Origin of the sequence: Achromobacter denitrificans NBRC 15125 (assembly GCF_001571365.1) — a bacterium.
In the GTDB taxonomy this organism is placed as follows: domain Bacteria; phylum Pseudomonadota; class Gammaproteobacteria; order Burkholderiales; family Burkholderiaceae_B; genus Achromobacter; species Achromobacter denitrificans.
The window spans coordinates 1-95,044 of the sequence record NZ_BCTQ01000026.1; the positions used below are offsets into that span (position 1 = coordinate 1).

Here is a 95,044-nt window from a genome sequence, read left to right on the forward strand (position 1 = left end):
GCCATCCTGCGCAGCCTCGCCTACAACGCCGCCACTGCCGCCGCCAGATCAATCACCTTCAAACCCATGTATCAGGCATTGCTCGCCAAAGGCTGGGCAACCACCCAAGCCTTGAACATCATTGCCAGAAAGCTCTTGCGCATCGCCTTCGGCGTATGGAAATCACGCAAACCCTTCGAGCGAGAACTCTTCCTCGCCAACCAGGCTTGCGTGAAACCATAGAATCTACGCATGGTTTTCACTGTGCCGCGCAGCAGGGCCAGGCAAGGCGATCACCACCGCCCGCCGGGCAACCGTAGGATGGGTGCAGCGCGAGAATTCTTAAGCAAGAACGCAGCTGCTGAACGCGCGAAACCCATGCGGCCGTGGGCAGCGTGTTTTTCGGCCACTGAAGAAAACAATCTACCCATGGCCGCATGGGTTCCGCGCGCTGAAGAGCGGAGTCCTCGTGGAGAGGATCTCGCGCTCCACCCATCCTACGCATGGTTTCCACTGTGCCGCGCAGCAGGGCCAGGCAAGGCGATCACCACCGCCCGCCGGGCAACCGTAGGATGGGTGCAGCGCGAGAATTCTTAAGCAAGAACGCAGCTGCTGAACGCGCGAAACCCATGCGGCCGTGGGCAGCGTGTTTTTCGGCCACTGAAGAAAACAATCTACCCATGGCCGCATGGGTTCCGCGCGCTGAAGAGCGAAGTCCTCGTGGAGAGGATCTCGCGCTCCACCCATCCTACGCCGCTTGGCAGAAGCTCAGGCGGTTGCCGAAAGGATCGATGACCGCCATCACCCGGCCCCAGGGCAGGTCCTCCACGCCGGGGCGCAGGTAGGCGTAGCGCCTCGCGCTCACCTCGGCATGGAAGTCGTCCACGCCGCGCATCGGCACGAACACGGCGGAGCCGGGCGTCGCGTCGCCATGGTGCTCCGTCAGGTGCAGCACCAGATCGCCGCGATGCACTTGCGCGTACAGCGGCATGCCCTCTTCATGCCGATGCTCCCAGTCCCACTCGAAGCCGAGGAAATCCAGATAGAACTCGCGCGCCTTCTCCACCGAGAAGATGCGCAGGACGGGAATGGCGGCGGAGAATTGCATGACGGTCTCGCGGCGGGGGGGATCGCGCCAGCATAGACCATCGAACGCGGGATGGGGAGCCGAAAAAAAGGCGGCCCGCCTCATGGCGGCCGCCCTCTGGAGCCCTGCGGCTTAGTTCAGGCTGGCGCCGGAGATCTTCACGATCTCCTGGTACTTCGCCTTCTCGCTCTTGACGAATTCGGCGAACGCCTCGGGCGTCATCGGCGCCGCTTCCGAACCCATCGTCAGCAGGCGCTGCTTCACGTCAGGCTGCTGCATGGCTTCCGAGTAGGCCTGGTTCAGCTTGGCGACCACCGGCGCGGGCGTGCCGCCCGTGGTGAACACGCCGAACCAGGTGCCCAGGTCGAAACCCTTGATGCCCGATTCCTCGACCGTCGGCACGTCGGCCAGCAGCGAGGAACGCTTGGCGGTGGTGACGGCCAGCGCCTTCACCTTGCCGTCCTTGATCAGGGGAGCCGAGGCCGCGAGGTTATCGAACATGAAGTCCGACTGGCCCGACAGCAGCGCGAGCTGGGCCGGGGCGGCGCCCTGGTAGGGGATGTGCTCGACCTTGATGTCGGCGCGCGCCTTCAGCAGCTCGCCCGACAGGTGGCCGGCGCTGCCGTTGCCGCCCGAGCCGTAGTTCAGCTTGCCCGGGTTCTTCTTGGCGTAGTCGATCAGATCGGCCAGCTTTTCGATCTTGTTCTTCTGGGCGAACTCGACGTTCATCACCAGCACGTTGGGCACCGAGGCCACGATCGTGACCGGCGCGAAATCCTTCACCGGGTCGTAAGGCAGGTTGGCGAACAGCCAGGGGTTGATCGCGTGCGTCGCGACCGCGCCCATCACCAGCGTGTAGCCGTCGGCCGGCGCCTTGGCCACCAGGTCGGCCCCGATGTTGCCGCCCGCGCCCGAGCGGTTTTCCACGATGACGGGCTGGCCCAGGGAGCCGCGCACCTTCTCGGCCAGCATGCGGGCCATGGTGTCCAGCGGGCCGCCGGGCGGGTAAGGCACAACGAAGCGCAGGGGCTTGGTCGGGAAATCGGTGGCTTGCGCCAGGGCAGGCGCGCCGAAAGGCAGGGTGGCGGCCAGCGCCACGGCGCCTTGCAGCAGGGCGCGGCGCACGGCGCTGCGGGGGGTCGGCTTCATGGGGGTTCTCCTCGCTCCGTATCAATAGCGGTCAGTAGCATACCGCAGCGGCGGCAAGGGCGTAACAAAGAGAAACCGGCAAAGTCCTCCGCTGCTCCGGTATCTGGGGCTCCGACGCCCTCCCGCCCCCGAGAGACTGCGGATCCGGGGTACGCCGCCAGCGGCGGACATCCGGCTACCTCGGCGCTACGCGGGAGAATACGCCCGCGGCGTTCAGGAGCCGGAAGCGGCGACGTCCCAATCCGGCCGCCTCCTGGCCTTGGCTGCAGCAACGCCCTCGATCGCCTCGGTGCGCAGTTGGCGGGCGAAGGCGCGCGATGCCGAATCCAGATAGGCCCCAAGTTCTTCCTCGTGCCAGCGCTGCTGGCCGAACAGGCCCCGCAGCATGCTCTTGGTGTGTCCGGCAGCGCGCGGCGCGGCGTCCACGCAGCGCCGCAACATGCCGGCGACTCCCTCCTCCCAGTCCTGCCCGGCATCGAACACATAGTCCAGCAGGCCGATGGCGCGCGCCGCGTCGGCGTCGATGCGCTCACCGGTCAGCATCATGCGCCTGGCCGCCTGCAGGCCGATGCGGGCGGCGACGAAGGGCAGGATCTGCGCCGGCACCAGCCCGATCGATACCTCGGGAAAACCGAAACGCGAGCCGCGCGCGCCGACTGCCAGGTCGGCGGCGCACACCAGGCCTGCGCCGCCCCCCATGGCGGCCCCCTGGGCGAGCACCACGGTGATCTTGGAACTGCCGGCGAAACGCTCAAGGAACCGTCCGTAGCGCCGGTTGCCCATGGCGACCGGATCCTGGCCGTCGGCGTCGGGCTGCGCGGCGATCCGGTCTGCGATGTTGCCCAGGTTGCCGCCCGCGCTGAATGCGGGCCCGGCCGCGCTGACGGCCACCACTCTCACGGCGGCGTCGGACTCGGCGCGAAAGAGCGCGTCTTCCAGATGCTCGACCATCTCCACGCCCAACGGATTACGCGTCTCTGGCCGGTTCAGGATCACGTGGAAGACCGCGCCGTCCCGCCGAGTCAGCAGCGGCGCATCCGCCGCCTCGTTAGATTGCGCCAGGTTCATGGTTTCCGCTCCCTCAGTACGCCGCGGCGGCCGGGGCGGCCGCCAGTTGAATAATCCCTTCCCGCGCCAGCGCGGCGATGTCGGCCGGCGAGTAGTCCAGCTCATGGAGCACCGCCTGCGTATCCTCGCCCACCGCGGGCACGCGCTCGCCGACGGCGCCTGCCGCGGCCTGCACGCCCGGCAAGCCCACGAACGGCACCTCGCCCAGGCCTGGCTGGCTGAGCGTCTGCACCAGACCCAGATGCCGCACCTGCTCATCCTCCTGGAATTGGTCGTAGTCCTTCACTTCGCCGTACAGGATGTCGTTCTCGCGGAAGCAATTCGTCCAGTACGCGGTCGGGCGCGAACGCAGTGCCTGCGCCACGCCCTGGTTGATCTCATCGCCCACCTGTATGCGGTGCTGCGGCGTATCCATACGGGGATCCGTCAGCCAGTCGTTCCGGCCGATGACCCGGCAGATCGCCGCGAACATCGCATTGTTCATGGCGAACACCAGCACATAGCCGTCCGCCGTGCTGAAGATCCCCTGCGGGTACGTGACGCTGGTGGCCGGCTCCCCCCGGCGCAAGACGTGGTCGATCAATGAGCTGTTCTGCAACGCCGCCATGGTGGCCAACAGGCTGACGTCGATATGGGTGCCCGAATGCCCCCGCTCGCGCGCGAACAACGCCCCTCCGATCGCATTGGCGGTGTACACACCGCAAGACAGGTCGCCGACGAACGGCTTCACTCGCTGGGGCAGGCCCGCGCCATCGCAATTGGCGGTCGTCAGCCCCGTCAGCGCCTGCATGACGGAATCGGTGCCGGGACGGTCGACATAAGGGCCCGACAGGCCGAACCCCGAAATCGAGGCATACACCAGCCGGGGATTGATTTCGCGCAACGCGGCATAGCCCACTCCCAGGCGGTCGGCCACGCCGGGGCGGAAGCTCTGCACCACCACGTCGGCTCGCGCCGCCAGCCGGTGCAGGACCTCCCGCCCGCCGCCGGTCTGGGCATCCAGCGCCAGGCTGCGCTTGCCGCGGTTGAAGGCCAGGGCGATAGCGCTGAATCCGCCGCGCGGCACGCCCATGCTGCGCCCCCAATCGCCATGGAAGGGTTCCACCTTCGTCACCTGCGCGCCCATCTGTCCCAGGATTTGCGCGCAATAGGGCCCCGCGATGCCTTGCGACAAGTCGAGCACATGCAGGCCCTCATACACCTTATGCAGAGGATACGGATCGATGAAGGAACTCACGGCTGTCTCCCTGGACTTGGGGAAAGGCTGGGCTTGTGCCCGACGCCTGTGGCCCCGGATAATCGTTTGCGTACGCTGGCACATAAGGAAATCTCATGGCGGTGCGCGATCTGGACATAGGTTTGCTCAGGACCTTCCTGGCGGTGGCCGACCGCGAGAATTTCGCGGGCGCGGCCGACCAGGTCTTCCGTACCCAGGCCGCGGTCTCGCAGCAGATGCAACGGCTCGAACGCATGCTGGACTGCAAACTGCTGGTGCGCGTGGGGCGGCACAAGCGCCTCACCGAACAGGGCGTCCGCCTGCGCGAATATGCGCGGCGCATGCTCGCGCTGAACGACGAAACCTGCCGCGCGATGAACCAGAGCGTCTTCGCCGCTCCGACCCGTATCGGCGTGTGCGCCGACGCCGTGGACACGATCCTGCCCGACTACCTGGCGCTGTGCGCGCGCACCTATCCCGGCATGCGCATCGAGATTCAGGTCAACCGCAGCCGCTGGCTGGCATCGGCGCTGCGCCGAGGCGACATCGACCTGCTGCTCGAACTCGAACAATTCGACGAGTTCCCCCGCATCACGTTTCGGACCTCGCCCGTGGTCTGGATTTCGGGCACGCATTTCCATCATCAGCAAAACCTCCCATTGCCCCTGGTGCTGGTGGACTCGCCCTGCGTCTTTCGCCGCATGGCGCTGAATCGCCTGGAGCAGGACAACCGCCCCTGGCGAAATGCCTTCCAAACGCCCACGCTGGCCGGCGTGCGCGCCGCCTTGCGGGCCGGACTGGGCATCACCCCGCGCACTATCGAGATGCTTACCCCCGGCCTCAAAGTCGTGGGGGAAGAAATCGGCCTGCCCGCCCTGCCGTCTGCCAGCTACCACCTCTACATGCGCGCGGGCGACACTCCCGACGGCGCCCGCAAGCTCAGCGAACTCTTCGTCCCTTCCTGAGCGCGTCTAGCGCTGCTGCATACCGGCGGCCACGATCACCTTGCCCCATTCCGCCGTATCGCGCCGCTGGATCGCCCGCAGGTCTTCGGGCGATCCGGGCTGCGGCAGCAAAGCTCGATCGGTCAGGAAGCGGCGGCCCTCCGGATTGTCGAGCGCGCCGTTGATCCATGCGGCCAGGCGCTGCGAAACCGCGGGTGGCGTCGAGGCCGCTGCCCAGATCGCAATCCACGACGAGACGTCGAAGCCCGGATAGCCGAGTTCCGCCACGGTCGGCACGTCCGGAAAGGCGGGCACCCGGGCCGCGGTGGATACCGCCAGGGCACGGATCTTGCCGGCGCGCATCTGGGGCGTCGCGGTAACGGCGTCGCAAAAATAGAAGTCGTACTGACCGCCCAGCAGATCCGTCATGGCCTGGGTACTGGCGCGGTACGGAATGTTCACCGCGTTGATGCCGGCGATCGCGCGAAAACGCTCGCCGGCGATACGGCCGCCTACGTTGGCGCTGGCAAAGCTGAGGCTGCCCTTGGAGGCCCGCGCGTCGGCGATGAACGCCTGCAGCGTTTCCGCCTTCACGCGCTGCGGGTTGACGACCAGGAAGTACGGCGCGGTCGCCAGCGTCGTCAACGGCGTGAAATCGCGCTCAGGATCGTAGGCCAGCGACTTGTAGATGCTGGCATTGGCCGCGTGCGTGGACGGCCCCGACACCAGCAGGTTGTAGCCGTCGCCGGATTGCCGCAATACGTACTCGGCGGCGATGTTGCCGTCGGCTCCGGGCCGGTTCTCGATGATGATCGGGCTGCCCACCTTGTCCCGAATCTTGTCCGCGACGTAGCGGATGATGGTGTCGGTCGCGCCGCCCGCGCCGTATGCCACGGTCACATGGACCGTCTTGTCCAGCGCCTGCGCGCGGGCGCCGCCGCAAACCGCCAGCAATGCGCCGGCCCCGGCCAGTTGAATGAATGCCCTGCGGGTCTGTTCCATTTTTAGTCTCCTCCCATCCTCTCGCTCCCGCTATCGCAGGATTTCGCCGGGACAAGGAATTTCCAGGTCCAACAGCATCTGGGCGTACGACTTGCCCAAGGGATCCGAGCGCAGGCTGGACGAACCGCCACCACCCAACGCGCGCCGCAGCACGAAATTGACCGCTCCCGTCCCCGGAAGCTCGAAACGCGACACCTCGCCCTGCACCAGGTGGCTGAAGTACTCGCGCACCCGCTCGGCAGTCAGCTCGCGAAGCAATACGGGCCAGTACGCTTCGGAACGCGCGATCACGCCGATGTTCGAATCGTCGCCCTTATCGCCGCTGCGGGCGTAGGCCAGCTTTGCGAGCGGCACCCGCAGCGCGCCATCCACGGCCTCCGCCGGCGCACGGGTTTGCTCGACGCCAGCGGAAACGTACGTGTCGTCCTCGCCGTTTTCCGGAACCGCCACCTCGGCGTGGAGGTCCCCACAGTCGAGCCAGACTGGCACGCACTGCTTGGCGATGTAGAAAGATCCGGTCTTGATGATGGCCTGGATATCGGAACGGCCGCCGAAGTGGCTGCGCGTGCCCGGCCCCATCGACGTCCCGGCCGAAGCGGACTCCTTCTGCAGGAACTCCAGCCCCTTGCGCTCGGAATGAGAGGCGGCGATGCGCAGGATCACCTCGCGGCTGTCGTTCTCGCGCGCGTTGCCGCCATACATGGCTTCCGCCCCCAGCAGCTCCACGACCGTGGACGCGTAGTCGGGCAGGCCGTTCAGCGCGAGCAGCCTGCGCGTGCGCCGCAGCAGCTCCTCCGCCGTGCGCAGGGCTTTCGCGCGCGCCCGCTGGCCGCGGATCGCCATCATGATGCCGATCTGATAGCCGGCGTGACCGGTCGCGGTAATCTTGTACCGCGTGGAAGGCGCGCGTCCGCGCGCGCCTTCCACGCGCACCCTGTCCGGCCCCGTCTCGCGGATGGAAACCTGCCGCAGGTCGCAAACCACATCGGGGAGTTCGTACGCCGCGGGATCACCGATTTCATACAGCAGCTGTTCAGCCACCGTGGCCCGGCTCACCAGGCCGCCGGTGCCGGGCGGCTTGGTCAGGTCAAACCCGCCATCCGGATCCAGCGCCACGATCGGATAGCCAATGTTGGCCCAATCCGGCACGGTCTCCCAATCGGTGAACAAGCCGCCCGTCGCCTGGGGACCGCATTCGATCAAATGCCCGGCCAGGCTGGCCTGAGCCAACTTGTCGTAATCTGAAAACGACCAGTCGAACTCGTGTATTGCCACAGCCAGCGCGCACGCACTATCCACCGCGCGCCCCGTGATCACGATGTCCGCGTCTTGCGCCAGCGCCTGGACGATGGGATACGCGCCCAGGTAGGCGTTGGCCGACAGCAAGGGGCCGAATCCGTCCAGATCGGACAGGAGGCGCCCCTGCGCATCGGTGAACTCGGCCTGCAGTTCGGACACGTCGTCGCCAGTGACGACGGCGATGCGCGGCGCCAGGCCTTGTTCCCGGGCAAAGGTAAGAATGGCGTCCCGGCACCCCCGGGGATTCAATCCACCGGCATTCGATACCAACCTCACGCCGCGTTCCAGCAGCGTCTTCAGGTGCGGACGCAGCACGCTGACGAAATCGGTCGCATAACCGAGATCGGGGTTGCGCATGCGGGCCCGCTGCAAGATGGACATGGTCGTCTCGGCCAGATAGTCGAAGACGATGTAGTCCAGCTTCTCGGCCGTGAGCAGTTGCGGAATCGCGATCTGGGAATCTCCCCAAAACCCCGAGGCGCATCCGATGTGCACGGCCCCTTTTGGCCGGCCAGCCCGGCTCTCGATATGGTTCGCGTTCATTGCTGCACCTCCATCAGTGCCTGCCCCGTGCTGACCTGATCTCCCGCGGCAACGGCCAGCTTCGCCACGATGCCCGTCCCGCCCGCGACGATGGACATTTCCATCTTCATGGACTCCAGCACCAGCACGGTCTGCTGCGCCGTCACGCTGTCGCCGTCCTGGACGTCGACGCTGATCACCCTTCCGCTCATCGGCGCCCGCAACAAGCGGGCCTGCCCGGCCTGCAGGTCCTCGCGTCCGGCAAAGCGCGTGGCCCGCAAGAAGCGCCAGACGCAGGCTCCGTCCTGCACCCACGCGTCGCCCGCCCCTGCCATCGCCACGCGCAGGCTGCGCCGCAGTCCGTCCACGACCAGCACCATGTCGCCGTCGCGGCGATGCATCGCATGGACCCGGATCTGCATGCCGTCCCCTTCCGCAATGTGGCCTTCCCAGGCTCGCACCAGCACGCCGCCGTCCGCCTCCCGCGAAATGCGCAGAAGCCTCGGCTTCCCATCGGAAGCATCGTCCAGCGCCACCTCGCCGGCCGCGGCAAGGCCGCCGCCGCCGGCCACGGGCCAGCCGGCCAGCGCCAGCGCCGCCGCGGCCACGGCATGCTCCGAAGGCTCCGCCCGCCAGTGATCGGACGCCATGTCCTGGCCGGCCAGGAAATTCGTCGTTACCCCGCCCTCGATAAAGTCCGGATGGTTGATCGCCCGGGCGAGGAAATGCAGGTTGGTCCGGACGCCCAGCAGGCTTCCGCCTTCGCAGGCTCTCGTCAGCTTGCGGATGCACTCCTCCCGCGTTTCGCCCCACGCCAGGTATTTGGCCAGCATCGAGTCATAGTGCGGGGTGATCTCCAGGCCGTCTTCGAGCGCGGTATCGACGCGCAGCCCGGCAGGCTCCACCCATCGGAGCACCGAGCCGACCTGCGGCACGAAGCCGGCGACGGGGTCTTCCGCGCAGATGCGAAGTTCCATCGCGTGGCCGTGGCGCTGCACGTCCTCCTGCCGCAGGGCCAGCGGCTCGCCCTGGGCGACCCTCAGCTGCCACTGCACCAGATCGAGGCCGGTGAGCAATTCGGTCACGCCGTGCTCGACCTGCAGCCGCGTGTTCATCTCCATGAAATAGAAATCGCCGGCCTCATCCACCAAGAATTCCAGCGTGCCCACCCCCACATAACCGATGGCCTGGCAGGCCCGCCTCGCGACGGCGCCCATTCGCTCGCGCAGCTCCGGCCCCACGGCGGGCGACGGGCTCTCTTCCACCAACTTCTGGTAGCGCCGTTGCAGCGAGCAGTCCCGTTCTCCCAGGTGCAGCACATTGCCATGTTCGTCGCACAGCACCTGGATCTCGACATGGCGAGCCGCCAGGATCGCCTTCTCCAGGATCAGCTCGTCCGACCCGAATGCTCCCAGCGCTTCGGAACGGGCCAGCGGCAGCGCCTGCGCCAGCGCCTCATCGTCATGCGCCAGCCGCATGCCGCGTCCTCCGCCGCCGGCGGCCGCCTTCAGCAGCACCGGGTAGCCGATGGCGCGCGCCCGCGCCGACAGTTCCCTATCGTCGGTGATGCCTTGCGCGCCGGACACCGTGGGCACATCGGCGCGTTGCAGCGCTTCCTTGGCGCGCGCTTTGTTGCCCATCAGGGCGATGACCTCGGCGGACGGCCCCACGAACGTCAGGCCTGCGTCCGCCACCGCGCGGGCGAACTCGGCGTTTTCGGACAGAAAACCGTAGCCCGGATGCACGGCTTGCGCGCCGCTCCGGGCGCAGGCTCGGAGGATCGCCTCCACGTTGCGATAACTGGCCTGGGCCGGCGCGGCGCCGATGTGCACTGCGAGGTCCGCCTCCCGCACATGGCGGGACTCCGCATCCGCGTCCGAGTACACCGCGACGGTGCGCAGGCCCAGGCCGCGCGCCGCCCGGATCACCCGCAGTGCGATTTCCCCCCGGTTGGCGACGAGCAAGGTATCGAATCTCATCATGTCCGTCCTTGCCGAATCAGGCCGCGCGCGCAGGCAGGATGCCCATGTGCTTGCAAATGATCGTGAGCATGACTTCGTCCGCGCCGCCGCCGATGGAAATCAGGCGCAGGTCGCGCCATGCGCGCGACACCGCGTTTTCCAAGGTAAAGCCCATGCCGCCCCAGTACTGCAGGCACGAGTCGGTGACCTCGCGACACAGGCGTCCGGCCTTGAGCTTGGCCATGGACGCCAACTCGGTCATATCGCCACCTTCCATGTGCACGCCTGCCGCGCGGTAGACCAGAGACCGCAGCATCTCGACCTCCGTCTTCAGTTCCGCCAGCCGGAAATGCACGGCCTGGTTGTCCAGCAGCGGCTTGCCGAAAACCTGGCGCTGACGCGTGTAGTCGATCGTGTCGTTGATTACATCGCTCAGCGCCGTCACGCGCCGGGTGGCGCCACTCAGGCGCTCCTCCTGGAACTGGCGCATCTGGTAGGTAAAGCCCATGCCCTCTTCGCCGATGCGGTAGCGCTGCGGCACGCGGACCTCGTCGAAAAACACTTGCGCGGTGTCGGAGGACCACATGCCCACCTTCTTGATCCTGCTCATCGTCACGCCGGGCACGGGTTGGCCGTTATCCTGCTTGAGGGGCACGCAGATCAGCGATTTGTTCCGATGCGGCTTGCCATCGCTGGTGTTGGCGAGCAGGCACATCCAGTCAGCCTGCGTGGCGTTCGTGATCCACATCTTCGAACCGCTGATCACATAGTCGTCGCCATCCTTGCGGGCGGTCGTCTTCAGCGAGGCGACGTCGGAGCCCGCGCCGGTTTCGGATACGCCCAGGCAGGCCACGTAGTCTCCGGCGATCGAGGGCCGCAGGAACTGTTCGCGCACGGAGTCGTTGCCAAAGCGCGCCAGCGCCGGCGTGGCCATGTCCGTCTGCACTGCTATCGCCATGCCGACACCGCCGGCGCGCACTGAACCGATGGCCTCGCAGAACGCGATTTCGTACGAATAATCCAGGCCCATCCCGCCGAACTCGACCGGCTTGTTCACTCCCAGGTATCCCGCCTTGCCGAGTTTCTTGAAGACGTCGTGGGCGGGAAATATCTCCGCGTCCTCCCATTGGTCCAGATAGGGATTGATCTCTTTCTCGATCAACTGGCGTACGCCGTCCTGCAACGCGATGTGCTCGTGGGTAAACATGGAATCTCCTCGTTAGAATCTTGCGACGCCGAACTGGATGGGATGAACGTCGCGCTTTGCCGACCGCGTGCACGCGGCCAACGCCACTCCCAGCACTTCCCGGGTAGCGCGCGGATCGATCACGCCGTCGTCCAGCAGCAGGCTGCTGGTGTGCACGGCGGAAGACTGAAGGTCGAATGTCCGGATGATTTCCTGGCTTTCCGCTTCCAGCGCGGCGGCGTCCGGCGTCGTGCCGGCGCGCTTGGCGCTGTTCTCGGCTACGCGCCGCATGGTCATGGCGGCCTGCTCGCCGCCCATCACGGCGGTCCTCGCATTCGGCCAGGAAAACAGGAAATCCGGCTTGAAGGCGCGTCCGCACATGCCGTAGTTGCCCGCGCCGAACGAGGCGCCGCAAAGCACGGTCAGGCGCGGCACGCCGGCATTGGACAAGGCCTGGATGAGCTTGGCGCCATGCTTGATCATGCCCGCCTCCTCATGGGCGCGCCCCACCACGAACCCCGTGATGTTCTGCAGGAAAACGATGGGCCTGCCCAGCTGGGAACACAGCTGTATGAACTGCGCGGCCTTGGTGGATCCGGCCGTGTCGAGCGGACCGTTGTTGGTCAGCAGCCCGATCGGGATGCCCAGGATGGCCCCATAGCCGCAAACCGTGGCCGGCCCGTAATCGGGCTTGAATTCATGGAAGTCGGACCCGTCGATCAGTCGCGCAATCACTTCGCGCATGTCCACCGGCACTCGGTAGTCCGCGGGCATGATGCCCAGCAGGTCCTGGAGGTCGTGCCGAGGTGGCGCGCCGGCGACGGCGTCTTCCTTTCCCGCCCATCCGAAGGCGCTCACGATGTCGCGCACCTGGAGGATGGCCTCGCGGTCGTTTTCGGCCACGTAATCGGCCAGGCCCGACACCGACGCGTGCATCTCCGCCCCGCCCAGCTCCTCTTCCGTGGCGATCTCTCCGGTGGCGGCCTGCAATAGCGCCGGGCCCGCAAGGAAGGCATGCGCCTGGTTGCGCACCATGACGACATAGTCGGACAAGCCGGGCAGATAGGCCCCGCCGGCCGTGGACGAGCCGTGCACCAGGGATATCACCGGGATGCCCGCCGCCGACAACCTGGCCAGGTTGTAGAACATGCCGCCGCCGTGGACGAAGCGTTCGGCGCGGTATTTCTTCAGATTCCCTCCGGCGCTTTCGACCAGCTGGATGAAAGGCAGCCGGTTGGCCAGCGCGATCTCCTGGCAGCGCATGACCTTCTGCGCCGTCATGGCCTGCATGGCGCCCGCGCTGATGCCGGCGTCGTTGATGACGATCATGCATTGCACGCCGCATACCTGTCCGACGCCCGCGATGATGGCCGCGCCCGGCACGCTGGTGGCGGGGTCCGGGTTCTCGATGCCGCAATAGCCCGCCAGCTTCATCAGTTCCAGGAATGGGCTGCCCGCATCGATCAGAGCCTCCAGGCGCTCCCGCGGAAGCAGCTTGCCGCGCTTGCGGAACGCGGGCGCGGCCTGGGCCGAGCGGTCCACCGCCCGCTGCTCCAGCTGCGACAGTTCCGACAGCAGCGCCAGCATCTGTTCGCGGTTGCGCTGGTAGGCAGGGGATTGCCTGTCGAGACGGGATTCCAGATCGGCCATGGTTGCAGGCACCTTATGTCGAGTTCCGGGAGGCTGCGGGGGACCGGCAGCGTGAACCTATGATGGGCTACGCGGACGCCCCGCACAATCAAGAACTCGTCCGCCGATAGTTAAGGATTGCTTAAGTGTTGCTGGCTTCGCCCTCGCGCCCCGCCAGGCAAAAAAAACCGCCTTGCGGCGGGTTGCTGGAAGTCCGGATGACTGGCGGGCAGGGCGCGACGAGCGCAGCGGCCCTAGCGCAAGCCCACCATCGTCGCGCGCAATTGCGATGCCGTTTGCCGCAATGGCTGGAGAAACTCCGCCACCGCGGCCTCTTCCTCGTAGGTGCCGGCCGTGAGGCTGACGTTGACGGCCGCCACGATGGTGCCGTCTTGATCGCGCACCGGCACCGCCAGGCCGGCGATGGAATCGTCCAATTCGCTGTCCACCCAGGCATAGCCCTGCTCTCGCGCCAGCAGAATCGCCTCGCGCAACCTGTCCTTGTCCACCACCGTGGCGGCCGTCATTTTTTTTAACCGGGCCGCTTGCAGATAGGCTTCCAGCGCCTCGTCTTCCAGGCCCGACAGCAAGACCCTGCCCATCGATACCGCGTGTGCCGGCAGGCGGCTGCCCAGCGACGGGCTCATGGGCAGGATGCGCTTGGTATGCAGGCGCTGCACGTAGACGATTTCTTCCTCGTCCAGCACCGAGACGGCGCAAGACTGGCCGATGCGCGCGCCCAGTTCCTCAAGCGCCAGCTGCGAGTGCCGCCAAAAGGGCAGCGTGTACAGGTAGGACAGGCCCAGGCGCAGCACCTTGGGCGTGAGCCAGTAGTGCTTGCCGTCGCTTTTCACGAAAGACAGTTCGACCAGCGTCATCAGGAAACGGCGCACCGCCGTGCGCGGCAATTCGACCGCCGACGCCACGTCGGCCAACGTCTGGCGCGCCTCTCCCTGGCCCATGGTTTCGATGATTTTGAGTCCGCGCGCGAAGGTGCGGACGAAAGATTCGCTGTCAGGCGTTGCCATAGGTGCTCCTGCATACGTGCTTGACACGTCCGCAACCAACTCTCAGAATGACCGTATAGCGGATGTTTATGTCCGCTTAGCGGTCATTATAAGCAGACTGATCGCAACGCGCAAGTCCGGGCCCGGCAATGCGCCTTCCCCACAACCCGCCCTGGAAAGGCCATGACTCAAACCACATTCGAGACAGATTTCTGGAAAGACGCCGCCACGCGCAAGATCTGGGACGACATCGTCCCCGGCGAGCCTCGCAAAACCATTCCCTACACCCTCACGCTGGAAGCCATTCAGAAGTACTGCCGCGTCGTCGACGACATGCATCCCCTGTACTTCGACGAAGCCTATGCGCTGAAGTCGCCCTACAAGGGCCTGATCGCGCCGCCGGCCATCCACATCCTCCTGATGTTCGCCTGCACGCCCACGGACGACTGGATGCGCAGCCCCGGCACGGTCAATGCCGGCCAATCCTGGAGCTACAACATCCCCGCCCGTCCGGGCGACGTCATCCGGCTGGAAGCCCGCGCGCTGGACAAGTTCATCCGCAAGGATCGCCTGTTCGTCGTGCACGACAACGTCTTCTTCAACCAGAACAACGAAGTGATCTGCTCCGGCCGCGGCTGGACTATCCGGCCCGTGTAAGGAGCATCAAGATGACCCAAGTATTCGACTCGCTCGCGATCGGCCAGAAAATCGAAGGCGCGCCCTTCTCGCCCACCCGCGAATCCATCCGCGCCTTCTGCGAAGCCTCGCTGGACTACAACCCCCTGCACCTGGACGACAACTACATGCAGGGCGACTTCGGCCGCACCAACTTCGGCGGCATCATCATGCACGGCATGAACAACTTCGGCGTGATCACGCGCATGCTGACCGACTGGCTCTATGAGCGCGGCGGCGTGCAACGCCGCCTGGAAACGCGCTGGAAGTCGCCCGTCAAGCCGGGCGACACGATCACCCCGCTGGCGGTGATCACGGCCACGCGCAAGACCGAGAAAAGCCATTGGGCGACGCTGGACGTGCAAGTGCTCAACCAGCGCGGCGAGACCGTGGCGGCAGGCGAAGCGATGGTGGAATTCCCCCGCTAAGGCCCTCCGGTATCCGCCATGCGGATACCGGTCCAGAACAACCGAGGAGACAACAATGAATCGCTGGTTGCACACCGCAGCCTCCCTGTGCCTGGGAGCGCTTTGCCTGTTACCCCTGGGCGCGCGCGCCCAGGCCTTCCCCGATCGCCCTGTCCGCCTGGTCGTGCCCTTCCCGCCTGGCGGCACCACCGACATCCTGGCCCGCATGCTGGGCAACGCGCTGGGCACGGAATGGAAACAGCCCGTGGTGATCGAAAACAAGCCCGGTGCGAGCGGCACGATCTTCTCCGAACAGCTGGCCCGCACGCCGGCCGACGGCTACACGCTGATGGTGACCGCCACGCACCACGTGATCAACCCGGCGCTGTACAAGAACCTGCGCTACGACAGCAAGAAGGACTTCACCGCGATCGCGCAGGTGGCCGCGGTGCCCAACGTGCTCGTCGTGAACCCCGACTTCGCCACGCGCAACCGCATAAACAGCGTCGCCGACCTGATCGCCTATGCGAAGGCCAATCCCGGCAAGGTGAACTTCGGTTCGGCGGGCACCGGCGGCGCCAACCATCTGTCCGGCGAGTTGTTCAAGTCCATGACCGGCGTATCCATGGTCCACATTCCCTACAAGGGCGCAGCGCCCGCCCTGAACGACTTGCTGGGCGGCCAGATCCCGATCATGTTCGACTCCGTTCCGGGCGTGCTTCAGCACATCAAGGCCCGCAAGTTGCGCGCCTTGGCCGTCACCTCGCTGACCCGCTCCGCCGCCCTGCCCGACGTGCCGACGATGGACGAAGCGGGCGTGAAGGGTTTCGAGGCCACGGCCTGGTTCGGGCTGTACGCGCCCGGCAACATGGATCCCAAGCTGCTCGCCAAGCTGTCCGGCGACGTCCTGGCCGCGTTGCGTTCTCCATCCATCCAGGAGCAGTTCGCGCAGCAAGGCGCCCTGCCGGGAACGATGACGCAGCCCGAGTACGCGAGCTTCGTCAACGCGGAAATGGACAAGTGGGCCAAGGTCATCAACGACGCCCAGATCACCATCCAGTAGGAGCAGGCATGACGGCAACACCCAGCAACACGCCGGCACGCGGCGCGCTCTCCCACATCCGCGTGCTGGATCTCTCGCGAATCCTGGCAGGCCCCTGGTGCACGCAAAACCTGGCCGACCTGGGCGCGGACGTGATCAAGATCGAACGCCCCGGCACGGGCGACGACACACGCGCCTGGGGGCCGCCCTGGATCCGGGACGGCGCGGGCCAGGATACGCGCGACTCTTCCTACTATGCCGCCGCGAACCGCGGCAAGAAGTCGCTGACCCTCGACATCTCCAGGCCCGAGGGCCAGCGCATCGTGCGGGAACTGGCGGCGCAAAGCGATGTGGTCATCGAGAACTACAAGATCGGCGACCTCAAGCGCTATGGCCTGGACTACGCCAGCCTGCGCGCCATCAACCCGCGCCTGGTGTATTGCTCCATCACCGGCTACGGACAGGAGGGCCCCAGCGCCAGCAAGCCCGGCTACGACTTCGTCTTCCAGGCCATCGGCGGCCTCATGAGCATCACCGGCGAACGCGACGACCTGCCCGGCGGCGGGCCGCAGAAAGCCGGCATCGCGATCGCCGACGTCATCACCGGGATGTACGCCACCATTGCCATCCTCGCCGCATTGAATCATCGCGATGTCTCCGGCCTGGGCCAGTACATCGACATGGCGCTGCTCGACTGCATCGTGGCCCTGGGTGGCAACCAGGTGACGGGCTACTTCGCCAATGGCAAGCTGCCCAAGCGCTACGGCAACGCCCATGCCAGCCTGGTGCCCTACCAGGTCTTCGCGGTGGCCGACGGCGAGATCGTCGTGGCCGTGGGCAACGACGACCAATGGCAACGCTATTGCGCGGCCATCGAGCGCCCGGACCTCGGCGCCGATGCGCGCTGGACCAAGGTCACGGGACGCATCCAGGGCCGCGACACCCTGGTGCCCGAGCTGGCGCGCAGCATGCTGGCGCGGCCCGCCGCCGACTGGATCGAACGGCTGGAAGCGAACGGCGTCCCCTGCGGACGCATCAACGACTACGCGCAAGTGTTCCAGGACCCCCAGGTGCTGCACCGCGGCCTGCGCGTGGACATTCCCCGGCCCGGCCACGCCGACATCGACGGCCAGGTGTCCACCATCGCCAGCCCGCTGCGGCTGAGCGACACGCCGCCGCGCTACGACCTGCCGCCGCCGCGGCTGGGCGACAGCACGGACAGCGTGCTCGGCGCGCTCCTGGGCTACAGCGCCGAGCAAATCGCCGGACTGCGCGAACAGCGCATCGTTTGAATGGACGCTCCCATGACGCAACCGGAATCCCCGCTGGCGATCTACCATCGCCACCTGTCGGCCGGGCACCTGGCCTATCAGTACGACGCGCGCGCCGAAAGCGCGGTCTTTCCCCCGCGCGTGCTCGGGCCGGGCTCCGGCAACCCGGCGCTCGAATGGCGGCTGAGCGCGGGCCTGGGCACCGTGCACGCCGTGACGGTCGTGCATCCTCGCGACCAGGACACCTACAACGTCGTCCTGATCGACCTGGACGAAGGCTTTCGCCTCATGAGCCGGGTCGAAGGCCGGCCCGCCATCGGCATGCGCGTGCGCATGCGCGCGCATACGCCGCCCGACGGCGGCCCGCCCTATCCCGTCTTCGATATCGAGGAGCCAGCATGACCCCCGCCCTGCAACGCGGCAGCGTCGCCATCGTCGGCGCCGCCGAATCCGACCTGGGCAAAGTCATGCCCGGCCTCGGCCCCCTCGACCTCATGGCGCAGGCCACGGCGCGCGCGCTGGACGACTGCGGCCTGAGCCTGGACGAGGTCGACGGGCTGTTCGCCACCACCTCGCAAAGCCGCATGCCCACGCTGGCGCTGGCCGAATACCTCGGCATCCAGCCGCGCTACCACGACGCCACGAACATGGGCGGCGCCTCGTTCATGACCATGGTTGCGCGCGCCCAGGCCGCGATCGAGGCCGGCCTGTGCCAAGTCGCCGTGATCGCCTACGGCAGCACCCAGCGCAGCATGGGGCGGGCCAACGTCGCCGCGCCCGACCCCAACCCGCATGAGGCCCCCTATCGGCCCATGTACACCGCCAGTTCCTACGCGCTGGCCGCCTCGCGCCACATGCACCAGTACGGCACGACCCGCCGGCAACTCGCCGACATCGCCGTCGCCGCCCGCCAATGGGCGCTGCTCAACCCGGCCGCCTGGGAGAAAAAGCCGCTCACGGTCGAAGACGTCCTGGCCTCGCCCATGATCAGCGAGCCGCTCACCCTGCGCGACTGCTGCCTGGTCACGGACGGCGGCGGAGCGCTCGTGCTGACCCGCGCCGAGCGCGCCCGCGACCTGCGCCGCCCGCCCGTCTACGCGCTGGGCGTGGGCGAGGCGCTCGGGCACTACTCCATCTCCGCCATGCCCGACCTGACGACCACGGCAACCGTGGCGTCCGGCGCCCAGGCCTATCGCATGGCCGGTCTGGCGGCGCGCGACATCGACGTCCTGCAGCTCTACGACGCCTTCACGATCACGCCCTTGCTCTTTCTCGAAGACCTGGGCTTCTGCCCCAAGGGCGAAGGCGGCCGCTATGTCGAAAACGGCCGCATCGCGCCCGGCGGCGAGCTGCCCGTCAACACCAGCGGCGGCGGCCTGTCGTATTGCCACCCCGGCATGTACGGCATCTTCGCGCTGATCGAAGCCACCCGCCAGCTGCGCGGCGAATGCGGAGAGCGGCAAATCGCCGACTGCCACACCGCGCTCGCCCACGGCAACGGCGGCACGCTGTCCAGCCAGAGCACCGTCATCCTCGGCGGCGCCGCCGCACTGTAGGGCCGAAAAAAATCCCCACGCGGCGTGGCGCCGCGCGGGGATTCCTGCCTGGAACCCTTGCGGAGGGTTCCGGGCAATTCGAGGCCGGAATCAGTGCAGGATCTGGCTCAGGAACAACTTGGTCCGCTCGTTCTGCGGGTTGTCGAAGAACTCGTCCGGGCTGTTCTGCTCGATGATTTCGCCCCGGTCCATGAAGATCACGCGGTTGGCGACCTTGCGCGCGAAGCCCATCTCGTGGGTCACGCAGATCATGGTCATGCCGCTTTCCTGGGCCAGGCTCACCATCACGTCCAGCACTTCCTTGACCATTTCCGGGTCCAGCGCCGAGGTGGGCTCATCGAACAGCATGATCTTGGGATTCATGCACAGGGACCGGGCGATCGCCACGCGCTGCTGCTGGCCGCCCGACAGCTGGCCGGGAAACTTCGTGGCCTGCTCCGGGATGCGCACGCGCTCCAGGTACTTCATGGCGGTGGCTTCGGCCTCGGCGCGCGGCTTCTTCAGCACCCACATGGGGCCCAGCGTCAGGTTCTCCAGCACCGTCAGGTGCGGAAACAGATTGAAGTGCTGGAACACCATGCCGACGTCCTTGCGGATGGTCTCGATGTGCTTCAGGTCGTTGGTGAGCTCCGTGCCGTCCACGATGATGTGGCCCTTCTGGTGCTCTTCCAGGCGGTTGATGCAGCGGATCATGGTGGACTTGCCCGAACCCGACGGTCCGCACACCACGATGCGTTCACCCGGCGCGACGTCCAGGTTGATGTTGCGCAGCACGTGGAACTGGCCGTACCACTTGTTCACGTCCTGCATTCGAATGATGGCATCAGACATGCCTGTACTCCCGTAAGTATCGCGGTGCGCGCCCGCCCCGGGGCGGGCGCGCTGCAAGGTTCTAGCGTGCGTGTCCCGTGGCCAGGCGTTTTTCCAGCGCCTGGCTGTATTTGGACATGGAGAAGCAGAAGACGAAGTAGATGAGCGAAATGAACAGGTACGCCTCCACCCCGAATCCGCGCCATGCCGCGTCGGACAAGGCCGCCTTGGCCGCCAGCGTCAAGTCGAAGATGCCGATGATCACCACCAGCGAGGTGTCCTTGAACAGCGCGATGAAAATGCTGACCAGCGGCGGAATGACGATCTTCAGCGCCTGGGGCAGGATGATCTTGCGCATCTGCTGCCAGTAATTCAGGCCCAGCGAATCCGCGCCCTCGTACTGGCCCTTGGGGATCGCCTGCAAACCGCCGCGCACCGTTTCGGCGATATACGCCGCCGCGAACATGATGATCGCGATCTGCGCGCGCAGCAGCTTATCGATGGAGAAGCCTTCCGGCAGGAACAGCGGCAGCATCACCGACGACATGAACAGCAGGCTGATCAGCGGCACGCCGCGGATCAGCTCGATGTACACGACGCACAGCGCCTTGATGGCGGGCATCTTCGAGCGCCGGCCCAGGGCCAGCAGCACGCCGATGGGGAACGCGAAGGCGATGCCGAACGTGGACAGGATGAGCGTGAGCGGCAGACCGCCCCAGCGCGCGTTCTCCACGTAGGACAGGCCGAGCACGCCGCCCCACATCAGGACGGCCACGGCCGTGAGGCCCACGGTCCAGATGATGGCCAGCTTCCAGTTCCAGAAGCGGCGGATGCCGCTGCACACGATCACCGCGACCAGGATGATGGTCGCGATCAAGGGGCGCCACTGCTCGTCGAACGGATAGGTGCCGAACAGGATCAGGCGGTGCTTCTCGATGATGAAGGCCCAGCAGGCGCCGCCGGAGGCGCGGCATTCCTGGGCGTTGGTCGCGTTGAAGTCGGCCTTGATGAAGGCCCACTCCACCAGCGCCGGCACCGCCATGAGCAGGAACCACGCCAGCAGCACCGTGATCAGGATGTTCAGCGGCGACGAGAACAGGCGCGATTTGAGCCAGGCCCACGGGCCCACGTGGGAGCTGGGCGGCGGCATGGCTTCGGTGGGGGTATGCGTAGTGCTGCTCATATCAACGCTCCACCAGCGCGATGCGCTTGTTGTACCAGTTCATGAAGATCGAGATCGACAGGCTGACCGTGAGATACGCGCCCATGATGATCAGGATGCCCTCGATGGCCTGGCCAGTCTGGTTCAGTGTCGTGTTGACCACCGACACGATGTCCGGATAGCCGATGGCCACGGCCAGCGAGCTGTTCTTGGTCAGGTTCAGGTATTGGCTGGTCATCGGGGGGATGATCACGCGCAAGGCCTGCGGCAGCACCACCAGGCGCAGCACCTGCTTGCGGCGCAGCCCCAGCGAGCCCGCGGCTTCCCATTGGCCGTTGTTCACCGCCTGGATGCCCGAGCGGACCACTTCGGCGATGAACGCCGAGGTATAGATCACCAGGCCGGCCAGCAACGCGGCGAATTCCGGCGACAGCGTCAGGCCGCCCGAGAAGTTGAAGCCCTTGAGCTGCGGCATGTCCAGCGTCAGCGACGCGCCGCTGACCAGCCAGCCGACGATGGGCAGGCCGATGAGCAGGCCGATGGCCGCGCGGCCCAGCGGGAACACCCGGCCCGTGGCCTCCTGGCGCTTCTTGCCCCAGTGGCCCAGGAAGATGATGGCGATGATGGCCACGGCCAGGCCGCCGAGCATCCAGTCCAGCGAGTTCCCTTCCAGCGCCGGCACCTTCAGGCCGCGGTTGGAAATGAAGACGCCGGGCAGCGGATTGTGCGCCTGGCGCGGACCCGGCATGTTCTCGGTGATGAGCGCGTACCAGAAGAAGAGCTGCAGCAGCAGCGGCACGTTGCGCATCACCTCGACGTAGAACGAGGTGACCTTCGCCACCAGCCAGTTCTTGGACAGGCGGCCGATGCCGATCAGCGTGCCGAGTATCGTCGCCAGCACGATGCCGATGACGGCCACGCGCAGCGTGTTGAGCAAGCCGACCAGGATGGCGCGGCCGTAGGTGTCCGCCGGGGAATAGGAAATGGGGGTTTCGCCGATCGCGAACCCGGCCTCTCGGTGAAGAAAGCCGAAGCCCGTGGCGATGTTGCGCACGGACAGGTTGTGCAGGGTATTGGAAACCAGGAACCACACGGCCCAGGCAACCGCGCTCAGCGCAAGCACCTGGTAGACCACGGACCGTACGCCGGGGTCGTTCCAGTTCAGGCGCCGCGGAGGTGCCGAAAGCGGGGCGTTTTTATCGGGAGTCGTCATATGAATCTACAGAAGTCGAACATCCGGCGGCAGGGCGCCAGCCCCGCCACCCACTCCTGCCGCCCGCTCAAGGCGGGCTAGGGCCCGTGCGACGCTCCGTCTGGTGTCAACAGGCCCTAGGCAAAACGGAGCTCTAGGCTCCGTTTTACCAGGCAGCCGCGCTTTAGCGCACCGGCCAGCCGTACATCAAGCCCCCTTGCTTGTAAGAGGCGTTCAAACCACGTTCCAGCTTCATGGCGCTGTTCTTGCCCAGCGTGCTTTCGAAGCTTTCACCGTAGTTGCCCACGTTCTTGATGATGTTGTAGGCCCACTTGTCGTCCACGCCCAGGTTCTTGCCCATGCCCGGGGTCACGCCCAGGATGCGCTGGATGTTGGGATTGGTGCTCTTGGTCATTTCATCGACGTTGGCCTTGGTGATGCCGTATTCCTCGGCTTCCAGCATGGCGTTGAGCGACCAGCGAACGATGTTGAACCATTGCTCGTCGCCCTGGCGGACCATGGGGCCCAGCGGCTCCTTGGAGAAGTCTTCCGGCAGGATGACGAACTTGTCCGGGTTCTCAAGCGTGGTGCGGGTCGAGGCCAGCTGCGACTTGTCGGTCGTGAAGGCATCGCAACGGCCGGCCGAGAAGGCGCGGATGATTTCGTCGTACTTGTCGATCACGACAGGCTTGAATTCGATCTTCTGGCCGCGGAACCAGTCGGCCAGGTTCAGCTCGGTCGTGGTGCCGGGCTGCACGCAGATCGTGGCGCCGTTGAGTTCCTTGGCGCTCTTGACGTTCAGGTCCTTGGAGACCATGACGCCCTGGCTGTCGTAGTAGTTGACCCCCACGCCGATCAGGCCCAGCGTGGTGTCGCGCGTCAGCGTGACGGTGGTGTTGCGGGTCAGGACGTCGACTTCGCCGGACTGCAGCGCGGTGAAGCGCTGCTGCGTGTTCAGGGGGGTGAACTTGACCTTGGTGGCATCGCCGAACATGGTCGAGGCGATGGCGCGGCACAGGTCCACGTCGATGCCCTTGTATTCACCCTTGCTGTCGGCGATGGAGAACCCCGGAATGCCCGTCGAAACCCCGCACTGGACAAACCCTTTTTTCTTGACGTTGTCGAAGGTCGCGCCCGCGTTGGCTGCCGCCGAAGCAGCAAACAAGGCAGCGCCGACCGCAGCGAGTTTCAGTACTTTCATCGTGTTCTCCGTGTGGGATAAGGCGAATGCGCGCGGGGCCGGGTTGGGCCTACGCATGGGGCGGATGGTAGCGTCCGCGCCCCAGGCGGCGCATCCGGGAATTCCCTTGAAATATAGGGACACTGGGTGAAATGAAACGCTGTTTTCCCGCGAAAAGAGGGACGTCTTTTCCGCCGCGGGCCGCCTCGCGCGAGGCGGCGGCGGAAGAAATTTCGCGCCCCCTCCCCCTGTCGGCTTAGGCCACCTTAGTGTCCCCGAGTTACTATTGCGGCTTCATCTGACAGCCGCCATGATCGAATTCCAGCACGTATTCAAATCATATGGTCGCGGCCGCAATATCCTGGCCGACATCAACTTCCGCGTGAGCGCGGGAGAGTTCGTTTTCGTGTCGGGGCCGTCCGGCGCCGGCAAGTCCACCCTGCTCAAGCTGATCGGCGGGCTGGAACCCGCCAGCCGGGGCTCCATCCAGGTCAACGGCCAGCGGCTGGACAAGCTGCCCGCGCGCGCCCGGCCCTACCTGCGGCGCGCCGTGGGCGTCATCCTCCAGGACACGCACCTGCTGTTCGACCGCAGCGCGTTCGAAAACGTGATGCTGCCGCTGGCGGTCACCGGCCACGCCTGGAACTCTGCCGCCGCCCGCGCCCGCGCCGCGCTGGACAAGGTGGGCCTGTCGGGCAAGGAAGACCTGAATCCCATCGAGCTGTCGGGCGGCGAGCAGCAGCGCCTGGCGATCGCGCGGGCCATCGTGAACCGGCCGGCGATCCTGATCGCGGACGAGCCCACCGCCAACCTCGACCACGACAACGCGCAGCGCATCATGAACGTTTTCCGCGATTTCAACCGCGTCGGCGTCACCACGCTGATCGCCTCGCACGACCAGGAGCTCATGGCGGGCTACGCGACCCGCACCCTGCGCATCGACCCGGGCAAGTTCGCCGACTCCCACGGCGGCGCCCAGCCGCCTGAAACCGGCGCCGCCCGCGGGGCGTCCGGCCACGGTCCGGCGGGAGAACCGGCATGAACGCCTGGCTGCGGCAACACCGCTATGCGTTGATGGTCACCCTGCGCCGGCTGGTCAAGCAGCCGTTCTCGTCGCTGGCCAATCTGCTGGTCATGGCGCTGGCCCTGGCCCTGCCGCTGCTGGGCAGCGCCATCCTGGTCTCGGTGCAGCCCGTGGCGCGCGAAATGTCCGTCACCCCGGAAGTCACCGTGTTCATGCGCGTGGACGCGCCCGCGGGCGCCGCCGCCGACGTGGCCAAGCGCATCCAGGGCGAGTACGCGCAGGATATCCGCGCGGTGCGCGTGGTCGGGCGCGAGGATGCGCTGGCCGACCTGCGCGCCAACCCGGCCTGGCAGCAGGCGCTGGCCGTGCTGCCGGGCAACCCGCTGCCGGACGCGGTGGTGGTCACGCTGGCCGACGGCGAAGACCTCGCCGGGCGGGCCGACAAGCTCGCGGCCGCCTGGAAGCAATGGAACCACGTGGATCTCGTGCAGCTCGACAGCGCCTGGGTCCAGCGGCTGGAAGCCATCCTGCGCTTCGCCCGCATCGGCCTGGGCTTCCTGGCCGCCTGCGTCGCGGTGGTGGTGCTGGCAACGGTCTTCAACACGGTGCGCATGCAGGCGCTCTCGCAGCGCGAGGAAATCGGCGTGGCCCGGCTCGTCGGCGCCACCGAATCCTTCGTGCGCCGCCCCTTCCTGTACCTGGGCGCGCTGTCGGGCGCCGTGGCGGCGTTGCTGTCCATCGGCGTCGCCGCGATCGCGCTGTCGCCGCTGAACGACGCCCTGGTCGGTCTGGCCCGCAGTTACGGGGCCGAATTCGCCCTGCACCTGCCCGGCCCGGCGGTGCTGATCGGCGCCGTGGTGGCCGCGGCCGCCTTGGGGGCTCTGTCCGCCCGGTGGTCGGTCACCCGCAGCACGCGCTTCTGACGGCGCCAAAGGTTCCGTATAGCGCCCCTTCCTCCCCGTGATCCGGGGAACGGTTCCCGCCAGCCTGTGTAGGATGCCTGGATGCATCCTCGCCGGCGCGCGCCCCCATGGGTCTGCCGGGCCGTCGCGGGCAAACCGGGGACACACCATCAGCCCCGCCGGCGGGCTCGGTTACACAGGAATTCCCCCGCCGGACGCTTGGATATGCAAGAATAAAGCGACATTTTCTTACATTTATTGAAATAAACGCCGTCCTACCGATCTGCCCTTCGTGACCCACTTGCCGTTCTTGCCTCCTATCCCGTCCCATGGCCGCCCGTCTTGAAGCCCGCGCGACGCGCCACTATTTCGATAGCGCGTTCCAGTGTCAGGCGGTGAAAGTACTGCCCAACGAGTACTACGTCACCAACGAAGACCTGATGATCTCGACCGTCCTCGGGTCGTGCGTCGCCGCCTGTATCCATGACCCGGTGACCGGCGTGGGGGGAATGAACCATTTCATGTTGCCCGAAGGCGACATGCAGTCGCCCGCCTCGGCCACCATGCGCTACGGCGCCTTCGCCATGGAAGTGCTGATCAACGAACTGCTGAAGGCCGGCGCCGCGCGCGACCGCCTCGAAGCCAAGGTGTTCGGCGGCGGCGCGGTGCTCTCCGCCATGCAGCAGATGAACATCGGCGAACGCAACGGCCAGTTCGTGCTCTCGTACCTGAAGACGGAAGGCATTCCCGTCAAGGCGCAGGACCTGGGCGACGTGCACGCGCGCCGCATCAACTATTTCCCGCGCGACGGCCGCGTCATGGTCCGCAAGATGGCGCCGCACCACCAGCGCGCCGAAGAGCTCATCGCCCGGCGCGAACAGGCCGCCGCCCAGAGCGTGCAGGCCAAGACGGAAAGCCCGCCGCGCGTGGAGCGGTTCTCCCGGCCGGGCGTGGAGCGCTTCGACCGCCCCGCCCGCCCCGGCGTGGAACGTTTCGACACCGGCCTCACCCGCCGCCGCAGGACCGAAACCGCGGGCGGTTGAACCGCCCGGCCGTGCCCCTACAATCACGGCATGTCGACCGTCCGCCTCTTCTACGCCCTGTGGCCGTCGCCCGCGCTGGCGGGATCGCTCGCGGCCTGGGCGGAACAGGCCCGGCCCCATTGCGGCGGACGCGCCATGCGCACGGAAACCCTGCACCTCACCCTGGCCTTCCTCGGCCCGGTCGACGCGGCCCTCGCCGATGCGCTGGCCGCGGCCACGCCCGAAAAGCGGCTGGCGCCCGGCGAGATCGCACTGGACCGCTACGGCGTGTTCGGCCGCCAGCGCATCCTCTGGGCCGGCCCGGGCGAGACGCCCGCCGGCCTGCAGGCAGCGCACGACGGGCTGTGGCAATGGCTGGGCGGGTTCGGCCTGGGCGCGCCGCCCCATCCCTTCCGCCCGCACGTCACGCTGCTGCGCAACATCGAACGGCCCGAGCCGCCCGCCGACGCCCCCCCGCCGCTCCTGTGGGCCTATGACCGCATGGTGCTGGTGGCGTCCGAGTCCCTGACGGGCGGCAGCCGCTACCGGATCGTGGCGCAGTCCCGGCCGCAACCCGGCTGAGCGCCCCTCTGGCACAATCGGACGGTCGCAACCACCGCCGGATCGCCATGATCATCCTGCTGGACCAAGACGGCGTGCTCGCCGATTTCGAACACGCCTTCATCGACGCCTGGCGCGCGCGCCATCCAGACATTCCTCCCGTCGCGTTCGAGGACCGCAAGTCCTTCCATATCCGCCAGGACTACGCCCCCGAACTGCGCGGCATGGCCGAGGCCATCTACACCGCGCCCGGCTTCATCCGCGACCTGCCTCCCGTGCCCGGCGCCCTGGAAGCGGTCAAGGAATTGCTGGCGCTGGGCATGGACGTGCGCATCTGCAGCTCGCCGCTGTCCCAGTTCGAAAACTGCGTGGCGGAAAAGTACCTGTGGGTGGAAAAACACCTGGGGCGCGACGCCACCGCCCGGCTGATCCTGACCAAGGACAAGACGCTGGTGCATGGCAACCTGCTGATCGACGACAAGCCCGCGATCGAAGGCGCGGTGAAGCCGCGCTGGAAGCACATCCTGTTCGACGCGCCCTACAACCGCGAGGTCGCGGACCGCCCCCGCATCACCTGGAAGAACTGGCGCAACGTGCTGGCCGGAGAGCTGTATACGGCAGACGAGTGAGTCCTGTTCAGCAGCCGCGGTTTGAGGCTATTCTGTGTTGCCGTACCCCCCGGAGGAGTCCGCGTCATGAACCTGTACCGCCTGCTCAAGCAGCGAGAAGCCGATCACAAGCCTTTGCGTGTCGCACTGCTGGGCGCCGGCAAGTTCGGCGCGATGTTCATGAGCCAGGCCCCGCGCACGCCGGGGATGAGGCTGGTGGCCGTGGCCGATCTGGTGCCCGACCGCGCCCGGGCCGCGCTCACCCGCGTCGGCTGGCCCGCCAGCGCGCTCAACGCCACCGGCACGGGCGACGCCCTGAAGAACGGCAAGGTCTATTTCAGCGACGACACCCACGCCATCATCGCCAGCCCCGACGTGGACATCGTCATCGACGCGACCGGGCAGGCGGCCGCCGGCATCAGCCACGTGCTGGCCTGCTGCGAACACGGCAAGCACATCATCATGGTCAACGTCGAAGCCGACGCGCTGGCCGGCCCGCTGCTGGCGCGCCGCGCGCGCGAGGCGGGCATCGTCTACTCGCTGGCCTACGGCGACCAGCCCGCCCTGATCTGCGAAATGGTGGACTGGGCGCGCGCCAGCGGCTTCGAAGTGATGGCCGCCGGCAAGGGCACCAAGTACCTGCCGGAATTCCACACTTCCACGCCCGACACCGTGTGGCCGTACTACGGCTTCACCGCCGAAATGGTCGCGGCGGGCGACTTCAACGCGCAGATGTTCAACAGCTTCCTGGACGGCACCAAGAGCGCCATCGAGATGGCCGCGGTGTCCAACGCCACGGGGCTGCTGCCCTCGCCCTCCGGCCTGCACTTCCCGCCCTGCGGCGTGGACGACCTGGCCCGCGTGCTGCGCCCGCGCGAAAGCGGCGGCATCCTGCACCACCGCGGGCAGGTGGAAGTGATTTCCTCGCTGGAACGCGACGGCCGGCCGGTGTTCCGCGACCTGCGCTGGGGCGTCTACGTCACCCTGGCGGCGGACAGCGATTACGTGCGCCGCTGTTTCAAGGAATACGGGCTGGTCACGGATCCCAGCGGCAACTTCACCGCCATGTACAAGCCCTACCACCTGATCGGGCTTGAGCTGGGCATCAGCGTGGCCAGCGTGGGCCTGCGGCGCGAGCCCACCGGCGCGCCCGCCGGCTGGCACGGCGACGTCGTCGCCACCGCCAAGCGCGACCTCCCCGCCGGCCAGATCCTGGACGGCGAAGGCGGCTATACGGTGTACGGGCGGCTGATGCCGGCCCGCGATTCGGTGGCGGACGGCTATCTGCCGCTGGGGCTGTCGCACCAAGTCAAGCTGAAGAACCCGGTGCGGCAATCGCAGGCCATCCGCTGGCGCGACGTCGAATTCGACGAAAGCGCCACGGCGGTGCAGTTCCGCCGCGAGATGGAACAGACCTTCGCCTGAGAACATCTGAGATTGGAGTTCTTGAGCCGCCGATGTCCGGACTGCGGAATGGCGCAGGGCAGCCTCGGCGGCTAAAGAACCCTGACATCCGCAAACTCGGAGCCCTGCTCCCCGCAGTAAAAACGCCCTAAACAGGCGCGGGACGCTCCGCCTGGAAGAGACGCAGGCGGTCGGCGGCGTTGCGCAGATGCTGCTCGGCCGCCCGGCCGGCCTCGTCCGGATCGCCGTTGTCGATGGCTGAAAAGATGGCCTGATGCTCGCTCTGCACCGCAGCCATCCGCTCGGCATACATGCGCGCGGTGTTGTTGCGCGCGCTGCGGATGACCCGGCGCACATTGGCCTCCAGGTAATCGTTCAACGCCACCAGGTGCGGGTTGTGCGTGGCCTGCACGATGGCCTGGTGGAACTGGTAGTCCTCTTCGTCGCCCAGCTTGTCGTTCAGCAGCGCGTATTCCATGCCCACCAGCGCCTGGCGCATCTTCTTCAGGTCCGCGTCGGTGCGGCGCTGGGCCGCGTAGCGGGCCGCCGTGACCTCGATGGACAGCATCAGCTCCAGGATGTGCTCCAGGTCCTGGTTGTCGCCCGGCGTGGGCGCGGCGATGCGAAATGCATTCTTCTGGAAATTCGGATCCACGAAGACGCCGCTGCCCTGCTGCGACGTGATCAGGCCTTCGGACTTCAGGCGCGCCAGCGCTTCGCGCACGACGGCGCGGCTGACCGAGTAGGTTTCGGTCAGCTGCTTTTCCGTGGGCAGGCGATCGCCGGGCGCGAGCACGCCTTGGCGTATCTGCTCCGCCAGCGCGTCGCCCAGCGCCGCCGAAAGCGAACTCTTGGGCGCGGCGCGCGGTGGATCCTGTTCTTGGGTGGGCTGCATGGGAATCGTTGGAACCTGCGGGCCACGCGTGCGCGCGCAGCCCAGTCTGTTTATCGGAATACCTCGTTCGCCGTGACGGCGGCAAGCGGCACGCGCCGCTACAGCATCGGACTTTACGCGATATAGATGCCGCCGTTGACCTGCATGACTTCGCCGGTGACGAAGCTGGCCAGCGGCGAGCACAGGAACGCGATCGAGCCCGCGATTTCCTCGGCCGTTCCGAAGCGACGCAACGGCGTGCTTTCCAGCAGCTGCCCGCCCTTCTGTCCGATCAGGTCGTGGGTCATGGAGGTGGCGATGATGCCGGGCGCCACGGCGTTCACGCGGATCTGCGGCGCCAGTTCCAGGGCCAGGCTGCGCGTGAAGCTCTGCACCGCGCCCTTGGACGCGGAATACGCGGCGTGCGCATAGCTGCCGCGCTGCGCGGCCAGCGAGGTCAGCAGCACGATGGAACCGTCATGGCGCAGGTGGCGCTGGGCCGCGCGGCAGACGTAGAAGGTGCCATCCAGGTTCACCCGCATCAGCGTGCGCCAGGCTTCGTCGCTGGTGTCCTTGACCAGGTTTTCCGGATAGATGCCGGCGCAGTGCACCAGGTGGTCCAACCCGCCGAAGTGCTTGGCGGCAGCCTCGAACACGCGCTCGCAATCCGCCGAGGCCGACACGTCCAGGGCCCGGGTATAGACGCGCTGGCCGCTGGGATCCAGTTCGGCCGCGACCTCTTCCAGGCGCGCGTTGTCGATGTCGGTGAGCACCAGCCGGGCGCCGTGCGCCGCCATCAGCCGCGCCGTGGCCAGACCGATGCCGTTGCCCGCGCCGGTGATGACGGCAACCTTTCCTTCAAACGAAATCATTCTGTCTCCTGTAGCGTTTTTTCCAGCGGGCCGGCGTGCCTCCCGGCGGCCGCGGCAATTCCGATTGAACTCCTGAATCGGCCGCTTGACACGGGAAAAACGCTTGCCCTATGATTTATCGGACAACTTAATAAAGTTGCCTGACAACTTATTCCGAAAGCGTAAATCAACTGCCGCTTTCAGGCAAGCAGGTCAGCAAAACACGGCGTCAGGCCGCAGCACCGGCAGGGGACAAATCAGGTGGAAATCACCGGCAGCACTACCGTTTTCGCGATCGCGGCGGACCCGATCGCGCACGTCAAGACGCCCCAGCGGCTCAATGCGCTGCTGCGCGAGCGCGGCGCCGACGCCGTCATGGTTCCCTTCCACGTGCAGGCCGACGGCCTGCCCGGCCTGTTCGCCGGCATCCGCGGGCTGGCCAACCTGGGCGGCATCGTGGTGACGGTGCCCCACAAGGAAAACGCGGCCGCCCTGTGCGATGCCCTGACGCCCTCCGCCCGCCTGAGCGGCGCGGTCAATGCCGTTCGCCTGCGCGACGGCGTGCTGACCGGCGGCAATTTCGACGGCCTGGGCTTCGTGGCCGGGCTGCGCGGCCAGGGCCACGACCCCGCCGGCCGCCACGTCTACCTGGCCGGCCTGGGCGGCGCGGGCAAGGCCATCGCCTGCGCCATCGCGGACGCCGGCCCCGCCAGCCTGCGTCTGTACAACCGCAGCGCCGACAAGGCCGCGTCCTTCGCCGAACATCTCGCCCGCCACTATCCCGGGCTGGCCGTCAGCGTCGCCAGCGCGGCGCCCGCCCCTTGCGATATCGCCATCAACGCCACCTCGCTGGGCCTGAACGACACCGATCCCCTGCCCTTCCAGCTGGACGCCCTGGCGCCCGGCACCGTCGTCGCCGACGCCGTGATGAGCCGCGTCGACACGCCGCTGCTGCGCGCCGCGGCCGAGCGAGGCTGCCGCGCGCATCCGGGCCTGTACATGCTGGAAGGACAGATCGCAGAAATTGCCCGATTCCTGGGCATACAAGAGCCGCGATAAGCGCGCTTGATTGATCCACGGACTCACCCACTCCCGTCCCACGGAGGAGACACACATGAAGTTGGCTTTCACTTCCGGCCTGCTGTGCCTGGCCGGCATCGCGGCATCCGCCCAAGCCGCGCCCGTCAAGATCGGCCTGATCGAAACGCTGTCGGGCCCGCAGGCCTCGACCGGCCTGATGTTCCGCGCCGCGGTCAAGTATGAACTGGACCGCATCAACGCCGCAGGCGGCTGGAACGGCCAGCCGCTGGAACTGGTCGAGTTCGACAACCAGGGCGGCCCCGTCGGCGCGTCCGACCGCTTCCGCGCCGCCGCCGCCGAAGGCGTCCAGATCCTGGTGCAGGGTTCCTCCTCGGCGATTTCCGGACAGTTGACCGAAGACGTGCGCAAACACAACCTGCGCAATCCGGGCAAGGAAGTCGTGTTCCTGAACGTGGGCGGCGAAGCCCTGGAACTGACCGGCCAGAAGTGCCACTTCTACCACTTCCGCTTCACCACCAACGCCGACCTGCGCGTGAAGGCCCTGGCCTCGGTCATGTCGGCCGACGGCACGCTGGGCAAGCGCGTCTACGCCATCAACCAGAACTACTCCTGGGGCCAGGACATGGAAGGCGCCACCGAGCGCTTCGCCAAGCAGTACGGCTATGAAGTGGTGGGCAAGACCCTGCACGAAGTCAACAAAATCCAGGACTTCGCGCCTTACGTGGCGCGCATCCGCTCGTCCAACCCGGACACCGTGATCACCGGCAACTGGTCCAACGACCTGCTGCTCCTGATGAAGGCCACGCAGGCCGCCGGCCTCAAGGTCCGCTTCGCCACCGTGTTCCTGGACCAGGTGGGCAACCTGGCCAACGCCGGCGACGTCGCGCTGGGCCACTACATCGCCCACCCGTACAACATCGAGGCGGCGGGCGAGGAAGGCGCGAAGTTCGCCGAGGACTACAAGGCCAAGACCGGCCACTACCCCAGCTACACCGAGCCGCAGACCGTGATCGGCATCACCTTCCTGGGCGAGGCGCTCAAGCAGGTCAAGCCGCAGGACGGCAAGCTGTCCGTGCCGGAACTGGCCCGCGCGCTGGAAAAGGTCACCTACACCTCGCCGCTGGGCACCTACACCATGCGCGCCGAAGACCACCAGGTGCAGCTGCCCATGGTGGTGTCCAAGGTCAGCAAGAACGCCAAGTACAAGGCCGACGGCACCGACATGGGCTTCGAGCCGGTGAAGGTGCTGGCCGCGGCCGACGTGTCCGCGCCGGCCCAGGCGACCTGCAAGATGCAGCGTCCCAACTGACGGTCCGCGCGTCCGGCGCCCTGGCTTCCGGGGCTCTACGCCGCGCCCCGCGCCAGCGGGCGCCGGACGCGCGACCCGTCGCTGCCTCTCGCAAACAAAACAAGCGCACCCCCGGCGCGGGCCGGAAAAACCCGGTGCGCGGTCGCTCGCAAGACGTCCGGCGTCTTAGCGCAAGAATACTGGAGCGGACATGGAATACTTTACCGTCTCGCTGTTGAACGGCGTGATTTACGGCCTGCTGCTATTCATGGTGTCGGCAGGCCTGACACTGATTTTCGGGATGATGGGTGTGCTGAACTTCGCGCACGCATCGTTCTACATGATAGGCGCGTACGCCGCCTATACCCTGACGCCGGTCACCGGCTTCTGGATGGCGCTGGTGCTCGCCACGATCATCGCGGGCGTGCTGGGCATGGGCGTGGAGCGCTTTTTCCTGCGCCGCGTCCACAAGTTCGGCCACGCGCAGGAACTGCTGGTGACTTTCGGCCTGGCCTTCATCGTGGCCGAGCTCATCAAGCTCTTCTACGGCGATTTCCCGGTCGACTACCGCGTGCCGCAGTTCCTGAACTTCGCCGCCTTCCGAGTATTCGACGCCGACTACCCCTTCTACCGCCTGCTGATGGGCGGCGTGTCGTTGGCGATGTTCGCCGTGATCTACCTGCTGCTGTCGCGCACCCGCGTCGGCATCGTGGTGCGCTCGGCCATCTACCGCCCGCGCATGGCGGAAGCGCTGGGCCATAACGTGCCGCTGGTGTTCATGAGCGTGTTCGGCGTGGGCGCGGCGATGGCCGGCCTGGCCGGCGCGGTCGCCGGCGCGTTCTACACCACCAACCCGAACATGGCGCTGGAACTCGGCGTGCTGGTATTCGTGGTGGTCGTGGTGGGCGGCCTGGGCTCGCTCGAAGGCGCGATGATCGCGTCGCTGCTGATCGGCCTGATCAGTTCCTTTTCCGTCGGCATCGACGCCAGCCTGGCCACCCTCTTCGGCCTGTTCGGCGCCGGCGAGTGGGCCGAGAGCGTGGGCGGCCTGATGACCGTCAAGATTTCCAGCCTGGCGGCTACCCTGCCCTTCCTGCTGATGCTGGTGGTGCTGCTGGTCAAGCCCTCGGGCCTCAAGGGAGAACAGGCATGAGCCAGACCCGTCGCGCTTCCGGGGCGCTCCTGCTGATTCTCTGCGTGGCCGCGCTGTGCGCGCTGCCCTGGCTGCTGCCTCCGGGCCAGCTGGTGGCCGCGGTGCAGATGCTGATCGCCGCATTGTTCGCCTGCGCCTTCAACCTGCTGGCCGGCCAGGGCGGCATGCTGTCCTTCGGCCATGCCGCCTATTTCGGCGTGGGCACCTTCGCCACCATCCACGCCATGAACGCGCTGGGCGGCGCGGGCCTGCTGCCCACGCCCCTGATGCCGCTGGCCGGCGGCGTGGCCGGGCTGCTGTTCGGCCTGGTCGCGGGCTGGTTCGCCACCATGCGGGCCGGCGTGTACTTCTCGATGATCACGCTGGCGCTGGCCGAGCTGCTGCACGCGCTCGCCCCGCACCTGAAAAGCGTGTTCGGCGGCGAGGCGGGCCTGTCCGCCATGCGCATGCCGGCCTGGGGCTTTACCTTCGGCTCCGACATCGAGGTCTACTTCCTGGTGCTGGCCTGGGTTCTAGTATCGCTGGCCGCGCTCTACGGCCTGACCCGCACGCCGCTGGGCAGGCTGACGCTGGGCCTGCGCGAGAACGCCCACCGCCTGCGCTACCTGGGCTACCGCCCGCACACGCTCAAGACCATGGTGTTCGCGCTGTCGGCCATGTTCGCGGGCATCGCGGGCGGCCTGCAGGCCCTGAACATCGAGGCCGGCAACTACGTGCTGTTCGAGGTCAAGCTGTCCACCGACGCGGTGCTGTTCGCCTACATCGGCGGCGTGAACGCCTTCCTCGGCCCCGTGCTGGGCGCCTCCATCCTCACCTTCCTGTCGCAGACGCTCGCCGACATCACGCGGTCCTGGCTGCTGTACCAGGGCATCCTGTTCGTGCTGGTGATGCTGTTCGTGCCGGACGGGCTGGTCGGCCTGGTGCAACGCGCCGCCAAGTCGCTGCGCGAACGCGGCCTGGCCAGCTGGCTGCCGCGCGCCGCCGTGTCGGTCGCGGCCGGCCTGCTGCTGACCTGCGCCACCGTTTTCTCGGTGGAAATGCTGCAACGCATGTTCGCCCGCGATTACCGCGCGCTGCTGGAGATGAACCCCGATGCGGGCTGGCCGCCCATCCCGCTGTTCGGCCAGGACTGGGCGCCGCTGGCGCCGTCCACCTGGCTGATTCCGCTGGCGCTGTTCGGCCTGGGCCTCGCGGCCTGCCGATGGGCGCTGGTCCTGTGGCGCGACGACGCCGAAGCCGCACCCGCGCTGGAGGCCGCGAAATGAGCCACGAAATCCTGACCCTCACCGACGTGCGCAAGTCGTTCGGCGACGCGCAGATCATCCGCGGCGTGAACCTCAAGGTGGAAGCCGGCGAACGCCATGCCGTCATCGGCCCCAACGGCGCCGGCAAGTCCACGCTGTTCCACCTGATGTCGGGTTCGTTCGCGCCCACCTCGGGCGACATCAGCCTGAATTCGCGCCCGATCGGCGGCCTCCCGCCGGAACGCATCAATCGCCTGGGCCTGGCGCGCTCGTTCCAGATCACCAACGTCTTCCCGCGCCTGTCGGTGCGCGAAAACCTGCGCCTGGCGGTGCTGCGCATGCACGGCCTGGTCTACAACTTCTGGCGCCCGATCGCCCGCAATCGCGCGGTGAACGAGGACGTCGACCGCCTGCTGGAAAAAGTGCGTCTGACGGAAAAGCGCGACACCGCGGCCGGCGACCTCAATTATTCGGAGCAGCGTTCGCTCGAAATCGGCATGACGCTGGCCTCGCGCCCCCGGGTCATCCTGCTGGACGAGCCCATGGCGGGCATGTCGCAGCACGAAGTGGACTACACGGTCGAACTGATCAAGGACGTCACGCGCGACTGCACGCTGCTGATCGTGGAACACGATATGCAGGTGGTGTTCTCGCTGGCCGACCGCATCAGCGTGCTGGTGTACGGCGAAATCCTCGCCACCGGCACGCCCGCCGACATCCGCGGCGACGCCCGCGTGCGCGAAGCCTACCTGGGAGAGGAAACGGTATGAGCACCCCGATGAATACGTCCGCCCCTCTCTTGAGCCTGCGCGGCGTGCATGCCCACTACGGCAAGAGCCACATCCTGCACGGCATCGACCTTTCCATCGGCCGCGGCGAAGTCGTGAGCCTGCTGGGCCGCAACGGCGCGGGCCGCTCCACCACCATGAAGAGCATCATGGGGCTGGTGGACGTGACCGGCGGCCACATCGCCATCGAAGGCCGCGACATCACCAACAAGCGCCCCTTCGAGGTCGCCCGCGCCGGGCTGGGGTTCGTGCCTGAAGAACGCGAAGTGTTCGCCAACCTCACCGTGGACGAGAACCTGCGCATGGGCGAGCAGCCCAAGCGCGACGACGCGCCCTTCTGGTCGGTGGACCAGATGTTCGACTACTTCCCGCGCCTGAAGGAACGCCGCGGCACCAAGGCGGGCAACCTGTCGGGCGGCGAACAGCAGATGCTGACCATGTGCCGCTCGCTGCTGGGCAACCCCAAGATCATGCTGATCGACGAGCCCACCGAGGGCCTGGCCCCCAAGATCGTGGAAGTGATCGCCGACGTGATCCGCGACATCCACAAGCGCGGCGTGTCCGTGCTGCTGGTGGAACAGAAGCTGACCATCGCGCTCAAGGTTTCCACCCGCGTGAGCGTGATGGGCCACGGCCGCATCGTTTTCGAAGGACCGCCCGCGCAGCTGCATGAGCGCCAGGACGTCGTCCAGGAATGGCTGGCGGTCTGACCGCCGGCGCCCCTCTCCCTACAGGCACCCCATCGTGGACAACACCAACCAACCCCTCCATCCCGAGCTGCGCGGCCTATCGGTCGTGATCACCGGCGGCGCCAAGGGCATCGGCCTGGCCACCGCGCAGGCGTTCGCGCGCCAGGGCGCGCGCGTCGCGCTGCTGGACATGGACGCCGCCGCGCTGAACGAAGCCGTCGCCGGGCTCGCCGCGCAGGGCGCCGAGGCCCTGGCCTGCCAGGCCTCGGTCACCGACGCCGACGCCGTCGAACGCGCCTTCGCGCAGGTGGAACAGGCCTATGGCCGCATCGACGTGCTGGTCAACAACGCCGGCGTGTCGGCCAACAAGCCCACGCTGGAAGTCAGCGTGGACGAATGGCGCCGCGCCGTGGACATCAACCTGACCGGCGTGTTCCTGTGCGCCCAGGCCGCCGGCCGCCGCATGGTGCCGGCCGGCTCCGGCGCCATCGTCAACCTGGCCTCCATGTACGGCGTGGTGGCCGCGCCCGACCGCGCCGCCTACTGCGCCACCAAGGGCGCGGTCGTGCTGCTGACCGAGACGCTCGCCGTGGAGTGGGGCCCCGCCGGCGTGCGCGTGAACGCGCTGGCGCCGGGCTACGTGGAAACGGACCTGGTGCGCGACCTGGCCGCCCGCGGCCGCCTCGATCCCGAGCGCCTCAAGCAGCGCACGCCGCTGCGGCGCCTGGCGCAGCCGGCCGAGATGGCCGACCTGGCGGTGTTCCTGGCCTCGCGCCAGGCCGCCTACATCACCGGACACACCCTGGTGGCCGACGGCGGCTGGAGCCGCTACAGCTACCTTTAACCGCAAGACGCCTACCCCTATTCTGGAGATTCATTCATGGCCACCTACCAACCGCTTGGTTCCCAGGCGCCCTGGCGGCAACTGACGGTCGAAGCCAAGGACTGGCAACAGGCGGATCCCGCCTTGCTGGGCACCATGCTGACCCAGCTGCACTGGATCCGCGCCTTCGAAGAAGCCGTGCTGGACCTGGCGGCGGAAGGCCTCGTGCACGGCCCCGCCCACTCGTCCGTGGGCCAGGAAGGCGGCGCGGTCGGCTCGGTGCTGGCGCTGGGCGCCGGCGACCAGATCAACGGCTCGCACCGCGGCCACCACCAGTTCCTGGCCAAGGCGCTGCAACACGTCGCGCCGCTGGGCCTGGACCCGCGCAATCCGCTCACGCCCGCCATCGACGAAGTGCTGCAGAAGACGCTGGCCGAGATCATGGGCCTGGCCCAGGGCTATTGCCGCGGCCGCGGGGGCAGCATGCACCTGCGCTGGCTGGAAGCGGGCGCGCTGGGCACCAACGCCATCGTCGGCGGCGGCGTTCCGCTGGCCGCGGGCGCCGGCTGGGCCCACAAGCACGCGGGCACCGACCGCGTGGCGGTCACGTACTTCGGCGACGGCGCGGTGAACATCGGTTCCGTGCTCGAAACCATGAACCTGACCGCGGCCTGGAAGACGCCGCTGTGCTTCTTCATCGAAAACAACCGCTACGCCGTGTCCACCACGGTGGAAGAGTCCACCGCCGAGCCGCGGCTGTCGGCGCGCGGCCAGGCCTTCAACATCCCCGCCTGGCAGGTCGACGGCATGGACCCGCTGGCGGTCTACCTCGCCATGTCGGAGGCCGTTGCCCACATGCGCGCCGGCCACGGCCCCACCATCATCGAAGTGGACGTGTACCGCTTCTTCCACCAGAACGGCCCCTTCCCCGGCAGCGCTTTCGGCTACCGCAGCAAGGACGAGGAAGCGCAATGGCGCCGGCGCGACCCGCTGGACCGGATCGCCGTCGAGATGATCGGTCGCGGCCTGATCTCGCAAGCCGAGATCGACGCGCTGCGCCAGCGTTGCAAGGAAGTGATGAAAGAGGTGTCCGGCCGCCTGACCGAAGCCGCCGACGGCGGCAAGCGCCGCGTGCGCGCCGACCTGTGGCCCAGCCCCGACTTCCGCGACGTGGGCCTGCGCAGCGACGGCTCGGAGCTGGCCGGCCTGCGCTACCAGGAAGCCGCCGACTATGCCGGCCAGTCCGTTGAACGCAAGTTCGTTGACGCAGTGGCCGACGTGCTGGATCGCCGCATGGAAACCGACGGCGGCGTGGTCGTGCTGGGCGAGGACGTGCACCGCCTGAAGGGCGGCACCAACGGCGCCACCCGCGGCCTGAAGGACAAGTACCCCGACCGCGTGCTGGGCACCCCCATCTCCGAGAACGCCTTCGCCGGCCTGGGCGGCGGCCTGGCCATGGACGGCCGCTACAAGCCCATCGTGGAATTCATGTACCCCGACTTCATGTGGGTCGCGGCCGACCAGATCTTCAACCAGATCGGCAAGGCCCGCCACATGTTCGGCGGCGACATCGACGTGCCCTTCGTGCTGCGCACCAAGGTCGCGATGGGCACGGGCTACGGCTCTCAGCACTCGATGGATCCGGCCGGCATCTTCGCCACGGCCCCGGGCTGGCGCATCGTCGCGCCGTCCACCCCGTACGAGTACGTCGGGCTGATGAACACCGCGCTGGCCTCCAAGGATCCGGTGCTGGTGATCGAGCACGTGGACCTGTACGCCTCGTCCGGCGAAGTTCCGACGGACGACCTGGACTATGCCATTCCGTTCGGCAAGGCCCGCGTGCGCCGCGAGGGCAGCAAGGTCACCATCCTGACCTACCTGTCCATGGTCACCCGCGCGCTCAAGGCCGCCGAGGAAGCGGGCGTGGACGCCGAGATCATCGACCTGCGCACCCTGGACCGCGCCAGCCTGGACTGGGACACCATCGGCGCCAGCATCCAGAAAACCAACAACGTGCTGATCGTGGAACAGGGCGCCCGCGGCACCTCCTACGGCGCGATGCTGGCCGACGAGATCCAGCGCCGCTGGTTCGACTGGCTGGACCAGCCCGTCAAGCGCGTGACCGGCGGCGAAGCCTCGCCCAGCATCTCCAAGGTGCTGGAGCGCGCGGCCTTCGCCGACACCGAGGAAGTCGTGGCCGGCCTGGAAGACGTGCTGGCCGACCTGGGGGAAAAGGCATGAGCGCGCCCCTGCGTATGACCGTGCCGATGGAAGTCGGCATCTGCTGCGCCGACCTGGACGCGCTGCTGGCCTTCTATACCGGCGTCATCGGCCTGAAGCTCGTCAACCGCGTAAGCGTTCCGGCCGACAAGGCGCAGGCCACCGGCCTGACGCGGCACGGCTACGACGTGGCGCGGCTGCAGACGCCCTACGGCGAGCGCATCAAGCTGCTGCAGCCCAGCGTGGCCCCCGAAGCCGCCAAGCGCGGCGAAGCCATCCTGGACCGCCAGGGCGCGACCTACCTGACCTTCATCGTTCGCGACCTGCCCGGCGTGGTGCGCGACCTGGAAGCCAAGGGCGTGGCGTTCGACAGCAAGCCCGCCCCGATGGAAGTGCGGCCCGGCACCTGGCTGGCGTTCTTCCGCGACCCGGAGGGCAACGTGCTGGAACTGGTCGAGTACGACGACCCCGCCGCCTACCGGCCGGACCTGGCCGGCGCCGAACAATAGGACGAACAACGTGGCATACCTTATCAAGCTCCCTTCCGTCGCGGCCGACACCTCGGGCGGCACGCTGCACCAGTGGCTCAAGAAAGAAGGCGACGCGGTCGCCGTGGGCGAGGCGCTGGCGGAAATCGAAACCGAGAAGGCCATCGTCGAAATCAATGCCGAGCAGGCCGGCGTGCTGGGCCGCATCGTGGTGCGGGCCGGCGCCGCCTCGGTGCCGGTCAACACCGTGATCGGCGTGCTGCTGGCGCCGGGCGAGGACGCGTCGGCCATCGACCGCGCCCTGGCGGAAAGCGGCGCCGCCCCCTCTGCCCCGCCCGCTCCGGCGGCCGCGGGCGCGGCCCCTGCGCCCGCCGCGGCGCAAACGCCCGCGCCCGCTCCCGCCGCGAACACCCCCGTCCCAGGCGGCCGCCTGTTCGCCAGCCCGCTGGCCCGCCGCCTGGCCGCGCAATGGCACGTGGACCTGCTGGGCGTGACCGGCACCGGTCCGCACGGCCGCATCGTCCGCCGCGACCTGGAAGCCGCCCGCGACCGCGCCCCGGCCGCCGCGGCGCAGCCCCTGGCCGGCCGTCCGGCGGCCCGCCGCGTGCCGCATACCGGCATGCGCCGCGCCATCGCCCGCCGCCTGACGGAAAGCAAGCAGAACGTGCCTCACTTCTACCTCACGGTGGATTGCCGCATGGACGCGCTGCTCGCGCTGCGCGCCCAGGCCAACCAGGGCGGCGCGGTAAAGCTCTCGGTCAACGACTTCATCGTGCGCGCCGCCGCGCTGGCCTTGCGCGAAGTGCCCGAGGTCAACGCCAGCTGGCACGAAGACGCCGTCGAATACCATGCCGGCGCCGACATTTCGGTGGCCGTGGCCACCGATGGCGGCCTGGTCACGCCCATCCTGCGGGACGCCGACGTCAAGCCGCTGTCGGCCATTGCCGGCGAGATCTCCGAGCTGGCCGGACGCGCCAAGATCAATCGCCTCAAGCCCGAGGAATTCACCGGCGGCTCGCTGACGGTGAGTAACCTGGGCATGTACGGCATCAGCCAGTTCGCGGCCATCATCAACCCGCCGCAGGCCGCCATCCTGGCGGTGGGCGCGGCCGAGCGCCGCCCCGTCGTGGACGAGAACGGCGCGCTCGTCGCGGCTTCCGTCATGACCGTGACCCTGTCGGCCGACCACCGCGTGGTGGACGGCGCGGTGGGCGCGCGCTGGCTGGCCGCGTTCCGCACGCTGATCGAAAACCCCGTGCGCATCCTGCTGTGAGCCTCGCCATGACGAAGACTACGTTTGACCTCATCGTCGTGGGCGGCGGACCCGGCGGCTACGTCGCCGCCATCCGCGGCGCGCAGCTCGGGATGTCGGTGGCGCTGGTGGAGCGCGCCGAGCTGGGCGGCATCTGCCTGAACTGGGGCTGCATCCCGACCAAGGCCCTGCTGCACAGCGCCACGGTGCTGCGCGCCTGCCGCGAAGCCGCCCACTACGGCGTGACGGGCGCGGGCGAGGCGCGCCCCGACCTGGCCGCCATGGTGGCGCGCTCGCGCAAGGTGGCGGGCCGCCTGGGACAAGGCGTGGCCCACCTGATGAAGAAGAACGGCGTGACGGTGTTCGGCGCCAGCGCCAAGCTGGCGGGCGCCGGCAAGCTGGCGCTGGACAGCGGCGCCACGCTGTCCGCGCCGCACATCGTCCTGGCCACCGGCGCGCGCGCCCGCGAACTGCCGGCGTTGCCGGTGGGCGAGCGCATCTGGGCCTACCGCCAGGCCCTGGTTCCCGCCGACCTCCCGAAATCGCTGCTGGTCGTGGGCGCGGGCGCCATCGGCGCGGAGTTCGCCAGCTTCTACCGCGCCGTGGGCGCGGAAGTCACGCTGATCGACATGACCGCCGACATCCTGCCGCAAGAGGACGCCGAGATCTCGCAGCTGGCCCGCAAGGCCTTCGAGAAGCAAGGCATCCGCGTGCTGACGCAATGCGCGGTCAAGGCCTCGTCGGCGACCGCGACCGGCGTAAAGGTCGTGCTGGATCAGCAAGGCAAGCAAAGCGAACTGGAAGTCGAGCGCGTCATCGTCGCCGCCGGCATCGTCGGCAACGTGGAGAACCTCGGCCTGGAACGCACGCGCGTCAAGGTGGAGAAGACCCACATCGTCACCGACGGGCTGTGCCGCACGGACGAACCGGGCGTCTACGCCATCGGCGACGTGGCCGGCGCGCCCTGGCTCGCCCACAAGGCCAGCCACGAAGCCGTGCTGTGCGTGGAGGCGATCGCGGGCAAGCCGGCGCATCCCATCGACCCGCTGCGCATCCCCGCCTGCACCTATTCCTATCCGCAGGTGGCGAGCATCGGCATGACCGAGGCCCGCGCCCGCGAGCACGCCAAGCAGAACGGCGGCGAAATCCGAGTCGGCAAGTTCACCTTCGCGGGCAACGGCAAGGCGATCGCAATGGGCGAGGACCAGGGATTGGTGAAGACAGTGTTCGACGCGAAAACCGGCGAACTGCTGGGCGCGCACATCATCCACCCCGAAGCGTCCGAGCTGATCACCGGCTACGGCGTGGCGGCATCGCTGGAAGCCACGGAGGAAGACTTGATGCACACCGTGTTCGCGCATCCGACCCTGTCGGAAACGCTGCACGAATCGGTGCTGTCGGCCTTCGGCCGCGCGCTGCACGCGTAGGCGGCCCAAAGGCGCAAAGAACGGGCAGGGGGCCGCGCCCAGGCGCGCCCCCGGCTCGGGTCACATCCGCGCCGCGAAGAAATCCAGGAAACACGCGATGCGCCGCGACAGCTGGGTGTTGCGGTGGTAAACGGCGTGCATGGGCTGCAGGTAGTCCGTGTGCTCGGATTCCATCAGTTTCACCAGCCGGCCTGCCTTGATGTCCTCGCGCACCACGAAGTCGGACAGGCAGGCGATGCCCACCCCGCGCAACGCCAGTTGCCGCTGCGTCTCGCCGCTGGACGTCGCCAGCGTGGGCACCGCCAGATAACTCGACCCGCCCGCGTGCCGCACGGGCCAGACGTTCAGGCTTTCGGGCTGGGTAAATCCCAGCACCTCGTGTCCGTGCAGTTCGTCCACCGTCGCGGGCGCGCCGCGCCGGGCCACATAGTCCGGGCTGGCCATCACCCAGCGCGGCGACGACCGCAACGCGCGCGCATGCAGCGTGGAATCCGTCAGCGGCCCCATGCGCAGCGCAACGTCGGTGCGGTGCTCCATCAAATCCACGATGCGGTCGTTGCTGGTCAGTTCCAGTGAAATGCCGGGATACTGGCGCCGGAAGTCCCCCACGTGCGGCACCACGCAGTGCAGCATCACCGGCACCGAGGCGTCCACCCGCAACCGCCCCGCCGGCCGCTGATGCACCATGCGCATGCATTCTTCCGCCTCTTCCAGCGAGGCCACGATCTGGCGGGCCTTGGGCAGGAAATGCTTGCCCTCTTCGGTCAGCTCCATACGCCGCGTGGTCCGGTTCAGCAGCGTGACCCCCAGGTCCTCTTCCAGCCGCGACAGACCCCGGCTGACGCCCGACGCGGTATGCCCCAGCACTTCGGCCGCCGCGCTCAGCGATCCGGCGTCCACGACGCCCAGGAACAGCCGCAATGCATCAGAGTTCAAGGACATGGGGAGGGCTCCTTCGGGCGAGTCGGTCGATTGTGTTCTTCAGACGCCTGGCGCGGGTGTTGGAGGTGGGTGAGTCGGTGGGCGGTAGGGCTTGCCGACAGGCGACGTCCGATGGTCAATGTCGATTGTCGATTGGCTATCGCCACTTTAACCCCGCCGCCGGATGGATGGCGCGCGCGGCAGGCGTTCTCCCAACAAATAGTTCTGCGCCGCGCGGTGGCCCACCGCGCAAAAAAAACGGCGCCACGAAGGCGCCGTTCTTCAGAAGCCCTCAACGATCAACGCTTCTGCTTCAACTGCGACAGATCCCGGACTGCGCCGCGATCGGCCGACGTGGCCAGCGCCGCGTAGGCCTGCAAGGCCTGCGACACCACGCGCTCGCGGCCCACGGGTTCCCAGCCGTCGGCCCGCGCATCCATCGCCGCGCGGCGGCGCGCCAGTTCCTCGTCGGACACGGCCAGATGCATTTTGCGGTTCGGGATGTCGATCTCGATCACATCGCCCTCTTCCACCAGGCCGATCGTGCCGCCTTCCGCCGCTTCCGGCGACGCGTGGCCGATCACCAGGCCCGACGAGCCGCCCGAGAAGCGGCCGTCGGTGAACAGCGCGCAGCTCTTTCCCAGGCCCTTGGACTTCAGGTAGGACGTGGGATACAGCATTTCCTGCATGCCGGGACCGCCCTTCGGGCCTTCGTAGCGGATCACCACCACGTCGCCCGGAACGATCTGGTCGCCCAGGATGCCTTCCACGGCGGCGTCCTGGCTTTCGAAGACGCGCGCGCGGCCGGTGAAGACCCATTGCGACTCGTCCACGCCGGCCGTCTTCACGATGCAGCCCTTTTCAGCCAGGTTGCCGTACAGCACGGCCAGGCCGCCATCCTTGGAATAGGCGTTTTCCTTGCTGCGGATGCAGCCCGTCTTGCGGTCGGTGTCCAGCGTCAGGAAGGTGGCATCCTGGCTGAAGGCCACCGTGGTCGGGATGCCGCCGGGGGCCGCGCGGTAGAACTTCTGCGCCTCCTCGCCCGCATCGCCGGCCACGTCCCACTTGCGGATGGCGTCGCCCAGCGTGCCGCTGTGCACGTTGCCGCAGGACAGGTCCAGCAGGTCGGCGCGCGCCAGTTCACCCAGGATGCCCAGGATGCCGCCTGCGCGGTGCACGTCTTCGATGTGGTACTTGTCGGTGGCGGGCGCGGCCTTGCACAGGCACGGCACCTTGCGCGAAATGCGGTCGATGTCGGCCATGGTGAAGTCCACGCCGGCTTCCTGCGCCGCGGCCAGCAGGTGCAGCACGGTGTTGGTGGAGCCGCCCATGGCCACGTCCAGCGCCATGGCGTTCTGGAACGCGCTCTTGGTGGCGATGCTGCGCGGCAGGACCGACTCGTCGTCTTCCTGGTAGTAGCGGCGGCACAGGTCCACGACCAGGCGGCCGGCCTGCTCGAACAAACCCTTGCGCCAGGCGTGCGTGGCCACGATGGTGCCGTTGCCCGGCAGCGCCAGGCCGATGGCTTCGGTCAGGCAGTTCATCGAGTTGGCCGTGAACATGCCGGAACAGGAGCCGCAGGTGGGGCAGGCGCTGCGCTCGACCTCGGCCACGTCGGCATCCGACACGTTGGGGTCGGCGGCCTTGATCATGGCGTCGATCAGGTCGATCTTGGCGATCACCTTGCCGTCGGTGGGCGACTTCACCTTGCCGGCTTCCATCGGGCCGCCGGAAACGAAAACGACCGGGATGTTCAGGCGCATCGCGGCCATCAGCATCCCCGGGGTGATCTTGTCGCAGTTCGAGATGCAGACCATGGCGTCGGCGCAGTGCGCGTTGACCATGTACTCCACCGAATCGGCGATCAGCTCGCGCGAGGGCAGCGAATACAGCATGCCGCCGTGCCCCATGGCGATGCCGTCGTCCACGGCGATGGTGTTGAATTCCTTGGCGACGCCGCCCGCGGCTTCGATTTCGCGGGCGACCAGGGCGCCCAGGTCGCGCAGGTGCACGTGGCCCGGCACGAATTGCGTGAACGAGTTCACTACCGCGATGATCGGCTTGCCGAAATCGCCGTCCTTCATGCCGGTGGCGCGCCACAGGGCGCGGGCGCCGGCCATGTTGCGGCCGTGGGTCGAGGTGCGGGAACGGTAGTGCGGCATGATTTGTCTCAGGCTGGTTCTGTTAGCGTGGGCGGCGAAACGGTAAATAATACGCTGGATCCACGCCCCGCCGCTCGGCGGCCGCCGCCAGGCCCCTTCGCGGCCATCAGGCGGACGCCATGCCGCGGGCCGCAAACGCGCTGGGCGGCTCGCCCACCGCCTTGCGGAACATGGCCGCGAACGCGCTGGGGCTTTCATAGCCCAGGTCCAGCGCCACCTCCAGCACGCGCTCGCCGCGCGCCAGCCGCTCCATGGCCGCCAGCAGGCGCGCCTGCTGGCGCCAGCGTCCGAACGTCATGCCCGTATGCCGCAGGAACAGGCGATGCACGGTCTTGGGGTCCACGCCCAGCTCGCGCGCCCAATCCGCCGCGCCGTCCTGGCGTTCCGGGTGGCGCACGATGGCGCGGCAGATGCGCGCCAGACGCGGCTCGGCGGGCTGCGGCAGGTGCAAGGGCAGAACGGGTTCCTGACGCAATTCGTCCAGCAGCAGCATCATCAGGCGGCCATCGCGCGTGTCGGGCGCCCAGTCCAGCGGCACCTCGGCCGCCGCCACCATCAATTCCCGCAGCAATGGCGAGATGGACAGCACGCAGCACTCCGCGGGCAGGTGCGCGGCCGCTCCCGGTTCAACGAACACGGTGCGCATGCGCGGTTCGCCGCTCATGCGGATGCCGTGCGGCATCCAGGCCGGCACCCAGACGCCGCGCGTGGGCGGCACCACCCAGATCCCGGCGGGCGTATCCACCACCATGACGCCCGAGATCGCGTAGACCAGCTGGGCGCGCCGGTGCCGGTGCCGCCGGATGCGGTGGCCGTCTTCATAGTCCACGGCCAGCCCGGCCACGGGGCGTTTCGAGGATTCGTAGGGAAAAAGGTCCAGGTCCGCGGGCTTGCGGGGGCTGGACGCGGATGCGGCGGATGCGGGCTTGTCCATTTTGCGACGATTGTGGTCCGAATGGCGTTAGACGGTCTTTCCCAGTGTACCTATCATCCTCGCATCCCCTGCCGCATTTCCCCACGCCCGACACGCCCATGCCCCGCTCGTCCGCCTCCGCCGACTTCCACGCCGCCCTGGCGCCGGCGGGCTGCGCGCGGGCGCTGCGACTAGCGCGCGGTTGCCGGGCCTTGCGCTCCGTGGCCGCCCGACAGCCCTGGGCCCCTGACGGGTCCTGACGCCACCTCCCCCTGACCTGGCCGCCCCGCCCCCTTGCGTACGCGGGCGGCCGACACGCGCCGCGCCCCCGCGGCCGGAGGTTTCCATGCTCGACCAGCCCCAACACAAATACCGCCCCACCCTTCCCTTCACCCGCGACTACGGCGCGCGCACCTGGCCGTCGCGCCGGCCGACGGCGCCGCCGATCTGGATGAGCACCGACATGCGCGACGGCAACCAGGCCCTGATCGAGCCCATGGACGCGGCTCGCAAGCTGCGCTGCTTCGAACAACTGGTGGCCGTGGGGCTGAAGGAAATCGAAGTGGCCTTCCCCTCGGCCTCGGACACGGACTTCAACTTCGTGCGCAAGCTGATCGAGGAACACCGCATTCCCAAGGACGTGACCATCGAAGTGCTGACCCAGTCGCGTCCGGACCTCATCGAACGCACCTTCGAATCGCTGCGCGGCGTTCCCCGCGCCATCGTGCACCTGTACGCCCCCATCGCTCCGCAATGGCGCCGCATCGTGTTCGGCATGAGCAAGGCCGAAATCAAGGAGATCGCGCTGGCCGGCACGCGCCAGATCCGGGCGCTGGCGGATGCGCGCCCCGAGACGCAATGGATCTACGAATACTCCCCCGAGACCTTCAGCCTGGCCGAGCTGGAATTCTCGCTGGAGATGTGCGATGCGGTCAGCGCCGCCTGGGGCCCGACGCCCGAAAACAAGATGATCGTCAACCTGCCGTCCACCGTGGAATGCACCCCGGCCAACGTCTACGCGGACCAGATCGAATGGATGCACCGCCACCTGGCGCGCCGCGACAGCATCGTCCTGAGCGTGCATCCGCACAATGACCGCGGCACGGCCGTAGCCTCGGCGGAGCTGGCGGTGCTGGCTGGCGCCGACCGCGTGGAGGGCTGCCTGTTCGGCAACGGCGAGCGCACCGGCAATGTGGACCTGGTGACGCTGGCCATGAACCTGGACCTGCACGGCATCCGCAGCGGCCTGGATTTTTCGGACATGGCGGCCGTGCGCGCCTGCATCGAGGCCTGCAACCAACTGCCGGTGGACGTGTTCCACCCTTATGCGTTCACCCACGCAACGCCAGCAGCGCCTCCTGCAGATGCCGCAGGCCCCGGCTCAACGGCTTATCCCGGCGCAGCACGATAGCCAGGCTGCGCGACAGGCGCGGCGCCAGCGGCCGGACCGCCAGCGCCGGGCGCGCGCCTGCGCCCGATACCGACAACCTGGGCAGCACCGCGCAGCCCAGGCCGGCGCCAACGATTTCCTTCATGGCTTCGGTGCTGCCCAGCTCCATGACGGGCTTGGCGGCCACGCCCGCGGCCTCGAACCAGTCGTCCACCAGCCGCCGGGTGCGGGCGCCGGGTTCGAACAGCACCAGCGGCAGCCGCGCCAACGCCTGCGGCGTGGCGGCGGCCGGAATGGACGCGGGATCCCGGGCCGGGAAGATCGCCACGAATTCGTCTTCCAGCACCGGCGTCACCTCGAACATGCGGCCCGGCGCCGGCAGCGTGACCAGCCCGATGTCCAGCGTGTTGTTCTCCAGCCCGCGCAGCATGTCCGACGTATTGCCGGTGCTGGCGACGATGTCCAGCGCCGGGAAGCGGCGCCGCAGGTCGGCCAGCAGCGGCGGCAGCAGATAGGTGCAGGCAGTGGCGCCGGTGCCCAGCCGGATGCGGCCGGATACCTGGGAGGCGTGCGCCGTCATGGCGAGTTCGGCCTGGGCCAGCGCGGCGTCGATGACGCGGACGTGCGCCAGCAGTTCCAGCCCGGCCGCGGTGGGGCCGGCGCGGCGGCCGACCCGTTCCACCAGCTTCAGCCCGAAGCGCCGTTCCAGCTGGCGGATCTGCAGGCTGACGGCGGGTTGCGTCACGCCGCTGCGTTCCGCGGCGGCGGAAAAACTGCCCAGTTCGGCCACCAGCGCAAAGGTGCGCAACTGATCCAGATTGAGACCCCGCATTGCATCAACCCAAAGTTTTACTTATGAAAATCATAATAAACCAAAGCTTTATTAATACATGGGCTTGCGCGACACTGAGCACTCGTCTTTCGCCACGCCCTTCCATGCCCTCCAACACCCCCTCCTTCCTCGTCCGCGACAGCGCGCCGGCCGACCTTCCCGCCATCAAGGCCATCTATGCCCACCACGTGCAGCACGGCACGGCCTCCTTCGAGCTGGAGCCGCCCTCCATCGAGGAAATGCGCCAGCGCCGCGCCGCCGTGCTGGAGAAGGACATGCCCTACCTGGTGGCCGAGATCGACGGCGAGATCGTGGGCTACGCCTACGTCACCCCCTACCGTCCGCGCCCGGCCTACCGGCACACGGTGGAGGATTCTGTCTACGTGAAGACGGGCCGCTCCGGGCTGGGCATCGGCGGCAGGCTGCTGGCCGAGCTGATCGCCCGCTGCACCGCCGCCGGCTGGCGGCAGATGCTGGCCGTGGTCGGCGACAGCCGCAACGCGGCATCGCTGGCGCTGCACGCCAGCCAGGGATTCCATGCCGCGGGCACGCTGCGGTCCGTGGGGCACAAGCATGGCGAATGGCGCGACACGGTGCTGATGCAGCGCGCGCTGGGCGAAGGCGACACCACGCCCCCCGTCCGGCCGTGATTCCGCCCCGCGCCATCGTCTGCCTGGGCCTGACCCAACTGGTCGGCTGGGGCGTGACCTTCTACCTGATCGGCGCCCTGGGACCGGCCATGGCGGCCGACCTGGGCTGGAACGCCGCCACCGTGTACGGCGGCTTCTCGGCCGCCATCGTGGTGATGGCCATGGTGTCGCCCCTGGCCGGCCTGGCGGTGGACCGATGGGGCGGGCACCGCGTGATGCCCGCCGGCGCCGTGGTGGCCGCGCTGGGCTGCGCGCTCCTGGCGGCCGCGCACGGCCTGGCCCTCTACTACCTGGCCTGGATCGCGCTGGGGATTGGCATGCGGCTATGCCTGTACGACGCGGCGTTCGCTTCCCTGGCGCGCGCGGCCGGCCCCACCGCGCGCCGGCCCATGTCCCAGATCACGCTGTTCGGCGGCCTGGCATCCACCGTGATGTGGCCGGTCGGCCATGCGCTGGCGGGCTGGCTGGGTTGGCGCGGCGCGGTGCTGGCCTACGGCGCCCTGGCGCTGTCCACGTTGCCGCTGTACCTGGCGCTGCCGCGCGAGCGCTACGCCGCCCCGGCCGGCGCCAAGGACAAGGCCGCCACGGGCCTGGCCCGCAGCCTGGGCGAGCGCCGCCTGGCGGGCGCGCTGTATGCCCTGATCGCCATGCTGACCAACTTCCTCGCGGCCGGCAACGCGGCGCATCTGATCTCGCTGCTTTCCGGCCTGGGGCTGGCCGCGGCGGCGGCCGTCAGCGTCGCCGCGCTGTGGGGCGTGGGCCAGTTCGCGGCGCGCCTGGCCGACGTGGCGCTGGGCTCGCGCCTGCACCCCCTCACTCTGACACTGGCGGTGGGAACGGTGCTGCCCCTGTGCTTCCTGCTGGCGCTGCTGTCCGGGGGCAATCTCTACGCCACCGCGGCCTATGCCCTGCTGTACGGGGCGTGCAACGGCCTGCTCACCATCACGCGCGGCACCTTGCCGCTGGCGCTCTTCGACTTCCGCAGCTACGGCACGCTGGTCGGCGCGCTGCTGATTCCCAGCTTCCTGCTGACGGCCACCGCGCCGGTGGCCTACGCCTATCTGGTGGAGAGCCACGGCGCGCGCGGCGCGATGGCGGTGTCGGTGGGCCTGGCGGCGGCCATCTGCGCGGCCGCGCTGGCGCTGCGCTGGACATTCATCGGGCGGGTGCGCGCGGCCTCCGCCTGACCCGCCGCCGCCCGGGCGCTCAACCTTCGGCGGCGGACGCGACCACCCATTTTTCCCAGCCGATCTTGCGCAGCTTGCAGGCCGGACATTCGCCGCAGCCATACCCCCAGTCGTGCCGCGCGCCACGTTCGCCCAGGTAGCAAGTGTGGCTTTCCTCGACGATGGTCTCGACCAGGGCATCGCCCCCCAGTTGATACGCCAGCGCCCAGGTTTCGGACTTGTCGATCCACATCAGCGGCGTCTCGATTGTGACCCGGGCGCCCAGGCCCAGGCCGAGCGCCACCTGCTGCGCCTTGATGGTGTCGTCGCGGCAGTCGGGATAGCCGGAAAAATCCGTTTCGCACATGCCGCCCACCAGCACGTCCAGCTGGCGGCGGTAGCCCAGGGCGGCGGCCAGGGTCAGGAACAGCAGGTTGCGGCCGGGCACGAAGGTGTTGGGCAGGCCGTTGGCCTGCATCTCGATGGCGCGGTCGCTAGTCATCGCCGTGTCGCCCACCTGGCCCAGCACCTTCAGGTCCAGCAGGTGATCTTCGCCCAGGCGTGGCGCCCAGTCCGGGAAATTCGCGCGGATGTCGCGCAACACGTTCAGGCGCGCGGACAGCTCGATGTGATGGCGCTGCCCGTAATCGAACGCCACGGTTTCCACATGGGCATACCGGTCCAGGGCCCAGGCCAGGCAGGTGGTGGAATCCTGGCCGCCCGAAAACAGCACGAGCGCGCGACGTTGATGGTTTTGCATAGAAGGGGGCTTTGGAAAAAATGAAGGGAAAAGGACTTCTTTTGGCGTAAACAGGCCCTTAGCGAACTTTAACGCAGCCCCGGCGCTTTCCCGTAAGGAAGGCTGCGTAAAATCGATCACGTTTCATTTCCGGTTTACCTGCAACGCCCCTTCCTCCACCCTTTGCCTCCAGCAGCCCGACGGATCCCCGCCAGATGAATGCCATGCGCCAGCAGTCCGATTCAGCAGAACCCTTGCGTCACGACATCCGGCTGTTAGGCCGATTACTGGGAACCGTCATCGAGGAGTGCGAAGGCAAGCGCGTCTTCGACACCATCGAAACCCTGCGCCGCACGGCCGTGAAGTTCCGCCGCGAAGGCAACGACGCCGACGGCAAACTGCTGGAGCAGCGCGTCAAGCGGCTGCAAGGCAGCGACCCGAACTCCGTCGCCCGCGCCTTCAGCTACTTCCTGCACCTCGCCAACATCGCCGAGGACCGCGACCAGAATCGCCGCCAGCGCGCCCGCGCCATCGCCGACGACGCTCCGGCGCGCGGCAGCCTGCGCGAAGCGGTGCAGGCGCTGGGCCGGCATGGCGTCGGCGTGGCGCGCATCCGCCGCCTGCTGGCCGACGCCTGCGTGATGCCCGTGCTGACGGCGCACCCCACCGAAGTGCAGCGCAAGAGCACGCTGGACGTGCACCGGGAAATCGCCGCCGGGCTGACCCAGCGCGACGGCCCCCTCACCCCGGAAGAACTGGCCGACCTGGACGCCTCGCTGCTGGGCCGCGTGGCCACCCTGTGGCAGACCCGCATGCTGCGCTACACGCGGCTCACGGTCGCCGACGAAATCGAGAACGCGCTGTCGTACTACCGCAGCACCTTCCTGCAGGTCATCCCGCGCCTGTACGGGGACCTGTCCAAGCTGCTGAACCGCGAATCCGCCAAGCCCTTCGCCGCCCCGCCCCCGCCGCTGGAACCGTTCCTGCGCATGGGCAGCTGGATCGGCGGCGACCGCGACGGCAACCCGAACGTGGACGCCGGCACGCTGGAACGCGCGTTGCTGCGCCAGGCCACGGTGCTGTTCGAGCACTATCTGCAGGAAGTGCACGCGCTGGGCGCGGAACTGTCCGTCACCACCTTGCTGATCGCGGTGGACGCCGAGCTGCTGGCGCTGGCCGAGGCCAGCGGCGACGATTCCCCGCACCGCCGCGACGAACCCTATCGCCGCGCCCTGGTCGGCGTGTACGCCCGCCTCGCGGCCACCGCGCAGCGCCTCACCGGCCAGGACCTGGCCCGGCGCAGCACCGTCGCCGCCGCCCCTTACGACACGCCGCAGGAATTCTCGGCCGATCTCGCCATCATCGCCGCGTCGCTGGCCGCGCACCATGGCTCGCCCATCGGCAAACTGCGCCTGGCCGGCCTGCAGCAGGCCGTGGAAGTCTTCGGCTTCCACCTCGCCACCGTCGACCTTCGCCAGAGCTCCGACGTGCACGAACGCGCCCTGGCCGAACTGTTCTCGCGCGCCGGCGTGCAGCATGAAGGCAAGCCGCTGGATTACCTGGCGCTGGACGAAGACCAGCGCGTGGCCTTGCTGCGGGCCGAACTATCGCAGGGGCGCCCCCTGGCCTCGCCCTGGATCGCCTACGACGAGGAAACCACGCGCGAACTGGCCGTGCTGCGCGCGGCCGCCGCCGGCCGGGCCCGCTACGGCAAGCAGGCCGTGCGCCAGACCATCGTGTCGCACACCGAAACGCTGAGCGACCTGCTGGAAGTCATGGTGCTGCAGAAGGAAGCCGGCCTGATCGCCCCCGCCGGCCAGGCCATCCTGCCCGAGGACGGCCTGATGGTGGTGCCGCTGTTCGAGACCATACCCGACCTGCAGCGCGGCGCCAGCATCATGGCGGCCTGGCTCGACCTGCCCGAGGTCCGCCAGCGCGTGAAGCAGGCGCAGAACGGCGCGCAGGAAGTCATGCTGGGCTATTCCGACAGCAACAAGGACGGCGGCTTCCTGACCTCCAACTGGTCGCTCTACCAGGCCGAGCGCGCGCTGGTCGACGTGTTCTCCGCGCGCGGCGTGCGCCTGCGCCTGTTCCACGGCCGCGGCGGCTCGGTGGGCCGCGGCGGAGGCTCCAGCTTCGACGCCATCCTGGCGCAGCCGCCGGGCACCGTGGCCGGCCAGATCCGCCTGACCGAGCAAGGCGAAGTCATCCAGAGCAAATACAAGGATGCGGAGGTCGGCCGCTGGCACCTGGAATTGCTGGTCGCCGCGACCCTGGAGTCCAGCCTGGCGCCGCGCGCCGAAGCCACCAGCGCCGAAGACGCGCACATGGCCCACCACGGCCCGGCCATGTCCTTCATGTCGGACACGGCGCAGCGCACCTACCGCGGCCTGGTATACGACACGCCCGGCTTCTCCGATTACTTCTTCGCCGCCACGCCGATCAGCGAAATCGCCGGCCTGAACATCGGTTCGCGCCCCGCCTCGCGCAAGAAGGGGCAGCGCATCGAAGACCTGCGCGCCATCCCCTGGGGCTTTTCCTGGGCGCAATGCCGCCTGATGCTGACGGGCTGGTACGGCATGGGATCGGCCATCGAGGCCTATCTGGAAACCGGCGCCCCGGACGCGCCGCGCTCGCGCCGCAGCCGCCTCGCGCAACTACGCGAAATGGCGCGCGACTGGCCGGCCTTCCGCACCCTGCTCTCCAACATGGAGATGGTGCTGGCCAAGTCCGACCTGGCGATCGCGGCGCGCTATGCGCAGCTGGTGCCGCAGCGCGGCCTGCGCGAGCGCATCTTCGGCGCCATCAGCGCCGAGCACGGCCGCACGCAAGCCATGCTCAAGCTGCTGACCCAGCGCGAGCTGCTGGCCGACAACCCCACCCTGCAAGCCTCGCTGCGCGAACGCTTCGCCTACATCGATCCGCTGAACTACCTGCAGATCGACCTGATCCGCCGCCACCGCGCCGCGCAGAAGCATCCCGAGGCCGAGATCGACAAGCGCGTGCAGCGCGCCATCCACCTGACCATCAACGGCATCGCGGCGGGGTTGCGCAACTCGGGCTGAGCCGTTGTATTGCGGGTGCCTTCCTGGCTCCCCGCGCCGGGCGACCGGCGCCGACGCCTGCCGCCGATGAGGCGGGGACGCCCCCCGGCGCGCGGCAGCGCCCGGGCCGACGCCCCCTGACGGCGTCCACCAGACGGACACCCAAAATTCGCCATTTGTCCGCCCCCCGCGACTTCTAGTACCATCTCTTCCAGAAATTCTATATCCGCACAAATGTTCGTATATAGAACAAAACGATTTTTCTGGCCTGGCGCACAGGAAGGCACACCGGAAGAGACAGAAAGCATCCTGGTTCCGCACGTGCCCGCCCGCAAGCCCGGCATGTCAGCACCGAGCGAACCATCATGGATACTCCCCTCAAGAATCTCGCCATCGTCGGCGCAGGCGCCATGGGCAGCGGCATCGCCGCGCTGTTCGCCTCGAAGGGATTGAACGTCGTCCTGATCGACCCGATGGAAGGCGCGCTGGAACGCGCGCTCCAGACGATAGGCCGCCAGCTGAACGTGTACGCCCCCGGGCGGGTCCAGGAAGCGATGCAGCGCATTCAGGTCGCGCCCGGGCTGGAAGCGGCCTGCAACAGCGACCTGGTGATCGAGGCCGTGCCGGAGAACCTGGAGCTCAAGCGCGGCATCTTCGCCAAGCTCGACTCCCTCTGCCCCGCGTCCACCCTCTTCGCCACCAATACCTCCGGCCTGTCCATCAACGCCATCGCCAGCGCGGTCGTGCGCCGCGACCGCTTCGTGGGCACCCACTTCTTCACCCCCGCCGACGTCATCCCGCTGGTGGAGGTCGTGCGCAACGACGACACCTCCGAGGACACCGTGGCGCGCGTGATGGCCACGCTGCGCTTCGCCGGCAAGCGGCCGGTGCTGGTGCGCCAGGACATCCCCGGCTTCATCGCCAACCGCATCCAGCACGCCCTGGCCCGCGAAGCCATCTCGCTGCTGGAGAAAGGCGTGGCCAGCGCCGAAGACATCGACGAAGTGGTCAAGTGGAGCCTGGGCATCCGCCTGGCCCTGTCCGGCCCGCTGGAACAGCGCGACATGAACGGCATCGACGTGCACTACGCGATCGCCAGCTACCTCTACAAAGACCTCGAAAACCGCACCGAACCCTCGGAGCTGCTGAAGAGCAAGGTCGAAAGCGGGCAGATCGGCGCCAAGAGCGGCCAGGGTTTCTATACCTGGAGCCCCGAGCGCCGCGAGCGCGTGCTGCGCGAAAAGAGCGCCGCGCTCGGCGAACTGGCCGCCTGGCTCAACGGCAAGGCCGGCGACTCCTGACGCAGCGTCCACAAGCATTCACTACATAAGGCGCGGGGCTTTCGGCCACCGCCGCCATCGGGCCACGAGCCCAACCACACAAAGAAAACCTATCGTCCCACCCGCCCCCGCCGAAACCCGGTGCCGGGCGGCGCAAGACACGAGAAAACTTAGCCTTACCGGAGTTTGTTGGAGGCACCATGAATAAACTGGCTTCATTCTTTACGGAGCTGATGCGCAAGTATCTGCCCGACCCCTTCGTCTTCGCGATCGCGCTGACCTTGCTTACCGTGCTGCTGGCCATGGGCGTCGAGGGCAAGGGCATCGGCGACATCACCCGCGCCTGGGGCAACGGCTTCTGGAGCCTGCTGGCCTTCACCACCCAGATGGCCGTGATCCTGGCGATGGGCTACGTGCTGGCCACCGCCCCCCTCACCGACCGCATGCTCAACCGCATCGTCAGCCACGTGCACAAGCCGCACACCGCCATCATCGTGGCGACCCTGGTCGGCGGCATCGGCAGCTACCTGAACTGGGGCTTCGGCCTGGTCATCGGCGGCATCGTCGCCAAGAAGCTGGCGCTGAAGGTCAAGGGCGTGCACTACCCGCTGATCATCGCCGCCGCCTACAGCGGCTTCACCATGTACGGCCTGGGCCTGTCGGCCAGCATCCCCGTGCTGGTGGCCACGCCCAACCACCCCACCGCCAAGCAGATGGGCACCATCCCGCTGTCGGAAACCATTTTCTCGGTGCCGATGCTGATCACCAGCCTGGTCATCATCATCACTCTGCCGCTGCTCAATGCCTGGCTGCACCCCAAGAAGGGCGAGAAAATCGTTGAAGTGGATCCGGCGATCGACCGCGACGCCTCGGCCGGCAATGCCGCCGAAGACCTGCTGGAGAAGGGCACGCTGGCCTCGCGCTTGAACAACAGCCGCCTCCTGAGCCTGCTGATCGGCGCGCTGGGCGTGGCCTACGTGGTCTTCCACTTCATGGACGGCGGCTCGCTGGACCTGAACCTGATCAACTTCATCATCCTGTTCCTGGGCATCATCCTGCTGGGCACCCCGGCCGCCTACGTGGCGAAGCTGACCGAAGGCATCAAGACGATCTCCGGGATCATCCTGCAATACCCCTTCTACGCCGGCATCATGGCCATCATGGCCGCCTCCGGCCTGGTCACCACGATCTCGAAAGTGTTCGTCGACGTGGCCACGCCCGAATCGCTGCCGTTCTGGGGCCTGATCAGTTCCTTCGTCATCAACTTCTTCGCGCCGTCCGCCGGCGGCCACTGGGTCATCCAGGGTCCGTTCATGATCGACGCCGCCAAGGAAATCGGCAGCGCGCTGAACCAGACCACCATGGCCGTCATGCTGGGCAACGCCTGGAACGACCTGGTGCAGCCTTTCTGGATCCTGCCGGCGCTGGCGCTCTCCAAGCTGAAGCTGCGCGACGTGATGGGCTATACCGTCATCATGATGCTGTGGGTCGGCGTGATCCACATCACCGCTGTGCTCCTGTGGGGCTATATGACGCATTGATGGGGCTCCCCCCCTACGCGCTTACGCGCGCCCCCCCAGGGGGGCGACACCTGCAGACCGGCGGAGCCGGATCTGGCGGTGTCCCGGCTTGGGAGAGGTCTAGGCGAGTATGGGATGGCGGTGTTCTAGTGAGCGGTTGACAGCCTGGAATAGGAATAGGGAATCGATATGAGCAAACCTACTGCGTATCTCGTGACCGGCGGCAGCGCCGGGATAGGGGCGGCGATCGTCCGCATGCTGCTGGAGGCGGGGCACAAGGTCGTCAACATCGACTACAAGCTGCCCGAGAATCCGCCGGCGGGGCTGGTTTCGTATCAAGCCGACCTGACCGACGAAGCGCGCACCAAGGAGGTCGCCGCCGAAGTGACCTCGGCCTACAACATCGTGGGCCTCGTGAACAATGCCGGGGCCACGCGCCCGGGCACGGCGGATACGGCCACGCTGGCGGACCTGGACTATGTGGTCAACCTGCACCTGCGCACCGCGCTGATCCTGGCCCAGGCGGCGCTGCCCGCCATGCGCGAAGCCGGCTTCGGCCGCATCGTGAACATGTCCTCGCGCGCGGCGCTGGGCAAGCCGGACCGCGTGGTGTATTCCGCCACCAAGGCCGGCCTGGTGGGCCTGACTCGCACGCTGGCCATGGAACTGGGCGGCGACGGCATCACCGTCAACGCCATCGGCCCCGGCCCGATCGCCACGGACCTCTTCATGAAGAGCAATCCCGCCGGCGCCCCGCAGACCGAACGCATCATCAACAGCATCGTGGTCAAGCGCCTGGGCACGCCGGAAGACGTGGCGCGCGCCGCGATGTTCTTCCTGTCCCCGGACAACGGCTTCGTCACCGGCCAGATGCTGTATGTCTGCGGCGGCACGACGCTGGGCGTCGCTCCGATCTGAGACACGCCATGCGCCTGCCGTCCGCCTCCGCCCTCCGGTTGCGCCGCTTACCGGCGCAGCAGGGCGTGGTTGATCTGGTCGGCGGCGCGGCGCAACGGCGGCAGGAATGTCGCCAGCATTTCCTCGCGCGAAAAGCGGTTGGCATGGCCGCTCACGTTCATCGCGGCGATGACGCGGCCGCTGCGGTCCATGATGGGCACCGCCACGGACTGCAGCCCCGGCTCCAGTTCCTGCGCGACGCAGGCGTAGCCGTCGGCCCGCACGCCGGCCAGCACGCGCTTGAGCTCGGCGATGCCCGTCACCGTGTGCGGCGTATAGGCCTTGATCTGGCTCATCGCCAGCACCCGGTCCAGTTCGTCGTCCGCCAGGCCGGCCAGCAGCACGCGGCCCATCGACGTCACCCAGGCCGGCAGGCGGCTGCCCACGGCCAGGTTGATCGTCATCACCTTGTGGGTGGACAGGCGCAGGATGTAGACGATGTCCGCGCCCTCCAGCACCGACACGGAACAGGATTCGCGCGTCTGCTCGGCCACCTCTTCCATGTACGGCAGCGCCAGGTTCCACAGCGGCGTGCCGGACAGATAGGCATAGCCCAGTTCCAGGATGCGCGGCGTCAGGGCGAATTTGCGGTCGTCGACGGTGACGTAGCCCAGGTGCTCCAGCGTCAGCAGGATGCGGCGCGCCCCGGCACGCGTAAGCCCGGTCACCGCGGCGACCTCGGACAGCGTCATCTGCGAGCGATCCGGGCCGAAGGCCCGGATCACGGACAGGCCGCGCGCGAAGGACTGCACGTAGCTGTCGCTGGGTTGCTGGGTTTCTTGCTCAGCCATCCGTATGCACCAAGAGAAAAAAGCTCGCCGACGGCGAGCCATCCGTTGCCGCCACGGCAACGCCAGACGATGGGAATCGGCCTGCGCCGCGCAGCCTTGACGCTGTCCGATCCCCATGAAACGATGTTCTTCAGCAGAACGGAATTTCTAGTGAAGAACAAATTATGACACGCCACCTATGAGCAAACATCATGATCTCTAAGCTTGTTGCAAGCGCGGCGGCCGCCCTGGCGGACGTACCCGACGGCGCCACCGTCATGATCGGCGGCTTCGGCACCGCCGGCCAGCCCATGGAACTGATCGACGCCCTGCTGGAGCAGGGCGCGAAGGACCTGGTCATCATCAACAACAACGCCGGCAACGGCACCACCGGCCTGGCCGCCCTTCTGGGCGCCAACCGCGTGCGCAAGATCATCTGCTCGTTCCCCCGCCAGGTGGACTCGCAGATCTTCGACGGCCTGTACCGCAGCGGCAAGATCGAACTGGAACTGGTGCCCCAGGGCAACCTGGCCGAGCGCATCCGCGCCGCCGGCGCCGGCATCGGCGCGTTCTTCTCGCCCACCGGCTACGGCACCCCGCTGGCCGACGGCAAGGAAACGCGCGAGATCAACGGCCGCCAGTACGTGCTGGAGTATCCGCTGCACGCCGACTACGCGCTCATCAAGGCCGAGCGCGGCGACCGCTGGGGCAACCTGGTCTACCGCAAGACGGCCCGCAACTTCGGGCCCATCATGGCCAGCGCCGCGCGCGTGGCCGTGGCGCAGGTGCGCGAAGTGGTCGAACTGGGCGAGCTGGACCCCGAAACCGTCGTCACCCCCGGCATCTTCGTGAAGCGCGTCGTGCAGATCGATGCCCAACCGGCCGCCAAGGAGCAGCAATGAGCACCAAACTGACCCGCGACCAGATCGCCGCCCGCGTCGCGCAGGACATCCCCGAAGGCGCCTACGTGAACCTCGGCATCGGCCTGCCCACCCTGGTCGCCAACCATCTTCCCGTCGACCGCGAAGTCATCCTCCATACCGAGAACGGCATGCTGGGCATGGGCCCGGCCCCGGCCAAGGGCCAGGAAGACTACGACCTGATCAACGCAGGCAAGCAGCCCGTGACCGAGCTGCCGGGCTGCTCGTTCTTCCATCACGCCGACTCGTTCGCGATGATGCGCGGCGGCCACCTGGACATCTGCGTGCTCGGCGCCTTCCAGGTGTCGCAGCACGGCGACCTGGCCAACTGGCACACCGGCGCGCCCGACGCCATCCCGGCCGTGGGCGGCGCGATGGACCTGGCCATCGGCGCGAAAGACGTATTCGTGATGATGGAACTGCAGACCCGCGAAGGCCAGAGCAAGCTGGTCGAGGCCTGCACCTATCCGCTGACCGGCGTGCGCTGCGTCTCGCGCGTGTACACCGACGTGGCCGTGTTCGACATCCGCGCCGACGGCGTGACGGTGATCGACATGTTCGGCGACACCACCGCCGACGAGTTGCTGCGCCTGACCGGCCTGCCGCTGAAGTTCGCCCGCTGATTTTTCATATCCCCGCGCTCCGGCACCGCCGGAGCGGCCTTACTGGAGAGAGTCATCATGTTGTTCATGGTTCAAATGCAGGTCAATCTTCCCGTCGACATGCCCGCCGACCGCGCCGATAAGCTCAAAGCGGACGAAAAGGCCCTGGCGCAGCAGCTGCAGCGCGACGGCAAGTGGAAGGAACTGTGGCGCGTCGTGGGCCGCTACGCCAACGTCAGCATCTTCGACGTGGAGAACAACGACGAGCTGCACGCGCTGCTGTCGTCCCTGCCGCTGTTCCCGTACATGGATATCGAGGTCACCGCGCTGGCGCGCCACCCCTCGGCGATCTGAGAGGAGCCCCGCATGCCCTACATTATCGAAACCTTCGACAAGCCCGATCACCAGGCCGTGCGCCAGCAGCACCGCGCCGCCCACCTGGAATTCCTGGACGCCAACAAGCAGCTGCTGCTGGCCTGCGGCGCCAAGCTGCAGGACGACGGCAAGGACGCTGGCGGCGGCCTGTACATCGTGGCCGTGGAAACGCGCGAGGCCGCGCAACAGTTCATCGACGCCGATCCGTTTTCCAAGGCCGACCTGTTCGACCGCGTGACCATCACGCGCTGGCGCAAAGCCTACGTCGACGGCGCCTGCTATCTGTAAACGCTTTCGCGGCCGCCTCCGGGCGGCCGTTGCCTTATCCCCGAGGAATTCCCCATGTCTTACGCCGATCTCAGCCAGGCCCGGCTGTTCTACGTCATCGATGGCCCCGCCGACGCGCCGGTACTCGTGCTCTCCAATTCGCTGGGCACCTGCTCCGACATGTGGGCCCGCCAGATCCCCGAACTGACCAAGCACTTCCGCGTGCTGCGCTACGACACCCGCGGCCATGGCAAATCGTCCGTGCCCGAAGGCGAATACAGCTTCGAGCAACTGGGCAACGACGTGGCCGAGCTGCTCGCGCACCTGGGCATCAAGCGCGCGCACTTCTGCGGCCTGTCCATGGGCGGCCCGACCGGCCTGTGGTTGGCGCTGGCGCGTCCCGAACTCGTAGGCAAGCTGATCCTGTGCAACACCGCCGCGCGCATCGGCTCGGCCGAAGGCTGGAGCGCCCGCATCGCCGCCGTGGCGGAACAGACCCTGGAGAACATGGCGCCCACGCTGGTGGAACGCTGGCTCACCGACGGCTACCGCGCCGCCGAGCCGGGCCTGACCCAGGTACTGATCGACATGCTGCGCCGCACGCCGGACGCCGGCTACTCGGGCAATTGCGCCGCGCTGCGCGACGCCGATTTCCGCGAACAGGTGGCCTCCATCTCGGCGCCCACCCTGGTCATCTCCAGCACGCACGACCTGGCCGCCACGCCCGCGCAAGGCCGCGAGCTGGCCGACGCCATCCCGGGCGCGCGCTATCTTGAATTGAACACCTCCCACATCTCGAACTGGGAGCAACCCGAAGCCTACACCCGCGCGGTCGTCGACTTCCTGACGGAGTAGGCATCATGCAGCGCTGGAAACACCGGCCCGAAGGCTCCAACTGGGGCGACTTCGGGCCCGACGACCAACTCGGCCGCCTGAATCTCATCACCGAAGAACAGGTCCTGAAAGGCGCGCGCGAAATCCGCGCCGGCAAGACCTTCTGCCTGTCGCTGCCGCTGGACCTGCCCGGCGGCAACGTGCTCAATCCGCGGCGCCATCCGCCGCAGCTGAGCCCCACCCGCCTGGCGGATACGCCCTACCTGAACTTCCCGCTGCGCAACGTCAATCCCGACGCGGTCGACGTACTGAGCGACGACCAGGTGCTGCTGTCCATGCAGTACTCCACGCAATGGGATGCGCTGGCGCACGTCGGCGCGCTGTTCGACGCCGATGGCGACGGCAAGCCCGAGCTGCGCTATTACAACGGCTTCCAGGCCGGCGTCGATGTCGTCGGCCCGGCCGACGGCGACCACACCGGCTGCGGCTGCAACAGCGGCGGCCCCTCGGCCGCGTTGAAACTGGGTGTCGAGAACCTGGCGCAGAAAGGCATGCAGGGACGCGGCGTGCTGGTGGACCTGTTCCGCCACTATGGCCCCGGCCGCACGCTGATCGGCCACGCGGAACTGATGCGCGTGCTGGACGCGGACGACATCCGCGTCGAAGCCGGCGACATGCTGGTGCTGCGCACCGGCTACGCCGAGGCGGTGGTCGCCATGAACGGCAAGCCCGACGCCGAAACGCTGCACACCTACGGCGCCGCGCTGGACGGCACCGACGACGCGCTGCTGCAATGGATCACGGACAGCGGCATCGCCGCCATCTGCGCCGACAACTACGCCGTGGAAGCCTACCCCGCGCGCGAGAAGACCGGCCCGCGCGCCATGCTGCCGCTGCATCACCATTGCCTGTTCAAGCTGGGCTTGCCCCTGGCCGAACTGTGGTACCTGAAGGACCTGGCCGAGTGGCTGCGCGCCAACGGCCGCCATCATTTCATGCTGACGGCGCCGCCGCTGCGCCTGCCGCACGCGATCGGCTCGCCGGTGACGCCGATCGCGACGGTCTAGGCGGCTGCGGCTTTCCCGCCCGGCGGGCGGGCCTCAGCCTTTCAGGCAGGTGCTCATGAAGGTCTTGCGCTGGTCGCCGGTCAGCTTCTGCTCGCCGGCCTTCGCATTGCAGTCCTTCATTTTCTGCTGCTGCGGCGTGAGCTGCTTGGCGGGCGAGGCTTCGCCCTTCAGGCAGCTGCTCATATAGGCCTTGCGCTCATCGCCCTTCTTGCCTTCCGCCGACTTGTTGCAGTCCGCCATGCGCTGCTGCTGCGGCGTGGGCGTCTTGGCGGGAGCGGCGGGCGTCTGGGCCAGGGCGGCCCCGGCGAAGCAGGCGGACAACAGGATGGCAGAGGCGAACTGGCTGGTACGGGAAAGCATGGTTCCTCCCTTGAGCGTCCGCGCGCCGGGAATCTGGCGCGATGGCGGGCCGCACGATCCGCCGGCCCAATCGCCGGCCCGGTCATCATCGAACAAACCGCGGCCCGCCGCAAGAGCCCCGAAAGTCAAGAATCGCCAAGGGCTGACGGCGCGCTGAAACGGCGCGCACCACGCCCGCGCCCGCCCGTTCATCCGTTTGACCTGTTGTGTCCTGCCCCGGAAAGGTGTGAGATAGGCGGGTCTGCCGCCCGTCGCGCCGGCTTCACCGGAGACCGCCATGAAATCCGCCCTCGCCGCTTGCGCCCTGCTGGCCGGCCTGTCCTGCGCCGCCTACGCGCAGGAACCCGTCTATGGCGTCACCCTGGGCAACGTCCAGGCGGTGCGCGACGTCAACCAGAACCTCTCGGCCATCACCGGACTGCTGGCCAACCAGTCCGCCCGCCCCATCACCGGCGTCCTGCTGACCTTCGTGCTGTACGACGAGCATGGTAAGGAAATCGGCCGGGTGCGCGACGACGTGCCCGGCCCCCTGGCGCCCGGGCAGATCAAGCAGGTCAGGGCCGTCACGCCCCTGCAATTCACCCGCGTCACCGCGCAGGACGTCAGCGCGCGCTAGGCCCGCCGATGGCCCCGCCAGGAGAAAAAACCCTCATTCCGTCAGGGTTTAGCGGGGGGGACGCCAGGGCAAGTATGGGAAAATCCGGTATGTCGACTCGATGAAAAGGGGCTTCCAAACGAAGCCCCTTGTTGCGTGCGTCGGCACTACGAGGAAGAAAAGATCATGTTTCCAAAAAGACTCACCGAAGGCTACCAATCATTCCTACAGGGCCGCTTCCACTCGGAAAGCAGCCGATACCAGAAGCTGGCCGAACTTGGACAGAGCCCGGAAATCCTGATCATCGGATGCTGCGACTCCCGCGTCTCGCCCGAAGTCATCTTCGATGCCGGCCCCGGCGAAATGTTCGTGATCCGCAACGTCGCGAACCTGGTGCCGCCCTGTGACCCCGACTCCGAATCCTCTTACCACGGCACCAGCGCCGCCATCGAATTCGCCGTCAACGGCCTGAACGTCAAGCACATCGTCGTGCTGGGCCACGCCTCCTGCGGCGGCATCCGTTCCTTCTTCGACGACGCCAAGCCGCTGTCCAAGGGCGATTTCATCGGCAAATGGATGTCGCAGATCGAGCCCGTGGCCGAACGGCTGGGCCCCGCCACCGGCGACCGCCAGGCCAATCTGAAGCGCCTCGAACTGGCCACGGTGGAACACAGCCTGAACAACCTGATGACGTTCCCGGCCATCCGCCAGCGCGTGGAAAACGGCGACCTGGAACTGCACGGCACCTACTTCGGCGTGGCCACCGGCGTGCTGTTCCTGCGCGACCCCAAGACCGGCGACTTCAACCCTTGCCTGGAAACCGGCATCGTCGGCTAGCCGCGGCCCGGCCGGCGCGGCCCTACACCCGGTAGGCCTGCGCCAGCCGCTCGTAGTTGTTCTTCAGGATGATGCCGGCATAGTAGACATGCTCGCGCATCAGGTCCTCGGCGCGGGCGCCGTCCCGGGCGATGATCGCGCTGACGATGCGATGGTGATCGTCGTGCGAACGCAGAATGATCCCGTGGTCCTCCCACAGGATGATCCGGTCCGACGCGTAGGGGATCGCCTGCGCCTGGGTGGCGAACCGCCGCACCCACGGATTGCCCGCGGCTTCCAGGATGCCGTTGTGCAGCGTGATGTTCACCTTCTGGTACGGCAGGTGGTCCTCGGGCAGCAGCTCGCCCTTGGCCAGGATCCGGTCGCCGTCGTCCAGGCAATTCTTCAGCACCGCCACCGCGTCATGCGACAGGCCGCGCAAGGCGGCCTGCCGGCAGGCCAGCCCTTCCAGCGCCGCCCGCACCTCGTAGGCCGCCACGATCTCCCCGATGTCATAGGCGCGCACGGTATACCCGCGCTTGGGCAGGTGTTCCAGCAGGCCCTCATTGCCCAGCGTCGCCAACGCGGCGCGCACCGGCGTGCGCGATACGCCGAGCTTCTCGGCCAGCGGGATTTCTTCCAGGCGCGCGCCGGGGCTGAACTTGCCATGCAGCACCCAGTCCCGCAGCGTATCGGTAACGTGTTGAGATAGCGTATCCATACCCTTATTGTATACATGAAGAATACTTGCGCCAGCGCTCGGGATTCTACATTCGCGTTCTCCCCAGTGCGATTGCCCTAGATCAAACGATCTTCAGGGTAAGCCCCTATACCTGGCACCCATCCATGTATACATAATCGCAAAAAATTATCGAGAGCGGCCATGCCATCCCCAAGGCTTGCGGCACGCCATCGAGGAGACAGCATGTCCAATGTATCCACGCCCGCCGGGTCCGGCGCGCTTTCCCGCCTGGCCCTCGTCACTGGAGGCGGCGGCGGCATCGGCGCCAAGGTCTGCCGGGAACTGGCGCTCGCGGGCTTTCGCGTCGTGGTGTCCGACCTGGACGCCGGCCGCGCCGGCCGTGTCGCCGAGGAACTCGGCCCGCCCCACGCAGCCCATGCCTTCGACGTCAGCGACGAAACCTCGGTCGAACGCGCCTTCGACGAGATCGAAACGCGGCACGGCCCCATCGCGGTGCTGGTCAGCGCCGCCGGCCTGCTGCTGTTCCAGCCCGATGGCGAACGCCCGCTGATCAAGGACACCACGCTGGATATCTGGGAACGCAGCTTCGCCGTCAACGCCCGCGGCGTTTTCCTGTGCGGACGCGCCTACCTGCGCCGGCGCGAAACCGCGCCGCTCGCGCACGGCCGCATCGTCACCTTCACCTCGGTGGCGGCGCAGCTGGGCGGGTATCGGTCCAGCGCCTCGTACATCTCGGCCAAGTCCGCCGTGCTGGGCCTGACCAAGGCCATGGCGCGCGAATCCGCGCACCTGGGCGTCACCGTCAACGGCATCGCGCCTGGCCTGATCGACACCGACATGCTGCGCAGCACCGTCACCAGCAGCGGCGCCCTCGCCGCGGCCGCGCAGGCCATTCCGCTCGGCCGCATCGGCACCGTGGACGACGTGGCCGCCGCCGTGCGCTTCCTGGCCTCCGAAGAAGCCGGATATATCACCGGCAGCGTCATCGACGTCAACGGCGGCTACCGCATGCAGTAGGGATTTCCGGCGGCCTGCCGCCACCGCAGCAAAGCGCCGCGCCGGCACAGGCGCGCATCCAGAAACGGGAGACAAAGCATGAATCAACGTAGTCGCTACGCGACGGCTGCCGCGCTATGCGCGTGGGCCCTGTCGACAGGCGCGCAAGCGCAGCAGGAGCCCGGCGTCACCGACAAGACCATCAGGATCGGCATGTTCGCACCGCTGTCCGGCAGCGGCATGGCCTATGGCTTCGACGTCGTGAACGCCGCCAAGATGTGGTACGCCAAGGTCAACAAGGAAGGCGGCGTGAACGGCCGGCAGATCGAGCTGGTCATCGAGGACGACCGCTGCAACGCCAACGACCTGGTCGCCGCCGTGAAGAAGCTGAACGAGCAGGACAAGGTGTTCCTGCTGAACGGCGGGTCCTGCTCGGCCGCCGTGGTCGCCTCGCGCGAATACGTCGAGCGCGAGAAAGTGCCGCTCGTCATGCTCAATGCCTCCGGCGACGGCGCGCTCTACCCCCCCTCCAAGTACATCTACGGCGCCTTCTCGATCTCGCAGCACGCGGTGGGCGGCTCGATGGTGCAGTTCGCGTCGGAACACCTGAAAGCCAAGAAGATCGGCTACATCAACCATGACGACGCCTACGGCGGCTGGAACCTGGAGGCCGCGCAATCGCAGGCCAAGCAACTGGGCGATCCGGTCCTGCAGGTGCAATCGGTGAACCCGAATATCACCGACGTCACCGCGCCGATGCTGAAGATCCGCGCCGCCAACCCGGACGTGCTGCTGCTGACCACCTATGCCCGCCCCGCCGCGCTCATCATCAAGAAGGCGCAGGAACTGGGCTGGAACAAGCCCATCGTGCTGGCGGTGAACGGCACGGCCGACCTGAAGCAGCTGGTGGAGAACGTGGGCAACAAAGACGCGTTCAAGAACGTCTACATCCAGGACGTGCTGTCCGACCTGCCCGGCGGGCCCAAGCTCACCTGGGTGTACGACATGTACAAGCAGTCCTACCCCGACCTGGCCGCCAAGCCCGGTCATCCCCAGTCGTACATGCCCTACGGCCTGCCGCCAGCGATGGCGGTGGTGAACGCGCTCAAGGCCGCCGGCCCGCAGCCCACGCGCGAGAAGGTGTTGCAGGCGCTGGAGACGATGAAGTTCGACTCCGAGGTCATGGCCGGCCCCATCGAGTTCGGCCCGGGCGACCGCGCCGCGCAGGAAGCCGCCATCTACATCAAGTTCGACGGCAGCAATATGTCGCTCGTTCCCGGCGCGTTCAAGAGCACCTGGCAGTACCAGCCCTAGGCCCGCGGCCAGAAACAGGCCTAGCCCGCGCGGCGGCGCAGCGCCGCGCGGGGGGCCGGAGACCATCATGAGCTTTGCCGATATCTGGTTGTTCCTGCAGCAGGGGGTGCTGTCGGGACTGGTGACGGGCAGCGTGTATGCGTTGCTGGCGGTCGCCGTCGTGATCATCTTCAAGACCACCGACGTGCCCAACTTCGCCCAGGGCGAAATCTTCATGGTGGGCGGCTACATCGCGCTGTTCCTCACGCTGGTGATGGGCTGGCCCTACCTGGCGGTGATCCCGGTCACGCTGGCCGCCGTCGCCCTCGTGTCGGGCCTGTTCCAGCGCGTCGTGATGGAACGCGTCATCGCCTCCAGGGGCGTGGGCGTGCAGATGGTGATCGCCACGCTGGGCCTGGCCTACGCGTTGAAAGGCATGGTCCGGCAGACGGGCCTGGGCGACACGCCGCGCTCGCTGCCGCCGCTGGCGCCCACCGACGCCGTCATCATCGGCGACGCGGTGCTGACCCAGCTGGACATGGTGATCTTCGCCGTGGCGGTGGGCGTCATGCTGCTGCTCTTCTTCATGTTCACCTATACCCGCGTCGGCCGCGCGATGCGCGCCGTCGGCATGAACCCCAAGGCGGCGCGCCTGGTGGGCGTGAACCTGGCGCGCATCCGCATGATGGTGTGGGCGCTGTCCGGCCTGATCTCGGCGGTGGCCGCCCTGCTCATCACGCCCAAGATCCTCATCACCCCGGACATCGGCCACATCGCCATCCTGGCCTACGCCGCCGCGATCGTGGGCGGCATCACCAGCCTGCCCGGCGCAGTGGTAGGCGGCTTCGTGATCGGCGTGGCCGAGAACCTGGTGGGGCTGTTCATCTCGACCAACGCCATCGTGGTCGCGCCGTTCGTCGCCATCATGGTGGTGCTGCTGCTGCGTCCCCAGGGCCTGCTGGGCGGAAAACTGCAGGTGAAGAAAGTATGAGCAACAAGATCGACCGCATTCTTCTCGCGCTGATGGCCGCCCTGCTCGTCGCCCTGCCCTTCACGGCCAGCGGCTACGTCATCTATGTCGTCAACCTGCTGATGGTGTTCGTGGTGCTGGCGCTGGGCCTGCACGTGGTCATCGGCGAGACCGGCCAGTTCGCGCTGTCGCACGCCGCGTTCTACGGCGTGGGCATCTACACCGCCGGCCTCATCAACAATCTGTGGCATCCGCCGTTCTTCCTCTCCATCGTCGCGGGCGGCCTGCTGGCGGCGGCGCTGGGCTACCTGATCGGCGCGCTGGCGCTGCGCATGCGCGACATCTACCTCGCGTTGTCGACCTTCGCCTTCGGCGAGGCCATGCAGTGGGTGTTCCTCAACTGGCAATCGGTCACCAACGGCTCGAACGGTTTCCGGATCTCGCCGGCCACGCTGTTCGGCTATGAACTGGCCTCGGACCTGAAAGCCTACCCCTTCGTCGTGCTGATTACCGCGCTGCTGCTGGCGGCCACCATCGCGCTGTCCCGCTCGCAACTCGGCTCGGCCTTCCGGGCCGTGCGCGAAAGCGAGGTGGCGGCGCAGGCCATGGGCGTGAACGTCAATGCCGTCAAGCGCACCGCCTTCACCATTTCGGCCGCCTATGCCGGCATCGCGGGCGGCATGTATACGACCTTCGCGTCGTTCATCCATCCCGAGAGCCTGGGGTTCCAGACCACCATCCTGATCCTGACGATGGTGGTCGTGGGCGGGATCGGCTCGGTGCGCGGCGCCATCGCCGGCGCAATCGTCTTCGGCCTGATCTCCGAACTCCTGCGCCAGGCCCTCTCGTTCCAGGAAATCATCTACGGCTTCATCCTGATGGGCTTCATGATGTTCGCCCCCAAGGGCCTGTTCGCCGGCCGCGCAGCGCGCCGCCGCGCCCCGCCTCCCGCCGCGCCGTCCCTGTCGCCGCGAAAGGCCGCGGGCGCCGCCAAACCGACGCAAAGGAGCGCGGCATGAGCGCCCATCCCTACCTGGACGTGCAGGGCCTGACCGTGAAATTCGGCGGCCTGACCGCCATCAATGGCCTGTCCATGCAAGTGGAGCGGGGCCGCATCCATGCGCTGATCGGCCCCAACGGCGCCGGCAAGTCCACCACCTTCAACTGCATCTCGCGCTATTACCGCCCGAGCAGCGGCAGCATCCGCTTCGACGGCGCCGACATCACGGCCATGCAGCCGCACGAAATGGCGGCCCTGGGCGTGGCGCGCACCTTCCAGAACCTGGAACTGTTCGGGGCGCTCAGCGTGCGCGAAAACGCCTTGCTCGGCACCTATGCGCACGGCGCCCGCGCCACGGGCAGGCTATTGCGGCCGGCGGCGGCCGAAGCGCGCGAGCGCGTGGAGCATCTGCTCGAACGCGTGGGCCTGGCCGACTTCCTGGACGTGCCCGCGTGCAGCCTGGACTTCGGCCGCCAGAAGATGCTGGAGCTGGCGCGCGCCCTGGCCATCTCGCCCAAGCTGTTGCTGCTGGACGAGCCCGCGGCCGGCCTGCGCAATCGCGAAATCGAAACACTGGACCGCCTGCTGACCGAACTGTGCGAACGCGACGGCATCACGGTGCTGCTGGTGGAGCACGTCATGCAGCTGGTGATGTCGATCTCCGACCGCATCACCGTCATGTCCTTCGGCGAAAAGATCGCCGAAGGCACGCCCGCGGAGGTGCGCAGCAATCCCCGCGTGATCGAAGCCTATCTGGGCAAGGGGGCCGCCGGTGGCTGACATTCTGCTTGAGGTCGATGCCGTATCGGCCGCCTACGGCAATATCCGCGCCCTGCAGGACGTGTCGCTCAAGGTTCCGCAAGGAGCCATCGTCGCGCTGCTGGGCGCCAACGGCGCGGGCAAGTCCACCACGCTCAACGTCGTCTCGCGCCTCGTCGGCGCCACCGCCGGCAGCGTGCGCTTCGACGGCGAACCCATCCACCGCCTGCCGGCCGACGCGGTCGTGGGCCGCGGCATCGTGCAGGTGCCGGAAGGCCGCGAGATCTTCCGCGAAATGAGCGTGCGCGAAAACCTGGAGATGGGCGCCTATCTGCGCCGCGACCGGGCCGCCGTCAAGCAGGACCTGGACATGGTCTGCGACATCTTTCCCCGCCTGCGCGAACGCTACGAACAGCGCGCCGCCACGCTCTCGGGCGGCGAACAGCAGATGTTGGCGACCGGCCGCGCCATGATGGCCCGTCCGCGGATGATCCTGCTGGACGAACCTTCGATGGGCTTGTCGCCGCTGGTGGTGGAACAGATTTTCGACATCGTGCTGCGCCTGAACCGCGAGCAAGGCATCACGATCCTGCTGGTGGAGCAGAACGTGAAGCTGGCGCTGTCCGTGTCCAGCTACGCCTACATCCTGGAAAACGGCGAAATCGCGCTGGAGGGAGCATCCTCCGCGCTCGCCAGCGACGAAGGCGTGCAGCGCGCCTATCTCGGCGCGTAGCGCCGCAAGGAAACGCCATGATTGCAATGCAAGGAAAACGGGTCCTCGTCACGGGTGCCGGACGCGGCCTGGGCGCCACCATCGCCCAGGGCTTCGCCCGGCAGGGCGCGCGGGTCATCGTCGCCGACGTGGACGGCACGCTGGCGGCCGCCTCCGCCCAGGCGATCCGCGACGCGGGCGGCCAGGCCTGGGATGCCGTGCTGGACGTGACCGACGCGGACGCAGTGCGGGCCTTTGCCGCCGAATGCGCGGTCCGCCACGGCGGCCTGGACGTCCTCGTCAACAACGCCGGCATCTCGGCGCGCGCGCCGTTCGACGACCCGCGCACGCCCGAAATCTGGGACCGCCTCATGCGGGTGAACCTGCAGGGCACCTTCAACGTCACCCACGCCTTCGTCGAACAGCTCAAGGCGAGCCGGGGCGCCATCGTCAACCTGTGCTCCATCGTGGCCTACGGCTGCAGCATCTCCACCGCGGGCTACGTGGTGTCCAAGGGCGGCGTGCGCTCGTTCACGGAGGTGCTGGCGCGCGACCTGGCGCCGCATGGCGTGCGCGTGAACGCGGTGGCGCCCGGCCTGATGGAAACCGAAATGACCGCCGGCCAGCGCGCGCAGGCCCACGGCACGGACTGGTACATGCAGCGGGCGCCCATGGCGCGCGCTGGCCGGGCCGACGAAATCGTCGGACCCGTGCTGTTCCTGGCCTCGGACATGGCCAGCTACGTCAATGGCGTGGTGCTGCCCGTCGACGGCGGCTACCTGGCCGTATAAGGAGAGAGCATGAATCTGGGCACGGCATTGGTTACGGGCGGGGCGAGCGGCATGGGGCTGGCGATCGTCGAGCGCCTCGCGCTCGACGGCTTTCGCGTCGTAATGGCGGACCGCAACGCGGAACTCGCGGAACGCGAATCCCGCCGGCTCCGCGAACAGGGGTTGGACGTCGCGCACCGCGTGGTCGACCTGACGGACGAGGGCGCTACGCGCGCGCTGGTCCGCGAGTTCACGCCGCTCAGCGCGCTGGTCAACAACGCCGGCGTCTTCGACGAACGCAAGTTCTTCGACGTCGACAGCGACGATTACCGCCGCGCCTTCGAGATCAACCTGCTGGCGGTGGCGACGCTGACACAGGAAGCCGCGCTCGGCATGGCCCCCGGCGCCAAGATCGTGAACATCGCGTCGCGCGCCTATCTGGGCGCGCGCAACCATCCCCACTATGTCGCCTCGAAGGCCGCGCTGGTGGGCTATACGCGCGCCAGCGCCATGGAACTGGCCCCGCGCGGCATCCTGGTCAACGCCGTCGCCCCCGGGCTCATCGACACGCCGCTGCTGCGCAACCTGACGCCCGAGCGCCTGGCCGCGCAGCTGGCCCTGCAGCCCACCGGCCGCGCCGGCCAGCCGGGCGACGTCGCCAATGCCGTGTCCTTCCTGGCCGCGCCGCACATGGACTTCATTACCGGCCAGGTCATCTTCGTGGACGGCGGCAAATCGTTGGGCGGATCGGGAGCGTAGGCCGGATGGACAGCATCGAATGGGACAGGGAAGTCGACGCGCTGGTCGTCGGCGCGGGCGCGGGCGGCATGACGGCGGCGCTGACCGCGCATGAAGAAGGACTGGACGTCCTGCTGGTGGAAAAAACCGGCCGCGTCGGGGGCTCGACGGCCATCTCGGGCGGCGCGCTATGGATCCCCCTGAACGCGCAGACCGAGGCCGCCGGCCACCCCGACAGTTTCGACCGGGTCTGGACCTACCTCGCGCAGACCGTGGGCGACGCGGCGTCCGACGACATGAAGCGCGCCTATCTGGAAGCCGGCCCGCGCATGATGGACTACCTGAGTTCGCGCGGCCTGTTGCAGGTGGCCGCGCGCACCGCCTCGCCCGACTACTACCCGGACCGCCCCGGCGCCGCGATGGGTGGGCGCTCGCTGGATCCGGTGGAATTCGACGGCCGCAAGCTGGGCCGCCGCTTCCGCGACCTGCGCGACCCCTTGAAAGAGTTCACCGTGCTGGGCGGCATGATGGTCAACATCACCGACGTGCGGCACCTGCTGCGCGCCACCCGCTCCTTCACCGCGTGGCGCCATGGCATGAAGCTGGTGCTGCGCCTTGCAGCCGACCGCGCGCGCGGCTATCACCGCGGCACCCGCCTGCTGCTGGGCAACGCCCTGGCCGCCCAGCTCTTCCATGGCCTGCTGACGCGCGGCGTCGAATACTGGCTGGATACGCCCGTCCAGCGCCTGGTCCGGGACGCCTCCGGCCGCGTCCTGGGCGCCACCGTCGCGTATGCCGGCAAGACGCTCAATATCCGCGCGCGGCGCGGCGTGGTAATGGCCACCGGCGGCTTTCCGTGGGACGCGGAACGGCGCGCCCGCGCCTATCCTCAGCCCACCGGGGATTGGTCCATGTCGCCCCAGGACAATACGGGCGACGGCATCCGCCTGTCGGAGCAGGCGGGCGCCGCGCTGGGCACGGGCTATGCCAGCCCGGCCTTCTGGGCGCCGGTGTCCATCCTGGAGTCTCCAGGCGGCCGGCGCCTGCGCTATCCGCACCTCGTATGGGACCGCGCCAAGCCCGGTCTCATCGCCGTGAACGGCGCCGGCGAGCGCTTCGTCAACGAGTCGACGTCCTACCATGAGTTCGTGCAGGCCATGTACCGCAGCCACGAGACCGTGCCCACCATTCCCGCCTTCCTGGTCTGCGACCAGCGCTTCATCGATACCTGGGGGTTGGGCCTGGCCCTGCCCGGCGGCCGGCCGCGCCAGCACCTGATCGACCAGGGCTACCTGATCCAGGCGCCCACGCTGGCCGCGCTTGCCGCCCGGCTCGGCGTGCCGGCGGAGGCCCTGCAGGCCACGGTGCGCCGCTACAACGCCCACGCGGCGCAAGGCCAGGACCCCGACTTCGGCAAGGGCGGCACGGCCTACAACCGCTACCTGGGCGATCCGGACCACCAGCCCAATCCCTGCCTGGCCCCGCTCGCGGACGAGGGCCGCTACTACGCGGTCAAGGTGTACGCGGGCGATATCGGCACCGCCTGCGGCATCGCGGCCAACGCGAACGCCCAGGCCCTGGACGCCGGCGGCCAGCCCATTCCGGGCCTGTACGTGGCCGGCAACGACATGCAGTCCGTCATGGGCGGCGCCTACCCCGCCCCCGGCATCACGCTGGGCCCGGCCCTCACTTTCGGGTGGGTGGCTGGACAACACCTGGCCCATGCTCAACACTGACGCTTTCCACCGACAAGGATCCTCATGAAAATCTTCTACTCGCCCGCCTCGCCCTTCGTCCGCAAATGCATGGTCATCGCGCATGAGCTCGGCCTGGCCGAGCGCATCGAAAAGCTGCCCAGCGCCGCCGGCCCCGTGGCGCGCGACCAGACCATCATCCCCAGCAACCCGCTGGGCCAGGTGCCCACCTTCATCACCGACGACGGCCAGGCCCTGTTCGACAGCCGCGTGGTCTGCGAGTACCTGAACGACCTGGGCGGCGGCTCCCTGTTCCCCGCCGGCAAGACGCGCTGGCAGGTGCTGACCGAACAATCGATGGCCGACGGCATGCTGGGCGCGGCCCTGCTGGCCCGCTACGAAGCCGTGCTGCGCCCCGAAGGGCTGCGCTGGAACGATTGGGTCCAGGGCCAGCTGGGCAAGGTCCGCGACGGCCTGGCCCTGATCGAGAAGAATGCGGCCGCGCTGGACGGCCGCCTGGACATCGGCACCATCACCATCGGCTGCGCCCTCGGCTACCTGGATTTCCGCTTCCCCGAGTTGGACTGGCGCTCGGCCCACCCGGCCACCGCGGCCTGGTACGAAACCTTCAGCCAGCGCCCGTCGATGCAGGCCACCAAGCCCTGAGCGCGACAGCCTCAAGGCCAACAAGCCTCGGCCGCGGCCGGGGCTTTTCGTTGGCGGGCGCCCGGCGGCGGCCCGGCCGGGCCGCCGCCGCGGCCTTTCCTGTTACAGTGAACCTGTCACCCCGCTGGACCGGCCCTCCCACGGGTCGAACACGACAGGGAGCCCCGCATGAACGTTGCCGCGATCTCCGCCATTGCCCGCGTCGCCGCGCCCTACCCGGCGCGCATCCCGATGCTGGACGAAACCCGCCCCGCCTGGGAAACGCAATGGGCTGCCCGCAGCGCAGCGGCCCGACAAGCCGCGCGCGGCACGCCGGCCGCCTGGGAAGCCCAGCGCCTGGCCCGCGCCGGCCATGTCCCGCCGGCCCTCGCCGCCGGCGTTTCCGCCCCGCCTGTCTCCCGCGATGCCACCGGCGCAAGCACGCGGATCGCCACGCCCGCGCCGGACCTGGACGCCTTGCGCGACCAGTACGCCGACACGCGCATGCGCCGCGCCATCGCTGACTACGCGGCGCAGCCGGGCGCCGCCGCGCCAGGCGCCGGCAACCCGAACGACTGGGGCACGATAGAAGGGCTCGCGCCGCTGCAACCCTACCGGCTCGCCATGGGCAATCCGCAGGTGCAGGAATGGCAGGCCGCCGCGGCCGTCAAGGCTGCCGGCACAGCCATTCCCAAGGTCGCCAACATCGGGGCGACCGAGAACGCCACCGACAACGCGCGCTACCGGCCGGGCTTCGCGCCCTGAACGCTGCCGGCGGGCGCGACACCTGTCCCCGCCCGGCCCATCGGGAAAGAACAGTGCTTCCGCACGTCAGCGAAAAAAAGCCCCCGAACGTTGGCGCTATGTCCAACGTTCGGGGGCAGTCCTCGCAGGGGCTTTTTTCAGGCTCGCGCGATGCTTAATGGAAGAACTCGGCGATCATCGTCGCGCCCAGGAAGGTGCCGGCATTGGCCGCCAGCGACACCACCACGATCTTCCAGCCCAGCTTGCGGAAAGCCGGCAGGTCCTTCAGGATCGACAGGCCAGCCATGGCCAGGATCACGGTCGTGAACGGCAGGAAGTTCACCTTGCCGACCATTGCGATGATCTGGTCCGAATACGGCAGCACGCCGGGGCAGCCCGCCGTCATGGCGATCAGCGACAGCACGAACACGGCCGGCAGCTTGGGCACCACGCGCAGCACCAGGTCGGTGATGACGACCAGCAGGATAATGATGCCCATGCCCGGCAAGGCATCGGCGAACGACACGCCATAGCCCAGGCGGTTGCCCACCAGGGCGAACAGGCCGCACACGACATAGGCGGTCAGGCGGTCGCCGAAGCCCATCTTGGCGCTGTGGGCCGGCACGTCCTCGGACACGCTCTCCTCGACGGCCGCTTCGGCCTTGCCGCGCGAGTAGCGGCCCAGCACGGGTTCCAGCTTGCCGTACAGAAAGATAGTGGTCGGCAGCGAAATGAACAGGGTGAAGTACACGCCGACCACCGTGGTCAGCAGGTTGGCGGCGGCGGCCAGCGCGGCCACCTGGTGCGCGACCTCGGGCGTCTGCTGCGACGCGATCGCGCCCACGCCCGCGGCCATCATGCTGCCCGACCCCACGCCTGCGCCCATGGCGAGCGAACGCGGATCGAAGATGTTGAGGCTGGTGATGAAACCGGCCATCAGCGCCACGAACAGCGCGCCGATCACGGTACCGGTGATGTACTCGGCCATCACGCCCCGGCCTTCCGGCGAGTTCATGCCGTAGCGCTCGCCGATGATGGCGAGGCTGGGTTCGCGGCCCACCGAGAACGTGGCGCCGATGGCTTCGCGCTTGATGCCCAGGAGCAGCGCCAGCGGCAGGCCGATGGCCATCGTGCCGAAGAAGTGGCCGAACTCCTGGAACACCAGGGCCCAGCCGGCTTCGCGCACTTGCGGCAGGGCGCCGCCCACCATCAGGCCCAGCTTGGCCAGGAACGGCAGCAGCGCATACTGCAGATAGCCGCTGATGCGGGTCTGCATCGCGGTGTCGATGCCGGCGCCGGCGGGCAGGCGCTGGCCGAAGGCCGCCACGACCGCGCCGATGAAGATGGCCCACAGCATCGGCTGCAGGATGATCTTGCCCGGGCCCACCGTGAAGGTGACGCTGCCGATCGCTTCGGAAATGACCACCACCAGCAGAATGGCGGCAAGCATGCGGATGCGGCCGGACAACGGCATGGAAGGCAGGGCCAGACTGGCGCTGGCGTGAGACATCGGATTCCCCTGATGAACGTGAATAGTCGTCTTGGCGGCTGCCCGCGGGCCGGAAAGGCCGGCGGCGAACGCGGAAGGGCCGATTTTCGCCGGGGGGCCGACGTGCAAACCATGACAGGACAGGCGCATTAGCGTTGCGTAAAATGCAACGCAAATGCCCTTCCAGGGAAAATTTTGCACGATCCGGCCACGATTAAGGGTAAACCCTAGTAATCGCCTGTGGATCTCCCGCCGCAGTCCCGTCACGGAACCCCCGCCATGGACGAAAAACTGGACGCCCGACGCACCCATTACTTCATGCAGGTCATGAGCCGCGGCTCCGTGCGCGGCGCCGCCGAAGTGCTGGACATGGACCCCTCGGCCGTCAGCCGGGCCATCGCGGCCCTGGAACGCGATTGCGGCATGGCCCTGTTCGAGCGCCGCGGGCGCGGTGTGGTCCCCACCGACGCGGGCCATATCCTGGCCCGCTACGTCAAACGCCAGCAGAACATCCAGGAGAGCTTCTTCTCCGAGATCGACAGCCTGCGCAACGCCGAACGCGGCCACATCGACCTGGTGCTGGGCGAAGGCTTCGTCGAGATGATGTTCGACCAGGTGCTGCCCGGCTATTGGCGCAGCCATCCCGAGGTCACGCTGGACATCGACGTGGCCCGCACCTCCGAGATCGTGCAGCGCATCGTCGACGACCGCGCTTACATAGGGTTGGTGTTCCAGCCGCCCAACGACGCCCGCCTGCGCACCCACTACGCGCGGCCCGAACCGATCCGGGCCATCGTGCGCCAGGACCACCCGCTGACCCGCCTGCGCCGCCCCCTGCTGCTGACCGACCTCGCCGACTATCCCGGCGCCTCGATGCAGGAAGGCTTCGGGGTCCGCCAGCACATCCAGGCCGCCGAAATCAGCGAACAGGTGCGGCTGCGCAACGTGCTGACCACGTCCTCCTTCAAGGCGCTGTGGCAATTCGCCGCCGCCGGCATCGGCTACGCGCTGACGCCGCCCATCGCGGTGACGGCCGACATGCGCGCCCAGCGCCTGGCCAGCCTGCCGCTGGCCAACCCCATCCTCAACCAGGGCAGCCTGCAGGTCCTGAGCCGCGCCGGCCGGCACATCTCGCCCGCCGCGCGCGAACTGCTGGACCACATCGTGCGCGGCATCGGCGCCCCCGCCGCCCCGACCGCTGATACGGTCGAGTAAGGCGAATCTGCATCTGTTTTCCCGACAAGCCGCGGCCTACAGTGCCCGCATCCGCCACGACGCCAGGAGAATAAACATGCTCGGTTTCTTGCGCACGGTCAAATCCGTGCTGTGGGGATTCTTCGGCGTACGCCGCGGCAAGGGCTACGATGCCGACATCGCCAACAACAAACCGGCTCCGCTCATCCTGACCGGCCTGCTGATGGCGCTTTGCCTGGTCGTCATCCTGGTTTTGGTCGCCCGCTGGGCCGTGAACGCCGCGTTGTAAAACAGAGGCAGTAGATGCCGGGCGTGCGCTCAAGGGGCAGATCGCCTACTGGGCGCCAAGCTTCGCAAAAACAGCCGCCCGAAAGCGAGGCAACGGTTTCCACAACAGATCGCTTGTTGTAAACAACCTCCGCAAAAATAGCCGGCCCGCCGCCGGGCCGCCCCAAGGCGGGCCAGCCCCCTTGGGGGCAGCAAGCGAGCGCAGCGTGGGGGCCTAATTACTTTATTACCAGAATGACTTAGACGGTCGCGGCGGCTGCCTGTTACGGTTATGAATCCCCTCCCTGGCGCTTTGCGCCTAGCGACCGCAGGGGCTTCAGACCGAGAAGACTTCAAGGGCAGTGACATGTACGTGTATGACCCCGTCGACCAGCAGCTCGTCGAGCAGCGCGTGGCGCAGTTCGCCGACCAGACCCGCCGCTTTCTCGACGGCCAGCTGACCGAAGACGAATTCCGCGTTCTGCGGTTGCAGAATGGCCTGTATATCCAGCGCCATGCGCCGATGCTGCGCGTGGCCATCCCGTACGGCATGCTGGCCTCCCGCCAGCTGCGCACGCTGGCGCACATCGCGCGCAAGTGGGATCGCGGCTACGGCCATTTCAGCACCCGCCAGAACATCCAGTTCAACTGGCCCAAGCTCGAAAACGTGCCGGACATCCTGGCGGAGCTGGCCACGGTCCAGATGCACGCCATCCAGACCAGCGGCAACTGCATCCGCAACACCACCACCGACCACTTCGCCGGCGTCGCGCCGGACGAGCTCGTGGATCCGCTGATCTGGTGCGAGATCATCCGCCAGTGGTCCACGCTGCATCCCGAATTCGCGTTCCTGCCCCGCAAGTTCAAGATCGCCGTCAGCGGCGCCGTGCAGGACCGCGCCGCGGTCGGCGTGCACGACATCGGCCTGCAGGCGGTGGAGCGCGACGGCAAGCTGGGCTTCCGCGTCTGGGTGGGCGGCGGCCTGGGCCGCACGCCCATCGTGGGCAAGCTGATCAACCCCTTCGTCGAATGGCAGGACCTGCTGACCTATCTGCAGGCCGCGCTGCGGGTCTACAACCTGCATGGCCGCCGCGACAACAAGTACAAGGCGCGCATCAAGATCCTGGTGAAGGACCTGACGCCGGAAGTCTACGCGCAACAGGTCGACGAACAGTGGCAGCTCATCAAGGGCGGGCCCGACACCATCACCCAGGAATTCGTGGACACCATCAAGGCCCGCTTCGTCTGGCCGCAGTACGATGCCGCGGCCGCGCAGGACGCGGACAATACCGCCGCGCTGGCCGCCGCCGACCCGCGCTTCGCCCGCTGGCTGCGCACTAACGTGCATCCGCACAAGGTGCCGGGCTACGCCGCCGTCACCGTGTCGCTCAAGGCCACCGGCGTGCCGCCGGGCGACGTCACCGCCGACCAGATGGACGCGGTGGCCGACCTGGCCGACAACTACGGCTTCGGCGAATTGCGCGTCTCGCACGAGCAGAACCTGATCCTGGCCGACGTCCGCCGCGCGCGCCTGCACGACCTCTGGACCGCGCTGGAAGGCCTGAACCTGGCGACGCCCAACATCGGCCTGCTGACCAACATCATCGCCTGTCCGGGCGGAGACTTCTGCGCGCTGGCCAATGCCGTCTCCATTCCCGTGGCCGAAGCCATCCAGCGCCAGTTCGACAACCTCGACTACCTGTTCGAGATCGGCGAACTGGACCTGAACATCTCGGGCTGCATCAATTCCTGCGGCCATCACCACGTCGGCCACATTGGCATCCTGGGCGTCGACAAGGCCGGCGAGGAGTGGTACCAGGTCACGATCGGCGGCCGCCAGAACGGCGCGGCCAAGCCCCTGCCCGACATCGAATCGACGCGCGGCGGCGGCGCCGCGATCGGCCGCATCATCGGCCCCTCGTTCGCGCGCGAACAGGTCGCCGGCGTGGTCGACCGCCTGATCCGCACCTACCTGGGCCTGCGCGACAGCGAGGAAGAGCGCTTCATCGACGTGGTGGACCGCGTCGGCATCGACCCCTTCAAGCAGGACGTCTATTCGGACCCCGCCTTCGCCAAACCCACGCAGACCGCGGAGCCCGCCCATGCCTGACATCTACGCCCACGACGCCCCCGGCCCCCACCTGATCCGCGGGGGCCGGCTGGAAGCCGACGCGTCGCGCCTCTTCACGCCCGAGCCCGAAGTGGCCGCGGAAGGCCAGGTACCCGGCGACGAGCCGGGCTGGATCGTGCCGCTGTCCACCTGGAAGACCTCGCACGCCACGCTGCGCCGCCATCGCCACCCCGTCGCGATCCTGCTGGAGCCCGACGCCGACCTGCGCGACTTGGCCAATGCGGATGGCGCGCTGGATCCCGCCGGCATCGCCTTCATCGCCGTGGACTTCCCGGTCTACACCGACGGCCGCGGCTACTCGCTCGCGCAGCTGCTACGCACGCGCTACGGCTGGCAGGGCGAGCTGCGCGCGGTCGGCGACGTGATGATCGACACCATCCACTACCAGGCGCGCGTCGGCTTCGACAGCTTCCTGGTCAAGCCCGGGCATGATCCGCACAAGGCCCTGGAGGCCTTCAAGACGTTCACGGTGCACTACCAGAAAACCTACCGCGCGCCGGTGCCGGCGGCCGCCTAATCCGGCTCCCGCCAGAACATGGGAACGGGCGCCAGCTGCGCCCGGATCAAGTCGGCGATGCTGCGCTGGCGCGGCGCCTGCATGCGGCTGATCAGGCTGGACACGCTGACGGCCAGGCGCGGATAGCCTTCGGCATCGCATAGCGCCACCCCCACCCCCAGCACCCCCGGCACCGCGGCGTTGCCCACCACGGACCAGCCGCGCCCCCGTGTGTTCTCCACCAGGCGGCGCATCTGGGCCACCGTCATGCCTCCGTAGGCGCGCAGCGCCTGCTCGTTCTGCGCCATCACTTCCTCGGCTTCGTCCGGCGGCAACGCCGCCAGCAGCGCCAGCCCGGCCGCGCCCACGCCCAGCGGCTGGCGATGCCCCACCGTCACCGCCAGCACCTGCACGGGGTAGTTCCCCACTTCCCGGTGCAGGCATAGCGAATCGTTCCCCGCCCGGCAGATGAGGAAGGCCGAATCGCCGCTCACGTCGCTGATCTGGCGCAGCACCGGCCGCAGGCCGCGCACCGCCTGGGCATGCGGATCGCCGGCCATCATCACGCCCAGCTCCGCCACCCGCCAGCGCGGCGCCTCCGATTCGCGCAGCGCGTAGCCCTCCTGCACCAGCACGTCCAGGTAGCGATAGACCGTGGACCGCTGCATGCCCGCCGCGCGGGCGATGTCGACGACGTGCATCCCCGCCGCGCCGGCCTGGCGCAACACCCCCAGCACGCGCAGCCCGCGGCGCAATACCCGCGGCCCCGCCCCTTCCGATTCAGGCTTGTTCAATTTTTGGACACGTTGCATTGATGAGGGCTCTATCAAAGCCCAATATGAATCCGGGCAGACGAAGAGCTGTCCAAATATTAGACAAAACAGGACGGAGACAACAATGAAGACTTTCAGCAAGCGGTGGGCCCGGGCGGCGGCCCTGGCCACGGTCCTCGCGACCCCTGCCCTGGCGGCCAAACCCTATCCGGAGCGTCCCGTGACGCTGGTCGTCGGCTATGCCGCCGGCGGCGCCACCGACATCGTCGCGCGGTTGGTGGCGAAGTCGCTGTCGGAAGAACTGGGCCAGACCTTCGTGGTCGAGAACAAGACGGGCGCCAATAGCAACATCGGCGCGGAAATCGTCTCGCGCGCGGCGCCGGACGGCTATACGCTGTACGTGGGCTCGATCGCCAACACGATCAACCGCACGCTCTACAGCCAGCTCAACTACGACTTCGTGAAGGGGTTCGAGCCCGTCGGGCTGCTGGCGACCATTCCGAACATCCTGGTGGTCAATCCCAAGCTGCCGGTCAAGACGGTGCAGGAATACATCGCCTACGCGAAGAAGAATCCTGGCAAGCTGACCTGCGCCTCGTCCGGCAGCGGTTCCTCCATCCACCTGTCGTGCGAACTGTTCAAGATGCAGACCGGCACCGACATCCTGCACGTGCCCTACCGCGGCAGCGGCCCGGCCGTGGCCGACCTGCTGGGCGGCCAGGTGGACTCCATGTTCGACAACCTGCCCTCCTCCCTGCCGCACGTGCAGGCCGGCAAGCTGCGCGCCATCGGCGTGACCTCGCCCCAGCGCCTGGATGCCGTTCCCGATACGCCCACGCTGGCGGAGTCCGGCCTGCCCGGCTTCGACGTGGAATCCTGGTTCGGCCTGGTGGCGCCCGCGGGCACCCCCAAACCGGTCATCGACCGCCTCAACCAGGCCCTGAACAAGGCGCTGGCCAGCCCGGCGCTGCAGGCCTCGTACAAGCAATCCGGCTTCTACGCCCCGCAACCGCCCAACTCGCCCGAATCGTTCGGCAAGAAGATCGCCAGCGAGATCGACAAATGGGGCGCAGTCGTCAAGAACGCCAACCTCAAAGCCAACTAGATCCTGTCCACGCTTAAAGGAGCACAGGTGTACCCGATCGATTTCTTCTTCCGCGCCGCCGAGCAGCATCCCGACCGGATCGCGCTGGACGGCCCCGAGGGCCAGGTCACGTACGCGCGGCTGGCCGCCGACACGCGCGCGCTGGCCGCGGCGCTGCAAGACCTGGACCCCGCGCCGCAGACGCGCGTGGCCATCTGCGCCGGCAACTCGGCGCGGCACATCCTGGCGCTGCTGGCCGTGCTGGCCAGCGGCAAGGTGTGGGTGCCTCTGAACTACCGCAGCACCGAGCGCGAGATCGGGCGCATCCTGGACGCCACGGAGCCGTCCATCGTCATCGTCGACGGCGCGGGCGCGCCGCTGGCCCCCGAATCCGGGGCGCCGGCGAGCCGGCGGCACATCCACCTGGACGACGCCTCGGCCCCGCTGGCCCTGGACGCGCTGCTGGCCCGCCATGCCGGCACCGCGCCGCGGCGCCATGCCCTGCCGCGCGACGCCACCCAGGCCATCAAGTTCACCGGCGGCACCACCGGGCTGCCCAAGGGCGTGATGCAGCCCTACCATGCCTGGAACGCCGGCATCATCAACCAGATCGCCAGCTGGGAGCTCACGCAGGACGACCGCTACGTCGTCGCCGCGCCCATCACGCACGGCACCGGCACCTATCTGCTGCCGGTGCTGGCCCGCGGCGGCGCCCATCTGCTGCTCGACGCCGTCAATCCGGCCAGCATCACGGCCGCCTTCCGCGAACGCGGCGGCACGCTGAGCTTCATGCCGCCCACGCTGATCTACATGATCATGGCGCAGCCCGGCGTCTCGCGCGCCGACTTTCCGCGCCTGCGCAACCTGATCTACGGCGGCGCCCCCATGCCCGTGGAGAAGATCGACAAGGCGCGCGCCTTCTTCGGCCCGGTGCTGGGCACCACCTACGGGCAGACCGAAGCGCCGCAGATCGTCACCGTGCTACGCCCCGCCGACCTCGAAGCGCCGGAGAACCGCGCCGCGGTCGGACGCGTCACCTGGCTGTCCGACCTGGCCATCATGGGCCCGGACGGCGCGCTGCTGCCCCGCGGCGAGATCGGCGAGGTGGTCGTGCAGGGCGACCTGGTGATGTCGGGCTACTGGCGGCTGCCGGAAAAAACCGCCGAGACGATCGTGGACGGCTGGCTGCACACTGGCGACACGGGGCTGGTCGACGCGCGCGGCTATCTGTTCCTGAAGGACCGCTTGCGCGACGTGATCATCACCGGCGGCTTCAACATCTATCCCGTGGACGTCGAGAATGCCCTGTCCGCGCATCCCGCCGTGTACGAATGCTCGGTCTTCGGGCTGCCCGACGAAAAATGGGGCGAGGCCGTGCACGCCGCCGTCCAGTTCCATCCCGGCGCGAGCGCCGGCGAAGACGAGCTCAAGGCGCACGTGCGCGGCCTGCTCGGCCCCGTCGCCACGCCCAAGCAATTCCACATCCACGACAGCCTGCCGCGCTCCAGCGTGGGCAAGGTATTGAAGAACGCCGTGCGCGACGCGGCTCAGAAGGAAACACCATGAAAACGCCCGAAACCCGCCTCTGCGCCCATCACCTCACCGGCATGTCGTACCGCGACGTGGACCTGGTCGAGGACCTGATCGGCAAGAAGACCTTCACCGAAGTCATGATCATGCAGATCCTGGGCCGCGAGGCGCGCCCCGTCGACCTGCGCATCGTCGACGCGGTGCTCGTCACCCTGATGGAGCACGGCATGACGCCCAGCGCCATCGCCACCCGCCTGATCTACATGAGCGCGCCGGAGAACCTGCAGGGCGCGGTCGCCTCGGGCCTGATGGCGGTGGGCAGCCAGTTCGTGGGCACCATGGAAAACTGCTCGCGCCTGCTGGACCGCATCCGCCAGGCGACGGACGAGGAGGCCGAGGCGCTGGCGATCGCCCGCGAATTCCGCGCATCGCGCCAGGCCCTGCCCGGCTTCGGCCATCACCTGCACAAGCCCGACGACCCGCGCTCGATCAAGCTGCTGGCGCTGGCCGAAGCCGAGCCGGAGCTGAAGGGCGATTCGATCAAGGCGCTGCGGCTGCTGGCGTCGGCGATCGACGCGACCTACGGCAGACACATCACCATCAACGCCACCGGCGCCGTGGCGGCGCTGCTGAGCGAGATCGGCGTGCCCACCGACCTGATGCGCGGCTTCGCCGTAATCTCGCGCGCGGCCGGCCTGGTGTCCCACGTGGCGGAAGAACAGCAAAGCCCGTCCGGCCGCTACATCTGGGAAACCATCGATCACGCCATCCCCTACGTGGGCGCGGGCAAGTCGCGCCAGGACGACGGCCAGTCATGACGGCCGGCCACGAACCCCGGCTGGCGGGCAAGGTCGTGCTGGTGGCCGGGGCCGGCTCCTCGGCCGCCGGCTGGAGCATCGGCAAGGCCAGCTGCGTGACGATGGCGCGCCAAGGCGCCGCCATCGTCGCGCTGGACTCCCAACGGGAAGCCGCCGAGGACGCGGCTCATGAAGTCGAAAAGGCCGGCGGCAGCGCCCTGCCCGTGCAGGCGGACGTGGCCGATCCCGCGGCCATGCAGGCCGCGGTGGACGCCGCCCTGCGCCGCTACGGACGCATCGACGTGCTGCAGGCGAATGCCGGCATCGGCAAGGTGGGCGGCCCGGAGGACATCTCGCTGGAAGACTGGGACCGCATCCAGCAGGTGAACGTGTCCAGCCTGCTCATCGCCACGCGGCTGCTGGCGCCGCTCATGCGCGAACAGGGCGGCGGGGCCATCGTGACCGTGTCGTCCGTGGCCGGCATCCGCTACACCGGTTATCCGCACCTGGCATACAGCGTGAGCAAGGCGGCCGTAATCCACTTCGCGCGCATGGCCGCACAGCAATACGCCGCCGACCGCATCCGCGTGAACACGGTGATTCCCGGCCTGATCGACACGCCGCGCGTGGCGAAGAACGTCGCGCGCATGTTCGATGCCGATGCCCGGGCCGCCAGCGCGGCGCGCGACCGGCAGGTGCCGATGGGCCGCATGGGCACGCCTTGGGAAGTGGCGAACGCCGTGGCGTTCCTGGCCTCGGACGAGGCGTCCTACATCACGGGCACGGAGTTGCTCGTGGATGGCGGGCTGACGGGGAAATATGCGTGATGGGTTTCGCGCGTTTGATGCGGGAGTTCTTGCGAGCGCGGTCTTGCGCTGCCCCCTCCTACTTCATGCCTTCCCAGTGCGGGCCGGGCACCACGATATCGAAGAGCTCCAGCACGCGCGCCACGGTGTGGTCCACCATCTCATCGATGGAGGCCGGGCGGTGGTAGAACGCCGGCAGCGGCGGAAACACGATGCCGCCCATTTCGGTCACGGCCGTCATGTTGCGCAGGTGCGCCAGGTTGAAAGGCGTTTCGCGCACCATCAGGACCAGGCGCCTGCGTTCCTTGAGGGTTACGTCGGCGGCGCGGGTGATCAGGTTGTCCGAAAGGCCGTGCGCCACGGCCGCCAGCGTGCGCATGGAGCACGGCACGATCACCATGCCGGCGGTCTGGAACGCGCCGCTGGCGAGGGTGGCGCCCACGTCGCGCACGCTGTGCACGTGATCCGCCAGCGCGTAGACATCATGGCGGCTGACGTCCAGCTCGTGCTTGATGTTCAGCACGCCGGACGCCGACACCACCAGATGCGTCTCCACATCGTCCACGCCGCGCAGCGCTTGCAGCATGCGCACCGCGTAGAGCGCCCCGGTGGCGCCCGTGATGCCGATGACCAGTCGCCGCATGGACCGCTCAGGCCATGGCGCCGGATTGTTCCAGCAGGGTCTTCAGTTCGCCGGAGTCATTCATCTCGTTCATGATGTCCGAGCCGCCGATGAACTCGCCGCCCACGTACAGCTGCGGGATGGTGGGCCAGTTGGAGAATTCCTTGATGCCCTGGCGGACTTCGTCGTCCTCCAGCACATTGACGGTGACCAGCTTCTTCACGCCACAGCCCTTCAGGATCTGGATGGCCTTGCCGGAAAAGCCGCATTGCGGGAACTGGGCGGTGCCCTTCATGAACAGCACGACGGGGTGCTGGGTCACGGTTTCGCGGATGAATTCTTGAACGTCGCTCATGGTGGTCTCTCGGACAGGCGTAGGGAATACGCCAATTATAGGTACAGCGGCAAAAAGCGCCCCGGATACCCCGGGCCGCGCTCCGGGAATCGGCCTGCGGGCCCCTCAACATGGTGTCTGACACCCGCGGGAGCCCCCTCAGCCTGCGCCGGCGTCCCCGGGGGGGGGGCAGACACCCGGGACGGACGCGGGCCCCTCGCTGGCGCCCGGCGCTCCCCCGGGAAGCCGGCCGCCGGAGATCCGCTCGATGCCGGCCAGGTCCCGCCGGCTGTGGACGCCGTCGAACCCGGCTTGCGCCAGCAGGTCGCGCACCGCCTCGGCCTGGTCCCAGCCGTGCTCCATCCACAGGGCGCCGCCCCGCTTCAGGTGGCGGCCCGCGCCCCGCGCGATGCGGGCCAGGTCTTCCAGCCCGCCCGCGCCGTCGGTCAGCGCGCCGCGTGGCTCGAAGCGCACGTCGCCCTGGTCCAGGTGCGGATCGTCGCAGGCCACATAGGGCGGGTTGGACACGATCAGGTCGAAGCCCTCGCCCGCGGGCACGGCTTCGTACCAACTGCCCTCGACCAGGCGGACGGAGGCCGCCAGATCCCAGGCGTTGGCGGCCGCCACGGCCAGCGCGGCGGCGCTGACGTCGGAAGCCATCACCCGCGCATCGCGGCGCGCCAGGGCGATGGAAATCGCGATCGCCCCGCTGCCCGTGCCCAGGTCCAGCACTGCGGGCGCGGCCAGGCCCGCCAGGCATTCCAGCGCGGTCTCGACCAGCACCTCGGTATCCGGGCGCGGGATCAGCACGTCGGGCGTGACGCGAAAGCGGTGCCCCATGAACTCGCGATGGCCCAGCAGATAGGCCATGGGTTCGCCCGACAGGCGCCGCTGCGCCAGCGATTCGTAGGCGGCGGCCACCTCGGGCAGCAGCGGGTCGGTGTCATGCGCCAGCAGCCAGGCGCGCGGCTTGCCCAGCACGTGCTCCAGCAGCATGCGCACTTCCAGCCGGGGCAGGCGCGCGTCGAGCAGCAAGGTCTTGAGCTGGGGCGGCGTCATGGCGCAAGCCCGTTCAAATGTCGTCGCCCAGGGCCGCCAGCTGCTCGGCCTGGTGCTCGGCGATCAGCGCGCCGGTCAATTCCTCAAGGTCGCCTTCCATGATCTGCTGCAGCTTGTACAGCGTCAGGTTGATGCGGTGGTCGGTCACGCGGCCCTGCGGGAAGTTGTAGGTGCGGATGCGCTCGGAGCGGTCGCCCGAGCCGATCAGGCTCTTGCGCTCGGCCGCTTCCTTGCTCTGCCGCTCGCGGATTTCCTTGTCTTTCAGGCGCGCGGCCAGCACCTGCATGGCCTTGTCCTTGTTGCGGTGCTGGGAACGGTCGTCCTGGCATTCCACCACCAGCCCGGTCGGCAAGTGGGTGATGCGCACCGCCGAATCGGTCTTGTTGATGTGCTGCCCGCCCGCGCCGCTGGCGCGAAACGTATCGATCCGCAGGTCGTTCGGGTTGATGACGATGTCCGACATTTCGTCGGCTTCCGCCATGATGGCCACGGTGCAGGCCGAGGTGTGGATGCGGCCCTGCGCCTCGGTGGCGGGAACGCGTTGCACCCGGTGCGCGCCGGACTCGAACTTCAGGCGGCCGTAGGCGCCGTCGCCGTCGATGCGCGCGATCACTTCCTTGTAGCCGCCCAGCTCCGACGCGCTTTCCGACATCAGCTCGACGCGCCACCCGCGCTGTTCCGCGTACCGCGAGTACATGCGCAGCAGGTCGCCGGAGAACAGCGCGCTCTCGTCGCCGCCCGTGCCCGCGCGGATTTCCAGGAACACGCTGCGCCCGTCATTGGGGTCGCGCGGCAGCAACAGCAGCTGCAACGCGGCTTCCAGTTCTTCCAGCTTGGCGCGCCCGCCCTTGATCTCCTCCTCGGCCATGGACTTCAGGTCCGGATCCGACAGCATCTCCTGGGCGGTGGCCAGATCCTCCTCGGTGCGGGCGAAGGCCGTGAAGGCCTCGACCACGGGTTCCAGTTCGGCGCGCTCGCGCGAGAGCTTGCGGAAACGCTCCATATCGGACGCGGTCTCCGGTTCGGCGAGCAGGGCGTCGACCTCGATGAGGCGGTGGCACAGATGCTCCAGCCGGCTGCGCATGGAAGATTTCATGGGGAATGACCAAAAAGAAAAGCGGGAAAGCGGGCGCCCAAAAGACGAACGCCCGCCGAGAGGGCGGGACGTGGGGCAGCGTCGCTAACGGCGGGAGTCGCGGCCGGGGAACAGGCGCGGCATCCAGGCAAGCAGTTGCTTGCGGTCGTCGCCTTCGCTGCGGTTCAGCGCCGCCAGCGGGCCATGCAGGTATTTCTGCGTCAGGCCATGGGCCAGCTGCTCAAGCACGGCCTCGGGCGATTCGCCCCGCGCCAGCAGCTTGCGGGCGCGTTCCAGTTCGGCGGCGCGGACGTCCTCGGCGGCCTGGTGCAGGTCGCGGATGACGGGAACCACTTCGCGGGATTGCATCCAGTGCATGAAGCCCTGGACGCGGGTTTCGATGATGGCCTCGGCCTGCACCACGGCGGCGCGGCGCGCGTCCGTGCCGGTCTGCACCAGGCGGCCGAGGTCGTCCACCGAATACAGATACACGTCGTCCAGGCGGCCGACTTCGGGTTCGATGTCGCGCGGGACGGCCAGGTCGATCATGACCATCGGACGGTGGCGGCGCAGGCGCGTGGCCCGCTCCACCATCCCCAGGCCGAGGATGGGCAGGGAGCTTGCCGTACAGGACACGACCACGTCGAACTCGGACAGGCGGTCGGTCAGGTCGGACAGCTTCATGGTGCTGGCCGAAAAACGGTTGGCGAGGATCTCGGCGCGCTCGGCCGTGCGGTTGGCCACCACCATGCTGCGCGGACGCTGCGCGGCGAAGTGCGTGGCGCACAATTCGATCATTTCGCCCGCGCCGATGAACAGCGTGCGGGCCTGGTCCAGATTGCCGAACACGCGTTCGGCCAGGCGGACGGCGGCGGCGGCCATGGACACCGACTGCGCGCCGATGGCGGTCTGCGACCGCACTTCCTTGGCCACCGAGAAGGTGCGCTGGAACATCTGGTGCAGCAAGGTGCCCAGGGCCCCGGCTTCGCCGGCGGCGCGCACGGCGTCCTTCATCTGGCCCACGATCTGGGTTTCGCCCAGCACCATGGAATCCAGGCCGCTGGCCACGCGGAACGCATGGCGGACGGCGTCGTCCTGGTGATGGCGGTACAGGTGCGGGCGCAGCGCGCCGGCGTCCAGGCGGTTGTGCTCGGCCAGCCAGGCAGGCAGCTGGTCGGCGACGTGGCCGTCGGCCGCGCAATAGATCTCGGTCCGGTTACAGGTGGAGAGGATCGCGGCTTCGCGCACGGAGCCGCCGAACGCCGAGCGCAGGCCTTCCAGCGCGGGCTTCACCAGATCGACGGGCATGGACACGCGTTCGCGGACCGAAACCGGCGCGGACGTGTGATTCAGACCGAAGGCAAGGACAGCTACCGACATGTGGGAGGGACGGCAAGGCCATCCGCGCGTAAGCGTTAAGAACTGCCACCAGGAAAACTGCGCCACAGTAGAGTCTGTAGCGTCAGACCGCTAATGATTATACCCCTGCGGGTTATCCCCAGGCCACCCCAAGCCCCGACCGCGACCCCGTGTCGCACCTTCCGTACCCTCAAACCAACAGTGCCCGTCGCCGGCCCGCTTCCGCCCGGGCGAAGAATGTTCGGCGTTTTTGGCCGCCGACTGGCACAAGTCCAAAAATTTCGTGTATAGTTGCGGACTTCGTTGGCCTGGTAGCTCAGTCGGTAGAGCAGAGGATTGAAAATCCTTGTGTCGGTGGTTCGATTCCGCCCCAGGCCACCAGCATTACAAAGGCCCAGTACTCGCAAGAGCACTGGGCCTTTTCACATTCCATCCCCGGACGGCCCCAGGGCTTCGTCCCCTTCCCCTTCCCCGAGCTTCCGCGATATCGTAGGAAGCCCCTCCGCAACGCCGTCCGCAGCATCCACCCACCGGAGCCGCGACATGCGCGCCCATGCCAAGACGCTTTTCCGCCTGATCGCAACGATGCTGATGGCGGGCCTGCTCGGCTCCGCGCACGGACAGGACAAGCCCGCGCCCGCCGCCCAGCCAGCGGCGCCGGTGCCGCCGGCGATCCAGATGGCGGACATTCCACTGCGCGCCGATACCGACCACCGTTACGCTGAAGGCGTGATCGAAAGGGTTGCGGCGACCGATCCGGCCGACGCGCTGGCGCCCCGCCTGGAGGCGATCGCGCGGTCCGTCGACGAGAAACTTCACCAGTTCCAGCCCGCCCAGTTGCGCACCCTGCCCGTCATGCGCCTGGAAAGCCTGGAACGGCACTGGGTATTCGACGCGCGCCGGTTCGACCGCTGGCAGGCGGACATGCAACGGGTGACTTCCGCCTATGCGAGCGACGCGGCGGAACTGGCCCGGCGCGGGGATGCCTGGCAAGCCCTCAAGAACGCGCCCGGCGCCGCCAGCCTGCCCCCCGCCCTGATGTCTCGGGTGGACTCGGTCCTCGCGCAACTGGCACTGGCCGAGCAGGCGCTGTCCGGCCCCCTGGCCCGCCAGATCGCGCTGGGCCAGCGCGCCGCCGCCGTCGAAGGGCGGCTCATGACGGGGCAGCGAGAGGTCGCCGGCGCCATCGACGATATCGATGCGCGCCTGCTGCAGCTCGACGCGCCGCCGCTGTGGGCCGCCACGGACAAGCCCGCCGCCCCCGGCGAAGCGATGGCGCTGCTGCGCACCGGCATGGACCTGGAGCTGCGCTTCGCGCGCGAGTACGCCGCGGCCGATACCAGCAACCAGCGCGCGCTGCACGTCTTGCAGGTGGTCCTGCTGCCGCTGCTGCTGTGGCTGGCCTGGCGCAGCCGCCACGCCATCCGGGCCCGCGAGATGAGCGAGACGGCCGCCAGGGTGCTGGGGCGGCCCTTCTCCGCCTGGCTGCTGCTGGCCATGATGGGCGTGCTGCTGCTGGAAGCGGACGCGCCGCTGGTCGTGCAGCAGTTCGCGCTGCTGCTGGCCGTCGTTCCTGTGCTGCGACTGCTGCCGCCGACCACCCGCCAGCAGCTCGGCGCCTGGCCATACGCGATCACGGGCCTGTACCTGGTCGAACGGCTGGGCGTGCTGTTCCTCGCCAGCGAAACCTGGTATCGGCTCCACAGCCTGGCCCTCACGCTGCTGGCGTTGGCGACCGTGCTCTGGCTGCTGATGCGCGGCCGGCGGCGGCCGGACGCGCCCGCGCCGACCCGGCTGCATCAGACCTTGCGCGCCATCGCCTGGGGCGCCGCGGCGCTGCTCGCCGTCTCCGCCATCGCCAACATCGTGGGCAACCTGTCGCTGGCCGAGATGTTGACCAGCGCCACCGTCAGCAGCGGCTACTTCGGCCTGATGCTGTATGCGGGCGTGACCATCATCGTCACGCTGCTGCAGCTGTTGCTGGCGCGGCCGGGCGTGTCGCGCTTCCGGATCGCGCGCGAGCACGCCCCGCCCCTGGTGCAGTTGCTGATCCGCCTGGTGACGGTCGGCGCGGCCGTCGGCTGGGCCATTTATGCGATGGACCGCTACCGCGTCTTGCGCGCCACCTACGCCCTCGTGACCGAGGTGCTGTCCTACACGTTCGCGTTCGGCAACATCAGCATCAGCCTGGGCAACATCCTGGTGTTCGTCATCTCGGTGCTGATCGCGTTCTGGGCGGCGCGCACGATCCGCCTGGTGCTGCACGAGGAGTTGCTCAACCGCATGCCGCTGCCGCGCGGAGTGGGCAACAGCATCGCCTCGCTGACCTACTACTCCGTGCTGCTGCTGGGACTCGCCGTCGCGCTCTCGGCGGCCGGCGTCAAGGCCAGCCAGCTGGCCATCGTGCTCGGCGCCCTCGGCGTGGGTATCGGCTTCGGCCTGCAGAACGTGGTCAACAACTTCGTCTCGGGCCTGATCCTCATGTTCGAGCGTCCGATCCAGCCCGGCGACGTGGTGGAGATCGGCGACACCTCCGGACAGGTGCGCGACATCGGCATGCGCGCCACCCGTATCCGGACCTTCGAAGGCGCCGACGTGGTGGTGCCCAACGGCACCCTGCTGTCGGAAAAACTGACCAACTGGACCATGCTGGACCGCAACCGCCGCATCGAGATCAACGTGGGCCTGGCCTACGGCACGGACCCCGCGCAGGCCATCGAACTGCTGGCGTCGGTCGCGCGGGGAACGCTAGGCGTTTCCACCCAGCCGGCGCCCATCGCGATGTTCATGGGCTTCGGCGCCAATACCCTGGACTTCAGCGTCCGCGCCTGGACGCCCGACTTCGACCAGTGGATGTCCATCCGCAGCGACATGCTGTCGCGGATGTACGAGGCGCTGAAGCAGGCCGGCATCGACATCCCTTTCCCGCAGACCGACCTGCACCTGCGCAGCATTTCCGAGGAAGCCGGCGCCATGCTCGCCCAAGCCCGCCGCACCGCCCCGGACAACGGCCCCGCGCCCATCTAACGCCGATATTGTGTATAGTGGCGGACTTTCGCGTTGGCCTGGTAGCTCAGTCGGTAGAGCAGAGGATTGAAAATCCTTGTGTCGGTGGTTCGATTCCGCCCCAGGCCACCAAGCATTCGATGCCCAGCCCTAAAAGCTGGGCATTTTCATTTGTGCGTCAGGGAATTAGCCATCAAGCAGGTTCGTCCAAAAGCTTGGCCTCCATTTCAAAGCGCCCCTGCTCGAAGCGATGAGTGGGAAGCATGACGTAATCGAGCGCGAGCTTATTAATAAAGGCGATGCGATGCCATGGCACAATCGGCAATCTGATTAGGGCATCACTCAACTCATCGTCGGAATCGTCCAACAAGGGGCCGAAGACCCCGAATAGGTCGCCACAATCTTCGAGCGCCACACTGCGCCGCAGGCCACTTGAAAACTGATAAGAAACCTGTGTCGCCAAGGCGCAAATCCGCTCGGTCTCTTCTTGGTTCCTTGCCTTTTCCGCTTCCAAGTTCTCCCGAGCGATCAATCCATCGGTCACCAGCTGTTCATACTGTTCATCCGTGATCGTAATCTGGTTACTTACGCGCTGGACGTCAGCCTCGGAGAAATCTTCCAGGCCTACGCCGTCGCAGGCGATCGCCTCCACAATTTCCCAGTCGCGCCGAGCAGGCATTTGCAGATCCACATGGTCTTCGTACTTGCCATGCTCAGGACCATAATCATCGTAAGCCTCACTCGAGAAATACAGATCGCTAATGGCTTGCCTACGGATAATACCATCTGGTTTGCCAAAGCTCTCGACACAGACG

At 67.9% G+C, this 95,044-nt stretch carries 91 protein-coding genes, 2 tRNA genes and 1 pseudogene; 62 read left to right on the top strand and 32 right to left on the bottom strand.

The features are described 5' to 3' along the window. A pseudogene (locus tag ADE01S_RS31830) lies at window positions 1–222 on the top strand (hypothetical protein); the annotation flags it as partial. Between the two features lie 505 nt (window positions 223–727). Here ADE01S_RS31830 and ADE01S_RS20410 read toward each other — a convergent pair. From ADE01S_RS20410 to ADE01S_RS20425, 4 genes are all read right to left on the bottom strand, one after another. Further along, a complete protein-coding gene (locus ADE01S_RS20410; RefSeq protein WP_062683582.1) occupies window positions 728–1,087 on the bottom strand; it encodes a glyoxalase superfamily protein in 360 nt (119 codons plus the stop codon). A 111-nt stretch (window positions 1,088–1,198) separates the two neighbouring features. After that, window positions 1,199–2,215: a Bug family tripartite tricarboxylate transporter substrate binding protein gene (locus ADE01S_RS20415; protein ID WP_062683583.1), complete on the bottom strand. Its 1,017-nt coding sequence runs from the start codon at window positions 2,213–2,215 to the stop codon at window positions 1,199–1,201. 213 nt (window positions 2,216–2,428) lie between these two features. Continuing rightward, window positions 2,429–3,283 (bottom strand): enoyl-CoA hydratase/isomerase family protein, encoded by an 855-nt coding sequence (locus tag ADE01S_RS20420; RefSeq protein ID WP_062683584.1) that lies wholly within the window; start codon window positions 3,281–3,283, stop codon window positions 2,429–2,431. A 13-nt stretch (window positions 3,284–3,296) separates the two neighbouring features. Beyond that, window positions 3,297–4,520, bottom strand: coding sequence for a CaiB/BaiF CoA transferase family protein (locus ADE01S_RS20425; protein ID WP_062683585.1), 1,224 nt, complete (start codon window positions 4,518–4,520; stop codon window positions 3,297–3,299). A gap of 95 nt (window positions 4,521–4,615) precedes the next feature. Between ADE01S_RS20425 and ADE01S_RS20430 the strand changes: the two genes are divergently transcribed. Continuing rightward, window positions 4,616–5,464, top strand: coding sequence for a LysR family transcriptional regulator (locus tag ADE01S_RS20430; RefSeq protein ID WP_172600276.1), 849 nt, complete (start codon window positions 4,616–4,618; stop codon window positions 5,462–5,464). 6 nt (window positions 5,465–5,470) lie between these two features. Here the strand turns inward: ADE01S_RS20430 and ADE01S_RS20435 are convergent, their stop codons facing one another. The 6 genes from ADE01S_RS20435 to ADE01S_RS20460 form a co-directional block, all read right to left on the bottom strand. Continuing rightward, the gene (locus ADE01S_RS20435; RefSeq protein ID WP_062683586.1) at window positions 5,471–6,445 is read right to left on the bottom strand and encodes a Bug family tripartite tricarboxylate transporter substrate binding protein; all 975 of its coding nucleotides are present in this window, start codon (window positions 6,443–6,445) and stop codon (window positions 5,471–5,473) included. A 30-nt stretch (window positions 6,446–6,475) separates the two neighbouring features. Further along, on the bottom strand, window positions 6,476–8,287 hold the full coding sequence (locus ADE01S_RS20440) for an acyclic terpene utilization AtuA family protein (RefSeq protein WP_062683587.1): 1,812 nt from the start codon (window positions 8,285–8,287) through the stop codon (window positions 6,476–6,478). Further along, complete coding sequence (locus ADE01S_RS20445; protein ID WP_062683665.1) at window positions 8,284–10,245, bottom strand: acetyl/propionyl/methylcrotonyl-CoA carboxylase subunit alpha; 1,962 nt, start codon at window positions 10,243–10,245, stop codon at window positions 8,284–8,286. Before ADE01S_RS20445 ends, ADE01S_RS20440 begins: the two co-directional genes overlap by 4 nt. 19 nt (window positions 10,246–10,264) lie before the next feature. Next, entirely contained in the window at window positions 10,265–11,434 is a 1,170-nt protein-coding gene (locus ADE01S_RS20450; protein WP_062683588.1) for an acyl-CoA dehydrogenase family protein, read from the bottom strand. A gap of 12 nt (window positions 11,435–11,446) precedes the next feature. Continuing rightward, on the bottom strand, window positions 11,447–13,063 hold the full coding sequence (locus ADE01S_RS20455; protein WP_062683589.1) for an acyl-CoA carboxylase subunit beta: 1,617 nt from the start codon (window positions 13,061–13,063) through the stop codon (window positions 11,447–11,449). A 233-nt stretch (window positions 13,064–13,296) separates the two neighbouring features. Further along, window positions 13,297–14,070 (bottom strand): IclR family transcriptional regulator domain-containing protein, encoded by a 774-nt coding sequence (locus ADE01S_RS20460; RefSeq protein ID WP_062683590.1) that lies wholly within the window; start codon window positions 14,068–14,070, stop codon window positions 13,297–13,299. A 162-nt stretch (window positions 14,071–14,232) separates the two neighbouring features. Between ADE01S_RS20460 and ADE01S_RS20465 the strand changes: the two genes are divergently transcribed. The 6 genes from ADE01S_RS20465 to ADE01S_RS20490 are packed head-to-tail and all read left to right on the top strand — an operon-like array spanning window position 14,233 to window position 19,000. Then, on the top strand, window positions 14,233–14,706 hold the full coding sequence (locus tag ADE01S_RS20465) for a MaoC family dehydratase (RefSeq protein WP_013397126.1): 474 nt from the start codon (window positions 14,233–14,235) through the stop codon (window positions 14,704–14,706). A gap of 11 nt (window positions 14,707–14,717) precedes the next feature. After that, window positions 14,718–15,152: a MaoC family dehydratase gene (locus tag ADE01S_RS20470; protein WP_062683591.1), complete on the top strand. Its 435-nt coding sequence runs from the start codon at window positions 14,718–14,720 to the stop codon at window positions 15,150–15,152. Between the two features lie 55 nt (window positions 15,153–15,207). Next, window positions 15,208–16,194: a Bug family tripartite tricarboxylate transporter substrate binding protein gene (locus ADE01S_RS20475; RefSeq protein ID WP_082775861.1), complete on the top strand. Its 987-nt coding sequence runs from the start codon at window positions 15,208–15,210 to the stop codon at window positions 16,192–16,194. Between the two features lie 8 nt (window positions 16,195–16,202). Continuing rightward, the gene (locus ADE01S_RS20480; RefSeq protein WP_062683592.1) at window positions 16,203–17,465 is read left to right on the top strand and encodes a CaiB/BaiF CoA transferase family protein; all 1,263 of its coding nucleotides are present in this window, start codon (window positions 16,203–16,205) and stop codon (window positions 17,463–17,465) included. Window positions 17,466–17,477: 12 nt separating this feature from the next. Further along, window positions 17,478–17,846 (top strand): Zn-ribbon domain-containing OB-fold protein, encoded by a 369-nt coding sequence (locus tag ADE01S_RS20485; protein WP_242663464.1) that lies wholly within the window; start codon window positions 17,478–17,480, stop codon window positions 17,844–17,846. Continuing rightward, window positions 17,843–19,000, top strand: coding sequence for an acetyl-CoA acetyltransferase (locus ADE01S_RS20490; protein ID WP_062683594.1), 1,158 nt, complete (start codon window positions 17,843–17,845; stop codon window positions 18,998–19,000). Before ADE01S_RS20485 ends, ADE01S_RS20490 begins: the two co-directional genes overlap by 4 nt. A 90-nt stretch (window positions 19,001–19,090) precedes the next feature. On the opposite strand, the gene ADE01S_RS20495 is transcribed toward ADE01S_RS20490, so the two are convergent. The 4 genes from ADE01S_RS20495 to ADE01S_RS20510 form a co-directional block, all read right to left on the bottom strand. Further along, window positions 19,091–19,831, bottom strand: a complete 741-nt coding sequence (locus tag ADE01S_RS20495; RefSeq protein WP_062683595.1) for an amino acid ABC transporter ATP-binding protein — start codon at window positions 19,829–19,831, stop codon at window positions 19,091–19,093. A 61-nt stretch (window positions 19,832–19,892) separates the two neighbouring features. Next, the gene (locus tag ADE01S_RS20500; protein ID WP_062683596.1) at window positions 19,893–20,993 is read right to left on the bottom strand and encodes an amino acid ABC transporter permease; all 1,101 of its coding nucleotides are present in this window, start codon (window positions 20,991–20,993) and stop codon (window positions 19,893–19,895) included. Window position 20,994: 1 nt separating this feature from the next. After that, entirely contained in the window at window positions 20,995–22,185 is a 1,191-nt protein-coding gene (locus tag ADE01S_RS20505; RefSeq protein ID WP_062683597.1) for an amino acid ABC transporter permease, read from the bottom strand. A gap of 163 nt (window positions 22,186–22,348) precedes the next feature. Beyond that, a complete protein-coding gene (locus ADE01S_RS20510) occupies window positions 22,349–23,365 on the bottom strand; it encodes an amino acid ABC transporter substrate-binding protein (RefSeq protein ID WP_062683598.1) in 1,017 nt (338 codons plus the stop codon). Window positions 23,366–23,654: 289 nt separating this feature from the next. Here ADE01S_RS20510 and ADE01S_RS20515 point away from each other — a divergent pair, with 289 nt between their 5' ends. The 6 genes from ADE01S_RS20515 (at window position 23,655) to ADE01S_RS20540 (ending at window position 28,886) form a co-directional block, all read left to right on the top strand. Then, the gene (locus ADE01S_RS20515; protein ID WP_062683599.1) at window positions 23,655–24,386 is read left to right on the top strand and encodes a cell division ATP-binding protein FtsE; all 732 of its coding nucleotides are present in this window, start codon (window positions 23,655–23,657) and stop codon (window positions 24,384–24,386) included. Next, entirely contained in the window at window positions 24,383–25,291 is a 909-nt protein-coding gene (locus ADE01S_RS20520; protein WP_062683600.1) for a cell division protein FtsX, read from the top strand. The genes ADE01S_RS20515 and ADE01S_RS20520 overlap by 4 nt, the downstream gene beginning before the upstream one ends. Before the next feature lie 308 nt (window positions 25,292–25,599). Continuing rightward, complete coding sequence (gene cheD / locus ADE01S_RS20525; RefSeq protein ID WP_062683601.1) at window positions 25,600–26,313, top strand: chemoreceptor glutamine deamidase CheD; 714 nt, start codon at window positions 25,600–25,602, stop codon at window positions 26,311–26,313. A gap of 30 nt (window positions 26,314–26,343) precedes the next feature. Further along, complete coding sequence (thpR, locus tag ADE01S_RS20530) at window positions 26,344–26,874, top strand: RNA 2',3'-cyclic phosphodiesterase (protein ID WP_062683602.1); 531 nt, start codon at window positions 26,344–26,346, stop codon at window positions 26,872–26,874. A gap of 47 nt (window positions 26,875–26,921) precedes the next feature. After that, a complete protein-coding gene (locus ADE01S_RS20535; protein ID WP_062683603.1) occupies window positions 26,922–27,482 on the top strand; it encodes a 5'-3'-deoxyribonucleotidase in 561 nt (186 codons plus the stop codon). A 66-nt stretch (window positions 27,483–27,548) separates the two neighbouring features. Continuing rightward, on the top strand, window positions 27,549–28,886 hold the full coding sequence (locus ADE01S_RS20540; protein WP_062683604.1) for an NAD(P)H-dependent oxidoreductase: 1,338 nt from the start codon (window positions 27,549–27,551) through the stop codon (window positions 28,884–28,886). A 127-nt stretch (window positions 28,887–29,013) separates the two neighbouring features. Here the strand turns inward: ADE01S_RS20540 and ADE01S_RS20545 are convergent, their stop codons facing one another. Continuing rightward, window positions 29,014–29,760: a FadR/GntR family transcriptional regulator gene (locus ADE01S_RS20545; protein ID WP_062683605.1), complete on the bottom strand. Its 747-nt coding sequence runs from the start codon at window positions 29,758–29,760 to the stop codon at window positions 29,014–29,016. A gap of 113 nt (window positions 29,761–29,873) precedes the next feature. Further along, window positions 29,874–30,611, bottom strand: coding sequence for an SDR family NAD(P)-dependent oxidoreductase (locus ADE01S_RS20550; RefSeq protein WP_062683606.1), 738 nt, complete (start codon window positions 30,609–30,611; stop codon window positions 29,874–29,876). A gap of 240 nt (window positions 30,612–30,851) precedes the next feature. On the opposite strand from ADE01S_RS20550, the gene ADE01S_RS20555 reads away from it, so the two are divergent. The 11 genes from ADE01S_RS20555 to lpdA all read left to right on the top strand — a co-directional run bounded on the left by ADE01S_RS20555 (window position 30,852) and on the right by lpdA (window position 43,003). Continuing rightward, complete coding sequence (locus ADE01S_RS20555; protein ID WP_062683607.1) at window positions 30,852–31,649, top strand: shikimate dehydrogenase family protein; 798 nt, start codon at window positions 30,852–30,854, stop codon at window positions 31,647–31,649. 55 nt (window positions 31,650–31,704) lie between these two features. Continuing rightward, window positions 31,705–32,940 (top strand): branched-chain amino acid ABC transporter substrate-binding protein, encoded by a 1,236-nt coding sequence (locus ADE01S_RS20560; RefSeq protein WP_062683608.1) that lies wholly within the window; start codon window positions 31,705–31,707, stop codon window positions 32,938–32,940. Between the two features lie 190 nt (window positions 32,941–33,130). Further along, window positions 33,131–34,072 (top strand): branched-chain amino acid ABC transporter permease, encoded by a 942-nt coding sequence (locus tag ADE01S_RS20565; protein ID WP_062683609.1) that lies wholly within the window; start codon window positions 33,131–33,133, stop codon window positions 34,070–34,072. Further along, complete coding sequence (locus tag ADE01S_RS20570) at window positions 34,069–35,337, top strand: branched-chain amino acid ABC transporter permease (protein WP_062683610.1); 1,269 nt, start codon at window positions 34,069–34,071, stop codon at window positions 35,335–35,337. Before ADE01S_RS20565 ends, ADE01S_RS20570 begins: the two co-directional genes overlap by 4 nt. Further along, window positions 35,334–36,086 (top strand): ABC transporter ATP-binding protein, encoded by a 753-nt coding sequence (locus tag ADE01S_RS20575; RefSeq protein WP_062683611.1) that lies wholly within the window; start codon window positions 35,334–35,336, stop codon window positions 36,084–36,086. Before ADE01S_RS20570 ends, ADE01S_RS20575 begins: the two co-directional genes overlap by 4 nt. 8 nt (window positions 36,087–36,094) lie before the next feature. Continuing rightward, on the top strand, window positions 36,095–36,814 hold the full coding sequence (locus ADE01S_RS20580) for an ABC transporter ATP-binding protein (protein WP_062683667.1): 720 nt from the start codon (window positions 36,095–36,097) through the stop codon (window positions 36,812–36,814). A gap of 34 nt (window positions 36,815–36,848) precedes the next feature. Next, the gene (locus tag ADE01S_RS20585; protein WP_062683612.1) at window positions 36,849–37,637 is read left to right on the top strand and encodes an SDR family NAD(P)-dependent oxidoreductase; all 789 of its coding nucleotides are present in this window, start codon (window positions 36,849–36,851) and stop codon (window positions 37,635–37,637) included. A 36-nt stretch (window positions 37,638–37,673) separates the two neighbouring features. After that, complete coding sequence (locus tag ADE01S_RS20590) at window positions 37,674–39,857, top strand: alpha-ketoacid dehydrogenase subunit alpha/beta (protein ID WP_062683613.1); 2,184 nt, start codon at window positions 37,674–37,676, stop codon at window positions 39,855–39,857. Then, window positions 39,854–40,345 (top strand): VOC family protein, encoded by a 492-nt coding sequence (locus tag ADE01S_RS20595; protein WP_062683614.1) that lies wholly within the window; start codon window positions 39,854–39,856, stop codon window positions 40,343–40,345. The genes ADE01S_RS20590 and ADE01S_RS20595 overlap by 4 nt, the downstream gene beginning before the upstream one ends. Window positions 40,346–40,355: 10 nt before the next feature. Beyond that, a complete protein-coding gene (locus ADE01S_RS20600; RefSeq protein ID WP_062683615.1) occupies window positions 40,356–41,597 on the top strand; it encodes a pyruvate dehydrogenase complex dihydrolipoamide acetyltransferase in 1,242 nt (413 codons plus the stop codon). An 8-nt stretch (window positions 41,598–41,605) separates the two neighbouring features. Then, a complete protein-coding gene (gene lpdA, locus ADE01S_RS20605) occupies window positions 41,606–43,003 on the top strand; it encodes a dihydrolipoyl dehydrogenase (protein WP_062683616.1) in 1,398 nt (465 codons plus the stop codon). 60 nt (window positions 43,004–43,063) lie between these two features. Here the strand turns inward: lpdA and ADE01S_RS20610 are convergent, their stop codons facing one another. From ADE01S_RS20610 to ADE01S_RS20620, 3 genes are all read right to left on the bottom strand, one after another. After that, window positions 43,064–43,945, bottom strand: a complete 882-nt coding sequence (locus tag ADE01S_RS20610) for a LysR family transcriptional regulator (RefSeq protein WP_062683617.1) — start codon at window positions 43,943–43,945, stop codon at window positions 43,064–43,066. A gap of 278 nt (window positions 43,946–44,223) precedes the next feature. Continuing rightward, on the bottom strand, window positions 44,224–46,086 hold the full coding sequence (gene ilvD / locus ADE01S_RS20615) for a dihydroxy-acid dehydratase (protein WP_062683618.1): 1,863 nt from the start codon (window positions 46,084–46,086) through the stop codon (window positions 44,224–44,226). A 106-nt stretch (window positions 46,087–46,192) separates the two neighbouring features. Further along, window positions 46,193–47,020, bottom strand: a complete 828-nt coding sequence (locus ADE01S_RS20620) for an AraC family transcriptional regulator (protein WP_062683619.1) — start codon at window positions 47,018–47,020, stop codon at window positions 46,193–46,195. Window positions 47,021–47,345: 325 nt separating this feature from the next. Between ADE01S_RS20620 and ADE01S_RS20625 the strand changes: the two genes are divergently transcribed. Continuing rightward, complete coding sequence (locus ADE01S_RS20625; protein ID WP_062683620.1) at window positions 47,346–48,410, top strand: 2-isopropylmalate synthase; 1,065 nt, start codon at window positions 47,346–47,348, stop codon at window positions 48,408–48,410. Here ADE01S_RS20625 and ADE01S_RS20630 read toward each other — a convergent pair. After that, complete coding sequence (locus tag ADE01S_RS20630; RefSeq protein WP_062683621.1) at window positions 48,331–49,221, bottom strand: LysR family transcriptional regulator; 891 nt, start codon at window positions 49,219–49,221, stop codon at window positions 48,331–48,333. The genes ADE01S_RS20625 and ADE01S_RS20630 overlap by 80 nt on opposite strands. A 104-nt stretch (window positions 49,222–49,325) precedes the next feature. Between ADE01S_RS20630 and ADE01S_RS20635 the strand changes: the two genes are divergently transcribed. Both ADE01S_RS20635 and ADE01S_RS20640 read left to right on the top strand, forming a co-directional pair. Further along, complete coding sequence (locus ADE01S_RS20635) at window positions 49,326–49,871, top strand: GNAT family N-acetyltransferase (protein WP_020229228.1); 546 nt, start codon at window positions 49,326–49,328, stop codon at window positions 49,869–49,871. Beyond that, on the top strand, window positions 49,868–51,058 hold the full coding sequence (locus ADE01S_RS20640) for an MFS transporter (RefSeq protein WP_062683622.1): 1,191 nt from the start codon (window positions 49,868–49,870) through the stop codon (window positions 51,056–51,058). The genes ADE01S_RS20635 and ADE01S_RS20640 overlap by 4 nt, the downstream gene beginning before the upstream one ends. 19 nt (window positions 51,059–51,077) lie before the next feature. On the opposite strand, the gene queC is transcribed toward ADE01S_RS20640, so the two are convergent. Next, the gene (gene queC / locus ADE01S_RS20645; protein ID WP_062683623.1) at window positions 51,078–51,797 is read right to left on the bottom strand and encodes a 7-cyano-7-deazaguanine synthase QueC; all 720 of its coding nucleotides are present in this window, start codon (window positions 51,795–51,797) and stop codon (window positions 51,078–51,080) included. Between the two features lie 194 nt (window positions 51,798–51,991). Here queC and ppc point away from each other — a divergent pair, with 194 nt between their 5' ends. From ppc to ADE01S_RS20665, 4 genes are all read left to right on the top strand, one after another. Beyond that, on the top strand, window positions 51,992–54,841 hold the full coding sequence (ppc, locus tag ADE01S_RS20650; protein WP_062683624.1) for a phosphoenolpyruvate carboxylase: 2,850 nt from the start codon (window positions 51,992–51,994) through the stop codon (window positions 54,839–54,841). 344 nt (window positions 54,842–55,185) lie between these two features. Next, window positions 55,186–56,121 (top strand): 3-hydroxyacyl-CoA dehydrogenase family protein, encoded by a 936-nt coding sequence (locus ADE01S_RS20655; RefSeq protein ID WP_062683625.1) that lies wholly within the window; start codon window positions 55,186–55,188, stop codon window positions 56,119–56,121. A 179-nt stretch (window positions 56,122–56,300) separates the two neighbouring features. Then, on the top strand, window positions 56,301–57,641 hold the full coding sequence (locus tag ADE01S_RS20660; RefSeq protein ID WP_062683626.1) for a short-chain fatty acid transporter: 1,341 nt from the start codon (window positions 56,301–56,303) through the stop codon (window positions 57,639–57,641). 168 nt (window positions 57,642–57,809) lie between these two features. Then, a complete protein-coding gene (locus tag ADE01S_RS20665; RefSeq protein ID WP_062683627.1) occupies window positions 57,810–58,538 on the top strand; it encodes an SDR family NAD(P)-dependent oxidoreductase in 729 nt (242 codons plus the stop codon). A gap of 47 nt (window positions 58,539–58,585) precedes the next feature. On the opposite strand, the gene ADE01S_RS20670 is transcribed toward ADE01S_RS20665, so the two are convergent. Beyond that, window positions 58,586–59,368 (bottom strand): IclR family transcriptional regulator, encoded by a 783-nt coding sequence (locus ADE01S_RS20670; protein WP_062683628.1) that lies wholly within the window; start codon window positions 59,366–59,368, stop codon window positions 58,586–58,588. A 191-nt stretch (window positions 59,369–59,559) separates the two neighbouring features. Between ADE01S_RS20670 and ADE01S_RS20675 the strand changes: the two genes are divergently transcribed. Genes ADE01S_RS20675 through ADE01S_RS20700 form a run of 6 tightly spaced genes read left to right on the top strand, consistent with a single transcriptional unit; the run spans window position 59,560 to window position 63,412 of the window. After that, window positions 59,560–60,249 carry a 3-oxoacid CoA-transferase subunit A gene (locus ADE01S_RS20675; RefSeq protein ID WP_043546699.1) on the top strand — a complete coding sequence of 230 codons (690 nt, stop codon included), beginning with the start codon at window positions 59,560–59,562 and terminating at the stop codon, window positions 60,247–60,249. Then, window positions 60,246–60,890 carry a 3-oxoacid CoA-transferase subunit B gene (locus ADE01S_RS20680; RefSeq protein WP_062683629.1) on the top strand — a complete coding sequence of 215 codons (645 nt, stop codon included), beginning with the start codon at window positions 60,246–60,248 and terminating at the stop codon, window positions 60,888–60,890. The genes ADE01S_RS20675 and ADE01S_RS20680 overlap by 4 nt, the downstream gene beginning before the upstream one ends. 57 nt (window positions 60,891–60,947) lie before the next feature. After that, window positions 60,948–61,223 (top strand): muconolactone Delta-isomerase, encoded by a 276-nt coding sequence (catC, locus tag ADE01S_RS20685; RefSeq protein ID WP_062683630.1) that lies wholly within the window; start codon window positions 60,948–60,950, stop codon window positions 61,221–61,223. 12 nt (window positions 61,224–61,235) lie between these two features. After that, window positions 61,236–61,532 carry a YciI family protein gene (locus ADE01S_RS20690; protein WP_062683631.1) on the top strand — a complete coding sequence of 99 codons (297 nt, stop codon included), beginning with the start codon at window positions 61,236–61,238 and terminating at the stop codon, window positions 61,530–61,532. A gap of 54 nt (window positions 61,533–61,586) precedes the next feature. After that, window positions 61,587–62,366: a 3-oxoadipate enol-lactonase gene (gene pcaD, locus ADE01S_RS20695; RefSeq protein WP_062683632.1), complete on the top strand. Its 780-nt coding sequence runs from the start codon at window positions 61,587–61,589 to the stop codon at window positions 62,364–62,366. Window positions 62,367–62,371: 5 nt separating this feature from the next. Next, window positions 62,372–63,412: a cyclase family protein gene (locus ADE01S_RS20700; protein ID WP_062683633.1), complete on the top strand. Its 1,041-nt coding sequence runs from the start codon at window positions 62,372–62,374 to the stop codon at window positions 63,410–63,412. Between the two features lie 33 nt (window positions 63,413–63,445). On the opposite strand, the gene ADE01S_RS20705 is transcribed toward ADE01S_RS20700, so the two are convergent. Continuing rightward, on the bottom strand, window positions 63,446–63,772 hold the full coding sequence (locus ADE01S_RS20705) for a PsiF family protein (protein WP_062683634.1): 327 nt from the start codon (window positions 63,770–63,772) through the stop codon (window positions 63,446–63,448). Between the two features lie 277 nt (window positions 63,773–64,049). On the opposite strand from ADE01S_RS20705, the gene ADE01S_RS20710 reads away from it, so the two are divergent. Together ADE01S_RS20710 and ADE01S_RS20715 are read left to right on the top strand one after the other, a co-directional pair. Then, window positions 64,050–64,388 carry an FxLYD domain-containing protein gene (locus ADE01S_RS20710; RefSeq protein ID WP_062683635.1) on the top strand — a complete coding sequence of 113 codons (339 nt, stop codon included), beginning with the start codon at window positions 64,050–64,052 and terminating at the stop codon, window positions 64,386–64,388. 165 nt (window positions 64,389–64,553) lie between these two features. Next, a complete protein-coding gene (locus ADE01S_RS20715) occupies window positions 64,554–65,204 on the top strand; it encodes a carbonic anhydrase (protein WP_062683668.1) in 651 nt (216 codons plus the stop codon). Between the two features lie 22 nt (window positions 65,205–65,226). On the opposite strand, the gene ADE01S_RS20720 is transcribed toward ADE01S_RS20715, so the two are convergent. After that, a complete protein-coding gene (locus ADE01S_RS20720; RefSeq protein WP_062683636.1) occupies window positions 65,227–65,904 on the bottom strand; it encodes a GntR family transcriptional regulator in 678 nt (225 codons plus the stop codon). Window positions 65,905–66,108: 204 nt separating this feature from the next. On the opposite strand from ADE01S_RS20720, the gene ADE01S_RS20725 reads away from it, so the two are divergent. The 11 genes from ADE01S_RS20725 (at window position 66,109) to ADE01S_RS20775 (ending at window position 76,228) form a co-directional block, all read left to right on the top strand. Continuing rightward, window positions 66,109–66,903 (top strand): SDR family NAD(P)-dependent oxidoreductase, encoded by a 795-nt coding sequence (locus ADE01S_RS20725; protein ID WP_062683637.1) that lies wholly within the window; start codon window positions 66,109–66,111, stop codon window positions 66,901–66,903. Window positions 66,904–66,981: 78 nt separating this feature from the next. After that, a complete protein-coding gene (locus ADE01S_RS20730; protein ID WP_062683638.1) occupies window positions 66,982–68,196 on the top strand; it encodes an ABC transporter substrate-binding protein in 1,215 nt (404 codons plus the stop codon). 67 nt (window positions 68,197–68,263) lie between these two features. Continuing rightward, window positions 68,264–69,166: a branched-chain amino acid ABC transporter permease gene (locus ADE01S_RS20735; protein ID WP_062683639.1), complete on the top strand. Its 903-nt coding sequence runs from the start codon at window positions 68,264–68,266 to the stop codon at window positions 69,164–69,166. Then, on the top strand, window positions 69,163–70,164 hold the full coding sequence (locus ADE01S_RS20740) for a branched-chain amino acid ABC transporter permease (protein ID WP_062683640.1): 1,002 nt from the start codon (window positions 69,163–69,165) through the stop codon (window positions 70,162–70,164). Before ADE01S_RS20735 ends, ADE01S_RS20740 begins: the two co-directional genes overlap by 4 nt. Then, entirely contained in the window at window positions 70,161–70,925 is a 765-nt protein-coding gene (locus ADE01S_RS20745; RefSeq protein ID WP_062683641.1) for an ABC transporter ATP-binding protein, read from the top strand. The genes ADE01S_RS20740 and ADE01S_RS20745 overlap by 4 nt, the downstream gene beginning before the upstream one ends. Then, a complete protein-coding gene (locus tag ADE01S_RS20750; protein ID WP_082775862.1) occupies window positions 70,918–71,637 on the top strand; it encodes an ABC transporter ATP-binding protein in 720 nt (239 codons plus the stop codon). Before ADE01S_RS20745 ends, ADE01S_RS20750 begins: the two co-directional genes overlap by 8 nt. Window positions 71,638–71,654: 17 nt before the next feature. Further along, the gene (locus tag ADE01S_RS20755) at window positions 71,655–72,407 is read left to right on the top strand and encodes an SDR family NAD(P)-dependent oxidoreductase (protein ID WP_062683642.1); all 753 of its coding nucleotides are present in this window, start codon (window positions 71,655–71,657) and stop codon (window positions 72,405–72,407) included. Window positions 72,408–72,416: 9 nt separating this feature from the next. Continuing rightward, window positions 72,417–73,145, top strand: coding sequence for an SDR family NAD(P)-dependent oxidoreductase (locus ADE01S_RS20760; RefSeq protein ID WP_062683643.1), 729 nt, complete (start codon window positions 72,417–72,419; stop codon window positions 73,143–73,145). Between the two features lie 5 nt (window positions 73,146–73,150). Beyond that, window positions 73,151–74,860: an FAD-dependent oxidoreductase gene (locus tag ADE01S_RS20765; RefSeq protein WP_062683644.1), complete on the top strand. Its 1,710-nt coding sequence runs from the start codon at window positions 73,151–73,153 to the stop codon at window positions 74,858–74,860. A 24-nt stretch (window positions 74,861–74,884) separates the two neighbouring features. Continuing rightward, window positions 74,885–75,484 carry a glutathione S-transferase gene (locus ADE01S_RS20770; protein ID WP_062683645.1) on the top strand — a complete coding sequence of 200 codons (600 nt, stop codon included), beginning with the start codon at window positions 74,885–74,887 and terminating at the stop codon, window positions 75,482–75,484. A 168-nt stretch (window positions 75,485–75,652) separates the two neighbouring features. Beyond that, entirely contained in the window at window positions 75,653–76,228 is a 576-nt protein-coding gene (locus ADE01S_RS20775; RefSeq protein WP_062683646.1) for a hypothetical protein, read from the top strand. Between the two features lie 154 nt (window positions 76,229–76,382). Here ADE01S_RS20775 and ADE01S_RS20780 read toward each other — a convergent pair whose 3' ends face one another. Beyond that, complete coding sequence (locus ADE01S_RS20780) at window positions 76,383–77,717, bottom strand: DUF3100 domain-containing protein (protein ID WP_062683647.1); 1,335 nt, start codon at window positions 77,715–77,717, stop codon at window positions 76,383–76,385. Between the two features lie 258 nt (window positions 77,718–77,975). Here ADE01S_RS20780 and ADE01S_RS20785 point away from each other — a divergent pair, with 258 nt between their 5' ends. The 4 genes from ADE01S_RS20785 to ADE01S_RS20800 all read left to right on the top strand — a co-directional run bounded on the left by ADE01S_RS20785 (window position 77,976) and on the right by ADE01S_RS20800 (window position 81,805). After that, on the top strand, window positions 77,976–78,911 hold the full coding sequence (locus ADE01S_RS20785; RefSeq protein WP_062683648.1) for a LysR family transcriptional regulator: 936 nt from the start codon (window positions 77,976–77,978) through the stop codon (window positions 78,909–78,911). A 76-nt stretch (window positions 78,912–78,987) separates the two neighbouring features. Further along, window positions 78,988–79,179 (top strand): DUF2970 domain-containing protein, encoded by a 192-nt coding sequence (locus tag ADE01S_RS20790; RefSeq protein WP_062683649.1) that lies wholly within the window; start codon window positions 78,988–78,990, stop codon window positions 79,177–79,179. Window positions 79,180–79,524: 345 nt separating this feature from the next. After that, window positions 79,525–81,267 (top strand): nitrite/sulfite reductase, encoded by a 1,743-nt coding sequence (locus tag ADE01S_RS20795; RefSeq protein ID WP_062683650.1) that lies wholly within the window; start codon window positions 79,525–79,527, stop codon window positions 81,265–81,267. After that, on the top strand, window positions 81,260–81,805 hold the full coding sequence (locus ADE01S_RS20800; protein ID WP_062683651.1) for a DUF934 domain-containing protein: 546 nt from the start codon (window positions 81,260–81,262) through the stop codon (window positions 81,803–81,805). Before ADE01S_RS20795 ends, ADE01S_RS20800 begins: the two co-directional genes overlap by 8 nt. Here the strand turns inward: ADE01S_RS20800 and ADE01S_RS20805 are convergent. After that, on the bottom strand, window positions 81,802–82,578 hold the full coding sequence (locus ADE01S_RS20805; protein ID WP_062683652.1) for an IclR family transcriptional regulator: 777 nt from the start codon (window positions 82,576–82,578) through the stop codon (window positions 81,802–81,804). The genes ADE01S_RS20800 and ADE01S_RS20805 overlap by 4 nt on opposite strands. 103 nt (window positions 82,579–82,681) lie before the next feature. On the opposite strand from ADE01S_RS20805, the gene ADE01S_RS20810 reads away from it, so the two are divergent. The 4 genes from ADE01S_RS20810 to ADE01S_RS20825 are packed head-to-tail and all read left to right on the top strand — an operon-like array spanning window position 82,682 to window position 86,795. Beyond that, window positions 82,682–83,662 carry a Bug family tripartite tricarboxylate transporter substrate binding protein gene (locus ADE01S_RS20810; RefSeq protein WP_062683653.1) on the top strand — a complete coding sequence of 327 codons (981 nt, stop codon included), beginning with the start codon at window positions 82,682–82,684 and terminating at the stop codon, window positions 83,660–83,662. A gap of 27 nt (window positions 83,663–83,689) precedes the next feature. Continuing rightward, window positions 83,690–85,207 carry a class I adenylate-forming enzyme family protein gene (locus tag ADE01S_RS20815; RefSeq protein WP_062683654.1) on the top strand — a complete coding sequence of 506 codons (1,518 nt, stop codon included), beginning with the start codon at window positions 83,690–83,692 and terminating at the stop codon, window positions 85,205–85,207. Beyond that, a complete protein-coding gene (locus ADE01S_RS20820) occupies window positions 85,204–85,989 on the top strand; it encodes a citryl-CoA lyase (RefSeq protein ID WP_062683655.1) in 786 nt (261 codons plus the stop codon). Before ADE01S_RS20815 ends, ADE01S_RS20820 begins: the two co-directional genes overlap by 4 nt. Next, window positions 85,986–86,795, top strand: coding sequence for an SDR family NAD(P)-dependent oxidoreductase (locus ADE01S_RS20825; protein ID WP_062683656.1), 810 nt, complete (start codon window positions 85,986–85,988; stop codon window positions 86,793–86,795). The genes ADE01S_RS20820 and ADE01S_RS20825 overlap by 4 nt, the downstream gene beginning before the upstream one ends. Window positions 86,796–86,853: 58 nt before the next feature. On the opposite strand, the gene ADE01S_RS20830 is transcribed toward ADE01S_RS20825, so the two are convergent. The 5 genes from ADE01S_RS20830 to hemA all read right to left on the bottom strand — a co-directional run bounded on the left by ADE01S_RS20830 (window position 86,854) and on the right by hemA (window position 91,244). Further along, window positions 86,854–87,417: a UbiX family flavin prenyltransferase gene (locus tag ADE01S_RS20830; protein ID WP_062683657.1), complete on the bottom strand. Its 564-nt coding sequence runs from the start codon at window positions 87,415–87,417 to the stop codon at window positions 86,854–86,856. A 7-nt stretch (window positions 87,418–87,424) separates the two neighbouring features. Continuing rightward, window positions 87,425–87,751 (bottom strand): Grx4 family monothiol glutaredoxin, encoded by a 327-nt coding sequence (grxD, locus tag ADE01S_RS20835; RefSeq protein WP_062683658.1) that lies wholly within the window; start codon window positions 87,749–87,751, stop codon window positions 87,425–87,427. Between the two features lie 138 nt (window positions 87,752–87,889). Further along, complete coding sequence (gene prmC, locus ADE01S_RS20840) at window positions 87,890–88,789, bottom strand: peptide chain release factor N(5)-glutamine methyltransferase (RefSeq protein ID WP_062683659.1); 900 nt, start codon at window positions 88,787–88,789, stop codon at window positions 87,890–87,892. Between the two features lie 13 nt (window positions 88,790–88,802). Next, window positions 88,803–89,885 (bottom strand): peptide chain release factor 1, encoded by a 1,083-nt coding sequence (gene prfA, locus ADE01S_RS20845; protein ID WP_062683660.1) that lies wholly within the window; start codon window positions 89,883–89,885, stop codon window positions 88,803–88,805. A gap of 84 nt (window positions 89,886–89,969) precedes the next feature. Next, window positions 89,970–91,244: a glutamyl-tRNA reductase gene (gene hemA, locus ADE01S_RS20850; RefSeq protein WP_062683661.1), complete on the bottom strand. Its 1,275-nt coding sequence runs from the start codon at window positions 91,242–91,244 to the stop codon at window positions 89,970–89,972. A 284-nt stretch (window positions 91,245–91,528) separates the two neighbouring features. On the opposite strand from hemA, the gene ADE01S_RS20855 reads away from it, so the two are divergent. The 3 genes from ADE01S_RS20855 (at window position 91,529) to ADE01S_RS20865 (ending at window position 94,361) form a co-directional block, all read left to right on the top strand. Continuing rightward, window positions 91,529–91,604 (top strand) — tRNA-Phe (locus tag ADE01S_RS20855). A gap of 162 nt (window positions 91,605–91,766) precedes the next feature. Beyond that, window positions 91,767–94,250, top strand: coding sequence for a mechanosensitive ion channel domain-containing protein (locus ADE01S_RS20860; RefSeq protein ID WP_062683662.1), 2,484 nt, complete (start codon window positions 91,767–91,769; stop codon window positions 94,248–94,250). 35 nt (window positions 94,251–94,285) lie between these two features. Next, a tRNA-Phe gene (locus ADE01S_RS20865) sits at window positions 94,286–94,361 on the top strand. A gap of 61 nt (window positions 94,362–94,422) precedes the next feature. Here ADE01S_RS20865 and ADE01S_RS31835 read toward each other — a convergent pair. After that, window positions 94,423–95,044: hypothetical protein (locus tag ADE01S_RS31835; protein ID WP_167543426.1), on the bottom strand; the 622-nt coding region annotated here is incomplete at its 5' end.

What these genes read in the sequence shown, in the direction of transcription:
- ADE01S_RS20705 (WP_062683634.1), bottom strand. Translation starts at nt 63,772, where the DNA reads ATGCTTTCCCGTACCAGCCAGTTCGCCTCTGCCATCCTGTTGTCCGCC.
- ADE01S_RS20460 (WP_062683590.1), bottom strand. Translation starts at nt 14,070, where the DNA reads ATGGCAACGCCTGACAGCGAATCTTTCGTCCGCACCTTCGCGCGCGGA.
- ADE01S_RS20635 (WP_020229228.1), top strand. Translation starts at nt 49,326, where the DNA reads ATGCCCTCCAACACCCCCTCCTTCCTCGTCCGCGACAGCGCGCCGGCC.
- ADE01S_RS20545 (WP_062683605.1), bottom strand. Translation starts at nt 29,760, where the DNA reads ATGCAGCCCACCCAAGAACAGGATCCACCGCGCGCCGCGCCCAAGAGT.
- grxD (WP_062683658.1), bottom strand. Translation starts at nt 87,751, where the DNA reads ATGAGCGACGTTCAAGAATTCATCCGCGAAACCGTGACCCAGCACCCC.
- ADE01S_RS20800 (WP_062683651.1), top strand. Translation starts at nt 81,260, where the DNA reads ATGCCTGACATCTACGCCCACGACGCCCCCGGCCCCCACCTGATCCGC.
- ADE01S_RS20745 (WP_062683641.1), top strand. Translation starts at nt 70,161, where the DNA reads ATGAGCGCCCATCCCTACCTGGACGTGCAGGGCCTGACCGTGAAATTC.
- ADE01S_RS20660 (WP_062683626.1), top strand. Translation starts at nt 56,301, where the DNA reads ATGAATAAACTGGCTTCATTCTTTACGGAGCTGATGCGCAAGTATCTG.
- ADE01S_RS20535 (WP_062683603.1), top strand. Translation starts at nt 26,922, where the DNA reads ATGATCATCCTGCTGGACCAAGACGGCGTGCTCGCCGATTTCGAACAC.
- ADE01S_RS20450 (WP_062683588.1), bottom strand. Translation starts at nt 11,434, where the DNA reads ATGTTTACCCACGAGCACATCGCGTTGCAGGACGGCGTACGCCAGTTG.
- cheD (WP_062683601.1), top strand. Translation starts at nt 25,600, where the DNA reads ATGGCCGCCCGTCTTGAAGCCCGCGCGACGCGCCACTATTTCGATAGC.
- ADE01S_RS20690 (WP_062683631.1), top strand. Translation starts at nt 61,236, where the DNA reads ATGCCCTACATTATCGAAACCTTCGACAAGCCCGATCACCAGGCCGTG.
- ADE01S_RS20730 (WP_062683638.1), top strand. Translation starts at nt 66,982, where the DNA reads ATGAATCAACGTAGTCGCTACGCGACGGCTGCCGCGCTATGCGCGTGG.
- ADE01S_RS20810 (WP_062683653.1), top strand. Translation starts at nt 82,682, where the DNA reads ATGAAGACTTTCAGCAAGCGGTGGGCCCGGGCGGCGGCCCTGGCCACG.
- ADE01S_RS20570 (WP_062683610.1), top strand. Translation starts at nt 34,069, where the DNA reads ATGAGCCAGACCCGTCGCGCTTCCGGGGCGCTCCTGCTGATTCTCTGC.
- ADE01S_RS20630 (WP_062683621.1), bottom strand. Translation starts at nt 49,221, where the DNA reads ATGCGGGGTCTCAATCTGGATCAGTTGCGCACCTTTGCGCTGGTGGCC.
- ADE01S_RS20505 (WP_062683597.1), bottom strand. Translation starts at nt 22,185, where the DNA reads ATGACGACTCCCGATAAAAACGCCCCGCTTTCGGCACCTCCGCGGCGC.
- ADE01S_RS20560 (WP_062683608.1), top strand. Translation starts at nt 31,705, where the DNA reads ATGAAGTTGGCTTTCACTTCCGGCCTGCTGTGCCTGGCCGGCATCGCG.
- ADE01S_RS20785 (WP_062683648.1), top strand. Translation starts at nt 77,976, where the DNA reads ATGGACGAAAAACTGGACGCCCGACGCACCCATTACTTCATGCAGGTC.
- ADE01S_RS20520 (WP_062683600.1), top strand. Translation starts at nt 24,383, where the DNA reads ATGAACGCCTGGCTGCGGCAACACCGCTATGCGTTGATGGTCACCCTG.
- ADE01S_RS20700 (WP_062683633.1), top strand. Translation starts at nt 62,372, where the DNA reads ATGCAGCGCTGGAAACACCGGCCCGAAGGCTCCAACTGGGGCGACTTC.
- ADE01S_RS20770 (WP_062683645.1), top strand. Translation starts at nt 74,885, where the DNA reads ATGAAAATCTTCTACTCGCCCGCCTCGCCCTTCGTCCGCAAATGCATG.
- ADE01S_RS20485 (WP_242663464.1), top strand. Translation starts at nt 17,478, where the DNA reads ATGACGCAACCGGAATCCCCGCTGGCGATCTACCATCGCCACCTGTCG.
- ADE01S_RS20820 (WP_062683655.1), top strand. Translation starts at nt 85,204, where the DNA reads ATGAAAACGCCCGAAACCCGCCTCTGCGCCCATCACCTCACCGGCATG.
- prmC (WP_062683659.1), bottom strand. Translation starts at nt 88,789, where the DNA reads ATGACGCCGCCCCAGCTCAAGACCTTGCTGCTCGACGCGCGCCTGCCC.
- ADE01S_RS20860 (WP_062683662.1), top strand. Translation starts at nt 91,767, where the DNA reads ATGCGCGCCCATGCCAAGACGCTTTTCCGCCTGATCGCAACGATGCTG.
- pcaD (WP_062683632.1), top strand. Translation starts at nt 61,587, where the DNA reads ATGTCTTACGCCGATCTCAGCCAGGCCCGGCTGTTCTACGTCATCGAT.
- ADE01S_RS20735 (WP_062683639.1), top strand. Translation starts at nt 68,264, where the DNA reads ATGAGCTTTGCCGATATCTGGTTGTTCCTGCAGCAGGGGGTGCTGTCG.
- ADE01S_RS20760 (WP_062683643.1), top strand. Translation starts at nt 72,417, where the DNA reads ATGAATCTGGGCACGGCATTGGTTACGGGCGGGGCGAGCGGCATGGGG.
- ADE01S_RS20440 (WP_062683587.1), bottom strand. Translation starts at nt 8,287, where the DNA reads ATGAACGCGAACCATATCGAGAGCCGGGCTGGCCGGCCAAAAGGGGCC.
- ADE01S_RS20430 (WP_172600276.1), top strand. Translation starts at nt 4,616, where the DNA reads ATGGCGGTGCGCGATCTGGACATAGGTTTGCTCAGGACCTTCCTGGCG.
- ADE01S_RS20790 (WP_062683649.1), top strand. Translation starts at nt 78,988, where the DNA reads ATGCTCGGTTTCTTGCGCACGGTCAAATCCGTGCTGTGGGGATTCTTC.
- ADE01S_RS20725 (WP_062683637.1), top strand. Translation starts at nt 66,109, where the DNA reads ATGTCCAATGTATCCACGCCCGCCGGGTCCGGCGCGCTTTCCCGCCTG.
- ADE01S_RS20625 (WP_062683620.1), top strand. Translation starts at nt 47,346, where the DNA reads ATGCTCGACCAGCCCCAACACAAATACCGCCCCACCCTTCCCTTCACC.
- ADE01S_RS20410 (WP_062683582.1), bottom strand. Translation starts at nt 1,087, where the DNA reads ATGCAATTCTCCGCCGCCATTCCCGTCCTGCGCATCTTCTCGGTGGAG.
- ADE01S_RS20780 (WP_062683647.1), bottom strand. Translation starts at nt 77,717, where the DNA reads ATGTCTCACGCCAGCGCCAGTCTGGCCCTGCCTTCCATGCCGTTGTCC.
- prfA (WP_062683660.1), bottom strand. Translation starts at nt 89,885, where the DNA reads ATGAAATCTTCCATGCGCAGCCGGCTGGAGCATCTGTGCCACCGCCTC.
- ADE01S_RS20670 (WP_062683628.1), bottom strand. Translation starts at nt 59,368, where the DNA reads ATGGCTGAGCAAGAAACCCAGCAACCCAGCGACAGCTACGTGCAGTCC.
- ADE01S_RS20830 (WP_062683657.1), bottom strand. Translation starts at nt 87,417, where the DNA reads ATGCGGCGACTGGTCATCGGCATCACGGGCGCCACCGGGGCGCTCTAC.
- lpdA (WP_062683616.1), top strand. Translation starts at nt 41,606, where the DNA reads ATGACGAAGACTACGTTTGACCTCATCGTCGTGGGCGGCGGACCCGGC.
- ADE01S_RS20575 (WP_062683611.1), top strand. Translation starts at nt 35,334, where the DNA reads ATGAGCCACGAAATCCTGACCCTCACCGACGTGCGCAAGTCGTTCGGC.
- ADE01S_RS20590 (WP_062683613.1), top strand. Translation starts at nt 37,674, where the DNA reads ATGGCCACCTACCAACCGCTTGGTTCCCAGGCGCCCTGGCGGCAACTG.
- ADE01S_RS20765 (WP_062683644.1), top strand. Translation starts at nt 73,151, where the DNA reads ATGGACAGCATCGAATGGGACAGGGAAGTCGACGCGCTGGTCGTCGGC.
- ADE01S_RS20510 (WP_062683598.1), bottom strand. Translation starts at nt 23,365, where the DNA reads ATGAAAGTACTGAAACTCGCTGCGGTCGGCGCTGCCTTGTTTGCTGCT.
- ADE01S_RS20795 (WP_062683650.1), top strand. Translation starts at nt 79,525, where the DNA reads ATGTACGTGTATGACCCCGTCGACCAGCAGCTCGTCGAGCAGCGCGTG.
- ADE01S_RS20475 (WP_082775861.1), top strand. Translation starts at nt 15,208, where the DNA reads ATGAATCGCTGGTTGCACACCGCAGCCTCCCTGTGCCTGGGAGCGCTT.
- ADE01S_RS20595 (WP_062683614.1), top strand. Translation starts at nt 39,854, where the DNA reads ATGAGCGCGCCCCTGCGTATGACCGTGCCGATGGAAGTCGGCATCTGC.
- ADE01S_RS20495 (WP_062683595.1), bottom strand. Translation starts at nt 19,831, where the DNA reads ATGTCTGATGCCATCATTCGAATGCAGGACGTGAACAAGTGGTACGGC.
- queC (WP_062683623.1), bottom strand. Translation starts at nt 51,797, where the DNA reads ATGCAAAACCATCAACGTCGCGCGCTCGTGCTGTTTTCGGGCGGCCAG.
- ADE01S_RS20435 (WP_062683586.1), bottom strand. Translation starts at nt 6,445, where the DNA reads ATGGAACAGACCCGCAGGGCATTCATTCAACTGGCCGGGGCCGGCGCA.
- ADE01S_RS20715 (WP_062683668.1), top strand. Translation starts at nt 64,554, where the DNA reads ATGTTTCCAAAAAGACTCACCGAAGGCTACCAATCATTCCTACAGGGC.
- ADE01S_RS20720 (WP_062683636.1), bottom strand. Translation starts at nt 65,904, where the DNA reads ATGGATACGCTATCTCAACACGTTACCGATACGCTGCGGGACTGGGTG.
- ADE01S_RS20470 (WP_062683591.1), top strand. Translation starts at nt 14,718, where the DNA reads ATGACCCAAGTATTCGACTCGCTCGCGATCGGCCAGAAAATCGAAGGC.
- ADE01S_RS20825 (WP_062683656.1), top strand. Translation starts at nt 85,986, where the DNA reads ATGACGGCCGGCCACGAACCCCGGCTGGCGGGCAAGGTCGTGCTGGTG.
- ADE01S_RS20775 (WP_062683646.1), top strand. Translation starts at nt 75,653, where the DNA reads ATGAACGTTGCCGCGATCTCCGCCATTGCCCGCGTCGCCGCGCCCTAC.
- ADE01S_RS20675 (WP_043546699.1), top strand. Translation starts at nt 59,560, where the DNA reads ATGATCTCTAAGCTTGTTGCAAGCGCGGCGGCCGCCCTGGCGGACGTA.
- hemA (WP_062683661.1), bottom strand. Translation starts at nt 91,244, where the DNA reads ATGTCGGTAGCTGTCCTTGCCTTCGGTCTGAATCACACGTCCGCGCCG.
- ADE01S_RS20740 (WP_062683640.1), top strand. Translation starts at nt 69,163, where the DNA reads ATGAGCAACAAGATCGACCGCATTCTTCTCGCGCTGATGGCCGCCCTG.
- ppc (WP_062683624.1), top strand. Translation starts at nt 51,992, where the DNA reads ATGAATGCCATGCGCCAGCAGTCCGATTCAGCAGAACCCTTGCGTCAC.
- ADE01S_RS20515 (WP_062683599.1), top strand. Translation starts at nt 23,655, where the DNA reads ATGATCGAATTCCAGCACGTATTCAAATCATATGGTCGCGGCCGCAAT.
- ADE01S_RS20580 (WP_062683667.1), top strand. Translation starts at nt 36,095, where the DNA reads ATGAATACGTCCGCCCCTCTCTTGAGCCTGCGCGGCGTGCATGCCCAC.
- ADE01S_RS20415 (WP_062683583.1), bottom strand. Translation starts at nt 2,215, where the DNA reads ATGAAGCCGACCCCCCGCAGCGCCGTGCGCCGCGCCCTGCTGCAAGGC.
- ADE01S_RS20565 (WP_062683609.1), top strand. Translation starts at nt 33,131, where the DNA reads ATGGAATACTTTACCGTCTCGCTGTTGAACGGCGTGATTTACGGCCTG.
- ADE01S_RS20420 (WP_062683584.1), bottom strand. Translation starts at nt 3,283, where the DNA reads ATGAACCTGGCGCAATCTAACGAGGCGGCGGATGCGCCGCTGCTGACT.
- ADE01S_RS20550 (WP_062683606.1), bottom strand. Translation starts at nt 30,611, where the DNA reads ATGATTTCGTTTGAAGGAAAGGTTGCCGTCATCACCGGCGCGGGCAAC.
- ilvD (WP_062683618.1), bottom strand. Translation starts at nt 46,086, where the DNA reads ATGCCGCACTACCGTTCCCGCACCTCGACCCACGGCCGCAACATGGCC.
- ADE01S_RS20680 (WP_062683629.1), top strand. Translation starts at nt 60,246, where the DNA reads ATGAGCACCAAACTGACCCGCGACCAGATCGCCGCCCGCGTCGCGCAG.
- ADE01S_RS20500 (WP_062683596.1), bottom strand. Translation starts at nt 20,993, where the DNA reads ATGAGCAGCACTACGCATACCCCCACCGAAGCCATGCCGCCGCCCAGC.
- ADE01S_RS20655 (WP_062683625.1), top strand. Translation starts at nt 55,186, where the DNA reads ATGGATACTCCCCTCAAGAATCTCGCCATCGTCGGCGCAGGCGCCATG.
- ADE01S_RS20540 (WP_062683604.1), top strand. Translation starts at nt 27,549, where the DNA reads ATGAACCTGTACCGCCTGCTCAAGCAGCGAGAAGCCGATCACAAGCCT.
- ADE01S_RS20665 (WP_062683627.1), top strand. Translation starts at nt 57,810, where the DNA reads ATGAGCAAACCTACTGCGTATCTCGTGACCGGCGGCAGCGCCGGGATA.
- ADE01S_RS20610 (WP_062683617.1), bottom strand. Translation starts at nt 43,945, where the DNA reads ATGTCCTTGAACTCTGATGCATTGCGGCTGTTCCTGGGCGTCGTGGAC.
- catC (WP_062683630.1), top strand. Translation starts at nt 60,948, where the DNA reads ATGTTGTTCATGGTTCAAATGCAGGTCAATCTTCCCGTCGACATGCCC.
- ADE01S_RS20620 (WP_062683619.1), bottom strand. Translation starts at nt 47,020, where the DNA reads ATGGACAAGCCCGCATCCGCCGCATCCGCGTCCAGCCCCCGCAAGCCC.
- thpR (WP_062683602.1), top strand. Translation starts at nt 26,344, where the DNA reads ATGTCGACCGTCCGCCTCTTCTACGCCCTGTGGCCGTCGCCCGCGCTG.
- ADE01S_RS20755 (WP_062683642.1), top strand. Translation starts at nt 71,655, where the DNA reads ATGATTGCAATGCAAGGAAAACGGGTCCTCGTCACGGGTGCCGGACGC.
- ADE01S_RS20710 (WP_062683635.1), top strand. Translation starts at nt 64,050, where the DNA reads ATGAAATCCGCCCTCGCCGCTTGCGCCCTGCTGGCCGGCCTGTCCTGC.
- ADE01S_RS20480 (WP_062683592.1), top strand. Translation starts at nt 16,203, where the DNA reads ATGACGGCAACACCCAGCAACACGCCGGCACGCGGCGCGCTCTCCCAC.
- ADE01S_RS20445 (WP_062683665.1), bottom strand. Translation starts at nt 10,245, where the DNA reads ATGAGATTCGATACCTTGCTCGTCGCCAACCGGGGGGAAATCGCACTG.
- ADE01S_RS20465 (WP_013397126.1), top strand. Translation starts at nt 14,233, where the DNA reads ATGACTCAAACCACATTCGAGACAGATTTCTGGAAAGACGCCGCCACG.
- ADE01S_RS20455 (WP_062683589.1), bottom strand. Translation starts at nt 13,063, where the DNA reads ATGGCCGATCTGGAATCCCGTCTCGACAGGCAATCCCCTGCCTACCAG.
- ADE01S_RS20490 (WP_062683594.1), top strand. Translation starts at nt 17,843, where the DNA reads ATGACCCCCGCCCTGCAACGCGGCAGCGTCGCCATCGTCGGCGCCGCC.